Source organism: Mycobacterium gordonae (assembly GCF_017086405.1).
GTDB lineage: Bacteria > Actinomycetota > Actinomycetes > Mycobacteriales > Mycobacteriaceae > Mycobacterium > Mycobacterium gordonae_D.
Genome location: NZ_CP070973.1, coordinates 2,360,534 through 2,475,876, shown reverse-complemented (window position 1 = coordinate 2,475,876; position 115,343 = coordinate 2,360,534). Strand labels below are relative to the sequence as shown.

Sequence of the window (115,343 nt, the reverse complement as noted above, 5' to 3'; positions counted from 1 at the left end):
CCGAGTTCAGCGTGTTCATCGGGCCCATCGACCAGGTCGGATGCGCGCCGGCCTGCTCGGGCGTGACGTCCCCGAGATCCTCGGCCGACCAGCCCCGGAACGGCCCCCCGGAGGCGGTCAGAATCAGCTTGGCAACCTCGTCGGGGGTGCCGCCGCGCAGGCACTGCGCCAGCGCGGAGTGCTCGGAGTCGACGGGCACGATCTGGCCGGGCCGCGCCGCCCGCAGCACCAACGGGCCGCCGGCGACCAGGGATTCCTTATTGGCCAGAGCCAAGCGGGCGCCGGACTCCAGCGCGGCCAGCGTCGGCCGCAGGCCGAGCGCCCCGACCAGGGCATTGAGGACGACGTCGGCCTCGGTCTCCTGGACCAGTCGGGTGACGGCGTCGGGACCTTTGAAGGGAATCGGGAACGGGACGTCACCGGCCCGCCGGGCGGCGGCGTCGTCGGCGACGGCGATGTTGGTGACGCCGGTCTCCGCGCGCTGGCGCAGCAGAGTGTCCAGCTTCCCACCCCCGGCGGCGAGGCCGACGATCTCGAACCGGTCCGGGTTGGCGGCGATGACCTCCAGCGCCTGGGTGCCGATCGACCCGGTGCTGCCCAGCACCAGTACCCGCAGCCGCCCGCCGGGAACCCCGTCACCCGAGAAAGTCACCCACCCATTGTGCCGCCTTTTCGCATTCGTACCCATCCCTGATCGCCGTCACTCCGAATGCCTTGGTGTACGGCACTCATGGCGGCGCCGGACGTCGCCTGGAAAATGTTCTCCAGCAAAGGAATTGACACGTGATGAATACTCAGGCCAAGTCAGTGGCGGCAGCGGCTCTTGCGGCGATCGCGATCGCGGGGGTCGCCGGATGTTCCAGCAGCAAGCCAGCATCCCAGGGCACCAGCAGCGCTACCACCGCGAGCGCCTCGGCGACCTCGAGCTCCGCACCGTCATCGGCCAAGGCCGACCCCGCCGCCGACCTGATCGGTCCTGGCTGCTCGGAATACGCGGCGCAGAACCCCACCGGCCCCGGATCGGTCGCCGGCATGGCCCAGGACCCGGTCGCCACGGCGGCGTCGAACAACCCGATGCTGAGCACCCTGACCTCGGCGTTGTCCGGCAAGCTGAACCCGCAGGTGAACCTGGTGGACACGCTCAACAGCGGGCAGTACACCGTGTTCGCGCCCACCAACGCCGCCTTCGACAAGCTCCCGGCAGCCACCATCGACCAGCTCAAGACCGACTCCAAGCTGCTGAACAGCATCTTGACCTACCACGTGGTCAACGGTCAGGCGAGCCCGGCCAAGGTGGCCGGCACCCACAAGACGCTGCAAGGCGCGGACGTGACGGTGACCGGCGGCGGCGGGAATCTTGGAGACCTGAAGGTCAACGCCGCGGGCCTGGTGTGTGGCGGAGTGCACACCGCGAACGCCACGGTCTACATGATCGACACCGTGCTGATGCCCCCCGGCCAGTGACGTCTCTCGATTCCCCGGACAAGGCAGCCCACCCCAGGTGGGCTGCCTTTTTCGTGGCGTTTTCCTGGCGTTTCTGACGCCGAACCAATCCGGGGGCGCGGCCGTGACGAATCACTGACATGTGGACCTTGGCTCTGATCGGCTTTCTCGGCGGTTTGATCACCGGAATATCGCCCTGCATCCTGCCGGTGCTGCCGGTGATCTTCTTCTCCGGCGCAAACAGCGCCCCGCGTGAGGCGGGCGGGGGTGCGGTGGCGGTCAAGCCCAAAGTGACCCGGTCGGAGGCGTTGCGCCCCTACCGGGTAATCGGCGGGCTGGTGCTGAGTTTCAGCGTGGTGACGCTGCTCGGCTCGGCCTTGCTTTCGGCGCTGGATCTGCCGCAGGACGCCATCCGCTGGGTCGCGCTGGTGGCGTTGGTGGCCATCGGGGTCGGCCTGATCTTCCCGCGTTTCGAGCAGCTGCTCGAGCGACCCTTCTCGCGCATCCCCCAGAAGCAGATCGCCATGGGCGGCAACGGTTTCGGTCTCGGATTGGCGTTGGGCGTGCTGTACGTGCCGTGCGCGGGCCCGGTCCTGGCCGCGATCGTGGTGGCCGGCGCGACCGCGCAGATCGGCGTGGGCACCGTGGTGCTCACCGCTGCATTCGCCGTCGGCGCCGCATTGCCGTTGCTGTTCTTCGCGTTGGCCGGCCAGCGAATAGCGCAGCGGGTGAGCGCATTTCGGCGTCGCCAGCGCGAGATTCGAATCGCCGCCGGAATCGTGACCATCCTGCTGGCGGTGGCGCTGGTGTTCGACCTGCCCGCCGTGCTGCAGCGCGCCATTCCCGACTACACCGCGTCTCTGCAGGAGAAGGTCGGTGGCTCCAAGCAGGTGCAGGAAAAGCTCGGGGGCATCGTCACCGACCAGAATGCGGCCCTGTCGAACTGCACGCAAGGCGGCACCAAGCTCGAAAACTGTGGAACCGCACCGGATCTGCGAGGCATCACCGGCTGGCTGAACACCCCCGGAAACCGGCCGATCACGCTGCAATCGTTGCGCGGCAAGGTAGTTCTGATCGACTTCTGGGCCTACTCCTGCATCAACTGCCAGCGGGCCATCCCGCACGTCGTCGGATGGTATCAGGCCTATAAGGACGCCGGTCTGGAAGTCATCGGTGTCCACACCCCGGAGTACGCGTTCGAGAAGGTCCCGGCAAACGTCGCCAAGGGCGCGGCGGATCTGAATATCAAGTATCCCGTGGCGCTGGACAACAACTACTCGACTTGGACCAATTACCGCAACCGCTACTGGCCGGCCGAATACCTGATCGACGCCAACGGCACCGTGCGGCATCTCAAGTTCGGCGAGGGCGGCTACGACGACACCGAGCAGCTGATCAGGCAGTTGCTCAGCGACGCCAAACCGGGAGTCACCCTGCCCGCGCCGGTGGGCGCTCCCGACCTCACGCCGAAAGCGATCACCACGGCCGAGACCTACCTGGCCGTCGGCAAAGCCGTCAACTACGGCGGCGGCGGAGAATATGACGAGGGTGCCCAGACGTTCCGCTATCCGTCCACCCTCGCCGCCGACAGCTTCGCCCTGAGCGGGCCGTGGGCACTCGACTACCAGGGCGCCACGGCAACAGGCGACGACTCGGCCATCAGGCTCAACTATCACGCCAAGGACATCTACGTCGTCGTCGGGGTACCGGCACTCTCACCGTGACGCGCAACGGCAAGCCCACCACCGTGGCGATCGACGGGCCGCCGACCTCTCACCAGATCGTCGCCGATCCCCGTCAGTCGTCGGGAACCCTCGAGGTGGCGCCCAGCAAGGGATTGCAGGTTTTCTCTTTCACTTACGGGTGACACCCGTCCAGCACCCCGGGGGCTCCGAATTCCTTGATGTCAGGGGTCTCTCGGCACTCAACTACGAGGAGCGAACACATCATGAAGACGAAAATCTCTAAAACCTCAATGGCGGCAGCCGGCTTCGCGGCCGCGCTGATGTCCTGCGGCGTGGCGCTGGCACCGACCGCGGCCGCCAGCGACCTGGTCGGTCCGGGTTGTGCGGATTACGCGGCGGCCAACCCCGCCGGCCCGGCGTCGGTGCAGGGCATGTCGCAGGTTCCGGTCACCGAGGCCGCGGCCGCCAACCCGATGCTGACCATGCTGACGTCGGCGCTCTCCGGCCAGCTCAACCCGCAGGTCAACCTGGTTGACACCCTCAACAGTGGTCAGTACACGGTGTTCGCCCCGACCGACGCCGCGTTCGGCAAGCTGCCGCCGGCCACCGTCGAGCAGCTCAAGACCGACTCGAACCTGTTGACCAGCATCCTGACCTATCACGTGGTCAGTGGGCAGGCCAGCCCGAACCGGGTGATCGGTACGCACAAGACACTGCAGGGCGCCAACGTGACGGTCACCGGGATGGGCAACAACATCCGGGTCAACAACGCCGGCGTGGTCTGCGGCGGGGTCTCGACGGCCAACGCGCAGGTCTACATGATCGACACGGTCCTGATGCCCCCCGCCTAATCGACACCGCTGCGTCGCGGCGATCCCTTCGGGTGGAGACCTGACCGCGGATGGACGGCCTGTGCCAGAATGTTCAGGCAGTGTCAGTCCGAGTGACAACCGGAGGGATCGCCGTGGCCAGTACTGAGGTGGAGCCGTTCGCCGGCGTCGACGAGGCCGAGGTGCCGTCCGCGCGCTGGGGTTGGAGCAGAATCAACTACCGCACGTGGCACGCCACGGGGTTGTTCGTCGTCATCTTTCTGCTGGCGATGCTGCGCGGTAACCACGTCGGCCACGTCGAGGACTGGTTCCTGATCGGTTTCGCGGCGCTCACGCTCTTCGTGTTGGTGCGCGACATCTGGGGTCGCCGCCGCGGCTGGCTCAGGTAACCGCACTCATCTGCGCGACCGGTTGCAGGTCAGGGCCGGAGTTTGCCGGGACCCGCGGGTCCGTCGGGCGCGTACCGGTCGGGAACGGCCATTGGAGTCATGCCCAGGTCAGTAAGACCCCCTGGCGTGGCGACACCGCATACGCTTGCATCCGTGCCTGGACCGAGTCTGCGGAGGAAGTTTTCTTGTCGCTGTTGTTGAAAAGTCCCGAGGCGTTGACGACGACGGCAGCGCAGTGGGAGGACGTCGGGGCTGCCGTGACGGCAGCCAATAGGGCGGTTTCCGCGGCGACGACCGGGCCGGCCGCGGCGGCCGTCGACGAGATATCCACCATGGTGGCGGCCGTTTTTGCCGACTACGGTCGGGAGTACCAGACAGTCAGCGCGCAGGCAGGCGCGGTCGGTGAGCGGTTGGTGCGGACGCTGCGGGAAGGTGCCCATTCGTATGCGGCCACGGAGGCCGCGAGCGCATCGGTCTTGCAGGACGCACAGAACGCACTGTTGAGTCTGGTCGACGTGCCCGCGAGGGCCTTCTCGACACATCCGCTGCTCGCCACTGAGAGTGCCGGCGCTGGTCGCGCTGCGGCTGAGATCGCTACCACCGAAGTGGTCGGGGCGGCCGCTGACGCGATCAATGACGCCGGTCGATTCATCCGCGAGCAAATCGAGATCTACGACTTCCGCGACTGGCGCGGGTGGACCGCACTGCTGTTGGACTACACGTGGGGGCTCCCGGGCACCACGCTGGGTTACGGCCTGCACCTCGCTAATCACCTCACGCCGGGCGCGGTCTATGACGCCCCACTGAGCCGGCTCCTGGGGTTTCACGTCTATCACGGCGGTGTTGGTTTACCGGGTTTCGCTACCACCCTGGGCAACGTCACGACGCATGTGGGAACTGGTCCGACGGCCATCGACAACCTGGTGAATCACGAACAGGTGCACGTCTGGCAAAGCAGGGTCTTCGGCCCCATCTTCCAGACCACCTACGTCGGTTGGATGGTCGGTGGCGCCGTCGTCGGAACGGGCTACTGGTTATTTCATCCCAACGAGAACCTGTACAGCCTGGTCGAGACTGCCGCCTATTACGACAACCCGTGGGAGGTGTGGGCCTACGCCTACGACCACAACTGGCCGCCGCACAAGGCGAACCCGGCGTTGCTGTGGCCGGCCTGGATGAACCCCGTGCTGCTCTGGCCGGCGTCGGCCAATCGATTTGCGCCGCTGTGGCGGCCCTGAGTAGCGCCGAGAATCGCGGCGCCGCGCCGCGGTCATCCGACGGCGACGTCGCCTGGAAAAACGTCACCACCAGCTGAACACCTAGGCCGATCGAAACGGCGTCGCCGATTACCACGTTCTGGTGTTATCGGCGCCGCGCCGTCGGCGCCACCAGGCGCCAACGAGCGCGCTTGCCAATGCGATTACCAGCACCAGGGCCCATGGCCAGCCGCCATGCTCGTGCACCCAGCCGGCCAGCGGCCCCTGCAAGCGGCCGGCTGCGGCGATGACGGCGTCTTCGGGGCTGGCATTCGCGCCGAGCAATCGCACCTCGTACCAGCCGTAATAACTGACGTAGGCGCCCACCAGGAGCAGCAGCGCACCGCTGATGCGGGAGACGAACGGCAGGACCGCCCGCGTCCTGGCGACCAGCGTCGAGCGCGTCGTTGCCGCGGCGATCGCCAAGGCCCCGACGACCAGCGTCAACCCGGCCACGTAGGCGCCGTAGACCGCCACGCCGTCGAGCACCGAGCCGCCGCGCAGTCCGGCCCCGGTGACCGCCAGGAACGGCCCGACGGTGCACGACAGCGACGCGACCGCGTAACTCACGCCGTACGCGTAGAGAGAACCCAGCCGCGCGGTCGGAGCCCAGCGTGGGCCGAACGGCGCCGGCAGCGTCAGCTCCCGGCCCGAGAGCAGCCAGATACCCAACGCGAGCAGCACGACACCGATCGCCACCGTCACGTAGGGCAGGTAGCGCTGCACGGTGGATGCCGCCGAGATGGTCAGGGCGCCGAACACGCCGAAGACGGTCAGGAAGCCGAGCGCCATGCCCAGGGTCGCGGCAAGCGCCCGGCCGACGGCAGCGACCGGGCTCACCGATTGCCGTCCTCGCACCACCAGCAGCAGGTAGGCAGGCAGCATGGCGAAGCCACACGGATTCAGCGCGGCCACCAGTCCGGCGGCGAAGGCCAAGCCGATCAGGGCGTGGTTCACCCTTCAGGACGTCAGCGCGGCGACCCGGCCCTGCAGGTCCTGCTGCGATAGGGCCGAGGTGGTGTTGTTGACGAACGTGGAGGATCCGTCGGCACGGTAGAACACCCACGCCGGCTGCCACGGCACGTTGTAGCGTGCCCAGATCGCGCCGTCGGCGTCGTTGAGGTTGGTGAAGTTCAGGCCGTACTTGGAGACGAACCCCTGCATCTGCCCGACGTCCGAATGCGCGGCGATGCCGACGAAGGTGACGCCCGGGTTCGCGGCCGCGACCTGGCTCAGGCCGGGAGCTTCGGCATTGCAGAACGGGCAGAACGGCGTCCAGAACCACAACACCGCGGGCTTGCCCTGCAGGCTGGCTCCGTTGAACGGGGCGCCGCCGAGCGTGGTGCCGGTGAAATTGAGGCGGTCGTCGGCGGCGGTTGCGCGCGGAGCGGCGGCCAGGCCGAGTATCAGGGCCACCGCGGCTGCGGCGGTGAACATTTTCAGCGGGAAAAGCGATTTCATGGCACCCCTCTGTTCGCCGGCTTTGTTGTGACGACGTATTGACGGCAGGGAAAGGTTCAACACCCGGTCCGGTAGATCGACGGGGCGGATGATCCGGGCTGCGGCTCGCCTACCCGCCCCCGGCGGCCAGCTGTCCGCACGCGGCGGCTCAACGGCGTGCGCTCCAGCTACCCGCCCCCGGCGGCCAGCTGTCCGCACGCGGCGGCGATCTCGCGGCCGCGGGTATCCCGCACCGTGCATGAAACACCCTGCGCGCGAACACGTCTGACAAATTCCCGCTCGACCGGCTTGGGGCTGGCGTCCCAATCGCTGCCCGGTGTGGGATTGAGCGGAATCAGGTTCACATGCGCCAACGCCCCCAGCGCGCGATGTAACAGCTTGCCCAGTAGGTCCGCCCGCCACGGCTGGTCGTTGACCTCGCGGATCAGCGCATACTCGATCGACACCCGCCGACCGGTGACGTCGGCGTAGTAGCGGGCCGCCTCCAGCACCTCGCTGACCGGCCACCGGTTGTTGACCGGCACCAGCGTGTTGCGCAGCTCGTCGTCGGGGGTGTGCAGCGACAATGCCAGCGTCACTCCCAGCCGCTCATCGGCCAGCCTGCGGATGGCCGGGGCCAGACCCACCGTCGAGACCGTCACCGAACGGGCCGAGATACCGAAGCCGGACGGCGGCGCCTCGGTGATGCGGCGCACCGCGGCCACCACCCGCGAGTAGTTGGCCAGCGGCTCGCCCATGCCCATGAACACCACGTTCGACAACCGGTCGCCGAAGTCGTCGCGCAGCGCGACCGCGGCCGCCCGCACCTGCTCGAGAATCTCGGCGGTCGACAGGTTGCGGGTCAGCCCGCCCTGTCCGGTGGCACAGAACGGGCACGCCATGCCGCAGCCGGCCTGCGAGGAGATGCACACGGTGTTGCGCTGCGGATAGCGCATCAGCACCGACTCGATAGTGGCGCCATCTCCCGCCCGCCACAACGTCTTTCGCGTCTGGCCGGCATCGCAGGTCACTTCGCGCGCCGCGCTGAGCAACATCGGGAACATGCTGGCCGCGACAGCGTCGCGCACCGCCGCGGGCAGGTCGGTCATCTGATGCGGATCGGCGATCAGCCGTCCGTAGTACTGATGCGCGAGCTGCTTGGCCCGAAATGCCGGCAGTCCCAGTTCCGCAACGGCGTCCGCGCGACCGGCCGCATCGAGGTCGGCCAGGTGCCGCGGCGGCTTCCCCCGACGCGGCGCCTCGAACACCAGCTCCTGGACCATGACCTGTTCAGTCTGACATCCCCCACCCCGGCAGCGGCGGCCGATCAGCCCCCACCGGTGCCGCCGACGCCCCCGTCGCCACCACTCCCACCAAACTGGCCGTTGGGACGTTTGCCGGAAGCGCCGGAGGAGCCGGGATCACCCACGAGCGTGCCCGAGAAACCATCGCCGCCGGCACCTCCCGGCCCACCACGCCCGCCGGTACCGCCGGGAAGTGCGCTGCCACCAGGGCCCACGCCGTTGCCGCCGTTGCCCGCGTCACCGCCATCACCGCCGTTGCCACCGTCACCCCCGATGCTGTTGTTGCCGAGACCTCCCTTGCCGCCGGCTCCGCCCCGCCCGCCGTTTCCGCCGGGGGCGCCGTTGCCGACACCGTTGCCGCCGATGCCCCCGTTACCGCCATCCCCACCGTTCCCACCGGGACCGTTGTTGCCGATGCCGCCGTTACCGCCGCTACCGCCGCTACCGCCTGCCCCGGCCGGGGCGAAGTTTCCGATAGCGCCCGGGCTGCCGTCACCGCCGCTGCCGCCGCTGCCGCCGCCGCCGTCGGTGCCGGTGCCGCCATCGCCGCCGGCCCCTCCATTGCCCCTAGAAGACGCAGTCAACCCCGACTGGCCACCGCTGCCGCCGTCGCCGCCATCGCCGCCGATGGAACCGATGCCGCCCTTGCCGCCGGCGCCCCCGCTGCCCGGTTCGCCGTTACCCGGACCGCCGAGCACCTGCGTGACGTTGCCTCCATCGCCACCGTCCCCGCCATCGCCGGCAATACCCCTGATTCCCGTCGTACCGGTCTGACCATCGGTGAAGCCTTTGCCACCTTCCCCACCGGTCCCGCCAACACCGCCATTGCCTCCCTGCCCGCCGCGTCCGCCGTTTCCAGCCAAGGGAACACCACCGCTGGTGCCGGCACCGTTACCGCCGTCCCCACCATCACCAGCGTCCGCGCCGCGTCCGCCGGCGCCGCCGGCCCCGCCGTCGCCGTCGCGGCCATCATGGAATGACCCGCCCGCCTGGGCCTTACCTGCGACGCCTCCGACCCCGCCCCGACCGCCGTTGCCGCCGCTACCGCCGGCACCGCCGGCCTGCCCGTTCCCGCCGTCGGTGCCGCCGGGCGAGGAGGTGCCATTTCGGCCGGCACGACCGTCGGCCCCCGCGCCACCGTTTCCGCCCTTGCCGCCCTGACCACCGGCCCCACCGTCGCCTCCGTTGCCACCGAGGGCCCCACCCGTTCCGCCGGCGCCCCCGGCACCGCCGGCAAAACCGCTCTGGCCGTCCGCGCCTGCGGCACCGACGGCGCCGGCGTTCGCACCTTTGCTGCCATTCATCCCTGCACCCCCGTCACCGCCGTTGCCGCCGTTGCCATAGAGACCGCCGGCGCCGCCATTCCCACCTGCTCCACCGACGCCGGGTATGCCGATGCCCCCGATCCCTCCGCTGCCCCCTTGGCCGCCGTTGCCGCCGTGACCACCGGTGGTGGGGCTGAAGCCGTTGGCACCGTCGGATCCTGGGCTGGAACCGCTACCGCCGCGGCCTCCAAGTCCGCCGGCACCGTTGTCGCCGCCGCGGCCGCCGTTCCCGCCGCGGAGTCCGGAGCCCGCGGCGGCGTCTGCGCCGTCGCCGCCATTGCCGGCGACCCCACCGGCGCCACCGGCGCCCGCGGCTCCTCCTACGCCCTGGGCGCCGTCGGCGTAGCCGGCGGCCTGAGAACGACCACCCGATCCGGCATTGCCGCCGTTTCCACCGGCACCGCCACCCCCGCCGTTACCACCGTCAGAGCCCGACAGGTTTCCCCCGCCGACCACCGCACCATCTCTGCCCTTGCCGCCGGCACCACCGCCACCACCGGTGCCACCGTCACCACCGTCACCACCGCGGCCCGCCAACGTACCGCCCCGGCCGCCAGCACCACCATCACCACCGGCGCCGCCGTCATCGCCGGGCCGGCCGCTCAGACCGACGCCCGACCCACCGTCCGCACCTCGCCCGCCCACCCCACCGTCGCCGCCTTCCCCGCCGTTGCCGTACCGTCCGCCATCACCACCGGCCCCACCGTGGCCACCCTGCTGACCGGCTGCACCGCTGGCGCCGTCGCCACCGTCGCCGCCGTTACCACCGGCAGTCGACGTGGCCCCGGCGACGCCGTCCACACCACGAATCGAGCCGCTACCGCCCCGCCCGCCGGCTCCGCCGGCTCCGTTGTCGCCGCCGCGCCCGCCATTGCCGCCGGCGAGTCCCGTGCCGTCTGCGGCGTCGGCGCCGTGGCCGCCATCCCCGGCGAGCCCTCCGGCGCCGCCGTTGCCGCCGGCCCCGCCCACGCCCTCGGCGCCACTGGAGTATCCGGGCGCGGGTGCCTGACCAGCCAAACCGCCACGACCCCCGAGCCCTCCGACGCCGCCAGCACCACCGTCGGTGCCGGGTCCCCCGTTGATGTCGCCGCCGACGACTCCGTTAGCGCCGTCAATGCCGGTGCCGCCGGCCCCGCCAGCGCCGCCGTTACCACCGGCACCACCGTTACCACCGGCACCGGCGAGGGCTCCACCCATCCCGCCGCTGCCGCCGTTACCACCGTTGCTGCCCACACCACCGCGGCCCCCGGCTGTGCCCGGCCTGGTTGCGTCCGCACCAGCGGCGCCGGTGAAGCCGCTGCCGCCGTTAGCGCCTGCACCGCCGTTGCCGTGGAGCCCGCCGTTACCGCCGTTACCGCCGTTACCGCCGGGCATGAAGCCCAACGGGGAGTCGATGCCGCGGCCACCGTTTCCACCGTTGCCGCCCAGCGGCGTGGCTCCTGCCGCGCCGTCCAGACCTTTCGTCGATCCGATGCCGCCGGCTCCGCCGGCGCCGCCGGCGCCCGAGTCGCCGCCGTTACCGCCGTTGCCGCCCGAGCCGTCCCCGAAACCGCCGAATGTGCCGAGCAGACCGTCACCGCCGTTGCCGGCGACCCCCCCGTGCCCACCTTGCCCGCCGGCGCCACCCACACCGCGGGCGCCGTCGGCGTACCCGGCCGCCCGCGCTGTACCGCCCAACCCGCCGGCGCCGCCAGCCCCGCCGCGACCGCCGGCACCCCCGTCACCGCCGTCCTGACCGCTGCCACCCAACAACCTCGACCCGGCACCATCGGCGCCGCTACCTCCGGCGCCGCCGGTTCCACCAGTACCGCCGGCGCCACCATCACCACCAGCACCGGCCATTGCCCCGCCCCTTCCCCCGGTCCCACCGTCGCCGGCGGCGCCGCCACCAGTTCCGGCACCGCCGGAGGCACCCGCCGTGCCACCGTCCCGGCCGGCGGTGCCGGCGACACCGCTACCGCCCTGCCCGCCTGCACCTCCGTTGCCGTAGCGGCCGCCGTCACCGCCGGCCCCGCCCTTGCCGCCGGAGAACCCGGCCAGCACCGAGTCCGCACCCCGGCCACCGTTGCCGCCGTCACCCCCGCTGGTCGGGTTGAGTCCGGCGGCGCCATGCGCGCCCGGCGTCGAGCCGACGCCGCCGGCACCACCGGCACCGCCGAGGCCCGGGTCACCCCCGACGCCACCAGCACCGCCGATGCCGGTGCCCCCAACCGTTCCCGTCGCGCCGTCGCCGCCATTTCCGGCAGCCCCGCCGGACCCGCCGGCCCCGCCGTCGCCACCCGCACCCTGATCGCCCAGGAATCCGAGCAGACCACCCTCACCCCCGGCTCCCCCGACCCCGCCGGCCCCACCGTGGCCGCCACTGCCCCCGCGACCTCCGGCAGCCCCCGGAGCAGCACCGTCCGCCCCGGCCCCGCCGGCACCGCCGTCACCGCCGGCTCCGCCGACACCGCCGGCGCCGCCGGCTCCGATCAACAATCCACCGCGGCCACCCGCACCACCGTCACCGGCGGTGCCGCCCGAGCCGCCGGACTGACCGAACCCGCCCGAGGTGCCCACAGCGCCAGAACCACCGGCCCCGCCGGCCCCGCCTGCCCCGAAGAACTGGGCCTGCCCGCCGGCGCCGCCGGCCCCACTGCTGAGCGCGCCCTGGCCACCGACGCCACCGCGTCCACCGTTGCCGTACAACAGTCCACCCTGACCACCGATCCCGCCGGCTCCGCCCGACCCGGAAGCTCCGCCGACCCCGCCGGCGCCACCCGCGCCACCGTTGCCGAACAACCCGGCCGCCCCGCCGGCGCCACCGGACGTGCCGACCGCACCCGACCCGCCGGCCCCACCGTTGCCCCACAGCAGACCACCGGGGCCGCCGGACTGGCCAGTGCCCGCGGCACCGTCGACGCCGTTGCCGATCAGGGGACGGCTCAGCAAAGCCTGGGCAGGTGCGTTAACGAGGTCCAGCGCACTGAACGACTCGGCAGCGGCATATGCCCCCACACCCGAGTTCAGTGTCTGCACAAACCGCTCCTGGAAATCTGCTACCTGTGCGTTGAGCGCCTGATACTCCAGTGCGTGCGTGCCGAAAAACGATGCGATCGCCGTCGACACCTCGTCGGCGCCCGCGGCCAGCACCGAGGAGGTGGAACTCGCCGCTGCCGCATTCGCCGCGCTGACCGAGGCCCCGATGCGGGCCAGGTCTGACGCGGCCGCGCCCACGATCTGTGGCGCCACATGCACAAAAGACATCGCGACCTCCGAGTAACCCGGTGAAACGGCAATTCCGTCGCCGCGATCCTGACCAGCGGATATGCCGAAGTCAACGGCGTTTCGGCAAGTGAGATCGGTCCTCGGCAACCCCGTCGTGAGGCTGTCTCACGGCGCGGGTCCGACGTGCGGTTATCGCGCGGGACGGCACGGTGTGCGTCTCACGGCACGACAAATTGGTGGGCGCCTCAACGACCGGAACTCATGGCGAAGCCGGCCCGCGTTTGATGTTCGGTGATCGACCCCGCGAAATCAGGGCAACAGCGTCAGGACGGTCCACGCCGCGACCGCAGACGGCAGGATACCGTCGAGCCGGTCCATCAGACCGCCGTGCCCCGGCAGCAGCCGGCCCATGTCTTTGATCCCCAGATCACGCTTCACCTGGGACTCGATCAGGTCGCCCAGCGTGGTGGTGATCACGAACAGCAAACCCAGCAGGGCACCGACCCACCATGATTTTCCGGCCAGGAATGTTGCGGTCAGGATCGTTGCGGTGATGCCGCACACCAGTGATCCGCCGAACCCTTCCCAGGACTTTTTCGGGCTGATCATCGGCACCATCGGATGTTTGCCGAACAATGCCCCCACCGCGTATCCCCCGGTGTCTGAGGACACGACGGCGATCATCATGCAGAACACCCATCCCGGGCCGTGCTTGGGGTCGTAGACCAGCATCGCGGCGAACGACGCGAACAATGGAACCCAGACGCACAGGAAAACGGTGGCCGACACGTCGCGCAGGTAGTTCCTGGCTGGCGGCGCATCGTCCGGGCCCGCCTGCTGATCGACGGCGGCCGGCTCGTCCTGCATGAACAGGCGCCAGATCATGCAGACCACGACCATGCCGCCGAAGCCGGCCAGCGCGCCGACTGCGCGATACGGCCAGGTCAACCAGACGGTCACCTGTCCGCCGATCAGCAGCGGAATGACCGGAATCAGGTAACCGGCCTCGCGCAGCCGCCGGACCACCTCGTGACTGGCCACCAGGGTGGCCAGGGCGCAATACACCACCCAGAAATGCGGGAACCACACCATCGTCGCGATGAGGACGGCCCCGATGCTGGCGCCTACCGCGATGGCCGCGGGCAGATCGCGCCCGGCTCGGGACTTCTTCTTCACCGGCTCGGTGGAGACGTGGGCCGGTTCACGGGCCGGTTCGTCGGTCGGGTTGCCGGTGCCGGCATCGGTGGTTGCCACGGACTTCAAGTGACTGAGCTGCGGGTTGGTCGCTAGACCTCCAGCAGCTCGCCCTCTTTGTGTTTGACCAGATCGTCGATCTGGGCGACGTACTGGTGGGTGGCCTTTTCCAGATCCTTCTCGGCGCGCCCCACCTCGTCCTCACCGGCCTCGCCGTCCTTGCGGATGCGGTGCAACTCCTCCATCGCCTTGCGACGAATGTTGCGCACCGATACCCGGGCGTCCTCGCCCTTGGCCTTCGCCTGTTTGACCAGCTCCCGGCGGCGCTCCTCGGTCAGCTGCGGGATGGCGACCCGGATGATCGTGCCGTCGTTGGTGGGGTTCACGCCCAGGTCGGAATTGCGGATCGCGGTCTCGATGGCATTGAGCTGGTTGGCTTCGTAGGGCTTGATCACCACCATCCGCGCCTCGGGGACGTTGATGCTGGCCAACTGGGTGATCGGGGTCATTGCGCCGTAGTAGTCGATGACGATCCGGGAGAACATCCCCGGGTTCGCGCGCCCGGTCCGGATGGTGGACAGGTCGTCGCGGGCCACCGCCACGGCCTTCTCCATCTTCTCCTCGGCATCGAAGATAGCCTCGTCAATCACGTGCGCCGCTCCTTCCCCCGCAAGCGGGTGGTGCCCCCGCATCGGTGCTAGCTGCATCGTCGCAAGCGCGGATCATTATTACGTCTTTCCGGTCAGCTGGTGACCAGCGTCCCGATTTTCTCACCTGCCACCGCCCGCGCGATATTGCCGTCGGTCAGCAAGTTGAACACCAGGATCGGCATGCCATTGTCCATACAGAGACTGAACGCGGTGGCATCGGCCACCCGCAGGCCGCGGTCGATGACTTCACGATGGCTGATGGCGGTGAGCAGCTCCGCCTCGGGATTCTCCCGCGGGTCCTCGGCGAAAACACCGTCGACCGCTTTGGCCATCAGCACCACGTCGGCGCCGATCTCCAGGGCCCGCTGCGCGGCGGTGGTGTCGGTGGAGAAGTAGGGCAGGCCCATGCCGGCGCCGAAGATCACGACCCGGCCCTTCTCCAGGTGGCGCACCGCCCGCAACGGAAGATACGGCTCGGCCACCTGACCCATCGTGATCGCGGTCTGCACCCGGGTGACGATGCCTTCCTTCTCCAGGAAGTCCTGCAGCGCAAGACTGTTCATCACGGTGCCGAGCATGCCCATGTAGTCCGACCTGGTGCGTTCCATGCCCCGCTGTTGGAGCTGCGCGCCGCGGAAGAAGTTGCCGCCTCCGATCACCACCGCAACCTGCACACCGCTGCGGACCACCTCGGCGATCTGCCGGGCCACCAGCGCGACGACGTCGGGGTCCAACCCGACCTGCCCTCCCCCGAACATCTCGCCGCCGAGCTTGAGCAGCACGCGTGAGTAGGTCGAGGACGAGCCGTTGGCGCTGGTCCTCGGGGCTGCCGCGCCGGCGGCTTGGGGCTCCCTGGACTCCGTCATCAGTCTCCTCGCATGAGAGTGCCATCCCGGTCACCACCCCGGAACGGCGCCCCTCATCCTGCCTCATCGGTCCGCTTTGGCGTGGGCGGGGTGCCCAAACCGACCACACATGTTTGACCATCAGCCGGTTCGGGAATCCGCAGCACGCGGTGATGAACGAGGTCTTGAGCAGAAGGACCCGCCTCGCCATGAAGCAGGCCGGTCGTTTCTTCGATCGGTGAACTCAGCCCCGTCGACGCATCGTCGGCTACTGCGGCGACCAAGGGAAGGAACACCATGGCAGACAGCAACTCGGGCCCGGCCGAAGCGGTCAAGGGAATCGTCGAGGACGTCAAGGGCAAGGCCAAGGAGGCCATTGGGACTGTGACCGGTCGCGGCGACCTGGTCAACGAAGGCGAAGCGCAGCAGGACAAGGCTGAGGCGCAGCGCGACGCGGCGAAGAAGGAAGCTCAGGCCGAGGCTGCTCGCGGTGCAGCCGAGGTCGCCGAGGAGCGCCAGAAGTCCAACCAGTAAAGCTTGTCTCCAGGATGGGCCCGGTCTGTGTATACGGACCGGGCCCATCGAACTTTGCCAGAACTGACCGTTTTGCGATACCCGCGGTAACAAAAATGGAATAATCGCACGCTGAATGGGGTATTCGACATTTCGTCGGGGTGAACATCTCCACGGAGGTGGCGGACGTGTCGGGGGCCGGGGGACAGTCGGTGGGACGTGGGCACCACCTGAAGGTTTGGAGATGGCGGTTGGACGTTCTGCTGCTGACCAATCAGTCCGACTTTCAGTCCGTGTTGCCTACCTTGGACACCTTCGCCTTGACCGTCAGCGTTGCGCCGTTGGCCGGGGGTGACGTCAGCCGGACCGACGGCGCGGATGTCGCCATCATCGACGCCCGCGCCGACCTGGTGGCCGCCCGCACGGCTTGTCGGCATCTGACGGCGAACAGCCCGGCGCTGGCCGTCGTCGCCGTGGTCGCGCCAGCCGACTTCGTGGAAGTCGACGTCGACTGGAACTTCGACGACGTGCTCTTGGCCGCGGCCGGCGCCGCGGAGTTACAGGCGCGATTGCGCTTGGCCGTCACGCGCCGACGCAAGGCCCTGGGCGGCATGCTGCAGTTCGGGGACCTCACGCTGCATCCGGCCAGCTACACGGTGTCCTTGAAGGGCACGGACCTGGGCCTCACCCTGACTGAGTTCAAATTGCTGAATTTCCTTGTCCAGCACGCCGGTCGGGCCTTCAGCCGGACGCGCCTGATGCATGAGGTGTGGGGTTACGAAAGCAACGGCAGGGTGCGCACCGTCGATGTGCACGTGCGGCGACTGCGCGCCAAACTCGGCGCCGCGCACGAGGCGATGGTCGACACGGTCCGGGGCGTGGGGTACATGGCGGTGTCCCCACCGCAGCCGCGGTGGATCGTCGGAGAATCGGTGCTCAACCCCGCGTGGACAGGCCTCGACCGCGACTCGATCGCCCAATGAATCCCTAGCCGAATACCGGCAAGGCGCGTTTGCGGGCCAGCGCGTCCATGCCGCGCTGGATGCTGTCCTGGACCTCGCGATACTTGGCGTCGAGGTAGTCTTCATCCTCGGCACGCTCGGGGTCGTGGTCGACGTCGATCGGCGGCATGAACCGCGTCCTGATCTTGGCCGGTAGCGGAAACTGCGGAAGGGCGGCCGGTGCAATACCCCAGGGCAACGAGATCGCCAGCGGGAACACTTTAAGCCGAAGCAACTTGTCCAGCCGCAACATTCGCGACAGCCGATCGCCGCGGATCAGGACCGGCATGGCGTCGGCCCCGCCGACTGTGGCGATCGGCACGATCGGCACTCCTGCGCGGATGGCCATTTTCACAAATCCCTTGCGGCCGGCCAGGATAGCGCGGTCACGCTCCGTCCAGGGCCGCAGCGAGTCCACCTCTCCCCCGGGCCACAAGGCCACGTCGCGCCCGTGGGCCAGCGCGGTGGCGATCGCGTCGGGGGCGGCGGGCAACACACCCATCGCCCGAAAGTAACGACCGATACCCGGGATGGCCATCAGCGCGTCGTGCGCGGTGCCGTGCAACGGGCGTTCCGGTCCGAACCGTCGCCACCATTGCAGCCCGACGGTCCATGCGTCCCATACGAAAGGCGCCCCCGAGTGAATTCCGATCAACAGCACGGGCGCCTGCCCTACGTTCTCCCAGCCGTCGACCTCCATGCGAAACCAGTAGTCCACCAGCGCGTTCCAGAAGAACTTCTGCCGGTGCATGGTGACTTCGTCCTGGCCGTCGAGGTCCCATTCACCGGCCCGGTCGGCCACCCAGCCGCTCACTCCGCCGTCTTGCTTCTCACGCTTCTTCTGCATCGCCGCACGCGCATCGTCGGCGAACCGCTGCGCCTGGTCGACAACTTCGCTGGGCCGATGATCAGTGGTGTGGGTCATAGCGTGCACATACCCACATCGCCCATAGACAACTCATAGGGCCGCGGCATTCTGGTCGGCAGAGCGCAAACCTCCCCGCACCATGGCCGTGGTGCGGGGAGGGGGCGATGTTGGTCAGCTCTGCTGAATCGGCTCGCTAGGCATCATGCCGGACTGGCCGGTGTTCGGCTGGCCGGGCATGGTGTTGGGCTGGCCGGTGTTCGGCTGGCCGGGCATGGTGTTCGGCTGCTGGCCGGGCATGGTGTTGGGCTGCTGGCCCGGAATCGAGTTCGGCGCCGGGAGGCCCGCCGGGTTGGTGTCCCACACCAGCACGTCCTGCACGCCGTCGTTGTAGACGACCCCGTTAGGCGCGGCGCCGGTCACGTCGAAGTAGAGCTTGCCGGTCGAGTTGCCGCCCTGGGTGATGGGAGCGGGGCTTAGACCCTGGGGGGTAGCCGGAGCGCTGATGACCCGGTAGTTCTGCTCACCGGCGCGGGCGTTGAAGTTCGAGACGACGGGTGTCACCACGCCGCTGTTGGCCCGGGCGGTGACATCGGCCTGCCACAACTGACCTGCGGGGGTATAGCCGGGAATGGTCACGCTGGCGGGCTGCAGGTTGCTGACGGTGTAGTCGGTGACCAGCGCGCCGTCGACCAGGGTCTGCGGAGTACCGAGCCCCTCGGGGACGCCCGGGGTCGCCGAGGCGGCCGCCGCGCCGAACAGGCTTACCGCCGCTATTCCCGCGGCAGCGATTGCAGTCTTAGCAGTGGTGGTGGTGAACTTCACGCTGATTCCTCTCCGTTGGTGTCGTTCGAAGCGGCGCGCTCCCGACGTTGGGCACACAACCGCACCTCAAAGCCATTGCCCGTGCCGCACCACCTCAAACACCGCGGCTGCCGGAATTACCTGAAATAGTGTTTCTAGCTGCACAAACGCGACCTATTTGAGTTGGGACACACATCAGGGAAAGCCCACTTGCGCAACATTGGTATCGGTTGTCCCGCATTTGTGGTGACCGAATTAGGGCATATTCCAATTTCACGAATAGCCAATGTGTCGCCTGGCTGCCTGGCCGGGCGGGCTGGTGTGTCAACATCCTTGATATGAGTTCGGACGCACCGCTGGGATATCTGCTGTACCGGGTGACGGCCGTGCTGCGGCCCGAGGTGTCCGCGGCGTTGAGTCCGCTCGGGCTGACGCTGCCCGAATTCGTGTGCCTGCGCATTCTGTCCCTGTCGCCGGGATTGTCCAGCGCCGAGCTGGCCCGGCATGCGAGCGTCACGCCGCAGGCCATGAACACGGTGCTGCGCAAACTCGAAGACCTCGGCGCGGTCGCCCGGCCGGCATCGGTGTCCTCCGGGCGCTCCCTGCCGGCGTCCCTGACCAAACCGGGCCAGGATTTGCTACAGCAGGCCGAGGCAGTGGTGCGCACCGCCGACGCCCGCATTCTGGCCAGGTTGACCGAAACTCAGCGGCGAGATTTCAAGAGCATGCTGGAGCGGCTCGCAACGGACTGAGCTAGCGGTGGATGCGCGCCCACGGCTGGGCCTCTTCGAGTTCGTAGGCCAATTCCAGCAGCAACGACTCGCGTCCGGTGTCGGCCGACAGCATCATTCCCACCGGCAGTCCATCGGCGGATTGAGCCAGTGGCAGGGAGATGGCGGGTTCGCCGGTCACGTTCTGTAGCGGCGTGAATGCGACCCAGTTGGTCAGTCGGTCGATGACCTGGTGGTAGTCCGTGGGCGCCAGGTAGCCGACCGACGGCGGCGGGTCGGCGAGGGTAGGGCTCAGCAGGATGTCGTAGTTGCCGAAGATACGGGCGCTGCGCCGTCGCAGTCCGCGCAGCCGCGCGATGGCCAGCGGAAGCCGGTGGATGTTGCGCCGGGTATGGCGGGCCAGGCCCAACGTCAGGTTGTCCAGCTTGGTGCGGTCGAAGCTGTCGCCGAACAAGCGCGGGCCGGTGCCGACCTGCGCGAAGGCCAGGAAACCCCAATACAGGATGAAATCGTCGACGAAACTGGCGGGCACCCAGTCGGTGTCGATGTACTCGACGTGGTGTCCCAGCTCTGCCAGCAGCGCGGCCGACTTCAGCGTCAGCTCTTTGACCTCCGGGCTGGCCTCCCGCAGCACCGAGCTGGTCAGGACGGCGATCTTCCGCCGCTGCCGACCGGGTGCCGTCACATCACCGATGGGGCGAAGTTTGGGATTGCGCCACAGCCGCTCGGCCTCCCGGTAGAAGGCGGCGGTATCACGCACCGAACGTGTCAGCACGCCGTTGGCGACGATGCCCACCGGCAGCCGCCGGTACTGCGGATCCAGCGGCATCCGTCCTCGCGACGGTTTGAGCCCGACCAGCCCGTTGCACGCCGCCGGAATCCGGATGGAACCGCCGCCGTCGTTGGCGTGCGCGATGGGCACTACGCCGGCGGCGACGAACGCTCCCGATCCCGACGACGAGGCGCCGGCGGTGTGGTCGGTGTTCCACGGGTTGCGCACCGGCCCCAGCCGCGGATGTTCGGCGGCCGCACTGAACCCGAACTCCGACAACCGCGTCTTGCCCACCGATATCAGCCCGGTGTCGAACACCACCCGGGTCACGGCGCTGTCAGCGCCCGCCGGGCGCGGCTCCCACGCGTCGGTGCCGCTCATCGTCGGCTGTCCGGCGACGTCGATGTTGTCCTTGATCAACGTCGGCACGCCTTCGAAGAAACCAGCTCCGGGACGCCCAGTTGCCGCCCTGGCCTCGTCGAACGCCCGGTACGCCAGGCCATTCAATTGCGAGTTGACGGCCTCCGCGCGGGCGATGGCAGCCTCGACCGCCTCTGCCCGGTCCACGCGGCCGGCCCGGATCTCCTCGGCCAGGGCGACCGCATCCAGGTCGCCGAGGGCGTCGTCGCCGAAAGCGTGTACGCGGGCCATGTATCGAGGCTGACCCGTGCTAGGCCTGCCCCACCTCGAAGCGCACGAAGCGGGTCACCGTCACGCCGGCCTCGTCGAGGAGTGCCTTGACGGACTTTTTGCTGTCGGACACCGACGGCTGCTCGAGCAGCACCGAGTCCTTGAAGAAGCCGTTGAGCCGGCCTTCCACGATCTTGGGCAGCGCCTGCTCCGGCTTGCCCTCGGCCTTGGCGGTCTCCTCGGCGATGCGGCGCTCGCTGGCCACCACGTCCTCCGGGACGTCGTCGCGGGACAGGTAGCGCGCCTTGAGTGCGGCGATCTGCAGCGCGACCGAGTGGGCCGCGTCGTTGTTTTCGCCCTCGAATTCGACGAGCACGCCGACGGCGGGGGGCAGGTCGGCAGCGCGCTTGTGCAGGTAGGTCTCGACGTTGCCGTCGAAGTACTGCACCCGGCGCAGCTCTAGCTTCTCGCCGATCTTGGCGGACAGCTCGGCGATTGCCTGCTCGACCGTCTTGTCACCGATGGAAGCGGCCTTGAGGCTCTCGACGTCGGTGGCCTTGGCCTCCAGAGCGGCGTTGACGACCTGGTCGGCCAGTGTCTGGAACTCCGCGTTCTTGGCCACGAAGTCGGTCTCGGAGTTCAGCTCGATCAATGCGCCCTGCTTGGCGGCGACCAGACCCTCGGCCGTCGCGCGCTCGGCACGCTTGCCGACGTCCTTGGCACCCTTGATGCGCAGCGCCTCGACCGCCTTGTCGAAGTCGCCGTCCGAGTCGGCCAGCGCGTTCTTGCAGTCGAGCATTCCAGCACCGGTCAGCTCCCGAAGTCGCTTGACGTCGGCAGCGGTGAAATTCGCCAATGCTCAGCCTTTCCTAAGATGCATCTGTGGTTGGTTCGGGTGTGCCGCTAGGGGTTTCGGTCGCGGCGGTCGCGGCGGCACCGGCCAGCAGCTCCTGCTCCCACTCCGGAAGCGGCTCTGCCACCTCGGCCTCGGGCTTGCCATCGCCACGGCCCACCCCGGCGCGGGCCTGCAGGCCCTCGGCGACCGCGGAGGCGATCACCTTGGTGAGCAGCGCGGCCGACCGGATCGCGTCGTCGTTGCCCGGGATCGGGTAGTCGACCTCGTCGGGGTCGCAGTTGGTGTCCAGGATCGCGATGACCGGGATGCCCAGCTTGCGGGCTTCGCCGACGGCGATGTGCTCCTTGTTGGTGTCGACGACCCAGATCGCCGACGGCACCTTGGCCATGTCGCGGATACCACCGAGGCTGCGCTCGAGCTTGTTCTTCTCGCGGGTCAGCATCAGGATTTCTTTCTTGGTGCGACCCTCGAAGCCACCGGTCTGCTCCATCGCCTCGAGCTCCTTGAGGCGCTGCAGGCGCTTGTGCACAGTGGAGAAGTTGGTGAGCATGCCGCCCAGCCAGCGCTGGTTCACGTACGGCATGCCGACGCGCAGCGCCTCGGCCGCGACGGACTCCTGCGCCTGCTTCTTGGTGCCGACGAACATGACGCTGCCGCCGTGGGCGACGGTCTCCTTGACGAACTCGTACGCCTTATCGATGTAGGTCAGCGTTTGCTGCAGGTCGATGATGTAGATGCCGTTGCGGTCGGTGAAGATGAACCGCTTCATCTTGGGATTCCAGCGACGGGTCTGGTGCCCGAAGTGGGTGCCGCTGTCAAGCAGCTGTTTCATGGTCACAACAGCCATGGCAATGCCCAGCTTTCAATGTCGGTTGTCGCCCGGAATCGGTTGAAACCGGGGCCCTGGCGTCTGCTGCGATGCCGAACCCGCGTCCGGGATGAACCCGGCTACGGGACCGCTCGGCAAGCTGGTGCGGGTCCCGACGTACTGGGCCGCGATGCAGGCGCGCGAAGTCAGCCCGCTTTCACGAGCTGCGTAGGAGAGTTTACACCGCGGCGGCAGGTGGTTTTTCCCACCGGCGCGGTTGTCCACACGCCGGGCGGCACGTCCACAGCGGTCCGGCCGGCGACTTGCCTGGGGTGGCCGATCGCCGTGCACTGAGCGGGTGCGATCGGTGTTGCTGGTCCTGGCCGTGTGTTGGGTGCTGCTCAATGCTCCCCCGGCGGACGCCGCGGGTGGGCGGCTTCAGTGGCCGCTGCGGCCCCGGCCGGCGGTGGTGCGAGCGTTCGACGCGCCGTCTCCCGACTGGCAGCCCGGGCACCGCGGTGTGGACCTGGCGGGCAGCCCGGGACAGCCGGTGTACGCCGCGGGAGACTCGACGGTGGTTTTCGTCGGTGTGCTGGCGGGCCGACCGGTGGTGTCACTGGCCCACCCCGGCGGCCTGCACACCAGCTACGAGCCGGTGCGCGCGAAGGTGCGGACCGGTCAGGCGGTGGCATCGGGTGCCCTGATCGGCGAGTTGGTGGCCGGCCACGCCGGCTGCCCGGCCGGCGCGTGCCTGCACTGGGGTGCGATGTGGGGTCCGGCGTCGCGCGCCGATTACCTCGATCCGCTGGGACTGTTGGCGTCGATGCCGATGCGGCTCAAGCCCCTTGACGGCGGTTAGGCCCGCGGATGAGCCTGGTCGTGAACCGCCCGCAACCGGCCGACCGCGACATGGGTGTAGAGCTGCGTGGTCGCCAGGCTGGAATGGCCGAGCAACTCCTGCACCACCCGCAGGTCCGCTCCCCCTTCGAGCAGGTGGGTGGCAGCGCTGTGACGCAGCCCGTGCGGGCCCATGTCGGGAGCTCCGTCCACAGCCGCGACGGTCTGGTGCACCACCGTGCGGGCCTGCCGCACATCAAGCCGGCGGCCGCGCGCACCGAGCAGCAAGGCGGGCCCGGACTCGGCGGTGACCAGCGCCGGCCGTCCGCCCGACAGCCAGGCGTCCAGCGCATCGGCCGCGGGTTGCCCGAACGGCGCGGAGCGCTGTTTGTTGCCTTTGCCGAGCACCCGCACCAGCCGGTGGGCGTTGTCGACGTCGTCGACGTCCAGGCCGCACAATTCACTGACCCGGATGCCGGTGGCGTACAGCAGTTCGACGATCAGCCGGTCGCGCAGGGCCAGCGGATCACCTTGTTGGGCACCGACTTTGGCTGCCGTCATGGCCGCCAAAGCCTGATCCTGGCGCAGCACCGACGGCAGGGTTCGATGGGCTTTGGGCACCTGCAGGCGGGCGGCGGGGTCGGTGGTCAGCAAGCCCCGGCGGACCGCCCAGGCGGTGAAGGCTTTCACCGAGGAGGTGCGACGGGCCAGCGTGGTGCGCGCCGCACCGGCGCCGGCGGCGCTGGCCAGCCACGACCGCAGCAGCGGCAGGCTCAGGGTCTGCAGATCCGCTCGGCGTGCGGCCAGAAAATCGAACAGCGACCGCAGGTCGCCGAGATAGGCGCGACGGGTGTGCGCGGAGCGGGCGCACTGCAGCTGAAGGTATTCGTCGAATTCCTCAAGGACCGCCTGCACGTCTCTCACGCTGACAGACGCGGCCCCGGTCTTTCAGATGACGCGCCGCAGCGTGTCCGGGGTGAGATCTTTGAGCGCCGGATAGCCGTCGACGGCCATGGTGAGGTCCGCTTCGGCGAGCAGGCTGCGCAGCACGTGGACGACACCGTCCTCGCCGCCCAGCGCCATGCCGTAGGCGTATGGGCGGCCGACGCCCACCGCGGTGGCGCCCATCGCCAGCGCCTTGACGACGTCGGACCCGCTGCGGATGCCCGAGTCGAAGAGCACTGGCACGTCGCCGGCGGCCTCGACGACGCCCGGCAGGCAGTCCAGCGCGGGCAAGCCGCCATTGGCCTGCCTGCCGCCGTGCGTCGAGCAGTAGATGCCGTCGACGCCGCCGTCGATGGCACGCCGGGCGTCGTCGGGATGGCAGATGCCCTTGATGATCAGCGGCAGGTCGGTCAGCGACCGCAGCCAGCCGAGGTCGTCCCAGGTGAGCGGATTCCCGAAGGTCTGCGCCCAGCGCAGCACGGCGCCCTGGGGGTCTTCCTCGGGCGGCCGTTGCAGGCCGGCGCGAAAGACCGGGTCGCTGGTGTAGTTGCTCAGGCACAGTCCGCGCAGTTGCGGGAAGTTCGCTGTGGTCAGGTCGCGTGGGCGCCAGCCGGGGATCCAGGTGTCGAGGGTGACGACGATGGCCTGGTAGCCGGCGGCTTCGGCGCGCTGCACCAGGCTGGCGGCCAGGTCCCGGTCCTTCGGCGTGTACAGCTGGAAGAAGCCGGGGGTGTCGCCGAACAGCGCGGCCACGTCTTCCAATGGGTCGGCGGTCAGGGTGGACACGACCATCGGCACGCCGGTGCGCGCCGCCGCACGCGCGGTCGCGAGGTCGCCGTGACCGTCTTGGGCGCACAGGCCGATCACCCCGATCGGCGCCATGAACAGCGGTGTAGGCAGGGTCAGCCCGAACATCTGCACCGACAGGTCGCGTTCGGCGGCACCGACGAACATGCGCGGCATCAGGCCCCATCGGTCGAACGCCTCGCGGTTGGCGCGCTGGGTGCGCTCGTCGCCGGCTCCCCCGGCGACGTAGGACCAGACCGACGGGGGCATCGCCATTTCCGCCCTGGCTTCCAGATCGGCAAACGCCATCGGAAGCGAGGGCGCTACCCCGGCCAGACCCTGGAAATAGATTTCGAGCTGATAGTCGCCGAATGCCATGACTTAGAGAATGCCAGCCGACGGCCGGCGCGGAACCTACTGCTCCGACGACTCGGCCTCGGCCAGTTCCTTCTTCCATTGGCGGAAGGTCTCTTCGGTGCGCCCGCGCCGCCAGTATCCGGAGATCGAGGCAGCCCACTGGGCGTCGACGCCGCGTTCCTTGCGGATGTAGGGCCGCAGGTTGTGCATGACGGCCTGCGCCTCGCCGTGGATGAAGACCTGCACCTGGCCGGGCAGCCAACCGGCGGTGGTGACCGCTTCGATCAGCGGCGCGTGGTCCCCGGCGCGATCTTCGGGAACCAGGTCCGCGCGCCCACCCCGGTATACCCAGGTGATCGCGATGCCGTCGGGTGCGGTCAGCTGTATCTCGTCGTCGGGACCGGCCACCTCGACGAAGGCCATACCGACCGCCGAGTCGGGTAGGGCTTCCAGCGCGGTCGCAATGGCCGGCAGTGCCGCCTCGTCGCCGGCGAACAGGTACCAGTCGGCGGCGGGATCGGGGGCGTAGGCGCCGCTGGGGCCCATCAGGTAGATCGGCTGGCCCGGCTGGGCGTTGGCGGCCCACTGACCCGCGACCCCGTGCTCGCCGTGCACCGCGATATCCAGCGTGATCTGCCCGGCCTCCTCGTCGACACGTCGAACGGTGAGGGTGCGCACCGGCGGGCGCTTTTCCGGCGGCAGTTCGGCAAAGCTGTCTTGCGTCAGTGGTTGTGGCAGCGCAGCTGGGTCGATGTCCTCGGCGACGAACACCAGCTTGACGTAGGAATCGGTGAACTTGCTGGGCACAAAGGCGACGAAGTCGTGACTGCGGAGCACTACGCGCACCATGTGCGGTGTGAGCTGCTCGGTACTGACCACGTCGAAAGCCTGCACAGGCCGGCCTGCCACTGATTCTCCTGTCGTGATCTGACCCCATGTCGACTATACGAGTCGGGCCCGGCCGCGCCGTCTACCGACGATCCGCCAGCACCCGTCGCGGCATTCGGCCAGACCGGTCAGTTCCAGCAGCGCAAGCGGTCCCAGCACACGTTCCGGCGGCAGGCCGGAGGCGACTGCGATCTGATCGACCGTGGCCGCGCCGCGACCGGGTAACGCCTCGAAGACCTGCCGCTCGGCCTCCCCCAACCCGTCCAGGGGCGTTGTGGGCCGCGGTTCCTCGGGCGCCAACTCACCGACGCGTCCAACCAACTCGACGATGTCCTCGCAGCGGGTGACCAGCTCAGCGCCGTTGCGCAGCAGTACGTGACAGCCCGCCGACGCCGACGATGTCACCGGGCCGGGCACCGCGGCGACCACCCGACCCAGCGATCGCGCCCAGGCCGCGGTGTTGGCGGCACCGCTGCGCAGGCCGGCCTCCACGACCACCGCCGCACCGGACAACGCGGCCACCAGGCGATTGCGGGTCAGGAAGCGGAACCGGGCGGGGCGGACACCCGGCGGGTATTCGGTGCATACCAATCCGTGTTGGCCGATGCGGTGCAGCAGCGCGGAATGACCCGCCGGATAGGGAATGTCGAGCCCGCCGGCCAGGACGGCGACGGTGGTGCCGTCGGCGCCCAGCGCGGCCCGGTGCGCCGCGCCGTCGATGCCGTAGGCGCCACCGGAGACCACCGCGACGCCACGCTGCGCCAGACCGGTGGCCAATTCGGCGGTCACGTGTTCGCCGTATGCGGTCGCGGCCCGGGTGCCGACGAGTGCGGCCGCCCGCTCGGTCACCTCGTCGAGGCGCGCGGGACCCGCCGCCCACAACACCAACGGCATCGTGGTCTTGGATCGGGTGCCGCCGAACGCGGCGAACGCGAGCAGTGGCCACTCGTCGTCATCGGGGGTGACCAGTCGACCGCCACGCCGCCGAATCACGTCGAGATCTGTTGCAGCCTGGTCGATATCGCGTCTGGCCGCGGTGCGCCGCGACAATTCGTCGTCGACCTGGCCGCGGCGGATGCGCTCAGCCGCCTCCTGCGGCCCGACCCGGTTGACCAGACTGGTGAGCTCCGCGCACGGCGGTTCGGCGACTCGCGACAGGTAAGCCCAGGCGCGCAGGGCGCAGCCGTCGTTCATCGCCGCGCCCCTGCCTGCCGGAAGCTCAGCGCGGTGGCGACCTCGGACAGTCCGGGCGAGCCACGGCCGGCCAGATCGGCCAGACTCCACGCGACCCGCAACGTGCGGTCCACGCCCCGGATGCTGAGCAGTCCATCGTCCAGGGCTTTGCGCAACGGTTGCATGGCAGCGTTGCTGGGACGGAACCTACGCCGCAGCAGCGACCCGCTGACTTCGGCGTTGGTGCTGAAGCCGTGCGGGCGCCACCGTTGCGCGGCCGCTTCCCGGGCCGCCGTCACCCGCGTGCGAACCTGCTCCGTCGACTCCCCGGCCGCGACGGTGAACGCACCCGCCCGCACCGGGTTCATCTGCACCCGCAGATCAACCCGGTCCAGCAGCGGGCCGGAAAGCTTGCCCAGATAGCGGCGCTTGACCGCTCCCGCGCAGATGCAGTCCTGCGGGTCGGCCGGCGCGCACGGGCACGGGTTGGCGGCCAGCACCAGCTGGAACCGGGCCGGGTAGCAGGCCACGCCGTCGCGGCGGGCAAGCCGAATCTCGCCGTCTTCCAACGGGGTTCGCAGCGCTTCCAGCACGCTGACGCCGATTTCCGCGCACTCGTCGAGGAACAGGACCCCGCGGTGTGCGCGGCTGACCGCACCCGGGCGGGCCATCCCCGAGCCACCACCGACGAGTGCCGCGACGGTGGAATTGTGATGAGGCGCGACGAACGGCGGCCTGCGCAGTAGCGGAGTATCGGCCGACAGCAACCCCGCGACGGAGTGAATCGCGGTCACTTCCAGCGACTCGCTCTCCGACAGCGGCGGCAGCAGTCCCGGAAGTCGGTGCGCCAGCATCGTTTTGCCCACACCGGGCGGACCGGTGAGCATCAGATGGTGGGCCCCGGCCGCGGCGACCTCGACGGCGAACCGGGCCTGCGACTGCCCTACCACGTCGGCGAGATCCACCCACGGCTCGTCGCCGGGGGCCGGTGAGACGACCCGTCGATCCAGATCGGTCGACCCGCTCAGCCAGCCCTGCAACTGCCGCAATGTGCGCACCCCCCAGACGTCGATGCCGTCGACCAGGCTGGCCTCAGCCAGGTTGTCGGCCGGCACGACAACCGCCGGCCAGCCATCCCGTTTGGCGGCCAGCACCGCGGGCAGTACCCCGCGCACCGGGCGCACCCGACCGTCCAGCGACAACTCGCCCAGCAGGACCGTCTTTTCCAGCAGATCCCAGGGCTTCTTCCGCCGCGCCGACAGCACCGCCGAAGCCAGCGCAATGTCGTAGACCGAGCCCATCTTCGGCAATGTGGCCGGTGACAGCGCCAGAGTCAGTCGTGCCTGCGGCCACTCGTTGCCGCAGTTGGACACGGCGGCCCGCACCCGGTCACGGGACTCCTGCAGCGCCGCATCCGGCAGCCCGACCAAGTGCACACCCGGCAGCCCCGAACTGATGTCGGCTTCGATTTCCACGATTTCACCGTCCAGGCCGCGCACCGCGACGGAGAACGCATGCCCGAGCGCCATCAGCCGATGCCCTGCAGATGGGTGAGCTCCGGGACGGGGCGCCGACCGATCCGCACCCCGATCACGTCGATGCGGATCATCGCCCAGCGCTCATCCTGACCGGCCAGCCAGAGCCCGGCCAGGCGTCGCAGCCGGCGTACCTTCGCCGCGGTCACCGCCTGGGCCAACCCGCCGTAACCGTCCCCGCTGCGGGTTTTGACCTCGACGAAAACGACTCTGTGCCTCGCGTTGTCACACGCGATCAGATCAAGTTCGCCGTAGCGGCAGCGCCAGTTGCGCCCGAGGATCACAAAGCCAAGGCCGATCAGATGATCCAGGGCCAACTGTTCACCCCACGCTCCGAGCTGAGCTCGCGTCATGGTATTTCCGGTCGTCATGCCGCTACCGTGCACGGGGGCGGCGACATCGTCGGCGCCCCCGTGGGGGCTCAACCGCGACGGTGCGGGCCGTCATCCCCAGTCCCCTTGTTATCCACAGGAGTCCGCCGTCGAGTCCACATCTCGCCCGCGCCACCACGGCCAATCGATTCGATCAACGGCCCCGCGACGGTCTCTGGCTGCAGGCGACCAATCAGGCGCAGCGGCGCACTCCGGGCATCAACAGGTCAGGTCTTCTTGCTGGGGATGATGATGACCACGATCAGCGTCAGAAGGCTGAAGAACAGCCCCAGCATCCCCCAGACGAGGGCGCTGCGCCCCTTCATCGACGCGACCACCGCGCAAATAATGGCCGCGATGATGCTGCCGATCGCTACGAAGATCCCTTTGATGCCGCGCAGAATGAAACCCGCTGCCTCCGGATTGCTCTGCGCGGCCAACACCATCTGATGCAACATGGCCGCCTCCTCAGCTGTGTCAGTACGTCCGGCTACCCGCGGCAGGCGCTAATCAAGCCGGTCCGTCCTGGTGTAGACGTTCATCGAGTCCTCCCGCAGAAATGCCACCAGCGTGATCCCGGACTCCTCTGCCAGCGAGACGGCCAGCGACGACGGCGCGGAGACGGCGGCCAGCACCGGAATACCGGACATCAGCGCCTTCTGGGTCAACTCGAACGATGCCCGTCCGCTCACCAACAACACCGACCCAGCCAACGGCACCCGCCCGCGCTCCAGCGCCCAGCCGATGACCTTGTCGACCGCGTTGTGCCGGCCGATGTCCTCGCGCACGACGAGCATCGTTCCGTCCGCCTCGAACAGCGCCGCGGCGTGTAAACCGCCGGTCGCGGCGAACACCTTCTGGGCGCTCCGAAGCCGGTCCGGCATCGCCCGCAACGCTTCCGCGCGGACCGTCACCGGATCGTCTCCGGGGGCATGCCGGCTGATCAGTCGCACCGCCTCGAGCGAGGCCTTGCCGCAGACACCGCACGAGGAGGTGGTGTAGAAGTTGCGGGTCACGTCGAGACTCGGTGGCTCGACGCCGGGCGCCAGCGTCACGTCCACAATGTTGTAGCTGTTCACCCCGTCATCGCCGCTACCCTCGCAGTAGCGGATGGCCTGCACATCGGCGCGGCGGGCGATGATTCCCTCGGTGAGCAGAAACCCTTGCGCCAGTTCGAAATCGGACCCGGGCGTGCGCATCGTGACGGTGCTCGGCGTGCCGTTGAGACGGATCTCCAGCGGCTCTTCGACGGCCAGGGTCTCCTGACGGGTGACAACGTGGCGGCCGGCCAGATGGGTGACCCGCCGACGCACAGTTAAGCGCCCCACGGAAGCTGCCTGGCCGACACCGCCACCTCGGCTGTCACGGCCTCAACGTACCTTGACCGGCCTCACACCGCTGACGCCAACGACTCCAGTGCCTCCGCCGAGGTGTGCGTCGGGTGCCACCCGAGGTCCCGCTGGGCGCGGGTGGTGTCCATGACGACCGATGCGCGCGCCACATGCAGCCATTCCAGCAGCGATGGGACGAACGGCAGCCGGGAAATGGCCGCGGACGCCGCCGATGCCGCGGCCGCCGGCACCCGTACCGGCCGTCCGCCCAACGCCCGGGCGACGTCGCTGATGGTCACCACCCCGTTGCCGGCGATGTTGTAGGCCCCTGGCGGGGCCGGGGCGACGGCCGCCAGCGCGATCGCGGCGGCGACGTCGTCGTGGTGCACCAGCTGCAGCGGCACGCCCGGATCCGGCAACACCGGCTTGAGTTTCTGCAGCACCTTCGACACCACCCGCAGCGGTGCGGGCAGCTGGTTCCACGGCATCGCGTCAGCCAGGGCCGGCGCCTCCGGGCCCGTCACGATGCAGGGTCGCAACACGAACACCTCCAGCGGCGAATCCGCGGTGAGGTGGGCGAGCATCGCCTCGCACGCCGACTTCTGCGCGGAATAGTAGTGCTCGGCAGAACCGCGCGTCGGCACGTCCTCGGTCAGCGGCACCGGGTTGTCGGAGTGGTAGCCGTAAGCCGCCACCGACGAGGTGTAGACCAGACGCCGCGGCTTTCCGGACGTCTTCTGCGCCTTGACCGCGGCCTCGAAGACATTGCGGGTGCCCTGCAGGTTGACCCGTTCGCTCTCTTCCCGCGACCCCATGACGATGAACGCGAGGTGGACCACCACGTCCGCCTCGGCGACCAGCGCGTCCACGGCGTCGCGATCCAGAATGTCGCCCTGCATGTACGTCGTCTTCGACCAGCCTCGCGACAACGGGTCGAACGGCCGCCGCGCCATCCCGATGATCCTGCACACCGCGGGCTCGCGCTCCAACGCCGTAACAGCTGATATGCCGATCTCCCCGGTCGGGCCGGTCACGGCGACTGTGAGTCCCATTTGAATGCGGCTTCCCGTCGCGGTTACCTGCCAAACGCGGAAGGTCGAAGCTCACAAATGTGTGCGAACTGCGGCAGATGGTTATTCATAGCGCGTTCATACCGGGCGTCACGGCGAAAGAGGCACCATGGAGCTGATTGCACCGGCCGATTCGATGTTCCTGATCGGCGAATCCCGCGAGCATCCGATGCATGTCGGCGCTCTCCAGCTGTTCCAGCCGCCCGAGGGCGCCGACGAGGATTTCGTGACCGAGGCCTACGAGTCGATGCTCGGCTGCACCGACGTCCAGCCCACGTTCCGTAAACATCCGGCGTTCCTCGGGCCGGTCACCAACCTCGCCTGGTCGCACCAGCGCGAGGTCGAACTCGACTACCACTTCCGGCGCTCGGCGTTGCCGCGCCCGGGCCGCGTGCGGGAGCTGCTGGAGCTGGCCTCCCGCCTGCATGGCAGCCTGCTCGATCGCCACCGGCCCCTCTGGGAAGCGCATCTGGTGGAGGGTCTCAACGACGGCCGCTACGCGGTGTACACCAAGTTCCACCATTCGCTGATGGACGGGGTGTCCGCGCTGCGATTGATGCAGCGTGCGTTCACCAGCGATCCCGACGACGACCAGGTACGGGTGCCCTGGGAGCTCAAACCACGCCATCGCCCGGGCGGCGGCCACAAGTCGTCGCCGCTGGACACGCTGACCGACACGGTGCGCTCCACCGCTGCCCTGGCGCCGTCGACGTTGTCACTGGCCCGTGCTGCGCTGCTCGAACAGCAGCTGACCTTTCCGTTCCGGGCGCCCAAGACGATGTTCAACGTCCGGATCGGCGGCGCTCGGCGCATCGCCGCGCAGTCCTGGCCACTGGAACGGATCCATGCGGTCAAGGCGGCCGCCGACGCATCCTTCAACGACGTCGTGCTGGCCATGTCGGCCGGGGCCCTGCGGGCGTACCTGATCGAACAGAACGCGCTGCCGGACACTCCGCTGATCGCGATGGTGCCGGTGAGCCTGCGCAAGGAAGGCGAAGCCGAAAGCGGCGGCAACTCGGTAGGCACCGTGCTCTGCAACCTGAACACCCACATCGAAGATGCGGGTAAGCGCATCCAGGGCATCAGCTCCTCGATGAGCGAACAGAAGGAGGTGTTCAACCAGCTGCCCAAGGTTCAGCAGCTCGCGCTGTCCGCCTTCATGACCGGCGGACTGTTCCTCGGACTCATTCCCGGGTTCATCCGTACCGCCCCGCCGCCGTTCAACATCGTGATCTCCAACGTGCCCGGTTCCAAGGAACCCTTGCACTGGCGGGGGGCGCAGATGGTGGGCAACTACCCGCTGTCGATTACCCTGGATGGTCAGGCGATGAACATCACGGTGACCAACAACGCCGAGAATCTCGACTTTGGTCTTGTCGGCGCCAGAGGCAGCGTGCCGCACCTGCAGCGGATGCTCAGTCACCTGGAGACATCGTTGAAGGATCTCGAACGCGCCGTCGGCGCGTAAGGTCACGCGCGGCCCGGCTACTCTACGGCCATAGCAGCGCCGAAGGGAGGAAGCGACGTGGCCGAGCAATCCAACGCCGCTAGTGCGGCACCGGGTGCACTCACTGCTGACCCGGCAACGGTTTTCGCCGCCCTTGCCGAGATCATCTATCAGGGCTCCGACGCGACCCAGATGTATGCCGCGATCTGCGTGGCAGCAACCCTGGTGGTCCCCGGCTGCGACCACGCCAGCCTGCTGGTCAAGCGCGACGATCGCTACGTCACCGTCGGCGCCAGTTCGCGGCTCGCCCACCGCGTTGATGACCTCGAACGCCGCTCCGGCGACGGTCCCTGCATCGATGCGATCGAAGAAGAAACGCCGCAGGTCGAACCGGACCTGACCAAGCCGAACCAGTGGCCACATTTCGCCGCCCGGCTGGTGGAGGAGACACCGGTGCGCGGCGCCATGGGGTTCCGGCTGCTGATCGACAAGCGCAAGGGCGCGGCACTGAACCTGTTCAGCGAAAAGCCCAACGTCTTCGACTCGGAGGCCGCGGGCCGGGCCGCGGTGCTGGCCTCCTTCGCCAGCGTCGCCATCAACGCCATCGCGCATGGCGAGGACGCCACCAGCCTGCGCCGGGGCCTGCTGAGCAACCGCGAGATCGGCAAGGCTGTGGGCATGTTGATGATGCTGCACGACATGAACGAGGACGACGCCTTCGATCTGCTGCGGCGCCACTCGCAGGGTCTCAACATCAAGCTCGCCGACGTGGCCCGCAAGGTCATCGAGTCCCGCGGCAACCTGCCGGACTCCGAGGAGGATGGGTCCTAGGCTGGGCGCTATTCGGGCAGCCGAAGTTCCGGCTTCTCAACCTCTTCGATATTGACGTCTTTGAACGTGACCACCCGCACCTGCTTGACGAAGCGGGCCGGCCGGTACATGTCCCACACCCACGCGTCGGCCAGCCGCAGTTCGAAATACACTTCGCCGTCGGCGTTGCGGGGCACCATCTCCACGCTGTTGGCGAGATAGAAGCGGCGCTCGGTTTCCACGACATAGCTGAACTGACCGACGATGTCTTTGTATTCGCGGTACAGCGAGAGCTCCATCTCGGTCTCGTACTTTTCGAGATCCTCAGCACTCATCAGTTCAGACGTCCTTCTCCCGGAGCTGCTGCCCCATCTTCTCTCAACGGAAATCGCCGCATTCGGCGGGATGGCACTGAGGGTCCGGGGGGCATTCGGCCACGAAATCGGTGGCGCCGCCGGCCGCGACCCGCCGCACGTTGATGAACGAATACCGGTGCTGTGGGCACGGACCCAGCTCGGCCAGTGCGCGGCCGTGGGCGCGCGTGCTGTAGCCCTTGTGGTCGGCGAAACCGTAGCCGGGGTGCTCGGCATCCATCGCCACCATCAACCTGTCCCGGCTGACTTTCGCCAGGACACTGGCCGCGGCGATACAGGCGGCCGCCGCGTCACCGCCGATCACCGGCAGCGACGGCACGGACAGGCCCGGGACCCGGAAACCGTCGCTCAAGACATAGCCGGGCCGCACCGACAGCCCGGCCACGGCCCGCCGCATGCCTTCGATGTTGGCCACGTGCACACCGCGGCGGTCCACCTCGGTCGACGGGATGAACACCACGTGGTAGGCCAGTGCGTAGCGCCGGATCAGCGGAAACAGCTTTTCCCGGGTCTTCTCGGTCAGCTTCTTCGAATCGTCTAGAGCCGCAAGACTTTCCAAACGCCCCGGACCGAGAACGCACGCCGCCACCACCAGCGGACCGGCACAGGCGCCGCGACCCACTTCGTCCACCCCGGCCACCGGGCCCAGACCGCTGCGATACAGAGCGGATTCCAGGGTGCGCAGACCCCCAGACTTGCGGATCACGGTCCGCGGTGGCCAGGTGGTGGCCATGGTCACTGACCCTGCTGGGGGTCGATCGAACCCACACCACCCCATCGCTTGGGCGGCCACACGATGAACCGGGCCTTGCCGATGACGTTGGCGACCGGCACGGTGCCCGCGGTCGGGTCCCCGGTGCACAGCATCGGGCAGTGAGCGCGTGAATCCGCCGAATGCGTCCGGTTGTCACCCATCACCCACAGCCGTCCCTGCGGCACGGTGACCGGACCGAACTCGCTGCCCAGACACGGATAGACCGACGGGTCGGCCATCATGGTGGACGGGTCCAGGTACGGCTCTTTGAGCGGCTTGCCGTTGACCGTCAGTCCGGTGTCCGCGCGGCAGGCCACCGTCTGGCCGCCGACGGCGATCACCCGTTTTACCAGGTCGTTCTCGTCAGGCGGTACAAAGCCAATGAACGACAGCGCATTCTGGACCCAGCGCACCACGGTGTTGGATGAGCGGATCGACTTGTAGCCGACGTTCCACGACGGCGGTCCCTTGAAGACGATGACGTCGCCGGGTTTGGGAGAACTGAACCGGTAGGTGAGTTTGTCGACCATGATGCGGTCGCCGACACACGTGGAACAACCGTGCAGGGTGGGCTCCATCGACTCCGACGGAATCAGGTACGGACGCGCGACGAACGTCAGCATCACGTAGTAGAGAACGATCGCAACGACCGCGAGCGTGGTCAGTTCCCGCAGCGTCGAGCGCTTTTCGGGCTTCTCCTGCTTGCGCTTGGCTTTGGGATCCGGGTCGACCTCGCCCGACGTGTCAGCCTCCGGCTTCGTCGACGGTCCAGTCGACTCCGACCTCCCAGCGTCCGTCCGGCGCTCCGAGGAAGAGTCCTCCGGAGGAGAATCCTCAGTGTCAGTCACGAGATCAGCGTAGCCAGCACGGAACGTACGGCTGTGGACGCCGGGTCGCGTCCGCGGTCAGCGCTTTTCCTTGATCTTGGCTTTCTTGCCCCGGAGCTCACGCAGGTAGTAGAGCTTGGCGCGACGGACGTCGCCACGGGTCACCACCTCGATGTGGTCGATGTTCGGCGAGTGGACCGGAAACGTCCGCTCCACGCCGACGCCGTAGCTCTCCTTGCGCACCGTGAACGTCTCGCGGATGCCGCCGCCCTGGCGACGGATCACGACGCCCTTGAAGACCTGGATGCGCTCTTTGGCGCCCTCGATCACCTTGACGTGCACGTTGATGGTGTCGCCCGGGTTGAAGGCGGGGATGTCGTCGCGCAGCGACGCCTGGTCGACGAAGTCCAGCCTGTTCATTGGAAAGACACTTCCTCGGGGTCGCGGCTTCGCTGACCGGCCCGCACGCGGACGTGCGACGGTCGCCAAGCCGATGGTTAGGGCTCTTTGGGTGCATCCCCCAGCAGGCGGTAGGCACCCGGCCCGCCGACAACCGCTGAAAGACAACTGGCCAATTGTGCCAGACAGGGCGCATGCAGTGAAAATCACAGGAAACTGTAGTGGTTCACGCCCGTCCTAAACCGCCTGCAAGTGGTACATATAGCTGGGGTTGAACCGGGCGGATCGTGAACCCTCGACGACCGCCCGCCGGATGCCCTGGACACCTCGAACAGCCCACTTTTGCCGAAGGAGTGCGATGCGAACCCGGCCGCTGACGTTGCTTTCCGCCGTGGCGGCGGTGGCGTTGGTGGTGGTCGCCGGTTGCGAAGCGACCGTGCACGCGAAGGCGTTCGGCTACTCGACCGACCAGACCGCGGCTCAGCAGCCGCCGCAGCCTCAACAGCAGCTGGTGGAACTGCTGCTGCGCTCCATCACGCCGAGCGGCCAGCCGATGGCGCTACCGACGCTGGCGGTGGGCGGACTCGAAGGCGTACAGGCGCGTATCCAGCAGGCCACCGACCAGGCCGCCGCCGGCGGCGCGACCCTAGCGGTGGCCATCCTCGATCGCGCCACTCACCAGCTGGTTTCCAACGGCAACAGTCAGATCATCGCCACCGCGTCGGTAGCCAAGTTGTTCATCGCCGACGACCTGCTGTTGCGAGAGTCCGAGGGCCGAGCCGTGTTGTCCCCCGACGATCGCCAGTCACTAGACGTGATGTTGCAGTCTTCCGACGACGGCGCGGCCGAGCGTTTCTGGGGCCAGGACGGCGGCGATTCGATCATCACCCAGGTGGCCCGCCGGTACGGCTTGACGTCGACCACGCCGCCCAGCGACGGACGGTGGTGGAACACCATCAGTTCGGCGCCGGACCTGATCCGCTATTACGAAATGCTGCTGGACGGCTCCGGTGGACTGCCGACGGATCGCGCCCGGCTGATCGTCAACGACCTGGCCAAGTCGACACCGACGGGAGTCGACGGCTACCCGCAGCGGTTCGGAATCCCCGACGGGCTGTACGCCGAACCCGTCGCGGTCAAACAGGGCTGGATGTGTTGCATCGGCGCCGACTGGATGCACCTGTCGACCGGGGTGATCGGCAAAGACCGCCGCTACATCATGGTGATCGAGTCGCTGCAGCCCTCCGACGACGCCACCGCGCGTGCCACGATCACCCAAGCGGTCAAGACGATCTTCCCGAACGGCCGGATTTAGTTCGCGCGAGCGGCATCTCAGTCGAGCAGCTCCGGCCGGCGGTCGCGGGTGCGCTGCAATGACACCTCGCGGCGCCAGGCCGCTATCCGGGCATGGTCACCCGACAACAGAATCTCCGGAACGTCCAGGCCGCGCCAGCTCGGCGGGCGAGTGTAGCTGGGCCCCTCGAGCAACCGGTCCAGAGCCGGCGAATGCGAATCATGTTCGGCCGAGGCGGGATTGCCGAGCACGCCGGTTATCAGCCGCAGCACCGCCTCGATCATTACCAGCGCCGCCGACTCACCGCCCGGCAGCACATAGTCGCCGATCGACACCTCTTCGACGCGCATCCGCCGCGCGGAATCCTCGACGACCCGCTGATCGATGCCCTCGTAACGGCCACAGGCGAACACCAGGTGCCGCTCGGCGCTCCATCGCTGCGCGGTGGACTGGTCGAACAGCACGCCCGCCGGACTGGGAACCACCAAAAGCGTTTCTTCCGAACATACTTCGTCCAGCGCCTCACCCCAGACCGGCGCCTTCATCACCATGCCCGGCCCTCCGCCATACGGTGAGTCATCCACCGAATGGTGCACGTCGTGCGTCCACCGGCGCAGATCGCGCACCTGCAGATCGACCAGACCCGCGGCAATCGCCTTGCCGGGCAACGATTCTCGCAACGGATCCAGATAGGCCGGAAAGATCGTGACGACGTCGATTCTCATCCCAGATCCAGTAGACCGTCTGGTGGTTCGATCTCCATGGTGCCGTCGTCCAGCGACACCGAGGTGACGATCGCGCTCACGAACGGCACCAGCACTTCACCGGATTCGCTTTTCACAGAGAGCAATTCGCCACCGGTGGTGTGCAGAACCTCGGCGACGACACCGACCTCCTGACCCTGTGTGGTGCGGACCCGCAGTCCCTCGAGCTGATGGTCGTAGTAGGTGTCCGGCTCCTCGATCGGCGGCAGCTCGTCGGAGTCGATGACGAACAAGCTGCCGCGCATCGCGTCGGCGCCGTCCCGGTCGTCGACGCCGGCCAGGCGAACCAGCAGCCGGGAGCCGTGCGGGCGCGCACTCTCGACGACGTAGCTGCGAGCCGGACCCGGATCACGAGGTTTCTTGGCACGCAACGTGGCACCCGGTGCGAACCGGACGTCGGGATCGTCGGTGCGGACGTCGACGACAAGTTCGCCGGTGATGCCGTGCGCTTTGGCCACGCGCCCGACGATCAGCTCCATCTGAGCGCTGCTACTGGTCGGTGTCCACCACGTCGACGCGGATTCCGCGGCCACCGATACCGGCGACCAGGGTGCGCAGCGCGGTGGCGGTTCGTCCACCCCGACCGATCACCTTGCCCAGGTCGTCGGGATGGACGTGAACCTCGACTGTGCGCCCACGACGGCTGGTCACCAGATCCACCCGGACATCGTCCGGGTTGTCGACGATGCCCCGGACCAGGTGTTCGACGGCGTCGACCACGACGGTGCTCACGGCGCCGATCAGCTTTCGGTGGATTCGGACGTTTCGGCCGCTTCGGCCGGCGCCTCGGCCTCCTCGCCCTTGGCGGCCTTCTTCGGAGCGGACTTCTTCTTCGGCTTGGTGGCATCGGTGGTGGGTCCGCCGTCGGCGGCCGCCAGCGCGGCGTTGAACAGCTCGAGCTTGCTGGGCTTGGCCGGCTTGACCTTCAGACGGCCCTCGGCGCCGGGCAGGCCCTTGAACTTCTGCCAGTCACCGGTGATCTTGAGCAGCTTGAGGACGGGCTCGGTGGGCTGGGCGCCGACACCCAGCCAGTACTGCGCGCGCTCGGAGTCGATCTCGATCAGGCTCGGCTCTTCCTTGGGGTGGTAGCGGCCGATGACCTCGATAGAGCGACCGTCGCGACGGGTGCGCGCATCGGCGACAGCGATGCGGTACTGGGGATTGCGGATCTTGCCAAGCCGGGTCAGCTTGATCTTCACAGCCATGGTTAAGCGATTCTCCTGTTGGTGTCACGCTGCAATTCAGCGACCGGGGCGGGATGCCCGGGTCCGGTTTCGCCTCGCGTGTGTGACCACCCGACGATCGTGATCGCGGAGCGGACAGCGGCCCATTGTGCCAGAACAGGGTTGTCCCGCGGAAATTGCCGTGGCGATCGCTGCGTGGCGGAGCCGGGCGCCGCGGGTCGCCGCCATTGCGGCGCGGCGTGCTGCGCCCAGATTGCCATCGTGGTCGTGTTCGCGGCCGAGGACACAACCCTGCCGGCAATCTCGGCGACGGCGGTAACTGGCCCGCCGGCTACATCACCTTCTGAAACGTCTTGGTCTCGACTCGACGCGTCATGCGCCAGCCCTCGGGTGTGCGTACGAACTCGTCGTCGTACCAGAGTCCACAGAACAGAATCTGCTCCTTCTCGCCGCCGAGCACCATCGGGTTGAAGCAGATCACCCTCGACGACGCGGTGTCGCCGTCAATGCGCACCGAAAAGTTGCCCAGCATGTGCGAATACACCGGGAAGTTCGGCAACACCTCCGACAGCCACTTCTTGACCTCTGGGTACTGGCCAGCGATACCGCCGAGGGCCGTGTAATCGATGTAGGCGTCGGTGGTGAACACGTTGTCCAGGTCGTCGAATCGCCGTTGGTCGATGGCGGTGGAGTAATCCACCAATAGCTGTTGGATCTCCAGACGGTCGGAGATCTCTTCCAGGCTCAACATGTCTCGATTGAACACCGCTCACCGGTGGGTGCCGGTACCGGCGTCAGGAAGGCGACGCCATCTCGTCACCGGAGACCCACGGCAGGGACGTGGTCAGGTGTTCAGCCCGCCGATGCCACCGGAACCGCCAGAACCGCCAGAGCCGCCGGTGCCGTCTTGACTACCTGGGCTGCCGGTGCCGCCAGCGGTACCCAAAACCTGGGTCCCCTCTGGTGTGGTCGCCGTGACCGAACAACATCTGCATATTGGCCCCACCGTCACCACCGTCACCACCGTCACCACCGACACCACCAACACCGCCCACACCACCATCACCGCCGGCGCTACCCCACAACCATCCCCCGGCACCACCGTCTTGACCGGTACCCGCAGCACCGTCAACCCCATTGCCAATCAACGGACGACCAGTCAGCGCCTGACTTGGCCCATTGATGACACTGGCGTCGCCTGACTCAACTGCTGCATCATCTCAGCGTTTACCGCTTCAGCACTGGCGTAACTGTGCGCCGCGCCCTGCAACAACTGCACCAACCGCAGCTCAAACGCCTCCACCTCACGACTCAGCGCCTGATACTGCCGGCCCTGCTCGGCGAACAACTCAGCAATGGCCGCCGACACCTCATCGCCAGCCGCAGCCACCACCCTCACCGTCGGGCCGGCGGCGCAGCGGTTCGCGGCACTCAAACCCGTACCCAGCCTGATCACATCAGCTGCGGCCGCCTCGAATGCACCCGAACCGACAAATACGTGCGACATTGCCGTACTCCATCAACTCACGCTGGATCGCCATAGATAACACGACAGAGAAGCTCACAATAACGTTTTGAAGGGTAGCCGATTTCCGAAAACAATGGGTCATTCGGAGAAAGTCCGCAGACCGGATCCATAAAGAAATTGATGAATATTCTTCAACTCCCATGATACGGGAAAAGGCAACGGCTATCGTATGTTTGCGACCAGCCGTGCCAGTTCTGCCGGCCAATTGACAAGCACCCTATGGACATCTGTCAATCCATTCGGCATTATCATCGCAACACAGTTACGGCACACACAATACTTCAAGATACGACTGGCGGTGAAATGCAGCCCGTCCGTTACCGGTCGGCCCGCCTGCAATGGAGCTGACCCAGGCGCGAGTGCCATATCGTCGCCAATAGCGCGACTGCCCGAGATGGTCACGGCCCGCGGCAGAAGTTAAAATTTGCCCCCATGCGAAAGCTCATGGCCATCGCCGCTGCCCTGCTCGGAGTCACCTGCCTCGGTGCGACCCCCGTCGTCAGAGCGGACACCGATGTCCAGCAGGCAGCGGGTTCGTTGCCGATCCCCGACGGCCCCGCACAGACCTGGATCGTCGCCGATATGGACAGCGGTCAGGTGCTGGCCGGTCGCGAGCAGAACGTCGCCCATCCGCCTGCGAGCACCATCAAGGTGTTGTTGGCGCTGGTGGTGCTCGATGACATACCGCTGAACTCCACCGTTGTCGCCGACTTCACGGACACCGCGGTGGAATGCAACTGCGTCGGGGTGAAAGTCGGCCACAGCTACACGGCGCGCCAACTGCTCGACGGCCTGCTGCTGGTGTCGGGCAACGACGCGGCCAACACGCTGGCCGACATGCTGGGCGGCCAAGAGGTCACCGTGGCCAAGATGAACGCGAAGGCCGCATCGCTGGGCGCGTCGAACACCCACGCGGCGACCCCGTCCGGTTTGGACGGGCCCGACGGGTCCGGCTGGTCGACGGCACACGACCTCGCAGTGATCTTCCGCGCGGCGATGGCCAACCCGACATTTGCCAGCATCACCGCAGAGCCGTCCGCGATGTTTCCCGGCGAGAACGGCGATCAACCGATCCTGAACCAGGATGAGCTGCTCGCGCGCTATCCCGGTGCCATCGGCGGCAAGACCGGTTTCACCAACGCCGCCCGCAAGACTTTCGTCGGGGCGGCGGCCCGTGGTGGGCGCCGGCTGGTGATCGCCATGATGTACGGGCTAGTCAAGGAGGGTGGACCGACGTACTGGGACCAAGCGGCCAGCCTTCTCGACTGGGGTTTCGCGCTCGGCCCGCAGGCCGGTATCGGCTCCCTGTGACAGCCGGGCACGCTCCGGTCACAGCAAAGCATCGCCGCGGCGTTTTCTGCGACCGGGACGCGTCCGCCGGGGTAGCCTGACCAGCCTTATGGTTGACGGCCTGATGCCACATTTCGAGGATGTGCAAGCGCACTACGACCTGTCTGACGAGTTTTTCCAGCTGTTTCTGGATCCGACTCAGACCTACAGTTGCGCGTTCTTCGAGCGCGCGGATATGACCCTCGAACAGGCGCAGCTGGCCAAGATCGACCTGTCTCTGGGCAAACTGGGTCTGCAGCCCGGGATGACGCTGCTCGACGTGGGCTGCGGCTGGGGCGCCACGCTGCGTCGGGCCATCGAACAGCACGATGTCAACGTGGTCGGCCTGACGCTGTCCAAGAATCAAGCGGCTCATGTGCAGAGGTCGTTCGACCAGCTGGACAGTCCGCGCACCAGACGCGTGCTGTTGCAGGGCTGGGAACAGTTCGACGAGCCCGTCGACCGCATCGTGTCGATTGGCGCCTTCGAGCATTTCGGTCACGACCGGCATGCCGACTTTTTCGCGAAGGCTCACCAGATCCTGCCCGCCGACGGTGTGATGATGCTGCACACGATCACCGGCTTCACCAAGCAGCAGATGACCGATCGCGGTCTACCTCTCACGTTGCGGGTGATCCGGTTCTTCCACTTCATCAAGACTCAAATCTTCCCGGGTGGCGCCCCGCCGATCGTAGAGATGGTCGAAGAGCATTCGGCCAGTGCGGGTTTCACGCTGACCCGCAATAAGTCACTGCAACTGCACTACGCCCGCACTCTCGATCTGTGGGCGCAAGCCCTCGAGGCGCACCGGGATCAAGCGATCCAGATCCAGTCCGAAGAGATCTACGACCGCTATATGCACTACCTGACCGGCTGCGCCGACCTTTTCCGGGCCGGCTACATCGACGTCAATCAGTTCACCTTGCAGAAATAGCGCCACCGTAATGAGCCACGAGCAGACGCAAAGTCACCTCAGATCGCTTGCGATTGTGTGACTTTGCGTCTGCTCGACGTTCTACGTCTTCGGCTTGCCGGGGCTTCGGGGGTCAGGCAGAAGTAGGGTCCCGCCACACCGCCGCGATCAGCGCACTCAACACTGGAATCCTGCGCTCGGAGATCTCAGGTCGCGGGAGCACCCCCTCCACGACGGCGGCACCGTCGAAGAGGTTGGTCAGCAACGCCACCACCACCGGGAGGGAGTCGTTCACGAAGCCGTCCGCGCCGGGCATTTCCCGCGCCACTTCGTCGAGCTTTGCCGAATACTGGCCCAGCTCGTGCTGCAAAGTGCCTCGCAGCTTCTCGTCGGTGCGCGCAGCGACCAACAGTTCGTAAAGCACGGCGTGGGTCGGGCTGGTCGTGACGTCGTGCAGGATGCCCAGCACGGCTTCCGGCGCCGACCGGTCGGCCGGGATCTCCGCGACCTGCTTGGTGAAGATTTCCAGTTGTCGGCGTAGCACCTCTGATGCGGTGGCCGCCATGAAGTCACCCATCGTCTCGAAGTGACGGAACAGGGCGCCCACCGATACTCCGGCCCGGTTGGTGATCAGAGCGGCCGAGGTACGGGCATATCCGACCTCGACGATGGTGTCGATACAGGCCTGCAGAAGCCGGCCGACGGTCTCCTCGCGGCGTTGCTGCTGGGTCCGGGCCATTTCAGGCTGACCCGCTCAACGCTGCCGACTGGTGCTCGCCCGCGCGCAGGTAACGGCCCGACTTCACGGTCTGACCGAAGCCCTCGCGGAACTCCCCGTTGCGGTAGACGACGGCGCCGCCCACGGCCGTGGCCACCACGGTCGCGTCGTTGCGGTTGACCATGCGTCGCAGGCCGCCGTAGAAGGGCACCGCCGCCTCGTGGTAGCCGTCCACCGAGCTGTCCAGGTGAGCGGGGTCGATCACCACGAAATCCGCACGGTCACCTTCGCGCAACGTGCCGGCGTCGATGCCGAACCACTCGGCCACCTCCGCCGTGAGGCGGTAGATCGCTCGCTCGGTAGTCAAGAACGGCCTGCCCGCCTGCTGCGCCTCATGTACCCGCTTGAGCAATCGCAGGGGGAAGTTGTAGAAGGCCATGTTGCGCAGGTGTGCGCCGGCGTCGGAGAAGCCCATGTGGATGCTCGGGTCGGCGGCCAATATGTCAAGTTGCCTGGGCCGGTGGTTGGCGACGGTGGTGGTCCAGCGCACGTTGCGCTCACCGTTGTCGACGAGAATGTCGAGGAACGCGTCCAGCGGATGCAGCCCACGCTCGTCGGCGATTGCACCAAAGCTCTTGCCGATCAACGACTCATCGGGGCACTCCACGATCACTGCGTCGTGAAAATCACGGTGCCACAGCGACGGCCCGAGCTTGCGGCGGTCGAACTGCCGCCGGAACCGACGGCGGTACTCTTGATCAGCCAGCAACTCGTTGCGCTGCAACTGATCTCGCAGATGCAGTGCGGCCGTTCCGGCGCCGAATTCTTCGAAGACCGGCAGATCGATTCCATCGGAATATAATTCGAACGGCACCGGGAGGTGCTGGAAACGAACGCTGGCGCGCAGCAGCTTGTTGAGCAACCGGGTACCTCGCCCGAACACGTGCACGGCCAGCGGCATCGACTTGGCGTCCGCCGACACCAACATGCTCATCCGGACTCCCCTGTTCCGGTTGAGAATTCGGCTGCTGGTGAGAAAGAACATCAGCGGGGACACCGAGCTGTTGACGTTGGGCGCACTCTGCAGGATGCGTCCGCGTTTCCGGAGCACCTCGATCAGCCGGCGCCGCTCACGCCACGTCGCGAAGGTGGAAGGCAGCGCCCGCGAGCGGAAACGGTCGCCGTCCAATTTGTCGATCGGTGCGTCCATCCCCGACATGCCCAGCATGCCGGCGTCCAGCGCCTCGTCGAGCAGTCGGGCCATCGTCTCCAGTTCGGCATCGGTCGGCCGCACGGTGTCGTCGGTGGCGCGTTCAAGGCCCAGCACCGAGGCCCGCAGGTCCGAGTGGCCGAGCATTGAGCTCACGTTGGGCCCCAGCGGAAGGGCGTCGAGAGCGGCGATGTACTCCGCCGGCGACGACCAGGTCCTGTTGTCGTGCAGCGTTCTCAACACGAAGTCGCGCGGCACCGCCTCAACCCGACTGAACAGGTCGGCGGCGTCTTCGGAGTTGGCGTAGACCGTCGACAGCGAGCAGTTGCCCAACAGCAGCGTGGTGACACCGTGGCGTACCGATTCCCGCAGGCCCGGGTCGAGCAGGATCTCGGCGTCGTAGTGGGTGTGCACGTCGATGAATCCGGGTGCGATCCACTTTCCCGCCGCGTCGATCACCTCCGGACATCCGGTCGCATCCAGCGGTCCGGCCGAAACCGTGGCCACCATGCCATCGCGTATGCCCAGCGTCCGGATCCGGGGTTTGGCACCTGTTCCGTCAAGCCACAGGCCGTCACGGACGATCACGTCGTAAGTCACAGTTCCTCCAAGTCGAATGAGCTTGACTTGAAACTAACATAGATAGCGAATGCTCGCAATCTTTTATTCCCGGAGTGCTCAGCCGCCCGGTCTCGGGGGCCCCGTGCTGGGCGTTTGCGTGGTCGCCGTCGTTGCCGGTGGCGTCATCGCGGGGGTCCTCACGGGGTCGGGCACGTTCACCGCCGGCGGGATACCACCATCGCGGCTGGCCACGGTGGGTATGCGGATGAGGCCGCCCAACTGATTGCACTCGTTGGTCTTAACCGTGACGGCCATCTCTCCGACGAGATCGCCTTCCGGTTGCGGCTGCAGCGTCAGCACCTGGATGGTGGTCTGGGCGCTCGCCTGACCATTGGGACCGATGCAGGGAAACTTGGTGGTCTCCGCCCGGGATCGCCACTGGCCGTCGATGAACTCCAGCAGCAGCGGGTGCACGTCCGGCGACTTTTCCCGGGCATGGTCGCTGTCGTCGAGCAGCGTCGCCGCGGCCAGGCAGCGGGTTGGGGTACATGAGGAGCGGATCGCCCACCAGGTCTCGACGTCCGGCGGCTGCGGGGTCGGCGTGGTGTCGAAGGTCTGTCGGGAGCGTTGCACTTCGATTCGGTAGGTGCCGTCCAGCGGACGCGGGGCCACCGCCGCAGCGCTGCTCGTGGTGACGCTCGAGGCGGTCACCGGGCCATCTGCCTGCGGGGTCGGGGTGGTCCTGCGCCCGATCGCGATGCCCGCTGCCAACAAGCCCCCCAGCAACAGCACCGCGACAGCACCGATCATGATCCGGCGCGGCCCGAACCTCCTCGCCTTGCGGGCGCCACTGGAGAACGCGTCCAACCGCCGGGCCATCGAACCCGCCGCTGATCGCAGAAGTCCCCCCGACGGGTCGGAGGCGGGTCCCGGAACGTGCTCCGGGGGAGCCGCTTCCGGCCAGGCGTAGACGGGGTAGTCGACGACATAGGCAGGCTCGACGGCCGGCTGCGTGGCGGAAGTCCCGGCCGCCTGCGGGCCGCGCTCGGCGATCCCGGCTCGCTCGGCGAGCGCAGCGGCAAACTCGCGACAACTTACGAACCGATCCGCCGGGTTGTCAGCCAACGCCCTGCCGAGCACCTCGTCGAGCCGGACCAGATCCGGACGCAGCTCACTGAGCCTGGGCGGGTTCGGATGTGCCGGCGGCGTCCCGGTGAACAGGTGCATCGCGGTGGCCGCCAACGCGTACTGATCGGCGCGGCCGTCGCACGGCACACCCGTTGACTCCTCCGGGGCGGCATAGCCGGCCTCACCCGGCGGACGCTGTAACCCGAAGTCACACAGCATGATTCGCGACTCGCCAGTACCGGAGGTGGTCAGCAGAAGGTTGCCGGGCCGCACGTCGCGGTGCAGCACGCCGCGCTGGTGGGCGAAGTCAAGGCCTGCCGCCGCGGCGGTGACGATCGCAACCGCCTCGTCGACCGGCAGCACCGCGGGAAAGCGGTCTGCCATCAACTTGGCCACATCGCTGCCGTCAACGTAATCCATTGCGGCCCAAAGCCGCCCGTCGTGCTCGCCGCGCTCGTGCAGCTCGACGATGTTGACGTGGAACAGCGTCGCCACACTCTGGGTCTCGCGGTGAAACCGAGCACGGAATTCCTCGTCCGCCCACAGCCTGACTGGGAGGATCTTCAGCGCCCGCCACCCAGGCAGGTCCGGGCGCTGGGCCAGGTACAGCTCGCCAGTCGCCGATGATCTCAACATCCGAACAACGGTGTAACCGGCAAAATTTGCGCCGCTGGCCAACGCCATTTAGCGATGGTAACCATCTCGGTGCAGCCAGGTGCGGCAGCGCCCGGCGAACACTGAGCGAAATCTAGGCCCGACCGGGCCGGAACACCTTGCCCCGCAGGATCACCAGGTCAGGCCGGTGCAGCACGTCCGGACCCCGGCGGGGATCCTCGGCGTAGCACAGCAAGTCGGCCGAAGCGCCGTGGTCCAGGCCCGGTCGGCCCAGCCAGCGGCGGGCATCCCAGCACGCCGCCCCCAATGCCTCCTCGGCGGTCATGCCGATCCGGCGCAGCGCGTCGACCTCGTCTGCGATGCGCCCGTGTCTGATCGTGCCGCCGGCGTCGCTGCCGGCATAGACCGGCACTCCGGCGTCGCGCGCGGCGGCGACCCGCTGGTACCCGCGGTCATAGAGATCGCGCATGTGCGCGGCGTACCTGGGGTAACGCACGGCGGCGTCGGCGATGCCCGGGAAGTTCTCCAGGTTGATCAGCGTGGGCACCAGCGCCGTGCCATGTTCGACCATCAGACCGATCGTCTCGTCGGTAAGGCCGGTGCCGTGTTCGATGCAGTCGATGCCGGCGTTGATCAGGCCGGGCAGCGCATCCTCGCCGAAAACGTGTGCGGTGACGCGGGCGCCGTAGGCGTGCGCGGTGTCGATCGCGGCGCGCAGGACGTCGTCGGACCACAGCGGCGCGAGGTCGCCGATCCCCCGGTCGATCCAGTCACCGACCAGTTTGATCCAGCCGTCGCCGCGCCGCGCCTGCTCGGCGACGGCGTCGGGCAGCTGCGATTCGTCTTCCAGGTCGGCGGCCAAACCGGGGATGTAGCGCTTGGGTCTGGCCAGGTGCCGTCCGGCCCGGATGATGCGGGGCAGATCTTCACGATCGTCGAGCCTGCGGGTGTCGATCGGTGAGCCGCAGTCGCGCAGCAACAGTGCCCCCACGTCGCGCTCGACTTCGGCCTGGCCGATCGCCTCATCGAGTTCAACGGCGCCGTGCGGGCCGAGCCCGACGTGGCAGTGCGCGTCGACCAGCCCGGGCAGGATCCAGCCTGGAGAAGACGACGAGCCGAAGACGGTGTCGGCGCCGGACACCTGCTCTAAGCTGATGCGGCCGTCGACGATCCACAGTTCGGTGTCGACGTCGCCGGGTAGGCCCAGCCCGCGCACGTGCAGTCGCACCGCGCGGCTATTTCTGGCCGGGGAACTTCAGCTTGGACAGGTCGAAGTCGGCCAGCCCGGGCGGCAACTCGTTGAGTCCTTCGGGCATCTGCGACAGGTCCGGGAACCCCGCCGGCATGCCGGGCATGCCCGCGCCGAACGGACTGCGCGTCTTGGGCGGCGTCGGTCCGCGGGCCCCCTTCTTGCCCTTCTTGCCTTTCGAGCTGCGGGACTTGCGCGTCGCAGACTTCCGGCCCAGGCCGGGGATGCCCATGCCGCCGAGCATCGACGACATCATCTTGCGGGCTTCGAAGAAGCGGTCGACCAACTGGTTGACCTCGGAGACGGTGACCCCCGAGCCGTTGGCGATGCGCAGCCGCCGTGAGGCGTTGATGATCTTGGGGTCGGCCCGCTCCTGCGGGGTCATGCCGCGGATGATGGCCTGGATGCGGTCGAGGCTCTTGTCGTCCACTTCGGCCAGCGCGTCCTTCATCTGCGCCCCGCCGGGCAGCATGCCCAGCAGGTTGCCGATCGGACCCATCTTGCGGACGGCCAGCATCTGCTCGAGGAAGTCTTCCAGCGTCAGCTCACCGGCGCCGATCTTGGCAGCGGCCGCCTCGGCCTGCTGGGCGTCGAAGACCTGCTCGGCCTGTTCGATCAGACTCAGCACGTCGCCCATGCCCAGGATGCGGCTGGCCATCCGGTCGGGGTGGAAGACCTCGAAGTCCTCGAACTTCTCTCCGGTGGAGGCGAAAAGGATTGGCACGCCGGTCACTTCGCGGACCGACAGGGCGGCGCCACCACGGGCGTCGCCGTCCAGCTTGGTCAGCACCACGCCGGTGAACCCGACGCCGTCGCCGAAGGCCTGTGCGGTGGCGACGGCGTCCTGACCGATCATCGCGTCCAGGACGAATAGCACCTCGTCCGGATTGACGGCGTCACGGATCGCCGCGGCCTGGGCCATCAACTCTTCGTCGATGCCGAGTCGTCCGGCGGTGTCGACGATGACGAAATCGAAGTGCTTGGCCCTGGCCTCGGCGATGCCCGCCGCGGCGACCGCGACCGGGTCACCCGGGCCCGACTCCGGTGATGCGCCGGGGTGCGGCGCGAACACCGGTACGCCGGCACGCTGGCCGACGACTTGGAGCTGATTGACCGCGGCCGGGCGTTGCAGGTCGCAGGCCACCAGCAGCGGCGTGTGGCCCTGGTTCTTGAGGCGGTAGGCCAACTTGCCGGCCAGGGTCGTCTTACCGGAACCCTGCAGACCGGCGAGCATGATCACCGTCGGCGGGTTCTTCGCGTACGCGATCTCTCGGGTCTCCCCGCCGAGGATGCCGATCAGTTCCTCGTTGACGATCTTGACGACCTGCTGCGCCGGGTTGAGGGCGCCGGAAACCTCGTGGCCCCGGGCCCGTTCCTTGATCCGGTGGACGAACGCTCGGACGACGGGCAGCGACACGTCGGCTTCCAGCAGCGCGAGACGAATCTCGCGGGTGGTGGCATCAATATCGGCGTCGGTCAGGCGGCCTTTGCCGCGCAGTCCCTGGAGGGCACCGGTCAAGCGATCGGACAGCGATTCAAACACGACAGCCAGCCTAATGGTGCTGCCGCGGGACGCGATCACCGCACTTGGTGAGCCGAAGCGGCCAAGCGCCTCGCGCCGCGAAACGAAACCTTCTCCGCCCAGCAAGGCGCACAGCAGGCCGTCGAGCAGGCCGTCGAGCGAAGTTTGTTTCCGAATTGCGGGGGTAGCCGGGGGTAGCTACCAGCAACCGCGCTATCGACACCGCGTCATTATCGACGGAAGGGCATTCCGATGACCGCACGACAATCGGCGACCGCGCCACCGCGATCGATCCAGATCGCCGCAATGGTGTTCGGAGTGATCTTCCTGCTCGTCGGGATTCTCGGCTTCGTGCCTGGCATTACCACCAACTTCGACCAGCTGCAGTTTGCTGGCCACCACTCCGAGGCCGCACTGCTCGGCCTGTTCAACGTGTCGATTCTGCATAACATCGTGCACCTGCTGTTCGGTGCGGCCGGTCTGGCGCTGGGGCGTACCCGCAGCGGTGCTCGGTGGTACTTGATCGGTGGTGGCATCGTCTATGCGGTCCTCTTCCTGTACGGGCTCGTCATCCACCATGACGCAGCGGCTAACTTCGTCCCGCTCAACGATGCCGACAATTGGTTGCACCTGGTACTGGCCGTCGGCATGATCGGACTGGGCGTCGCACTGAGCCCTCGACTGAACCCCGGCAGTGCGACCGCAGCGCCGCGGCCGCCGGAGGCCAGAGGCTAGCCGCGGATTACTCGTCCGGTTCACGACATGACAACCGCTACGCCGGCAGTCAGCCGAGTCGCCACCGCGCCGGTGACAATCGATCACATCTATCGGGCGGCGGTGGTCGGCGCGCCGTGCTGGGCCCGAAATCATCGCGGTCAGCTGCGGCAATTGCCGATGACGCGCTGGATCGGTGGCCCCAGCATGAGCGCGCGCGACCGTCTTGCCGACGAATATGTGCTGGCGCAGTGCTCACCCCGACCCACCCTCGACGTCGGTTGTGGGCCAGGGCGTATCACCGCGTCATTACAGGACCGCAATCTACCTGCGTTGGGAGTGGACAATTGCGCCGCCGCCGTGGAGCTGACGCGGTTGCGCGGTGGTGCCGCGATCCGCCGCGATGTCTTCGCCCCGCTCCCTGCCGAGGGCTGCTGGCAGCAGGTACTGCTCATCGACGGCAACATCGGCGTCGGCGGTGCACCGGCCACGATTTTGCTGCGACTCGCCAGACTCCTGGCGCCGGGCGGAATCATCGTCGCCGAAGTCGACGGTCCGACCACCTCGCCCAACCGCGAAATGCTGCGCTGGGAAACCGACGACCACGTATCCCACTGGTTTCCGTGGGCCCGGGTCGGTGCAACCGCACTCGGGGAAGTCGCAAATGCCGCGGGATTGCTGATCCGCAGCGTTGTCGACATCCAGGGCAGGATCATCGCGGTGCTGGCTGCAGACCGCCCCGATGACGGGGTGGGCTGAACGTGCGTGTCGATGCCTTCGACCAATATGTGCAGGTGTCGAGCACCAACGTGAGTGACCGATTGATCGATCCGTCCCGTTAGCGCCGCCGATGAGACGGGGTCGAACCGCTTATCCGACACAGGTCCGAAGCAGCGCGGCATCATTGGTTCGGATGAGATCGGCACCGTCCTGCGTCCCCCGGAATCACCGACAGGCTGTCATCACATGAGAATCCGCCTACGGGAGACGCTGGCGGTCTCAGGCGCGGTAGCGCTGGTCGCGGCCGCCTTCGCGGTGCCTCATCTGCACCTCGGTATCACTCCACTGATCAACGCCCCACCGGAACGATTCGCGGCATTCGCCGGGATGGCGCCGATCTTCGGCTGGTGGCAGCCCCACATCGGGTGGGGCACTGGGCCCGCCCTGGTCATCGGCGGTGCCGCCATCCTTTGGGGGCCGTCGATCGCCATGCGCATGTCATGGCGTGCGCTGACGATGACCACCTGGACGACGGCCGCCGCATGGGCGTTCTCGCTGGCCATGATCGACGGCTGGGGGCTCGGCTTTGCCGGCCGCCTCACTGCACGCCACGAATACCTCCAACAAGTGCCCACCGTCACGGACATCCCCGAGGCGGTTCACCACTTCACGGCCAGAATCCTCGATTTTCAACCGAATTCGTGGATTACCCACGTCTCCGGACATCCGCCCGGTGCGCTGCTTACCTTCGTGTGGCTGGATCGAGTCGGCCTGACCGGCGGCGGCTGGGCTGGATTGCTGTGCCTGTTGAGCGGTTCGAGCGCCGCGGTGGCCATCATCGTCACCGTCCGGGCGTTGGCCCATGAGAACACCGCCCGAAGAGCGGCGCCGTTCGTCGCGGTGTCTCCGGCGGCGATCTGGATCGCGGTATCCGCAGACGGCTATTTTGCCGGCGTGGCGGCCTGGGGAATCGCGTTGCTGGCACTGGCCGCTCGCCGGTCGGTGCGGATGCCGGCGATGGCCTCGGTAGGCGCGGGTCTGCTGCTGGGCTGGGGCATGTTCCTGAGCTACGGTCTGGCCTTGATGGCGATTCCGGCCGCGGCGGTCGTGATCGCCGCGATCGACCGGCGTGCGGCATTCCGAGCGCTGATACTGGCGGCTACCGCAGCGGTGGCGGTGGTTCTGGTATTCACGGTTGCCGGGTTCTGCTGGTTGGACGGTTACGAGCTAGTACAGCAACGTTATTGGCAGGGAATCGCCGTTGACCGGCCGTTCCGCTACTGGTCGTGGGGCAATCTGGCGTCGGTCGTGTGCGTGATCGGGCTGGCCGGAGTGGCCGGCACGAGCCGGGCGATCGACGTCTCCGCAATCCGTCGGCGCCGAGGCCTCACCCTGCTCCTGGTGGCAATGGTGGTCGCGATTCTGCTGGCCGACGCAAGCCAGTTGAGCAAGGCCGAGGTGGAGCGCATCTGGCTGCCCTTCACGGTATGGCTGTCGGCGCCGGCTGCTCTTCTGCCGCCTCGTTCACACCGCTGGTGGCTGGCGATCAACGTCGTCGGAGCGCTCGTGCTGAATCACCTCGTCTTGACGAACTGGTAGGCGCTGCCCCGGCCGTCAAGACGCAACCTTGCCGCGACTCGGCGCAGGCGTCGGTATGTTGGTTGCGAAAGCGGCAGTCGCTTACCGCTCCGAACCCCGAGTTCTTCGCGATGGGCCACAACATGATGCTCGAACCCGGCTGGCCCGCCGTCGCCACGCGTATCCACGACTGGCTGCAGCCCCACGACCAGCGAATCTGATCTCGGAGCCACGTCGTTGCAGCGCCGAAAAGCGTTGTCGTGCTAGATTTCACAGCCACCGCGCCGTCGCACACGGCCGAGCTACTCTGGCAAGCTGATGGGGGGAATGTGTCGCTGCAGCCGGTCAGCCACTTCCCCGCCGACACCACCCGCTCGTTGCGTGGCTGGCAGCGTCGCGCCCTGGTGAAGTACCTGGGCACCGAGCCGCGGGACTTCCTGGCCGTCGCCACGCCGGGTGCGGGCAAGACCGCGTTCGCCCTGCGCATCGCCGGTGAACTGATCGCCCACCGGGCCGTCGAGCAGCTCACCGTCGTCGTACCCACCGAGCACCTCAAAATCCAGTGGGCACAGGCCGCCGGGCGCCAGGGGCTGTCGCTGGATCCGAAGTTCTCCAACTCCAACGCGCAGACCTCGCCGGAGTTCCACGGCGTGGTGGTCACCTATGCCCAGGTCGCCGCGCACCCGACGCTGCACCGCGTGCGCACCGAGCAACGCAAGACGTTGGTCATCTTCGACGAGATCCACCACGGCGGCGACGCGAAGACCTGGGGTGACGCCATACGGGAAGCGTTCGGTGACGCCACCCGCCGGCTGGCCCTGACCGGCACGCCGTTTCGCAGCGACGACAGTCCCATCCCGTTCGTCGACTACGAACCCGACGCCGACGGCCTGATGCGGTCGAAGGCCGACCACACCTACGGCTACGCGGAGGCGCTGGCCGATGGTGTGGTCCGCCCGGTGGTGTTCATGGCGTATTCGGGGCAGGCCCGCTGGCGGGACAGCGCCGGCGAAGAACACGAAGCGCGACTGGGCGAACCGTTGTCCGCCGAGCAGACCGCGCGGGCGTGGCGCACCGCCCTGGACCCAGCCGGCGAGTGGATGCCGGCGGTGATCGCGGCGGCCGATCAGCGACTGCGGCAAAAGCGTGAGCATGTGCCCGACGCGGGCGGGATGATCATCGCCTCCGACCGGACCGCGGCCCGCGCCTATGCCACCCTGCTGCACAGGACGACCGGCGAGGCGCCCACCGTCGTCCTCTCCGATGACCCCGGCTCGTCGGCCCGCATCTCGGAGTTCGCGGATAGCACCAGCCGGTGGCTGGTCGCCGTACGGATGGTCTCCGAGGGGGTGGACGTGCCGCGGCTGGCGGTCGGGATCTACGCGACCAGCGCCTCCACCCCGCTGTTCTTCGCTCAGGCCATCGGGCGGTTCGTCCGATCCCGACGACCGGGCGAGACGGCGAGCATCTTCCTTCCGTCGGTGCCCAACCTGCTGCAACTGGCCAGCGAGCTGGAGGCACAGCGCAACCACGTGCTGGGCAAACCGCACCGCGAATCCGAAGGCGACCCGCTCGACGGGGATCCGGCCACCAAGACGCAAAACGAGCCCGGAGAAGACAAGGGCTTCACCTCACTCGGCGCCGACGCCGAGCTGGACCAGGTCATCTTCGACGGCTCCTCGTTCGGCACCGCCACCCCCGCCGGCAGTGACGAGGAGGCTGACTATCTCGGCATTCCCGGGCTGCTCGACGCCGAACAGATGCGCGCCCTGCTGCACCGGCGCCAGGACGAACAGCTGCAGAAGCGGGCCCAGGCTGGAGCCCCGGCGCCGTCGATGACCACCCACGGGCAACTGCGGGAGCTGCGCCGCGAACTCAACGCCCTGGTCTCGGTCGCTCACCATCGCACCGGTAAGCCGCATGGCTGGATTCACAACGAGCTGCGCCGTCGCTGTGGCGGGCCGCCGATCGCCGCAGCGACCCGCGATCAGCTCAAAGCACGCATTGACGCCGTACGTCAGTTCAACGCCGAACAGCGCTAGCACGATGCCGGCGATCCGTCCCCCGCACGCGGGAGGCGGCCCCCGGCGATTGCCACGAAGGTCAGTCCCCGACGGGCTCGTCCTCCAAGACGACCGCGGGTGCGCCCAGCACGGCCAGCAGGTGCTTCTCCACCGCGGCGCGCGCATTCAGTTCCGGCGGCACCGACACACAGAAAACGTCGGCTGCGGTCGAGCCGAAGGTGTTGACTTTGGCCCACAGAATGTCGGTGTCAGCGCGCTCCAACGCTCGAGTCAGCAAGGCGAGCAGACCCACCCGGTCCATGGCGCGGACTTCCAGAATCAGCTGACCCGGGGTATCGGTGTCCAGCCACAGAATCCGCGGCGGTGCGGTCGAACGGGTGACCGGCACGCCCACCTGGACCTCGCCGGCCCGCGCGGTGGCCGAACTGGTGGCCTCGCTGTCCCGCTTTTCCAGCATGCCGCAGACGTCGATGTCGCCGTGCAGGGCGCCGACGAACTGCTGACGCAGTAGTTCCGCGGCGGGCGGCGAACCGAACAGCGGGGACACCACGAATTCGGTGATCACCACTCCCTCGTGGATGTTCACCGACGCCGAATGCACCCGCAGCGAGTTCAGCGCGAGCACGGCCGCGGCCTTGGACACCAACCCGCGCTGATCGGGCGCCACCATCACCGCGCACAGCCGCTCCCCGTCGCCCGGGTTGAGCTCGACGTGCACGCCCTGCCGCTCCGCCAGCGAAAGATAGTGCGGCGCGGTGGGTTCGGCCTGCGGCAGAGTCTCCCCCGCCATGGCCAGCCGGCAGCGCCGCACCAGGTCCTCGACCAGCGACGCCTTCCAGTCGCTCCACACGCCGGGGCCGGTGGCCTTGGAGTCGGCCTCCGACAGCGCGTGCATCAGCTCCAGCAATTGCGGGTCACCGCCCAGCGCCTCGGACACGGCCTCGATGGTTTTGGGGTCGTTGAGGTCGCTGCGGGTAGCGGTGATGGGCAACAGCAGGTGGTGGCGGACCATCTTCGAGATCGTGTCGACGTCGGCGGGTGACAGTCCGAGCCGCTGACCGATCGGGATCACCAGGTCCGCGCCCAACACACAGTGGTCCATCCCGCGGCCCTTGCCGATGTCGTGCAGCAGTGCACCCAAAGCGAGCAGGTCCGGTCGGGCCACATTAGTGGTCAGCGGCGCGGCATGCACGGCGCACTCCACGACGTGACGGTCCACCGTCCACTTGTGGGAGACATCGCGTGGCGGCAGGTCGCGGATCGCGTCCCATTCCGGCAGCAGCTGGCCCCACAACCCGGTGCGGTCCAGGGCCTCGATGGTCGCCACCGCGGTGGGGCCGGCCAGCAGCACCACCAACAGGTCGTCCAGGGCTTCCCGCGGCCACGGCGTCGGCAGTGCGGGCGCGCTGTCCAACCGGCTCAGGGTTGCGGCGCCGATCGGGACGCCGGTGTCGGCGGCCGCGGCGGCTACCCGCAGCACCAGGCCGGGGTCGTTCTCGGGACGGGCATCGCGGGCGAGGACGATCTCGCCGGCGTATTCGACGACGCCCTCATCCAGCGGCCGCCGCTTGGGCCGCCGCATCAGGGCGGTGATCCCGCGTTTGGGCAGCGCGTTGGAGGCGGTGCGCAGCCCCGTGACGGCGTGGAAGCTGATGGTGCGGCCGGCACTGGACAGCATGCGCGCCAGGTCGAACCGGTCACCGACATCCAACGCCTCGCTGATCTCGTCGGCGAATTGCGCCAGCAGTTGGTCGCGACCGCGCCGGGACACCACGTGCAGTTCGGTGCGCACATCCAGCAGCGTCAGGTATGCGTCGTCCAGCGACCCGACCGCCGTGTCCGCCCGGGCCATGCCGTGGCGGTCGATGAGTTGCGCCAGCGCCAGGGCGTTGAGCAACTGGACATCGCGCAGCCCGCCGCGGCCGGACTTGAGGTCGGGCTCGGCCCGGTGCGCGATGCGGCCCAGCCGTAGCCAGCGCGCGTGCGTCATCTCCACGAGTTCGTCCATGCGCGAACGGATTCCGCTGCGCCACTGGCGTTTGATCCCGTCGATCAGTTCGGTCGACAGCGCTTGGGATCCGGCGATGTGCCGCGCTTCGAGCATGCCCAGAGCGGCAGTCAGATCGGCGTTGGCGGTGCTCAACGCCTCGCTGACCGTGCGCACACTGTGGTCGAGCCGAATATTGGCGTCCCACAACGGATACCACAATTTGTCGGCGATCGGACTGAGCACTTCGGGCGGCTTGCCGTCGTGCACCAGCACCAGATCGAGGTCCGAATACGGGAGCATCTCGCGCCGGCCCAGGCCGCCGACCGCCACTATCGCAAAGCCACTGTCGTCGGTGATGCCGATCTCGGAAGCCTTTGCGATCAGCCAGCTTTCGTGCAGCTTTAGCACAGCCTGACGCATCTCGGCAGGCTTCATGCCGCGCAATCCGTCAGACAACAGTTCGCGCCGCGCGGCAGCCAGATCGACTGCCGCAGCGGCGCTTCCTGCTTGCGTTTCTCCTGATGCCGACGGCGAAGGGTCCGGCCGGTTCGGTCTCACACCCGGCCGGCCCGTCTACCTAGCTTCAGCAAGGCCGGTATACCTCACAGGGCGTCAGAACCGCGCTCACCGGTGCGCACCCGCACGATGGTGTCCACGGGACTGACCCAGACCTTGCCGTCACCGATCTTGCCGGTTCGTGCCGCCCTGACGATGCTGTCCACGACCTTGTCGACGATGGAGTCGTCGACAACGACCTCGATCCGGACCTTGGGCACGAAGTCCACCGAGTACTCAGCACCCCGGTAGACCTCGGTGTGGCCCTTCTGCCGCCCATAGCCCTGGATTTCACTGACCGTCATGCCCAGGACGCCGGCGTCCTCCAGGCTGGTCTTGACGTCGTCGAGGGTGAACGGCTTGACGATCGCGGTGATCAGCTTCATTTCTATTCCGCCTCAACTTTCTCGGCCACTCGCGCCTGCAGGCCGTTCGGGGTGTCCGGCAGGCTGGCGCGGGGAAGCACCGAACCGCTGGCCACTGCGAAATCGTAGCCGCTCTCGGCGTGCTCCGACTCATCGATGCCAGCCGCTTCCTGCTCTGCCCCCAGACGCAGCCCAATGGTGTATTTCAGGATAAGCGCCAGGATCAGCGTGACGACACCGGAGTAGATGAGCACACTGAACGCGCCGATCGCTTGCCGTCCCAGTTGGGCAAACTCCAGGTGGCCGAGACCGTCGCTGTAGAACAACCCCTTGGACACGCCCGCCACGCCGTTGATCGCGACGCTCTCGGGTGCGGCTACCAGGCCGACCATCAGGGTGCCGGCCAGACCGCCGACCAGGTGCACACCGACCACGTCGAGCGAGTCGTCGAAGCCCAGCTTGAACTTCAGCCCCACCGCCAGGGCGCACAGCACCCCGGCGACCACGCCGATGGCCAGGGCACCCAGCGCGTTCACCGACGAGCAGGACGGCGTGATCGCGACCAGACCGGCCACGATGCCCGAGGCCGCACCCAGGGTGGTGGCGTGGCCGTCGCGGATGCGCTCGGTGAGTAGCCAGGCCAGCATCGCCGCCGCAGTGGCGATCGTGGTGGTGACGAACGTCGACCCCGCGGCGCCGTTCGAAGTCGTCGCCGACCCGGCGTTGAACCCGTACCAACCGAACCACAGCAACCCGGCGCCGAGCATCACAAACGGCAGGTTGTGCGGACGGAACAGGGTCGTGGGCCAACCTTTGCGTTTGCCCAGCACGAGCGCCAGCACCAGACCGGCGACACCTGCGTTGATGTGCACCGCGGTGCCACCTGCGAAGTCGATCGCGTGCAGCTTGTTGGCGATCCAGCCACCCTTCTCGGCGGCGAACCCGTCGAACGCGAACACCCAGTGCGCCACCGGGAAGTACACCAGCGTCGCCCAGAGACCGGAAAACACCAGCCAGGCGCTGAACTTGAGCCGGTCGGCAACCGCGCCCGAGATCAGCGCGACGGTGATGATCGCGAACATCAACTGGAACGCGACGAACACGGTTGCCGGCAGGGTGCCGGCCAGCGGAATGTCCGTTGCCGCGACGCCCTTGGCCGCATCGGCAGCGACCGAGTTGCCACCGATGAGACCCTTCAGGCCCCAGTATTCGGTCGGGCTGCCGACCACGTTGCCGGTGTCGGTGCCGAACGCCATGGAGTAACCGTAGAGCACCCACAACACCGTCACGACGCCCATCGCGCTGATGCTCATCATGATCATGTTGAGCACGCTCTTGGCACGGACCATGCCACCGTAGAAGAACGCCAGCCCCGGCGTCATCAGCAGCACGAGTGCCGAACTCGCCAACATCCAGGCCGTATCGCCGGTATTGGGCTGGCCCATTAATGGGAAACTCACTCGCTATCACCTCCAGTCAGCGTTGGGAGGGCCCCAGAATGATGACTGGTGACCTGACGAGAACCATGCGCATAAGTTGTTGCGGCAATGGAGCCGCCGTGTTTCGTCAGGATTAACGTAAAAGTTGCTGGGTAAGAGCTTTCAGCCCAGCAGGGCGTCGACGAACGCCGCCGGTTCGAACGGCGCCAGATCGTCGGCTCCCTCACCGAGCCCGACCAGCTTCACCGGCACCCCGAGTTCCTGTTGGACGCGGAAAACGATGCCGCCCTTGGCTGTTCCGTCCAATTTGGTCAGCACCGCGCCGGTGATGTCGACGACCTCGGCGAACACCTTGGCCTGCGCCAGACCGTTCTGGCCGATGGTGGCGTCGAGAACCAGGAGCACCTCGTCGACAGCCGCCCGCCGGGTGACAACGCGTTTGACTTTGCCCAGTTCATCCATCAAGCCGACCTTGGTGTGCAGCCGTCCGGCCGTGTCGATGAGGACGACGTCGGCGCCGGCCTCGATTCCCTTGTCCACGGCGTCGAACGCCACCGACGCCGGGTCGGCGCCTTCGGCACCGCGCACCACCTCCGCGCCGACCCGGGACGCCCACGTTTCGAGCTGGTCAGCCGCGGCCGCCCGGAACGTGTCGGCCGCGCCCAGGACGACGCGACGTCCATCGGCGACCAGGACCCGCGCCAGCTTGCCGACGGTCGTGGTCTTGCCGGTGCCGTTGACGCCGACCACCAGGAGTACCGAGGGATGGTCAGCGTGCGGCAGCGCCCGGATCGAGCGGTCCATCTCCGGATGCAGCTCTTTGATCAGGACGTCACGCAGCACCGCGCGGGCGTCGGCCGCGGTGCGGACGTTGCTACTGGCCAGCCGGGTGCGCAGCTGGGACACCACCGCCTCGGTCACCACCGGGCCCAGATCGGCAACCAGCAGCGTGTCCTCGACGTCCTGCCAGGAGTCCTCGTCCAGGTCACCGCCACCGATCAGGCCCAGCATGCTGCGGCCCAGCGCGTTCTGCGACCGGGCCAGCCGCCCGCGCAGCCGCTCCAGCCGGCCTTCAGTGGGCTCGATGGCTTCGATCTGCGGCGTTTCCGGTGCGGGCTCGGCCGTCGGTTCCGCTACGTGCTCGGGCTCGGGTGCCGGCTCGGGTTCGACTACCGGTGCGGGCGGTTCGGGAAGGTGAACCTCGGCGATGGGACGTTTGGGCGCGTCACGCGGAATGGTGGCGTCGTCGCCGACGGCGGGCAGGCCGGTGGTGTCGATCCGTTCTTTGGGCAGCGTCTCTTCGGGCAGCGTCTCTTTGGGCAGCGTCGGGGTCTGACTGAACGTGATGCCCGACGACGCGGTGTAGCCACCGGAGCGGTCGATCGCGTCGGGCGTGGCTTTGGGGGCCAATCTGATTTGACGCTTGCGGTAGCGCACCAGACCGAAGACCAGCGCGGCGATGATGGCCAGGGCGGCGACGACCGCGATGGCGATCCATAGTCCTTGCGACACGCTGCCATCCTTCCAGGGCTCGTGTGCCGCGATTATCGGCCCCGCGGGAGCAGGCGTCGGCCTACCTCCGTCCGCGCCGCGTAACAGCCTCGGGCGTTTGGCTGGCGGGACCCTGTTCCACGATCTCGCCGGTCAGTCGGTTGGCTCCGTGCGAGTATCGCCGTTGGCCTCGACGCGGTCTCGACAGCTAGCTCGCGTCGCGTTCAGGCATCGGATCGGCGATGCGATGAGATGTTGATGTGCTGTGTCACGCATATCCACAGCCGGGATCGGGAGCGTCGTTGGATAAAGGGCTGCCGTGCGGGTCAATGTAAACGACTTGCATCAGGACCGGCGTTGGACCCAGGTTGCGACCAATATGAGCGTGGTCGGAGCCGCTTAACTCGGTGATGGCATCGCCGGCGCCGTAGATCCCGTCAACGCTGCAGTCAGCAAGACTGTGGGTAAGTGTGCCCTGCCTGATGACGCCGAATAGATTGCCCTGGTGCCAATGCCAGCCTGTGCTACCGCCCGGCAAGATAGTGATTTCACGCAGAATATAATCGAATTCCTGACCGTTGAGTGTCGCCTGGGATAATACCGTTGCCGCTATTCCGTGATCAGGTGTACCGAAGGCAACCGGAGTGGACATCGCCGTCAATAGTAGCGCTATCGCCACGGGCACCGCACTGACCATTCTTGGTCTTTTTGTTCTTATTTCCGCAGTCATGTGTGGAGCCGATCCGCACCGGCGGAGAAGGATCTTGCCATCTTGCTGCAGTCGACCTGAATTCGCGGATCCTAGCTATGTCGCCAGAAACTATCTACCAAAGAATCCAGACATTCCACTGCCCGAGTTCCAGCCTCCGGAATTTTCGTCACCGGCATTGCCGAAGCCCGAATTTCCGCCGTCGCCTGCGTTGAAAAACCCGGCGTTGTTGCAACTAGAATTCAGGATGCCGCTGTTGAACAATCCTGCATTGAAGATCCCGACGCCGAACTCGCCCGAATTCCCGATGCCTACGCTGTTGAGACCCCTGTTGAACAGACCTACTTCGGCGTCGCCCGTGTTTCCAATACCGGTGACCAACGAGCCGGAATTAAAAAAGCCGACACTCGACTGTTGCGCATTGTCGAAGCCTGCACTCAAAGCACCCGCGTTCCGGTAGCCAGAGCTGCCATCGCCGGAGTTGAAAAATCCCGAACTACCGGCGCCGGAGTTGCCAAACCCCGAGCTGGCTGCAGCGGAATTGTTCGCGGAGAACCAGCCCGTGTTGACATCCCCGGAGTTAAAGAGGCCGGTATTGATACTGCCGGAGTTGAACAAACCCGTGTTGACGTCGCCTGAGTTAAAGAGGCCCGTGTTCAAGTCACCTGAATTGAAAGCACCTACATTGGAACTTCCCGAGTTGAAGTAACCGAAGTTCCCTTGACCGGAGTTGAAGCTGGCCACGTTGCCATCGCCGGAGTTGAAGCTGCCCATGTTGGAGTCGCCGGAATCAAAAAATCCAACGTTTCCGTTACCCCCGTTGAACCCACCCACATTGTTATTGCCGACATTGTAGAGGCCGACGTTGTGATCGCCCGCACTTCCCCACCCGGTGTTCGTCGAGCCGGAGTTGGCTAAACCGGTATTCACCATGCCGGAATTCCATAATCCGGTGTTGATGTTACCCGAATTAGAGAGCCCAGTGTTCAGGTTGCCAGAGTTCAGCACACCCACGTTACCGTTACCAGAATTGAAGAAGCCTATATTATTGTTCCCCGAGTTGCCGAAACCGATGTTTCCGCTTCCGGCGTTCAACCCCCCTATGCCGACCTGATTATCGCCCGTGAGGCCGAATCCAACATTGTTATTTCCGTGGTTTCCGATACCGATGTTATTGAAGCCAAGGTTCCCCCATCCTATGTTGCCGTTGCCGCGGTTGCCACCGCCAAAATTGTTACTACCATGATTTCCGGCGCCTAGATTACGGCCGAGGGCGCCCTCGATACTCCCGCCGTTACCGAACCCAATGTTCGCATCGCCGAAATTCCCGCTACCCAGGTTGAAGCTGCCGAAGTTTCCATTGCCATAATTGGATTCCCCATGATTCCCACTGCCCCAGTTGGTGTCGCCAATATTCCCACTGCCTTGATTCGCGTTCCCGATGTTTCCACTACCGACATTTTGCGAACCGATAGTTCCATCGCTTCCCTTGTTACCGCTGCCTATGTTTTGGTCGCCGATATTACCCGCGCCGATGTTGAAGGCGCCTCCATTCCCAGAACCGATATTTCCGTCGCCGAGATTGCCACTACCGATATTCAAATGACTGAGCACCGTGGCCAAACCTGAGTTTCCGCTACCCAAGTTCAGATTTCCGATGTTTCCGCCGCCTATGTTGACGTTGCCGACATTCCCGTCACCAATATTGACGTTGCCTATGTTCCCAAGGCCCAAGTTAGCGATGCCCAGATTTGTAGGAAGTTGAAAGTTGGCGAGGCCCGGCAGGCCTGAGACGCTGTCGAGTAGACGTTCTGCCGCTAACGGAGCGGCTGCCGCCGTAGCAGCCGCGTGATAGCTGAACATCGCCGACACATCTTGTGCCCACATCTGTTCATAGACGCTTTCGGCGGCCATGATCGCCGGCGCGTTGAGTCCCAACCAGTTTGACCGCACCAGTTGGCCAAAAGCGGAGCGGTTAGCCGCCACTGCCAGCGGATGCACGGTGGCAGCCTTGGCGGCCTCGAACACCCGGACCATCGTGCTGGCTTGGCTAGCCGCTTTCTCCGCATGAGCGGCGGCGGCGCTCAAGAACCCCGCGTAGGGAATGGCCGCACCGGTCATCGCCTGCGCCGCCGGGCCCTGCCATGCCTCAGCGACTAACGCCGAAGTCACCGACGAGAACGACGACGCGGCCACGCCCAACTCGCGCCCCAACCCTTCCCATGCAACGGCCGCATCCAACAACGGCGCCGAACCCGCGCCGCTGAACAGCAGCGATGAGTTGATTTCCGGCGGCAACGCCGCAAAATTCGCCATGGTTGACCTCCTGACAGGTGCCCCCCGTAGACCGGTCGGCATATGGTCTAACTGAACAATTCCTCACGACCATACCAATCCGGACGTTCGTTATGTGAGGTTTTCTTCATTCATGAGTTGCGGGTCCTGAATCTCCCCGGCCATCCGCAGGCGTGCTCGCCCATGCCGACAACCGCGTTATGCCAGTTGAACGCGGGTTTCCGCAGCACTCGACCGCGCCGCCGCGACACGGCCGGCAAGCGAACCGTGAGCGGTTATTGACTGACGTTTTGTTCATAGGTGATACTTTCGTCGCTCGCATAGATGATGCCCAGTCTTCTCCCACTCGGGCAGCCGACGGCCTCCCCGGGGACCTCGGTCTGCGTTCCGGCGGCGTGCGGCGTCTTCGTTCACCACCTCACAGCCCTGCGCCCGAAAGGCAGCTCCGATGACAAGCTTGATGACGCAACCGCAGATCCTGGCGACGGCCGCAATCGATGCCTCGGCAATCGGTTCGGTGATCGACGAGGCCACGGCAGCCGCGGCATGTCCCACGACGAATATCGCGGCAGCAGCTGCGGACGAGGTGTCAACGATCACGGCGCAGTTCTTCGCCGAGTTCGGTGAGGAATGCCAGACGCTGCTGCAACAGGCCGCCGCTTTCCACAATCAGTTCGTCGCGACGTTGGCGGCCGCCGGAAACGCTTACGCGACAGCCGAAGCAGACATTGCCGAGGCACTCGGGCTAACTGGTGGAACCCAGAGCGAACCATTGTTCGGACCGGTAGCGAAAGGAGCGGGGAACACCAATGTCGTGGCCAACCTGATCATGACCGGCAGCGGCACCGCGACACCTTCCACCGCATACTTGAACGGCGTCTACAGCCGATACTTGAGCGGGACATACGGAGGCGGCGGGCCTTTCATCGGCCCGCTTCAGGCCGTGACGACTGCGGAGGGTTTGTATCCCTTCACCGGCGTCAAAGACCTGACTTTGGACATATCGCTGGCACGCGGAGTCACCGCACTCGACAACGCGATCAACCTCGCGATTCGCCCCGGCTCCACTGACAGCGTATCGATCCTGGGCTACTCGCAAAGCGCGATTGTCGCCTCGCTGGAAATGCAGCAATTGCGTGCCGAGGGCTTCACGAACGGGACGGGCGGGACACCGGTCCAGGCTTACTTCAACTTGCTCGGTGATCCCGCGAATCCAAACGGCGGACTGCTATCGCGCTTCCCCGGCCTGAGCTTCCCGAGTCTGGGCGTCACTTTCGGCGCAGCCACGCCTAGCAATGACTACCCAACCACCATTTGGACAATCGAATACGATGGTTTCGCCGATTTCCCCCGTTATCCGATCAATATCCTCGCCGACCTGAACGCGTTGGCAGGCATTGTGTTCCTACATGGTACGTATCCGTACTTGACGGATGCCGCCCTGAGCACAGCCTTTCAATTGCCGCAGTCAGGAGCGCCCTCCATGACGACCTACAACATGATTCCCACCGAGAACCTCCCGCTATTGACGCCGCTGCGCGCGATCCCACTCATCGGGACTCCGTTGGCAGACCTCGTGCAACCGGATCTGAAAGCGCTGGTGAATTGGGGATACGGCGATCCGAACTATGGATTTTCGACCAGCCCGGCCGATGTGCCGACGCCATTCGGGTTCTTGCCGCCATTAAGCGCCACCATAGCTCTCGGCCCGCTACTAGTCAGCGGCACTCAGCAGGGAGTAAGCGACTTTTTCCGCGATCTGTCCGCCCTGTCACCCCAATCGTTGTCCGAACTGCCGCTATCGAGCCTGATAAATGTGCTTCCAGAAGCTGCGACAGGCGGCGTCGCCCTGCCTGCGCCTGGCGCGATTCCGTCAACAATCAACGGAGTTATTGCGGGTCTCGAGCTGGCAAACGACAATTTTGTCAACACCGTGACGAGTGATATCTCAACCGCCTACGCGACGCTTCTTCCGACCGCAGACATCGGGACTGCCTTGCTCCTCAGTCTCCCGGCCTACGACATCAAGCTTTTCCTGAACGGTATCAGCGAGGTCGTCAATGGCAATATCATTGGGGGACTTCTGGACGCATTTGGCGATCCCATTGCGGCAAGCGTCGGACTGATCGCGCTCGGGATCGGTTTCGAATTCGTTACCTTGGACAACGCGTTTGAGACGATTGTGTTCGGCGTGCCGAACCCGGGGCCCTACTGATCGAGAGAATCTTCGTATTGCGTTTGGGCGATCCGGGTAGCCGCGTGCCGCGATGTAGCTGGGTGCATCGGTTGTGGTACGCGGCCGCAGGAATCCCTATGCGGGCGGACCGGCTTCGGCCGCGGCCCAACCGCGCCCGCGAGGCGCTCGATGTCGGCTCTGCGATGAACTGAAGCGGCCCCTTCGTCAACGTCGCACGGCGCGGGCAGACGGTGGCCGTCGCCGGCCGCGGTTAGGCCGTAGCATCGCTCGCTGCGTCGTGCGGTGGCTGCACCGCCCCAAAATGTGAAGAATTCCTCATTAGCTTGACTCTTGCGGGTTTACTAGTGAATATTTCTTCATAATTGAGGCTCGGAGGTTTAGATGACTAACCACACCCAAATACCCGACACCCGAGCGCCTTCGCACGGCCCCCGACCCGGCGAGCACCCTGGACGCCCCGCCAACCCCGTCATCAACGTGCACCACATCGCTTGGCTGGAGTTCGAGAAGCACTACACCACCACCAACCGCAAATCCTTCCCCCGCCAAGCACGCTCAGCCATCATCACACCACGCACCACCAACCACCCCCACCACGCAACGAGACTCACCAACCCATGACCACCACCATCCTGCGCACCCCTCACTCTTGGTGGATCCAAACCCCCACCGGCGCGACCAGAATCCCCACCGACGCCACCACCACCGCCGACCTGCTAGCCGACCGTTCAGCCATCAACACCGCTAGACACCAGTGTCCCACCACCCCGGTGGAAAACCTCAACCTCAGCTCACCCGTGACTGCGCCGTGCCGAATCGTGGCCCAGGTGACCAACTTCGCCTCTCACGCCAAAGACTGCGGCAGGAACCCCACGACCACGCCGCTGGCCTTCTTTCGCAAGGCATCACGGTCGATCAGCGGACCATTCGACGACATCATCAAACCCGATCATGTCCAGCTTCTGGACTACGAAATCGAAATTGGACTAGTAGTCGGGCGACGCTTACCAGTCGGCACAGCTCTGACTGCCGACAACCTCGCTCACTACGTCGCCGGCCTTGTCATCGCCAACGACATCACCGCACGCGACATCCAACTCACGAAGAACCAGTTCTACGAAGCAAAGTCCTACCCCACCTTTACCCCGATAGGCCCCGCGCTCGTACTACTCAACGCCGCCGAACTCAACCGATTCGATGAACTACGGCTGCTACTTGCGGTCAACGGGGATACCCGCCAAGACACCATCGTCGGCAACGACATCCTCTACCCGCCCCTGCAGGCACTCCAGACACTCACCCAATTCCAGCCACTACAAGCTGGAGACATCATTCTTACCGGTACGCCAACCGGCACCGCGCTCACCACACCCCACTCCCTACTTCCGCCAGCCGTCGACTGGAAGACCTTCATGACACGGCAGGCCAACAACACCAGATACTTGCGCGCCGGCGATCTCATCACAGCCACCGCAGCCACGCAAGACGGCAGTATCAACCTCGGTATCCAACGAACCCTGGTACGGCAGCCGTGAGCCCGCGCCACCCGCACGTACCTTCCACCGAAATGCAGATCAGCAGCGTCTGTCCCACCACCCCACCCGCACAGCGGAACACACTGGGCCGATTCGACCGGTGGGAAGCCGTCAGCCCGGAACATGAAGCGGCGCAGTGAGTTGAGTCTTCGTGGGTTACCGCGGTGGTCCCAAAGCGACGGTGATCAATTCAAGCCGGAACGGGTGCGCGTCGGCCAGGTTGGCGCCGCCTGCATTGCGGCAGTCGACGATTGCCCATCCGCAGTCAGGAAAGTGTTCACTTCATCAGGAGTCGCACGTGCGTGACGATCCCCGCGCAGTGGTGTTTTCTTGCGGTAGCGCGTTAGCAATTGCCATCACACCGATGGTGAGTGTCAACGTGGTGCTGCCTGCCATTGCCGTCGACCTCCATGCCGGGACAACGGATCTCACTTGGGTGGCTGACGCATACCTGCTTGCGCTTGCGGCACTGGTTCTGCCGGCCAGAGTGTTCGGAGATAATTATGGCCGTCGCCACACGCTAATCGTCGGCATTCTGTTATCAGCGTTGGCCAGCGCCCTGGCCGCAGTCGCGGGCTCTGTATCCGTGATAACCGCAGCCCGGGCGGTCATGGGCGTCGGTGCAGCACTCATCATGCCATCTTCTCTATCGACCATGACCACGGTTGCCCGCCTTGGCCGAAGGGAACACCCCGTTGGTACTTGGGCCGGGTTCGTTTTTGGCGGATCGGTTGTCGGTCTGCTCTTCAGTGGTCTAATGCTCGAATACTTCTCGTGGCGTTCCTTTTTTGTAGCCACCGCGGCGATGGGGGCGGTGGCGTTACTGGTGACGCTTGCGTCGGTGCCCGATACGAAGAGCGCCGTTAAGCGAGTAACAGAATTTCCAGGAGCTCGTTGGGGTGCGATCGGACTCGGCGCGCTCGTGTACGGCATTATCGAAGGATCAGAACAAGGTTGGACCGACACCGCCGTGATCGGTGCTCTGATGGAAGCTGCTGTAGCGCTTTGTTTGTACGTGTTCCATGAGCTACGCGTCTCGCGGCCCTTGGTGGACCCGCGACTTTTCGCCAATGGTGAACTAGCCTCCGCCGCTGCGGCACTGATCGTCCAGTTCATGAGCGCTTTCGGCGTATTCTTCATCGGCCAGCAATACACCCAATTCGCGCTCGGTTATTCACCATTGAAGTCGTCTCTGTCGATGCTGCCGATGACCGTCAGCCTACTGCTGGTGTCCGCAATAGCGCCGAAAGTCGTTGAGCGCCTCGGTAATCGAATCGTCATTGGCGCAGGTTTGGTGGGTATGCTGGCAGGGCTCGTGCTACTGGCCCGGCTTGAAGTCACTTCCGGCTACTCCGATTTGCTGATTGGCACTCTGGTGTTCGGCGCAGGCCTCGCACTCTCGGCCACAACTGCCACCCACCACCTTGGACACTCGCTGGCTTGCGACGAACATGGCACGGCCTCAGCGGTGAAGGACGTAACGATGGTGGCGGGTGCGGCCCTCGGGATCGCCTTGCTGGGCTCGGTGTTCTGCGCCGGCTATCGCAGCCGGCTCAGTTTACCCACCGCCATCCCGCCACAAGAAGTCGGCGCGATCCGCGAATCTGCTTTCGCCGCAGCGCATGTCGCTGGCGATCGGCAGCTTGCCACGTTTTATCCCAGCGTGTATTGCGCTGCGCGTGAGGCGTTCATTGCCGGCATGCACTATGCCTTTACCACGGGCGCCGTCCTGATCGGTTTGGCCTTCCTCCTGCTGCCCATGTTTCCTCCGCTGCGGCGCGGACAGCACCTGCCGACACGACACGCGCACGTACCGGCTACCCCGCCAAAGTCTCTCTTTGGCTGCGGGGCTCAACCGCGCATTGCCGGATCAGCTGTCAAACTCCGTGAACTTTGCCGGGCAAGTCTCTTGCTGCTGCTTGCGACCACCAAGAACATGCGACCGTTCAGTTGCGGACTCGTATGGTCACTCGGGCCGCCACAGGCAACCAACGGGGTATTTGGCCGCTCTAGTGAACGTGTCGCCGCGGAGGCCTCGCCGCCGAGCGGCAGCGGATTTCCCACGTGGATCGGCCAGCGCTCGAAGGGAACGCCGAGTGGCTCAACACCAGGAAAATGAGGGGCAAGCCGACTTGGCTAGCTGCGAGCCGCTACGCGACCGTAATTCGTTTCCCTGCAGGGTTGTTAGCGTGCTCCGGACTCCTCGGCCCGGCCGACCGCTGACTCGAGAAGTTGTCGTGTCGCTCAGCGCTCGAGTACTCGTGAAGGCCGATTGATCGGGCATCGGGTGGTGATTCGCGGCCCTATCAGCCGCAGTGAAGTCAGAGACCAAAGGGAGAAAGGAAGCTCGGCGATGGCGTCGAAGATGTTCTACGAAGACGAGGCCGACCTGACGATCATTCAGGCTCGCAAGGTGGGCGTCATCGGATATGGCTCCCAAGGGCAGGCGCACGCTCTGAATCTGCGTGACTCCGGCGTGCAGGTGAAGGTCGGCCTGATGGAGAATTCGAAGTCACGGGCACAGGTTAGGGAGCAGGGTCTGGAAGTTGACACCCCTGCCGAGGTTTCACATTGGGCTGATGTGATCATGTTGTTGGCCCCAGACACCGCTCAGGCCGAGATCTTCACCTATGACATCGGGCCCAACCTTCACGACGGCGATGCACTGTTTTTCGGTCATGGCCTCAACATCCACTTCGGGTTGATCCAGCCCCCCGCCGGCATCACCGTCGCGATGGTCGCGCCGAAGGGCCCCGGTCAATTAGTGCGTCGTCAATTCGTCGTAGGAAAGGGCGTGCCCTGTCTGATGGCCGTTGACCAGGACCCGACGGGCGAAGGGCAGGCGCTGTCGTTGTCCTACGCCAAGGCCATAGGCGGCACCCGCGCCGGGGTCATCCTGACGAGCTTCAAAGATGAGACCGAGACCGACCTCTTCGGGGAGCAAACCGTATTGTGTTGTGGTGCAGAGCAATTGCTACAGACTGGCTTTGATGTGATGGTGGAGGCGGGATACCCACCGGAGACGGCCTACATTGAGGTGTTGCACGAACTCAAGCTGATCGTCGACTTAATGCATGAGGGCGGGATCGCCCGGATGAACTACTCGGTACCTGGCGCCGCGGATTTCGGTGGATATCTTTCGGGTCTACGCGGTCCCCGGGCTCTGCGGTTGGTGCGCAACCTGCGAGCGGCTGCCGCACCCGCCCGCACACCGTGCCCGGAGGCTCGCTGAGCGTAAGAGACGAAGGAAACGCGCTTTCTCGGGCTCATCTGAGTAGTGGCACTTGGATCCGCAATTTTGTGAACGGTGTCACCACTCCCGGGGTGTGCAAAACCGGCGCCACCGGTGCGTTCGAGCCGTTCGTGGAGCGTGACCACGCGCCTGGCCGAGGAGCCGCATCTGTGGGCGCGCACATTGTGCGACGAACTCAAAGGAGCGCTCCTCGATCGCCCGCTGGTCCGAGTGGCTCGCAATAGAGCCTCCGATCAGCACGCAAGTCTCGGAGCGAGACCCTCGTCATTCTACGAAACGGCTGCTGAGTAGGTGACGAGAGCCTTCATCCCTCGTTAAAGTACCGGCTTGCGAATACCTGCGACTGAGCCGTGATCGCCTGTTCGGCCGTAGGCAAGCCCATTCCGGTTTCCATGAAATCACGCAAGACTTCATCGCCGTCCACACCAAGTGTGCGCAACGATTCCGCTAATTCGCTGTCCTCTAGCAAATAGATGCGCTGCCCCGCCAAGCCCTTGTTTCGGGCGAGCTCAGCGAGTATTACTATTTCTTCCGCGAGTTCAGATTCACTGAGCCGCCCCATGCTGGACGATAGCTCAACGCGCTGAGTCCTGCCATCAATAAGCGCCGACACCGAGACCGTATCTTGCGGATTAACGACTGTGAATAGTTGCGCAGTTTCGTTCTCCGCATCCTCTTTGTCCTGTCCAACCACCTCAGCCTGCGATGCCAGCGCAATTGCTTCCAGATCGATGCCATCAGGCTCCGCTAGCTCAAAAGCGGCGAAAGCATCCGCAATCGATGCGTCGTCCTCGCCGTTGTCGCAGTCAAAATCCAAGCCCGCCGATTCCGCATCAGCATAATCCGTAGACCTGGACTCCTCGATTTCATCGAAGACCAAGGCTCCAAATTCATCGTTGCTATCGTAATTCGGCATTAAAATCTTCCTTAAAATGTCAAAGAACTAAAACGTACCGAGCCGGCCGCCACAGCGTGATTCGATCGACCACCGTGCGGGAAACTGCAGCTGCCTTCGACATTTGGGCGTGCACTAAGAAACATTATCCCACTCCCGGATCTCAGAAATAGCGGCTAGGTGATCGTCGATGAGTGGCATTTGGCTTGCCGAAAAGCCATGCTCGTCAATCCCCACCTGCTGGTCGATTGCGATCGTCGACTTAGGTGTGGTGCGACAGGCGCAAGCGAGACAGCTGGGATCAACCACAATCAACGGGCGAGGAATTGTTTGCTGAGGTTACTTCCCAACTCTTCATCGACGCCAACGTAGGTTTCTTTGGCGGTCCGCAGCTTGGCGGCGAGGTCGGTGGCGACGGTTCGCAGATTCACGCTCGCGGCGCGACGTACGGCTTCCGCGGCTTCGAACGCGGTGTTGGAGGATCCGCTGATCACGCCGTGGGTCACCCAGACCGCCTTAGTCATTGCCGAAGTCGCGGCCGCCGCCTCGGCCACCGCTGTCGAGGCCTGTTCCTGTTTGATTGCCAGCTGCTCGAGATAGCTCGGCGAGATGGTCAGTTCTTCCATTGATACGTCTCCTGTTTCCAGATTCTGTTGCTGCGGATCGTTCGCGGGCCACTGCCCGGGAACCCCGGTCAAGGGCGTTACCCCATCCGGTCCCCGGCCCTCGGCCACTGCGGTTCGGGGCCAAGCGTTGCAATGTCAATGGGCACCCGCTCGGCACTGAGGCCCCCGGCCGCCGCGTTGGTGCCGTCGGCTGCGTCTGCGACCGCCGAGTCCGCGCGGATTTGTCCGGCGACCGTCGCTTCGTCGCTGGCTCTTTCCCCGGGAGGTATTGCAGGGCCATGGCTTTGCGCACCACTCGTGCCAGCCTGCCGGGCTAGTGCCGTGGTCTGATTGACCACGTTCATGAGCTGGGAACCGCGTGCGAGCATCTTCGCGCCTTGCGCGGACTGCGCCGACATCGCGGACATGGCGGACATCGCTGCCATTGCCGCCGCCGGGGACACCGGCGACGCCGGCGTGCTCGGCTTTTCTCGATCTTGTTGCGAGCCATGCATGTCCGAGCCACTGGTGACGAGATCGTTCGCCATAGCGAGCCGATCACCCAAGGCGCTGTCCCCGGCTAGTCCCCCCAGCGTGGCAACGGTTGGCACTGGGGACCCGGCGGGCGTCGCGGCGAAGGCAGCCTCGGCGGCGTCGACGACCGTCTGCTCCGCTCCTGCCACCTCGAATCGAGAAAATAGGCCCGACCGTCGTGCCTGTGCAGCCACTTCACCATAGCCAAGCGCAAGGTTGTCTACCGCGTTCGCAATCGCGATGGATTCGGACAGTGTGGCCATTTCCTGGGTAACCACGGCAGCCCCAGCTGCAAGTGACGAAACAATTTGCCATGCGCACGAGACCTCTGGACCTACGACAGGGATGAGATAAAGCGCCAGCGCAATACCTTGAGCTACAACCAGCCCCAACAAGGTCACGGCAATGGTTGTGTGGGCATTCTCGACTTCACTACCCTGTTTTCCGACGAGGACGTGCATAAGGCCGTCGAGTTCTTGCATTTTGTCGACCAAATTTCGTAGCGCCTCGTTCGCATCGGCATAGGATTTCGAAGAGGCCCCGCTCCAGTCCCGTTCGTCCGGATTTGCCGCAGACAGCTGGAGTGAGGTGATCTCGAATTTTTGCATACCGTTGGTGAGTGCTGCTCCGGTGTCGGGCGGTCCAAAGCCGTTGAGAAGGTCGACCGTGGATATCGCCACCATCGCGGCGTCGATGATCGCTGTTGGCGTCGGGAGCACTTTGGTGCCTGTTTTGCCAAGTACATCCCTTAGAACGGCAACCTGGTTCCTCGCGTACCACATGCCCTTTCCGGCAGCAGCCCCTAGATTGGCACCGGTGCCGAGCCAATCGCCTGAATAGGCGCTACTTCCCGCGCCCCCGAGCCGCTGGAAGCAATAGGCAAGGTCATGAATTCCCGCCAAGTAGCTCATACATATCCCTTTCACATTGTCGCATTATCACCGGGCAAAGATTGCATGACCGAGCGGTTCAACGGGTAGCCAAAATGCTCACCTTGCCCCCTAGAGCCGCAACTATTTGCGGGCCTATTCCCCAACCAAGACTGACGCCTCCGAGAGGCCAACATCACAATCTTTTTGGCTGATGCATCCGATATGATCGATGAAAGCGGGGGGCCCAAAATTCGTATCACAGTTAATTCCAGGGCGATTAGGAGGACAGATATGACGGAGACCCTGTTGGTTGCTTGTGATTGCTTGAATATCGCAGGCGATAAGTTGAGCGTTCTCGTACTCCCACGTCCCAGGCCCCCCGTGGCCGGATTCGGAACGGATCCGGTGTCGGCGGCTATCGAGGCGACTATGCCGGCGATTGAGGCGCCGGTAACCGATAGCCTGCCCACCGTGCAAGCCGCCGTGACCAAGACGGGTCGCAGTATCGTCGCCGCGGCGCGGATGTATGCAGAGACCGATCGATCGGCTGGCGAGGAGCTAAGCACAATCCCGTCTCTCAACACCGACGAGTCGCTCATGTAGCGCACCGCGGTGGATCGGCGGATACGCCCTGCGCCGCACCGGACACCCCGCAGTGGAACGCTGAGCACAGTCGCCGATCCAACCCTGCGGCTGGACCAGCTGATCATGCCGTGCCCCGAGACTCCGGCGCTGTCACGGCATCAACCAGCCGCGTGACTCGCTTCCAGTACAACCAGTCGGCAATGGCGGCTCGCTTAGCTGCCGCAGCACGTGAAGTGTGAGCCTGCGCTACGGCGACTCGTTGCGAATAGACGGCGTACCGATGAAACGCACGCAGGTGAGCATCCTGGCGGCCTGTATCACCGCTGGCCAGGGGTTTCATCACCTCGAACCACAACAACGAGCGCTCATCGGGTGGCAAGCCGGTGCCGCCCGGCGGGGGCGTCATGGCCAGCAACTGACGGAGTGTGAATTCTCCCGCCGGGACGGGTTTCGTCAGGTGATCTGCGACATCGGAACCCGCCATGGCCGGCACATGCTGTCCGGCAGCATGAAAATCTGTTGGCGCAGCCGGTAGCAGGTTCGCTAAGTGCAAATCTGTCGACGATGCCAGCGAGGCGGCGGCGGCGGGATCCGCGACCTGCAAGCGGGACCGACCAGGCATCTTGCCCGAAGTGGGGATGTCATCAGCCTCGAGAACTACTTTGGCGGTGCCGCAATCGAAGTTCGCTAAATGCCCGCGAGTCCCAATGACCGCGCGTAGCTCGGTTTGGTGATGAGACGCCCAGCGTTGTACGGCGATGACCGGGTAAGTAACCCAGCTCGCTCGCTCAGCGGCGGAAACCGTGTCATCAGCGGTGGCCATGATCACCGATTCCGGCAGGTACACCTGCTCGGGCAGGTAGGCAAGTCCGTAACTGTTTGCGACCACGATTGCACCATCGACGGTTACGCCAGTTATCCAGTGGAAGCCGAAGTCCTCATGGCCGCCGCTGTCAGGCGCATTCAGCGCAGCCGCAATGCGCCGTCCCAACTGCAGGGGGTCCATATCTCTTGTGGCCCGGCCAGCAGACGCACCAGCTACGGCGTCGCGCGCGGCGCGCGCCGATGTGACTGGAATCGAGACCACTGCAGCGCCATCCGTTGGCCCCGGGCCATCCGGAGTGACGGCACCGGCAGAGGTTCTGGTCCGGGGCGCGGCCGCGTGGGCCGCTGCAGGTCGGGCTACGCTCCTGCTGGCCGAAGTCTTCGGCGCAATCGCGCTAGCCGGGACGCCGTAACCAACGGCGTCGCCGCTCGACGCTTCGGGTGTGATCGGAGATTTGGATCGACCGCAAACTCCGTCGACAGGCGGCCTGGCCGAGTCCTGCATCAACCTGAGATCCGATGGTGCTGACGTTGAAACCGCCGCAGGAGCCGGTCGCGCCCCGCGCCGCTGTCCCAACGGTGGAAATTGCACTGGCGCCGCGGGCAGCGGCGTTTCCGGTCCGGGAAAGGTCTGTGGCCTGCCGGAGGTATCGCCACCCGATAGCGGTTTCGAGAGGCTGAACTGGCCGGGCACAGTAGGCGCCACGGGCTGCGAGATCGCCCCCCAGTCGGGCCTCTCGGGCGCGTCTGCAGGTTCATGTGACGACGGCGCGGCAGCCGCAAGATGAGTTAGACCCAGCGGCGCCGCCCATAGCTCGGGGTTCACGCCCGGTTGCTGATGCGCCAAGAGCACCTCGGTCCGACGCGGGGGTGCCTTCTGCTCGAGCAGGTTTTGCAGCGCACTGTCCGCCAATTTCCAGGGATGGCTTGCCAGAATGTCGTCGGCGGTGGCGGCTACCAAGCTCGTATTGGCTTCGCGCGCCGCTGTGACCAGCGCCGTTATTGCTCTAGTCCGCTCGGAGGCATCCAGCGCGGGGTCATTTTCCAGCACCCTGATATGGGCCTCAGCGTCTTGGACGTTCTCGGCGATGTGCCATTTGGTCTCCGTGACCAGGTTGGCAACGAATCTTTGCCACGTAATTGCGGAAGCCAGGGCGGCCTGCAGCGTCATCAATTGGCGGATGTTCGCTTCGAGTTCGCCTCTGGCAGCACTGGCGGCGGTGCCCGACCAGGTGCCGCCACCGAAGATGTCAGCGTGCTGAAACTTACAGGTCACTAGCACATCGGTGACGTCGCGCAAGTCCTGCGTGTGATCGCAAGCGCGGTCCAATAAAGTGTCCTCGTCGACATCGGGCCACCCGGCCGCTTCAAGCATTTGCTCGGCATACCGACCCGACGGTCTCGCCCGCCCCATCATCTACTCCTTCAAGTGGCGAACGCGATCAGTAGACAAGGATGTCGGGCCAATCGTGATCGGCCAGGATGCGTATGCACCCCACGGTTAGATGGATTCCTTCTGACCTTCTCCGCAATTGCGCCGCGCGGCTTTCACGTTCCAACTCGGTGGTGTTCTCAGCGATAACCGAATCCCGCCGCGCCGCCCGAAACCATGCGGCGATTCGTGGCCAATCTGGACCTGTCACTTGGGCTCCTCGGTGTCAGGGGCATCCTTTGACCGGCGTCGACCGACGATGCCCTGCGTCCATGGCCTCTCCTCGATATAGAGGGCCTCTTCGTCCCGCTGCGCGCGCTTGCCCGCTTTGCCAGCGCCTGGGTCCTTTCCCCCGGCACCGCGCAACGGCGCCATCCCCATGCCGCCGCTACCCATCGCGCCGGCCGCAGCGCCTGGTGCGGCGCCCGCAAGTTCTGCGGCCTCGAACGCACGTACGAGATTGCCTGGCGCAGAGCCGCCGTTCGCCAGGGGCTGCAGCGGCAGCCGCCCCGCCCCCCCGCCGGCCCCTAATGCGGCTGATTTCAGCGTTGGCAACGCCGCCGCCTTTGTCGCAATCGAGTCGCTGGCGATCACTGTCTTATCGGGAAGTGCGGGGCCGTTAGCCGCCGGCATATTAGACATACCGGCAGCGTTAGGCAGAAGTGCCCCGTCAAGGGGCGTTTCATTGCCGGGCTGAAAATCAACACCCCCGCCGCCGGCGGGCACCTCATAATCAGGGAAATCGGAATCGGGTTTCGGAGGCAGCCCTATGCGATGGGCAACGGGTGGCTTCGGCGGAGTGAGCGGGGCGAGCGGCAATGCTGCTCGGCGCCGATACTCTGCGAGGACTTCGTCCGACTGCGCGTGCAATCTCTCGTAGATTTCCATGATGGATTGACGGAATTTCGGCAGGCGAATGTATTGTTCGTCAAGCAGGACGAGGTCGCTGTATCTTATTGTGGTATTCTCAAACCAGATATGCTCTTTTTGAGCCCATTTTTGGGTCGCCGCAACCGTCCTTGCCTGGTCGGCCATTTTTCCACACAGCGCCGCGATTTGGTCCAGCCAGCCTCGCTGTAAATCGAAGCTTTGTTCAACAGCGTGGCTGGCCTCGCTATACCAGTGCTGAAATGGTCGAAACCGGTGACGGGCTTCGAGCAGTGTTCGCTGATGGTCCTCCCAGGCATCCGCGAACCCCAAGAAGGATGTGCCCTGATCACCTGCTTCATTGTCCAGAGCTCGCTGCTTGAGGTCTGCATAGGCCAACGAGTCCGCCATCGCCACCGTGGGCGTATCGCCCAACTGCGCCGGGTCGAAACTATTGCCTGGTGGAAGGCAAACCCGCAGCGCCACAACACCTTCAGTGTTGATCGACTCCGCCGCATGCTCGTCTACATTCTGATAGGAATTTGCCGCGTTGCGCAACGATTCCGCCAGACGCCGCCACTCTCGTTCTCCCGCAGCGAGGTAGAGTCGAACGTTATCCGCCGATAGCGAAAGCTGTTGAGCCGCATTCTTTGTCATGGCGAAGTCACAGGGTGGCCTTGGGACCTCCGCGGGCCCCTCGGCGATCGGGTCCTCTAGTTCGGCGGCCCTGGCCAGCAATTCTTCGACCTCTACCTGCAGTAATTGCGGCTGTGTCATGGCACATCATCTCCAATTGCGTCTCGTTCGCCCCGCGCAACGGCAACGGCCGCAACGTTGCTCACAGCTATCTGGAAGCATCTCTCGATCATTGATGCCGACAGATTGTTGGAATGGTAAAGGCCCATCAGAATCCGCCCAGGGAATTCTTGAGGCAATCCGCGACGTGAGCGAGCGAAGCGGCAAGCTGTTGCTGCTGCGCTTGAATCGTCGCGGCGGCGGCAGCCTGCGCGTTGGCCAGCGCCTCATTGATGCGATCCTCGACCGTTTTCGCACCCAGCCGCAGCAGACCTTCCTCGACGAAGAGTCCGGTCAGCATGCGTCGTCCATCAAGGGTCGCCCCGACGCTTTTGGCCGCATCCGTGCCAGTGAAAGTAGCCACCTTCGATCTGTGCATCTGATCGCTGAGGACCGAATTGAATTGCTCTAAGAGCTTTAACGCCTCAGCCGCCTGGGGGTGCACACCATTGCTCATCTCTGGAGTGTTCTGAACCTATGCGGCGCTAGAGCGTTCCAAGCAGCCGGGAAGGCCGCCTAGTACGGCATGGCGCAATTTGCTGACGATATCCGCTCCGGACACCGTTGCGACCCTTTGCGCAGGTAATAAACGCGGCGGTCTTGTGTTCCAAAAAGCGGCCAACTGACGGCCTGCTTGCCGCACAGATCGAGGAGGCCGGACGAGACCTGAGCTCGGCATCGCCGTGAAGCAACACCGCACTCTCGAACGGGGTCCTGAGATCGCCGCTCTTTGCGGCGATCGGCGCACTCGCCGCGTGGGCCACGTTGCACCTGACGCCATCAACCATGTCGTTCTCCCCACTCAGCAGATTGACTATATCTTCACTTACGATGATATCTTCAGTCAAGCGCAATGGGGCCGGCAGCACGTGATGCGTCGAAGCTCACACCGGCTGCGCTGGTGACGGAGGCAGGCAGATGCCGCGGAGACGTTTGCGCGTCTCGCGAGGGTTTCTGCCGCGAGGTCGGCAGCACTGACGGTCGTGACGGAGGCCGTACCATCGGCGACCCCCGTCGTCGCCAGGCACCGCATAGGTGTTGATCCGGAATGGCTGTTCGTGCCAACTCAACGAGGTCGCTTCGGAGAGCCGCGCGCAGGCGGACTCACGGCGTCGTGGTGCCAACCGGCGTGTGCTCCCGTGGAATGAATCCAGCTTTTTCTAAAACCCTGCGGTCCGCGTTCGCGTAACACGACGCCGCCGAGGCGCCTGGCGAGCTTCGGGAGCAGAACGCTCGATTGAAGAGACCGATGAGCGCCCCGAGTCAAGCGCTCGATCAAATCATGGTGTCCACACTCAACAGACGATGCCGACCGGATCAAGGCCACAACCTGCACTGACCGGCAGAATCGACCGCTCACGTCGCCTCGGTTGATCCAAGTTCCGCCCACCGCTGCGCGCGAATAGTGGTAACCGGGGCGGGTACTCAGAATTCACGCTCGTCGTGTCAACGATGAGGCGCTAGCCCCGCGCCGTGCTTGGCGAACAAGTCACCCCGGTAGGCCATCTGTGCCCCTGGTGCCTGCCGAACCGCGGCCGCCGACGGAACCGACAGCGCCCCCGCCGGTGAGAACCCCGCCGGACCCGCCGGCGCCACCGATGCCTCCAACCCCCGCGACGCCGCCACCGCCCCCTTCCCCGCCAGCGCCGCCGGGACCGTCATTGCCGCTGTTGTCGGCGACACCACCCGTGCCGCCGTCACCACCCCGACCACCCGCGCCGCCGTCACCACCGCTGCCGCCGGCACCGCCGGACCCGCCGGCGCCCGCCAGCAAGCCACCTGCGCCGCCCTGGCCACCGGGCCCACCGGCGCCGCCTTCGCCAGCGTCACCCCCGTCTCCGCCGGCACCGCCAGAACCCCCGCTTGCTTGGTGATAGGTCTGGTTGTTGACCAGGCCCCTACCACCTTCACCACCCTCGCCGCCCCCACCTCCGTTAGCGCCGCTGCCGCCGCCGCCGCCAATTCCACCACTCCCGCCGGCTCCGCCGTCGCCTACCAGCAGCCCGCCCCTTCCGCCGTTGCCGCCAGCACCGCCGGTTCCGCCGCCGCTGCCGGCCGCTCCGCTGGCACCCGCACCGCCAGCGCCGCCTTCACCGCCGATGGCGCTGAGGGAGGAGCCATTGGGCACAGTCACTGTCGTCGTACCGCCACTTCCTCCGGGGCCGCCTGCTCCGCCGAGAACTCCGCCTGGCGCCCCGGCACCCCCGGTGCCGCCGACGGCCGCCGCCGTGGTGCCGGTGCCGGTATCCATGATCGTGACGAAGCCTCCAGGACCGCCGCCACCTCCGGCGGCTCCGGCGCCGGCGACGCCCCCCGCCCCGCCCGCGCCGCCATAAACGATGAAGTCGTTGGAACCACTCCCGGGGCCGGTGATATAGGCCGAGCCGCCAGTGCCGCCGTTGCCACCCGCAGTGCCCGGGCCACCGCTTGCTCCCCCGGCTCCCGGGCCACCAATCAATTGGAAATTGCCACTGGCCGAAGTGGTGATGCTCAGGCCGGATGCTCCTGCCGCAGCGGTGGTGCCGTTGGGGGTGGCATTGGTCCCGTCGGCCCCAGCCAACCCGGTCCCGCCCTGACCGCCACCACCACCACTGCCGAACCACACCGCACTGCCCCCATCCCCACCCCGACCAGCAACACCACCATTGACGCCCGCCACAGCAGCCCCACCGGTCCCCCCCACACCACCATTGCCATACAACCACCCGCCAGTACCACCACTACCCCCCGCCGCCCCCGCACCACCTCGCCCACCAGCCCCACCACTGCCCCACAACCCCGCACTGCCCCCCACACCACCAGCCACACCCGCAGCCGTACTCACCCCACCACTACCACCATTGCCATACAAAAGCCCCCCCGCACCACCAGGCTGCCCCACCCCATTAACCGTCCCCCCCGCCGCACCATCGCCCACCAACGGCCGCCCCAACAACGACTCAGCAGGCCCATTCACCGCACCCCACACCTGCTGCTCCAAGCTCTGCAACGCCGACACCCCAGCAGCCTCAGCACTGGCATAAGAACCAGCGCTAGCCGCCAGCGCCTCCACCAGCCGGCGATGAAACACCGCCACCTGCCTGCTCACCGCCTGATAAGCCAACCCATGCTCACTGAACACACCCGCCACCGCCGCAGACACCTCATCAGCACCCGCCGCCATCAGCTCCGTCGTCGAGGCCACCACCGCCGAACTCGCCGTCGTCACCACCGACCCAACATCGGCCACCTCACCAACCGCAACACCCACCAGCTCCGGCACAACACGCAAATACGACACCACCGACTCCTTCAACTAGCGATCAGCGACCTCACGGGAACCCGTCGGGTGGTCGCCGGTTTGCTGCGTATTCGAGTGAGGTCGTTGAAGCTCAACCGTCCGCACCGGTAGCCCCCCGAGCACCGTTCAGACCGCGCGCACCGTCGCCAGCACTTCCATCCGCGCCCGCGCCGCCAGCACCGCCCTGCCCGCCCGCCCCGCCGGCGGCGCCCTTGCCGCCGATTGCTGTGCCGTGGCCTCCGGTGGTGACCACGGATCCCGGAGCACCACCGGCCCCGCCGTCACCCCCGTCGCCACCGGACCCGCCGTTGCCTCCGACGCCTCCTGCCCCGTCGCTGCCCGAACGGCCCAACAGCCCACCCGCGCCGCCCGCACCACCCTCCGCCCCGGCGCCTCCCATCCCACCCGCACCGCCCTTGCCCCCGTGGCCGGCGTCGCCGCCATCACCAGGCGTCAGATATCCCGAGTCGCCACCCGTTCCCCCGCCACCGCCGGCAGCGCCGGTCGCGCCGGCCCCTCCGTTGCCACCGGGTCCGCCGAGACCGCCGGCGCCACCATCACCCCACAGCATCCCGCCGCGGCCGCCGGCCCCGCCCATCCCACCAGTGCCGCCCGTGCCAGCGCTGGTGGCGGCATCACCTCCGACGCCGCCGTGCCCGCCACTGCCACCGTTCGCCTTCAGGTCCGGCCCGCCGCCTCCGAAGCCACCGCGCCCTCCTGCGCCGCCGGGCGCACCGACGCCACCCCGACCGCCGTTTCCGCCATCTCCGCCGAAACTCTCATCCGAGTGGTATCGGCTGCCGGCGGGACCGCCGGTTCCGCCTGCGCCGCCGGACGCGCCATCACCGCCGTCGCCGCCGTTGCCGCCCAAGCCGCCGGCTGCCCGGCCGCCCGTCATGCTGTCGTCGCTGGCCAGAGCCAGGCTGCCGGTCCCGCCGGTGCCGCCTGGCGCTCCGGCCCCTCCATCGCCTCCGTCACCGCCGCGTAAACCCTTGGCGTTGCCTACGGCGTTATCGATGGTGGTCGCGGTGCCACCGTCACCGCCGGCCTGCCCTCTTACCTGACCGTCGGCACCACTGCCACCATCCGACGGGGGACGGACATTCGAGTTGTCGGACCCGTCGGCCGCCCGGCTTACTGGGGATGCAAGATCGGGATTGTCACCATCGGTGCCAGTCCCGCCAATTCCACCCGCTCCCCCGGCACCGCCGTGTCCCCACAATCCTGCGTCGCCGCCGCTACCGCCTGCGCCGCCGGCGCCGCCGCCCGGCACACCGGGCCCGCCGTCGCCCCCGGCCCCGCCAGCCCCGTACAACGTCCCACCGTTGCCGCCATTACCACCTGCCATGCCGGCCGCACCGTTGCCGCCCACCCCACCGTTACCCCACCATCCGGCGCTGCCGCCGTTACCGCCCACGCCCGCGGCGCCCCCGGGGGCGACGATACCTCCGGACCCGCCTCGCCCGCCCGAACCGAACCAGGTTCCCCCAGCACCGCCGGCTCCCCCGGCCGCGCCCGCACCGCCCGCGCCACCGATACCGCCATTGCCGATCAACCCAGCCGGGCCACCGGCGCCGCCGGCCTGTCCGATCCCGCCCGAACCTCCGTTGCCGCCATTGCCGTAGAGGAGTCCTGCAGCTCCGCCGGGCTGGCCCGTGCCGGGTGCCCCGTTGGCACCATCGGCAATCAAGGGACGCCCCAACAGCGCCTCGGCGGGTGCGTTTATCACGCCAAGGACCTGCTTCTCCAGCGCTTGCAGGGGCGAGACGTTGGCGGTCTCGGCGGTGGAGTACGACTCCGCGCCGGCCGCCAGGGTCTGCAAGAAGACGCCACGAAACGCAGCCGCCCGTTCACTGACCGCCTGATAGGCACGTGCGTGTTCTGTGAACAGTGCTGCGATTGCCGTGGAAACGTCGTCAGCACCCGCAGCCGCCAAGTCGGCGGTGAAGGCCGACGCCGCCCTCTCGGCATCGTTGATCGCCGCACTGATAGTCGCCACGTTCTCCGCGGCGGCATTGATCAACTCCGGCGCAACGAGCAGATACGACATCAGCGCTCCTCATGACGAGATTGGCTCGAGGCGCGGGCCGGGCAAGTTCTGGCCGGCCCGCGCTGCTCGACCGTCGCGGGCGGTATCAGCCGTCGGCGCCGTTGGCACCTTGTGCGCCGGCGTTGCCAAATGCACCGTTACCGCCGCTGCCGAATGCGCCGAGGCCGCCCTTACCCGCGAGGCCGCCGAGACCGCCAAACCCGCCGTTACCCCCCTTCGGGAAGTTGCCCGAGCCTGCCTGGCCGCCGTTGCCTCCGCCGCCGCCATCGCCGCCATTGCCTCCGGTACCGCCCATACCGCCGGCTCCGGTGCTACCCGCCTTGCCAAACAACCCACCCGCACCACCGGCGCCACCAGCGGCCCCGGCTCCGCCGTCGCCGCCGTCGCCGCCGTTACCGCCCCAGCCGCCGTCGCCGCCTTTGCCCGCAACCAGAGATTGCCCACTGATGCTGCCCGCATTGCCGCCGTTTCCGCCGTAACCGCCGTGACCGCCGGTGACGCCGTTTCCGCCGCTGCCGCCGGCGCCGCCGAGACCGCCGGCGCCGCCGTCACCCCACAGGGTGCCGCCGCGCCCGCCGGCCCCACCCACCCCGCCGGCGCCGCCGTTACCAGCGTTGTTGGCGGCATTGCCGCCTTTACCGCCGGTCCCGCCGTCGCCGCCGTTAGCGGCGAAACCCGGGTGCTCGGCAAACGTACCGGTGCCGCCGTTCCCGCCGGCTCCACCACTAGCGCCGGTGCCGCCATTGCCGCCCGTCCCGCCGGTACCGCCTTTGGAATTCAAACCGCCAGTCTGACTCCGGGACCCACCGCCATCGCCCCCGGTGCCGCCCTGCCCACCGGCTCCGCCGTTGCCGCCATTGCCGCCATTGCCGCCCGTAGTAGGTGCGGAAGGACTCCCTCCGCTGACCGCCAGGCTTCCTGTGCCGCCGTTGCCACCTGCAGCGCCGTCGCCGCCGTTGCCGCCGTTCCCGCCAGCTAGACCATTTGCCGGATCCGGAAAGCCGGTGACGACATCGCCTGAGCCGCCACCGTTACCGCCGGCCTGGCCGGCGACCGTACCCGCTTTGCCGTTGCCGCCTGCCTGGTTGTTGTTGCCGTCGACACCGTCGGCGGCGGGCGCGACCGGAGGCGCCAGGCCAGGGTTCTGCCCGTCGGCCCCGGCCCCGCCGACGCCACCGGCGCCACCCGACCCGCCGTGGCCCAGCAATCCGGCGTCGCCGCCGCTGCCCCCGGCGCCGCCGGTGCCACCACCAGCGGTACCGACGCCACCGGCGCCGCCGTTTCCGCCCGTGCCGTACAGCCGGCCGCCGTCGCCACCATTGCCGCCGGCGGCCCCGATGCCGCCGGTGCCACCCGACCCGCCGTGGCCCCACAATCCAGCGTCGCCGCCGATACCGCCAATACCGCCGATCCCGGACGTTCCCGCGATACCGCCGGCACCACCAGCCCCGCCGGAGCCGTACAGATACCCGCCCGCGCCGCCTTGTCCGCCGGCCGCCCCCGTGCCGCCGACGCCACCGGCCCCGCCATTGCCGATCAGCCCGGCCGAGCCACCAGCCCCACCAGCCTGCCCCAGCGCGCCGCCGGATCCCCCGTTGCCGCCATTGCCGTACAGCAACCCGCCTGGCCCACCAGGCATCCCGGTTCCCGGCGCGCCGTTGAGACCGTCGCCGATCAGAGGACGCCCGAGCAGCATTTGTGTTGGTGCATTCACGGTGTCGAGAGCCTGCTGCTGAAGCTGCCCCAGCGGCGAGACGTTAGCGGCCTCGGCGCCGGCGTAGGAGTTGGCGCCTGCCGACAAGATTTGAACAAACTGCTGGTGAAAGCCTTGCGCCTGGGCGCTGAGCATCTGGTAGGCCTGCCCGTGAAAGCTGAAGAGGGCGCTGATGGCCGCGGAGACCTCGTCGGCTCCTGCAGCAAGCAGCTCCGTTGTCGAGGCGGCGGCAGCGGAATTCGCGGCGTTGATGGTCGCCCCGATGTTCGCCGCATCCGCGGCTGCGGAGCTGACCAGCTCCGGCGTGACGAGCAGGTAAGACATCTTCTAGTTCCTTCCGTTGCGGCTCGCGAATTCTTGCGTTGTATCCCTTGCAATGCCTGGACACTCGACGCTGTCAGCAACCAGAGCCGTTTGCTCCCGTACCCGCGGTGCGCGCCAGGAGGCTGCACTCGAGCCGGTTGCCATCGACTTCCCAGGTAGTACTGAGGGAATTCTCATCTAAGAATCTATCGTCAGTCAAGACTTTTGAAGAATTCCTCAGACTCTCGCTAAGGACCGCCACTGGTGTCGCCACCAGATCTCGATAGGACCGACTCGCTTCACGGTGGCGCTTGCAGCACCGGCAATGCCCGCCCCGGAGGCATTGGACGCGCCAACCGCCGCACGACCCCCATGGCCGTGGTTCTACACAGAAGTCTCTGTCATGAAGATTCATTCAAAGAGCACTTGACGAACGACCCTCAGTTATTTGAAGATATCTTCAGCTTCGATGGCGAAGGAGGACTTGTGGCTTACATCGTTTGCGGCAAGTACCGACTTGCGCGATCAAGCCGTCGGGCCCAACTCCGACCGTCTCCGCCTTCACATCTGCGGCATGGTGGGCACGACTCGCCAGTGGCGCAGCCGAAGCCGGTGCCAACGCCAGCAAGCCCGGTGCTGCCGGCGATAGAACCATCTCTGTTGTCCTGCAACGGTTTAACGCCGTATTCGAAAGGAATTGACCATGCGTAGCGATCCCCGAAGTGTCGTCCTAGCGTGTTGCGGCGCACTAGTTGTGGTTATGTCGGCGGTGGCCGGCGTCAACGTGGCGCTGCCTGATATCGCACTTCACCAGGGCGCCAGTGCGACCGACCTGACGTGGATCGCCGACGCTTACACAGTCGCGCTTGCGGCATTGGTCCTGCCGGCTGGAGCGATTGGCGATGACTTCGGCCGCCGTCGCACCCTACTGGTGGGCACTCTGATATTCGGCCTGGCCAACGCGTTGGCCGCGGCCGCCAGCTCGCCGCACACGATAATCATTGCCCGCGTAATCATGGGCGTAGGTGCGGCGTTCATCATGCCCAGCACGTTGTCGACCATCACCGCCGTCGTACATCCCGACCACAAAGGCCGCGCTGTCGGCATCTGGGCCGGGTTCGCCAGCGCCGGATCGATCATGGGCCTGCTCCTCAGCGGCCTACTGCTCGAGCACTACTCATGGCGCTCAACCTTCATCGGCACCGCCGCCCTGGCCGGGGTGTCCCTGATTGCCACGCTGGTCTTCGTGCCCAACACCAAGAGCGCTGAAGAACCCGCTCCCGACTTTCCCGGGGCGGGCCTGAGCGCCATAGGAATCGGTGCTCTGGTGTACGGCATCATCGAAGGCGCCGACCGGGGCTGGACCCACGCCAGCGTGCTTGCCTCCTTGATTGCAGCAGTCGCGGCAATCACCCTGTTCGTGTTCCACGAACTTCGCACTGCCAGGCCGATGCTTGACCCGCGCCTGTTTACCGATGGTGGGTTCAGTTCTGGGACCGCGGCGCTGGTGATCCAGTTCTTGGGCACTTTCGGCTTCTTCTTCGTGGGGCTGCAATACATCCAGTTGATGCTCGGCTATGCACCGCTGAAGTCGTCGCTGGCGATGCTGCCGATGGCCGCCGTGGTCCTGCCCGTGTCGGGTATTGCACCGAAACTTGGTCAGCGCTTTGGCAATCGCATCGTGATCGCCGCTGGCCTGGCGTGCATGGTGGCCGGTTTCTGCCTGCTAGCACGGCTGGACACCGCGTCGACCTATACCGACCTGCTGATCGGCATGCTCGTATTCAGCGGCGGCCTCGCCCTCTCCGCGACTCCGGCGACCAACATCATCGTTGACTCGCTGCCACCCGACAAACAGGGTGTGGCCTCGGCGATGAACGACGTCACCCGCGAACTGGGCGCCGCCCTAGGCATCGCCATTCTCGGCTCGCTCTTCAGCGCCGGCTATCGCAACCATCTGAAACTGCCCACCGCGGTCCCGCAGCACGCGGCCGACGCGATTCACGAATCACCGGCCGCAGGCATGCATGTCGCAGCCGACCCACAACTGGGCGCGCTCGGCTCCAGCGTGACCGACGCCGTGCGCGAGGCGTTCGTCACCGGGCTGGCACATGCTTTCACCGCGGGAGCCGCTATCACCGGCCTGACCCTCGTCGTGATGTTGTTCGATGCGTTCCTCCGGCGCTCACGCCCACGTCACCGCCAAGCGCGCCGTCTTCCCGCACCGCCTGCGCCGTCGTGGTGGTTGCCCCTGCTGCGCGGCCGACTGCGGCCAGTGCCCAACCCGACCAAACAGGCGACACCGTAACGGCCACCGCTAGCAGAGGGCACGCCGCAACGCACTCCAACGCAACCTGATCTCCAAACCAACGAAGGGAACGAAGAAATGACGACGCTGTCTGACCTGACCTATACCGAACCGCCGCAACGGATTACCGACGCACTCCAAGATGGCTTGGGCGCCGCGATACTGTCCGCCGAACAACTGGTGACAACTCTGGGCGAGATGGCACCGGCCCAACCCAATCAGGACGGTGAAACCGAAAAGCTCGGCGACGTCTCCGTCGTACACAGATTCGTCGATGCGCCTGGCGACAGCGAAACGGTTCGCTGGCACCTAGTGGAATCCGGCTCCCCCTCGAACCCCACAGTGGTGTTTCTGCACGGGCTGCCCGACTCATGGTGGCAATGGCACTACGCCTTGGAGGCGCTGAGTGCGCGCTACCACTGCCTGGCCATCGACCTCAAAGGCTATGGCCAGTCCGACAAACGCAGCGGCGACTATCGGCAAGCCGGCGTTGCTCAGCAGCTCGGCGCCCTGCTGGACACGCTGCAAATCGACGAATTCGCCCTGATCACTCATGATCGCGGCACCCCCGTCGCTGACCACCTCGTGGCAATGATGGGTGACCGCGTCCGCGGCTACGGCCGTGGCCAGCAACACTTTTGGCATTTGCACCCAAGCTTGCACCCTCAGCAACAACTCATGCAGTCGCCGGACGCGCCAGCGATGCTGACCGAGTCCCGCCGCTTCGTCCTTACCGTCTATTCGTGGCTCACCGAACGGCCCGTCGCCCAAGAGGACCTGCTGCGCACCGCCGTAGAGTTCAGCTACCCCGGAATCGCCACCTCGGTGCCCCGGTACTTCCACTCATCGTCGTTTCGTCAGGAGTGGGTGGACCGGCGCACGCGGCTGATCCGGTCCTGGACAGCTCCGGTGCTGTTGCTCCAGGGCGCCCACGATCCCCTGCAGCCGCGGGAGTTCTACGAAGACCGAGCGCTACTGGGCATGCTGCCACCCGGTAGTGACCTACATCTGTTCGACACGGGGCACTTCTGGCCCTTTGAAGCACCCCAGGAGACGGCCCACGTCGTGGCCGAGTTCTGCGAAAAAGTGTTTGCGGCACCTGCAGCCCACACATCGAGCCTCTAACGTCGACCGACGTGCTGGCCGGAGGGGCCACCGCCACCGCAAGTCCCGGTCACACTTCGCCGACATTCAACGCTACATCTAAGGGTGGCTAATGCTCAGCAAGAGAATTGTCGGTGCCTGGCAACTGGTCTCGTACACGGTTCAGAGCACCCGCGATGACGCACCTATTTATCCAATGGGCGCTGACGCCGTCGGTCTGATCGTGTATACGCACGACCGATACATGTCGGCGCAAATCATGCGGCGTGAGCGAAGCCGCGCCAGCTCGTCATCGGCCGACACACAGGACTACCTCGCTTACGGAGGCCCCTACCGGGTCGAAGAGGATGTCATCCACCACGACGTGGCGGTCTCGTTGTTACCGCACTGGCTCCATACAACCCAGCTGCGCCGCGGCACCCTCGACGGCGATCGGCTCACTCTGCTAGCCGACGTACCAGCCGGCGAGGTGACCATACGAGCGACTCTGGTGTGGGCGCGCGCCGAAGCTCCTTGAACACCGACCGCAGTCCAGTGGGTCTGAGGTTGCAGGCGGGCGGCTGCGAGCACCGAATCATGATGGCCCAACGTCAATTTGCGGCCATCAGCGGCGGTCTTGCAACGTGCCGCTAAGGGACAGTCACGGCAGCGGACTCCGAGGACAACATTGCGGGTTTTGGAGATCGAAATAGTATCGCCGAGCTGAGCCGGCGGTTTGCCCCCGGTTTGGTTGACAGCCGGGGTTTGCAGTGGTTAAGCCGCGTGTGCAGCCGTGTAGATCATCTGAAACTCGACGGGGGTGAGCCGGCCGAGGGTCCGTTGGTGGCGTCGACCGTGGTATTTGGTTTCGATCCAGGACACAATCGCCAACCGGAGGTTTTGGTGGGTGTCCCAGCGGCGGGTGTCTAGTTAGACATCCGAACCCATTGTGGCAACCCGGGGATCCCGTCCTGCCCGAGCAGCTCGCCGCCGGCGCCGCCCTCGCCTCCCTGGCCGTTGTAGAACGGGCTACTTCCGCCATTCCCACCATTCCCGCCATCGCCGATCAGGCGAGCGCGACCGCCGTCGCCGCCGTTCCCACCGTTGTTATTGCTGTCCCCGCCGGTGCCACCGGCGCCGCCGGAACCGAATAGGGCGCCGGCGTCGCCTCCCCGCCCGCCGAGCCCACCGCCACCCCCGCCAAAGCCGCCGGCGCCGCCGGCGCCGCCAGCGCCGATGAGCATTCCGCCGTTCCCGCCGTCCCCGCCGACACCGCCCGTATACCCGGCGCCGCCGGCGCCGCCGACGCCGCCAGCGCCGCCGAGAGTGCCACCGTTTCCACCGGTGCCACCCGCCCCGCCGTCGGGGCCTACGCCGCCCCCGGTGCTAAAGCCGCCGTTCCCGCCGGCGCCGCCGGCGCCGAACAGAAAGCCGCCGTTGCCGCCGTTCCCGCCGACCCCCGGGGTCAAGCCGTTGCCGCCGCCGACTCCGCCGGCGCCACCGGCGCCGAAGAAGGTGCCGCCGGCGCCGCCGTTGCCGCCCTTACCTGCGACACTGTCCGCGCCGCCACCGTAGCCGCCACTGCCCCCACTGCCGCCGGTGCCGAAGAAGGCGCCGGCGTTGCCGCCATCGCCGGCATTGCCGGCGTTGCCAAGGGCGCCGTCAAAGCCGCCACCGTTACCACCTGCACCGCCGTTGCCGAACAAGATGCCCGCGTTGCCGCCTGCCCCGCCTGCCCCGCCGGTGTCCTGGCTGCCGCCCCCCTCAGTGCCGCCGCCGCTGCCACCAGCACCGCCATTGCCGAAGAGGATGCCGCCATTGCCGCCGGTGCCGCCGGCCCCGCCCGATCCGCTGACGTTTGGACCCACACCGGCCAAGCAGGCACCGCCGTTACCGCCAAGGCCGCCAGCGCCGAAGAGAAAGGCGCCGTTGCCGCCGGCGCCACCTACCCCTCCGGTGGGCGCGGCGGCGCCGACATGCGCGATTGCGCCGCCGGCGCCGCCATTACCGCCATTGCCGAAGAAGACGCCGGCGTTGCCACCGGCGCCGCCCGCGCCGCCGTTGGTGCCGACCTGGCCGCCGCCCAGGCCGCCGAGTCCGCCGTCGCCGCCGTTGCCCAGGAGCATGCCGGCGTTGCCGCCGGTCCCACCGGTGCCGCCGGTGCTTGCGCCAACAGAGCCCATGGTGGCGCCGCCGGCGCCGCCATTGCCGCCGTTGCCGAATAGCCCACCTGAGCCGCCGTGCCCGCCCGCCCCGCCATCGCTGTTGCCGCTACCACCGTTTCCTCCTACGCCGCCTACGCCGCCAGCGCCGTAGAACACACCGCCAGCACCACCAACACCACCAACAGCTCCGGCGTCACCGCTGAATTCGCCGGTACCGCCGGCGCCGCCGGCGCCGCCGGCGCCGAACAATCCGCCGGCGCCGCCAGCGCCGCCGCGCCCTGGGGCCATACCGTTGCCGCCCCTGCCGCCGCTGCCGCCCGCACCCCCGGAGCCGAATAGCCCGCCATTACCGCCGTTACCCCCGCTACCGCCGGGAGCGCCCGACCCGCCGGCACCGCCGTTGCCGATCAAGAACCCGCCTGGTGCACCGTTTGCTCCGGTGCCCGGCGCCCCGTTGGCGCCGTTGCCGATTAATGGGCGCCCGAACAGACCCAGGGTAGGCGCATTGATCGCACCGAGCAGCTCCTGATCCACTGTCTGCAGAGGCAGCAATTGCGCGGCGCTGGCGGCCTCGGTGGCCGCATACGACCCCGAGCAGCCCGTCAAGACGTGCACAAAGTGGTCGTGAAATGCTGTAGCCCGAGCGCTCAGCGCTTGAAACTCTTGGCCCTGCGCACTGAACAATAGCGCAATAGCCGCCGACACCTCATCGGTGCCCGCGGCCGCAATCCTCATCGTCGAGTTCGCCGCCAACGCCACAGCCGTCTGTAATGCGAAACCAGTGTTTTCTACATCTGAAGCAGCCATTGCCAACATTTGCGGAGACGCCACGACATACGACATTGGTTTCCTTACTTCGAAGATTGTATTGATCAGGGCACTGGCAGGGTGATCGATGAAGCGGTGTTCCCCAACTCGCGGGACGGGCTTGGTCGCGCATTGACCTGGATCACCCGCAAGGTCGACGGCCAATCGGCGCTGGTTGTCATCAAGGGTGTGGGGTCCTACGGGGCGGGTTTGGCGAACCGGCTGGCCTTCGCCGGTTTGCTCGTGGCCGAAACCGTCGGTGATGCCGGCAGTCGAACGTCGCGGTGTCGGCAAGTCGATGCGCTGGACGCGGTCCGCATCGCACGCTCGGTGCTGGCCGTTGATACTTCGCGGTTACGTTGGCCGCGGGCGACCGACCATCGGGTCGTGCTCTGCGGTCTGACGGTCGCCCGCGAGGAGATGGTCGCTGAGCCTACCGGTGCGATCAACGCGCTGACCGCACTTCTGCATACGATTGAACTCGGCATTGATGCGCGTAAAGCACTGTCGCACAGCCAAGCACCGAAGAACGCAGCGACCGCCGCCGACACCTCATCGGTACCGGCAGCCATCAAGCCTGTCGTTGCAGCCGCCGCCGTATCGGCGGACTCGACCCGTACCCCAAGGCTGGCCAGTTCACCCATCGCAGCACTGATCAACGCAGGCGCCGCCACCGCAAACGTCACTATCTCGCCCTCCAAGCTTGATCAACACCAACCCGCATGCGGCGCCTCAACGGCCTACTCAGGCTGCGCCCCGCGCACGAGCATGCACTCTTCCGCATACTAGATGAATAAATGATCAGATTCGAGGAAACCATCAAACAGAACAGCTCGGCCTCTGGCAGGTGGGCACTCAGAAAGCGGCACTAGCCGTTCTGCTGGGGTGTCCCACTCGAGGGTTTTGCGGGGTCGAGTGTTGAGCTGTTAGCAACGGCAGCCAAGTCGGCTGCGGTGTGTTGGAATAAATCGGTTCCCTTCCGGGAAATACTGCCGCAGAAGCCCATTGATGCTTCTATGTCAATTCGGCCGGCTGGTATGTGGTGATCGGGTGTTGCCATGAAGCTTGGTCTCGTTGCATCGTCCGGTGTATGACGTCGACGCGGTGTCGTTTGAGGATGCGACGGGCGCCGCAGATGCCTCTGGCGACTCGTGGCGAGTAAGGAGTGCTCGGGCGGAGCGGTTGAACCGCTTCTGCACGATCGCGGCCGTGTAGAGAACGCTGTTGAGGCGACGGTTTTGCCGCGGTGCAGCCGATGACGTTCGTGATCGGAGGCGTAGACCGGAATGGGAGTCCAGCCGGTGTAGCGGGCAAGTCTGGCGGAGTCGAAAAGCGGGTGATGTCACCCATTTCGGCCAGGAGTACCGCCGCGGAGTTGTAGCTGATCCCCGGTAGATCGCCACCAGGTTAGGCGCTAGAGGGCTGACGTGCTCTTTGATGCTCGCAGCGAGCGCGTTGATGCGCTGAGTAGCCTGGGCGGAGTTCGCTAGTCATCTCGCAGAACACATGGCGCACCTCAAGGCTTGGCTGGGCGGTGTCCACGCGTGTGCGTAGCAGTGCGAGAGCTTTCGTGCGTGTCAGATCGCTCTGCCCGGGCGGACAAACTCATTGCGAGTTTACGGCTCAGCAGGCTTCTATAAAGTCACTCCAGGTCCGGGCTCTCGCCCCCAACTAAGCTGCCGTGGACATATCAAGCCTCGCGCAGCTCAGCACGGTCGGCGTCGGTCAGACCGGGCCGGTGCCCCTCGGCGATATCGGCCGTCTTAAGCCAATGGCGCAGACAAACCTCGGAGATCCCGAAGTCCTTGGCGATCTGGTTCAACGGAGCCTGCCCCTTACGGGCGACCGCCACAACATCGTCACGGAACTCCTTCGAATACGGCTTGGGCACGGTCGACATCCTTCCAGCGAGGGCCAGTCCTCACAGATCAGATGTCAACCAAACCCAGGGCAGTCCCCGGTGACCGAATCGACGGGTTCGTCAACGTGAATGTCATTCTGTGTGGATCCGCCCTCGACAACACTGCGTCGAGGGATTCGCGTGAGCAACGCGCGATCGCCGGAATGCGGGCCTGTGCGTTGCCGTCGGCCGAATCGACGAGCACCTGCTCGTACGCAGCCCACCGGGGTGCAGCCCGGACGCTTATTGGCGCCGCCGGCGCCGGCCACGGCGCCGCCCGTTGCCGGGATTTGCCACCCGACCCGCCTTGGGCGCCAACGCCGCCGGCAAGCGTGCCTACGGGCTGGTCAACAGACGGCCCGGCTACGGACGTTTAGGGTTGCCCGTCGATGCCCTGCTCGCCGGCCAGGCTTCCCCCGTTTCCGCCGGTTCCTGGGTCGCCAGAGATCGTGCCGGTTCCGCCGTTGCCGCCGTTGCCACCGTTGCCGACCAACACCGCATTGCCGCCATTACCTCCGACGCCACCCTTCAACCCGGGCAGAGATCTGGCTTCGCCGCCGGCTCCGCCGGAGCCGCCGTTGCCCAACAGGAAGCCGGCCGTGCCGCCGTCCCCACCATTGCCGCCGGATGCTGCCACCCCGAGACTTGATTGACCGGCGCCGCCACCGCCGCCGCAGCCGAAGATGCCGGCGGCACCTCCGGATCCGCCGCTGCCACCTTGCCCGCTGCCTACAAACTGTATGACACCGGCGCCACCGCCGCCGCCGGTGCCGCCGTCGCCGAACAGGGCGCCTGCAGCGCCGCCCACTCCGCCCACGCCACCGCCGACGGTGCTGCTGCCGCCGCTGCCGCCGGCGCCGCCGGTGCCCAGCCACGCGCCAGCATGGCCGCCGGCACCACCGGCGCCGCCCGTCCCGGAGCGGCTATGTCCGCCGGTGCCGCCGGTGCCCCCGGCGCCGGCGAACGTACCGCCATTGCCACCGGCACCACCGTCTCCTCCGGTACCGTTGTTCGCCCCGGTTCCGCCGGCACCGCCGTTGCCGCCACCGGCACCAATGAGCCCGCCGAGCAGGCCCCCCGACCCCCCGGACCCGCCGGTGCCGCCGAACTGCCCTGGGCCCCCAGCGCCGCCGTCACCACCCGCGCCCCACAACCCGCCTGCCCCACCTGCCCCGCCGGCCCCACCGATTCCACCGAGGCTCTGAGCAAATCCGCCCGTACCGCCGGCTCCGCCGTTGCCAGCCACCCAACCGCCAGCACCCCCGCCGCCGCCGGCAGTTCCCCCGCCAGTCCCACTGCCGCCGGTGCCGCCGGTGCCGCCCGTGCCCCACAAACCTGCAGCCCCGCCGTGACCGCCATGCTGCTCCGCCGCGCCGCTGCCGCCGGCCCCTCCGTCACCGAGTAGCCAGCCTCCGGGTGTGCCATCAGCTCCGCTACCCGGCGCCGCGGGCGTACCGTTTCCGATCAACGGCCGCCCGCTCAGGCTCTCAAAAGGCGCATTTATCACAGAAATCGCATTCTGTTGAAGGACATGCCAAGTGGAGTTGCTCGGTCCCGCGTTGAACCCGTCACGACCGAGCACCACGCCGGCGGCGCCGCCGATGCCGTTGCTGCCGACGGTGGTGCCGAGTCCGCCAATACCGGCGTTGCCGCCGTTGCCGATCAGCACGCCAGCGCCGCCATTACCTCCGGCGCCACCGGCCACGGTGGCGCTGACGCCGCCTTGTCCACCTGATCCGCCGTTGCCCAGGATCAGGCCGGCCTTGCCGCCGTTCCCGCCGCCACCACCCGAACCGGTGAAGCTGATTCCGCCGTCTCCGCCAATCCCGCCATTACCCACTAAACCCGCATAGCCCCCCGTGCCCCCAGCCCCACCAATACTGGATCCAAACCCACCGACGCCGCCGGCGCCACCGTTGCCGACTACGAAACCGCCATTGCCCCCAGCACCTCCCGCACCTGCCACACCGCCACCTACGCTGGTATCCGCTCCTGCGCCGCCGTTGCCGCCAGTTCCTCCGTTGCCGAACAACCCACCGCCGTTGCCGCCCGCCCCGCCGGCACCTCCTTGGTTGCCGTTACTGGCACCGCCCATCCCGCCGGACCCGCCGGCACCCGCAAACAAACCGCCATCGCCACCGGCCCCCCCGACTCCACCAACGCCGGACTGAGCTTCGCCGCCGACACCGCCCGCTCCACCACCGGCGCCGACCAACCCGCTGAACAGCCCGCCGGCTCCCCCGTCTCCCCCGGCTCCTCCGGCCTCTCGTCCATGTCCACCAGACCCACCAACGCCGCCAGCGCCGAACAATCCGCCGGCGCCGCCGGTACCGCCCGTCCCACCGGTAGCGAACGACGAAGAGCTGCTGGCCCCACCCGCGCCACCCGCGCCACCCGTGCCCCACAACCAGCCTCCGGCGCCGCCGTGTCCGCCCGCCCCACCCACTAGGACAGACGAATCGCCCCTACCGCCCGCTCCGCCGGCCCCGCCGTTCCCAATGAGGCCCGCGGCTCCGCCGTTTCCGCCGGCGGCCCCGGTCGCCCCTGATCCACCCGCTCCGCCGTTGCCGATGAGCCAACCCCCAGCCGCGCCATCGCGCCCGCTTCCCGGTGCGGCGTCGGCGCCATTGCCAATCAGCGGTCGACCGCTGATCGCCGTCGAAGCTGCGTTTACGCTGCTGAGAAACTGCTGCAGCGGAGAGGCGTTGACGGCCTCGGCGCTGGAGTAGGCGCTGACGCCGGCTCTGAGCGCGGAGACGAACTCCTGATGGAAAACCTCCGCTTGCGCGCTCAACGCTTGATATTGCTGTGCTTGGCTGGAGAACAGGGCTGCGATGGCAGCCGAAACCTCGTCCTCAGCGGCAGCCGCGATGGCTGTCGTCGGGCCTACCACGGCGGCGTTGGCAGCGCGGACCACCGATCCGACGTTCCCCAGGTCGGCTACCGCAGTGCTCATCAACTCCGGTGTCACCATCACGTATGACATCGTCGGTCCTCTCTGTCAGACGGCGCCGCGTCGCGACCATCGCTTGGTTGATGCAATTGTCACATACGAGGAAAAATTCAGCTATGTTTTTGAAAATATCTTCAGCAAGACCGGCCCCCTACAGGCACTTCGAGGGCCCTGGCGTCGGGGGCGATGTTGCCGCGGTCCGGCGGAAGCGATCTCGCCCCCTACCTCGCCGGCCTGGCGCAATCGTCGCGCTTTTGCGTTATCGCTGGTCAGGTCGCACCAAAATCGCCCAAGGAGTGGGCGAAGTGCCACAGAGCCGCCACCCCGGCTCGCGGCCGATATCGGGACTGGCACGAACTTCACTCGGTCTGCCATGCTGTCCTCATGATTAAAGTGAAGATTTCTTCAGTTCTGTTTGAGATCGGCGAAGCTGCGCGACACCACCTCGCTCTCCTCCGCCAACGAGTGATTCCCCCTCCGGCGGCGATGCTGGAGATGGTTCTGGCGGCATGGTCAGCGCAAGCGATCGCCACCGCCGCTGACCTCGGTATCGCCGACGCGTTGGCGGAGGGTCCCCTGTCGGTTGAAGAGCTGGCTGCCGCGGTAGGCGCCGACACCGACGCCGTCGGTCGACTCCTCAGGGCGCTAATCGGACGCGACATATTTCGGCAGCAACGCGACGGCCGTTATGCCTTGACCCCGCTCGCAAATGCGCTTCGTAGTGACGCAAGGCCGTCGGTGGCCGCGATGGCCAGGTGGGTCGGCGCGTCACAGGAACGCGAGCATTGGAGCTTGCTCACCCACGCAATCCGCAGCGGCCACGGTGTGGTTGAGGAATTACGCGGCAAGGCGTTCTTCGACTATCTGGCTGATGAACCGGAATTGGCCGCCATTTTCAACCGCGCCATGACCAGCACGTCCGAACTGACCGTCACAGCTGTGGTGGATGCCTACGACTTCAGTGAGTTTGCGACCGTGGTCGACGTCGGTGGCGGACACGGTCGACTTCTCGCCGCGATCTTGGCCGCGACGCCAAATGCCCGCGGCATCCTGTTTGACCAGCCGCAGGTCGTCGCTGGTGCGCCCGTAGTCCTGTCTCAACACTCCGTACTTGAACGAACACAAATCGCAGAGGGATCATTCTTCAACCAAGACTTGCCCCGCGGTGGCGACGCTTACGTATTAAAGCTCATCATTCACGATTGGCCCGATGACGACGCGTTGCGGATCCTTGGCAACGTGCGCCTCGCGGCCGGCGCTGGGAAGAAAGTCTTGATCGTCGAGCAAGTAATCCCCGCGCACAGTCGCGACTCCCTGAGCAAGTGGTTGGACCTAGAAATGTTGATCCTTGGCTCTGCCCGCGAACGCACCACTGCCGAGTACGAGTGCCTGTTGGCGCGTTCAGGCTTTCAGATGACGCGGGTGGTTAAAACAGCATCGCCATTTGTCGTCATTGAGGCAAAAGCGATCTAGTACACCACATCTCTCAGTGGCAAGCGGCGCGCACCCGGCAGCTCGGGCCGAACAGACTGTCTTGGACGTGAATTGACGCACGCTAGAACGTTGATCGAACCTCATATCCAGTACGAAGAAACCATCAGGTCGATGCCGAGCAGCCGGCCGCCTCATGATGTGCGGCACCGGCTTTGTCGTTGAAAATTGTCAGTCCGGGAGTCCGGGCCGGGCTGCCGCCGGCAGACGCAGAATTCAACCGCATTTCAGGCGGCGGATAGTTCGTCACCAATAGCACGAAACTCGTCGGCGCCGCAGACACAACTCTCAGGACCGAGGTTGACTGGCGGTGTCAGTTAACCTCATTCAACTTTCCTGGCGAGAGGAAAAGCACTTTGTCGTCGATACCGTTGCTGTGTTCGGAGAGGCCAGAGGAGTACCCGGCCGACGGCTGCGACGGCGGAGGCTGAACTACCGCCTGCAACTGACTCAACCCATCACCAAGTGGGATGCAGCATAAGCGGTGAGCTTCGGCCGCAGACATTCCCCACATCCGTAACAAGTCTTCGGTGACCTGGTCGGTTGTCTGCGCAGCGTCACGTTCCGGTTCGGCCTGCAGCAATTCACCCAAGCCCAGGATTACTCCCGAGGCAACAGCCATCGCCAATTTCGGATCTGCTACCAGAAGTCTGCCGGCGACCGCAGCGGCCGCGATGTCACGCAGGGCGCGCGGCGCGAGGCCTCGGTCCGCATTGATCAAAGCCAAGCCGTGATTGAGGACGATGCGGCTCTCGGGCTGACGAAACATCCGTCCGGTCAGCCGGAAACTGAAAGCGAACCTTTCTGCCGGATCGCTAATTGATGCGGTGAGCGCGTCGAGAAAGGCCCCATGGGCATCGAGCACCTCGTTCATGGCCGTTTCGAAGAGCTCTTCCTTGGTTTCAAAGTGGTTGTAGAACGAGCCCACCCCGACGTCCGCGTCTTGGCTGATGTCCTGAATGGGCACGTTAAGTTTGCCAGCGGCCATGAATCTTTGCGCCGCCGCGATGAGGGCAGCGCGGGTGCGCTGCTTCCGTCGTTGCAGGCGATTCGATGGGCTGTCGACGTCTGCCACTAGGTAGTCCCCTGTCTCTTGGCGAAGAACACCAGAGTACAGTGTACCTCGGTTCTGAAGATTCCCTCATGCGACTCGTTGAAAGCGGGCCGCGCTTCAGAACCTCGTTTCGCCTCCCAGGTTGTGGGACTGCCGCCAATCTTCAAGATCCTGGCATCTCGACGCAGGGCCACACCGGGGACTGGTATTCACCTACCTGGGTGTGCATTCCCCGCCGCCGAGCGACGCCGCCCCGGGCATACCCGCCCGCCGAGCGCCACCGGTGTCCTTGCGCGTGCGGCCGGACTATCCGACTCCGGTGCGGGGGATGACGCTGGGGCGGTTTTGCACGACATGCGGGCTTGCGCCCCCGCGGCCCATCATCGCGCCGGGCATACCCGCCCCGCCACCGCCGGCTCCCATCGGCATGGGCATCATCGGCATGCCACCACCCGTTCCGCCTGTGGCAGCTGCCGCTTGTGCAAGTTCGGCAGCGTTGGCTCCCAGCCCCGACATGGCCGAGCTGGCCATCCCCTTGGGCGTCGATCCTTGCCAGGTCGGCGGCACCGACATCGCACCTACCATTCGGGCGTGACCCAGGTTCGCAGCCATTGCCCCAAGACCGGCGCCGCCGCCAAGCCCCTTGGCCGCCGGAGCGAGGTCCCCGACAAACTTTGGCACGTCAGCGATTCCTTGGGTGGCGCCCGCAAGTCCGGCCGTGCCCATACCCGCGCCCTGGCTGACCTGCATGAGCGGGCCGATCAGCATGCTCGCCGGCATGGCGGCGAACTGGACCAACGATGACAGCGAAGACAGCGGCAGCGCCGCAGCTGCGGACTGCAGACCGGCAACTACGTCTGGCACCATCGCCGCCGTTCCGGCTACCAACGGACTCACCGCGGCAGAGGCCGACGTCGCCAGACCGCTCAACTGCGCACCAACGTTCGCCGCCAACCCGGCTAGGTCGGCCGGGGGCGCGGCAAACGGCGTCAAGCTCGCTGCCACCGCGGTGGCGCCACCGTGATAACCGACCATCACGGCCACATCCTGAGCCCACATCTCCACGTAGTCGAACTCGTTGGCAAAGATCGCCGGAGTGTTGAGCCCCAGAAAGTTTGTCGCAACCAGCGTCGCTAACGACACCCGATTGGCGGTCACCGTCGCTGGATGCACCGTCGCCGCCAACGCCGCTTCAAACGCGGACGCTGCCGCGCGAGCCTGCCCGGCTGCTGACTGCGCCTGCGACGCCGCCAGGCTCAGCCATCCCACGTACGGTGTCGCTGCAGCCGCCATCATCGCCGACGCCGGCCCGCCCCACGAACCTTCGGCCAGACTGGTGACCACCGACTCGAACGACGACGCCGACATCGCCAAATCTGCCGCCAGACCCTCCCATCCGGCCGCAGCCATATGCAGAGAACCAGACCCGGCTCCGGCGAAAATCCGCGCCGAGTTGATCTCCGGCGGCAGCCACGCAAAATCGAACATCATCGCATCTCCAAACCAGCCAGCCGAGTCAACGGCGCCTACACTTATTCATCGCGTTCGCTCTGAGGTAATCCAGCCCGCGGCCGGATTCCGTTGTGACCGCACACTCAAGTCGTCGACCACATGAGTGGCTCAACGGCGACGATGCGGCGGCTGCCCAGCGGGATCGGGCCCCGCTTCGGGATTGGGGCAGCACGCCGCATCGTCTTGAATGCGGCGGCTGCCCAGCGAGGTGGGAACCCGCTTCTCGGGTTGAGGCAGCACACCACATGGTCTTAGGAGAATCGCAGTAGCGTTCGTTCAGCATGCGACGCAGCTTCGCGGTCGCTCTTCGCTGGATCTTTCGTCAATCTTGAACACTGCTCGACCTTCGCGTTGTATTGGGTCTCACTTCACTCCGAAAATCCCGGCCTGGTTATCACCCTGGTTGAAAGCGCCAGCATCCCTGGTGCCCGAGTTTCCAATGCCTGAACTATTTGATCCTGACTGCCAGAAGCCAGAGCTGAATCCTGTCGATGCCGAGATTCCGATGCCGGAATTTCTGTGTCCTGAGTTGGCAATCCCGGTGTTGTCGTAGCCGGTGTTGAAGAAACCCGTTTGGCCATCGCCGGAATTCCCGAAGCCCGAACTGTCGTCGCCGACATTTTGAAATCCGGATGACCCGTGGCCAGCGTTGTTGAACCCTGAGCTACCGGCGCCGGTGCCGAAGCCTGACGAGTTAACCCCAGCCGGCGTCACGTTGCTACCCATGCCAGTATTCAGGTTGCCCGAGTTGAACATGCCGGTATTGGTGTGGCCGGCGTTCCCAAAGCCGGTGTTTACGTCGCCCGAGTTGAAGAATCCGGTGTTGGTCCCGCTGGTAAACGTTGCGCCGCCCGAATTGAAGCCGCCGGTGTTGTCAAGTCCTGCATTGCCCAGCCCAAGATTGCCCGAACCCGAGTTCCCGAAACCCATGTTGTGGCTACCAGAATTGCCGAAGCCGGTGTTCAATTCGCCGGAGTTGCCGAAACCAGTGTTAATCCCGCCGGCATTCCAGGAGCCAGTGTTGAGTTCACCGCCGTTACCAAATCCGAAATTGCCGCTACCAGAGTTGAAAAATCCGAAATTCCCGTCGCCAGAGTTGAAAAACCCTACATTGTTATTGCCTGAGTTGCCGAAGCCGATGTTGTTGCTGCCGGAGTTGATCGGGCCAATCCCGACCTGGTTGTCGCCGGTAAGACCGAAGCCGATATTATTCGAACCACGATTCCCAAACCCGAAGTTGTTATCACCGATGTTTCCGAACCCGATGTTGGAGAAGCCGCGATTGCCGCTGCCGACATTATAAGAGCCGAGGTTTCCGTCACCGAAGTTGATACTGCCGATATTTCCGCCACCAAAATTACTGTTGCCGTCTAGGTTTCCGAATCCGAAGTTCCCACTGCCAAGGTTGCCACTGCCGAAGTTGAGCCTGCCCCGATTTCCCCAACCGGGATTGATATTCCCGACATTTCCACTACCCAGGTTGGCAAAACCGTAGTTGCCGCTGCCCAGGTTCAGATTTCCCAAGTTCCCACTGCCTGAGTTGAACGTGCCGATATTGCCGCTGCCCAGGTTGAACGAGCCGATATTTCCGCCGCCGAGATTCCAACTGCCCATATTCCCGAGGCCCGTATTGATGGCGAAGGACGGCTGAGCCAGCGCCGCAGCCGCGCCACCTGACACACTCGGAAGTCCGCTGGCGGTAAGGGCACTCGCGGCAATGCTCGTCACCTGGCCCAGCCCCGGCAAACTCGACAAACCTTGCGCTATTTCCCAGGCCGGCAGCGCAGCCGCCGCGACCGACGCCGCGCCGTGATAGCCCACCATGGCGGTGACGTCAGCAGCCCACATCTCCTCATATGTGGCTTCTACTGCCGCAATCGCCGGAGCGTTTTGTCCGAATATGTTCGAAAGCACTAGCTGCACAAAGCCAGTACGGTTGGCCGCCACGGCGAAAGGATGTACTGAGGCCGCGCGCGCGGCCTCAAACGCGTCGGCCACCGCTTTAGCCTGCGCAGACGCGCCCGCAGCCCGCGCTGCCGCCAAGCGCAACCACGCCGAGTAGGGCGCCGCCGCGTCCGTCATTGCCATCGCCGCCGAGCCCTGCCAAGCCTGACCGGTCAAGCCCGACGTCACGGACGTAAACGAGTCCGCCGCCGAAGCCAAGTCTGCAGCTAACCCATTCCAACCAACTGCCGCTTGCCACATAGGCTCCGAGCCGGCACCGGAATAGAGCCGCAGTGAGTTGATCTCCGGAGGTAAGACCGAGTAGTTCATCGCTGCCTTTCACTGATCGCCGGAGCGATGCTTCTGCCAGGTGCACAGTCACCGGCGCCGCCTGCCTCGCAGAGAAACTTCGACGTCGCCCTGCTAAGAACCTTAGCGAAGACATCCACAAAAATGAAGAATTCCTCATAACTGTGGTATGCCTCACATTGAACGCGATTCGAACCCCTGGGGACCACACACCGATGACCCAGCGGGCGGTAGACGACAGCACCGAAGCTGAGATGCGCCGCCTGGCCCAAGTCCGGCTGCTGATCATCGACGACTTCGCCCTGCTGGGGCCCATTACGCCGCAAGACCATTGCGGAAGTGGAGGCTCCGCGCTCCTCGCAGAGCTCGACGAAGCTGTACCACAGCTTGCCTAGCCGTTCGACGTTGAAAGCGTTGAAAGCCCATCACCCGGGCGCGCAGCAAGGTGGCCGGCGACGGTGCCTCAGCGGTGAGGCGCTTGTTGATCGAGGACAGGCGAGAGACCTCCGCCGCCGTTCCTATCGCAGCAGGACGGTGAAGCTGACGGCAGCCCGACCCGGGAGGTGGCGGGATCGGGTGGAAGCAGCCCTGACGACGCCGTGCGTGTCGGAACTGCCAGACGACGCGGGAGTGGCGAGCGTGGCGCAGAGGCATCCGCGAAGAACCGGCGTGCTTGCGCCCCTCACGGTAGCACCGGCTCTAACCTGGCCGATCTGAGCCCCAGGCGACGTGCCCCACCCCAGTGCGGGGCTGGGAACTCTCCCATGGGCCCCATCAACCAACGGGGAGGCCGTGGTGACGTGCTGCGGGGTGGCCAAGCTTCACCGTTGGGCGGCCGCCGATCCTGGCCGCCGGTTCGGACGGGTGGACTGTCGCCCGGATCGAGCGGGAAGTTGGGGTGCGGCGGTACCTACTGGACCCGCGGAAGTTGTTGAAGAGTAGTGAGTTTCGGGCCGCAAGACGCACACACGACGCGATCGCCGAGATTCACCTCTGCGGCACCAAGGGATATCGCCGAAGGCTCGATGCCGATATCGAGGCGTGCTTTGACCGCATCGAGGAGGGCGACGGCCGGATACCACGCCGGAGCCTCCGCAGCGGTCACGCAGATGTCGTCATGGCAGCAAACACTGCCGGGCCCACCAGAATCGGTCAGTCGATCGCCGCGCCTTTTCGGAGTTGGTGCCGCCGTTCCGGCGTACCCACACCTGGACGCCGGCAACAAAGGCGGCGGCGATCGGCAACGGCGACAACAGTCAACCGGTGCGGGCAGCATCCGACAACGCCGCCCTTGCCACCGTTCGCCCCGTCGCCGACTTGCCAGCCGCCATGCCCACCAGCGCAGCCGTTATGTTCGCAAACCCACGGTGGGCCGGCGCCTCGGGTACCGCCGGTGCATCAGCCGTCTGACCCCTTTCCGCCTACCTTGCCGAATGCGCCAAGTTCACCCGGGCCGGCGCTTCCGAAAGCGCTCAGCCCGCCCAGACCGCCCTTGCCGCCGAAGCCGCCAAGGCCGCCGAGGCCGCCCTTGGCCGCTATGGTGCCGGAGCCCGCATGACCGCCGTTACCGCCGTCACCGCCGTCGCCGCCGGTGCCGCCGGTGCCGCCCATGCCACCTGCCCCGTCGCTGCCAGCGTTGCCGAACACACCGCCCGCACCGCCCGCGCCACCGGCCGCGCCCGCTCCGCCGTCGCCGCCGTCACCGCCGAATCCGCCATTGCCGCCCAAGCCGCCATTGCCTCCCGGGTAACTCGTGCCGATGGTGGTGCCGATGCCGCCGTTGCCGCCGTTGCCGCCGTTGCCGCCGCTGGCGCCGTGCGCGCCATGCCCGCCGGAGCCGCCGGCGCCACCGAGTCCGCCGCCGCCGCCGTCTCCGAAGAGGATCCCGCCGCGACCGCCGGCGCCGCCGGCGCCACCAAGTCCGCCGGCGCCAGCGTTGTTGGCGGCGTTACCGCCGAGGCCGCCGTTTCCGCCGAGTCCGCCTGGCAGCGTCAGGCCCGAACCGACGTCTCCAGTGCCGCCCTGCCCGCCGGCGCCGCCGGGCGCGCCGGTGCCGCCGTTACCGCCATTGCCGCCGATCCCGGCAGCTGAAGGCGGAGCTTTTGAATCTATGTACGCCGTCGTGGTTCCGGCCGCTCCGCCCGTGCCGCCGACACCGCCGGGCGCGCCGACGCCGCCGTTGCCGCCGTTGCCGCCCGCGCCGCCTACTACTTCTCGCGGTGAGGTGCTGCCGTTGACGGCGGCGCCGCCGGTGCCGCCCTTGCCGCCGGGTGCGCCTGGACCGCCATTGCCACCGGCACCGCCATGCTGACCCACGGCCGCGTCGTCTTGGCCGCCGGTAACCGTGCCGCCGGTGCCACCGATGCCGCCGGCCTGTCCGTCAGCGCTGCCACTGGTGCCATCGCCCCCGGGTGTGCCGACGAAACCGTTGATGCCGTCGGTGCCGTCGGCGGCGGCAGCTACCGGTGACTTCCCGACGGGGTTGACGCCGTCGGCGCCGGTGCCGCCCACCCCGCCGGCTCCGCCCGACCCGCCGTGCCCAAACAACCCGCCCGCATCGCCCCCGGCGCCGCCGCGGCCGCCGGTGCCGCCTTGCCCGCCGATGGTGCTCGCTGCGATGCCCGTACCACCAGCTCCGCCGCCGCCGCCGGTGCCGTAAACCGCGCCACCGGTGCCACCGTTGCCGCCGTTACCGCCGGCCCCACCGGCCCCACCGGCGCCACCGTCGCCCCACAGCTTGGCGTAACCGCCATGACCACCACTTCCGCCGAAACCGGCCGTCCCGGCGATCCCGCCGGCACCGCCTGCCCCGCCGTTGCCGTACAACAAGCCCCCGGTCCCACCGTTGCCTCCGGCCGCACCGGTGCCACCGGTGCCACCTGCTCCACCGTTGCCGATCAATCCCGCCGCTCCGCCGGCACCGCCGGCCTTGCCGATTCCTCCGGAACCACCGCGACCACCATTGCCATAAAGCAGCCCGCCCGGCCCACCGGGCAGCCCCGATCCTGGCGGGGCGTCGATGCCGTCACCGATCAGCGGCAGCCCGAACAGCAGTTTGCCGGGTGCGTTGATGGCGCCGAGTACCTGCTGTTCGGTCATTTGTAATGGCGACGCACCGGAAGCTTCGGCGGCCGCGTACGAGGCGGAAGTCGTCGCCAGATGTTGCAAGAACTGATTGTGGTAGCTCGCGATCTGCGAACTCAGCGTTTGATAGTCCTGCCCATACCCGCCGAACAGCTCTGCGATGGCCGCGGACACCTCGTCGGCGCCTGCCGCGAGCAGCTCGGTCGTCTGCGCGGCCGCGGTCGCATTGGCGGCTGTAATCGTTGACCCGATACCGGCTACCTGCCCGGCGGCTGCACTGACGGCCTCCGGCGCCACGAGTAGGTACGACATGATGTGCCTCTTTCCTAGGGGACGTTCAGGAGGTATGCGATCACTCTAGACGTGATGTGACGGATTTGTCAGTAAAGAGGCAATCGTCATTTTTGAGGCCCGGCGCCACCTGCCCGTCTCCCAGACAGCCCTCGTTGACGGATTGACCGACCAGATCGCGTTCTGGCCGCGCTCGACAACAAGTCGGGCACCATCCGCACCCCGTATCGGGGGCACAAATTCGTACGAGACACGAGCTCCCAGGCCATGCCACTCTCAGCCCGCCCACCCCACGACCAGCGGCGCATTACCCCAGATCACTGGCACCGTCTAGGGACCGAAGTTGGGGGACGAACACGTAGCCGCCAGCCTGGCTGGCCCGCTACCCCGCCCGGGTTGTTGCCCACACCGCCGCTGTCGGTCGCGGTGTGGATGATCTCACCACCAACAGAAATCAGCATGCAATCAAACCGCGAATCTTGCCTGACGCTTTGCTCGTATATGACACTATCGTCATTAAACAAGGAAAGGTTCGGGTCTTGGTGATGGTGACCCGCGTGTGTGCTCGTGAGTCGCCTGCGCGATGCGCCATACCACGACCTGTCGCCTGCCCCGTGGCGTTTTATGGACGAAAGGCAATGACATGGCGTATCTAGTGGTGGCACCGGACCTGATCAGCGCGGCGGCCGGGGATCTGGCCGGCATCCGCTCGCTCGTGGAGGCCGCGAACGAGGGGGCAGTCGCCACCACAACAGACTTGCTGGCGGCCGGTGCCGATGAGGTGTCGGCGGCCGTCGCAGCTTGCTTCGGAGCTTATGGTCAGGCGTACCAATCCTTGAGCGCCCAGGCTGGGGCGTTTCATTCCCAGTTCGTGGCCGCGCTGCACGCTGGCGCCGGATCCTATGGGGCCGCCGAAGCCGCGGCTGCCTCACCGCTGCAGAGCTTGTTAGACGCGATCAATACGCCCATTCAAGCGGCGACCGGGCGCCCCTTGATCGGCGACGGCGCCAACGGGGCCCCGGGCACCGGAGCGGCCGGCGGTTCCGGCGGTTGGTTAGTCGGAAACGGTGGAGCGGGCGGGTCTGGTGTGCCCGGTGTCGGCGGGAAAGGCGGCGCCGGCGGGGCCGGCGGATTGATTGGCAACGGCGGGGCCGGTGGGGCCGGTGGGTCCTCGACAGTCGGCGCCGGCGGGAACGGCGGAGCCGGAGGTAACGCGGGACTCATCGGCGCGGGGGGTGCCGGCGGTGCCGGCGGACTCTCAACGGTTGCTGGTGCCAACGGCGGGTCGGGTGGCGCTGGCGGCAACGCAGGAGCGTTCTTCGGCGGGAGCGGTGCCCTCTTCGGCGCGGCGGGCGTCGGTGGCGCGGGCGGCGCCGGCGGGTCGGCAGGTTCTGGCGGCACCGGCGGCACCGGCGGCGCCGGCGGGGCCGGTGCACTTCTTGGCGCCGGCGGCACCGGCGGCGCGGGCGGGTGGGGCAACGGCGGGGACGGCGGTGCCGGTGGCGCCGGCGGCGTCGGTGGCCTGTTCGGCGCGGGCGGAGCTGGCGGTGCCGGCGGGTACGGACTGGGCGGCACCGGCGGTACCGGCGGTGCTGGCGGGGCCGGCGGCCTGTTCTCCGGGGGTGGGTTATTCGGCGCCGGTGGAGCCGGCGGCGCGGGGGGAACCGGCAGCCTCGGTGGGGCCGGCGGGGCCGGCGGCAACGCCGGCTTGCTCTCCTTCGGCGCCGCAGGCGGTGCGGGCGGCGCTGGTGGCGAAAGCACGCTCAATAGTGCGGGCGCGTCCGGCGGAGCCGGCGGGGCCGGCGGTGACGCAGGCCTACTCTTCGGTGCCGGTGGCAACGGCGGAGCCGGCGGGTTTGGAGTCTCCGGCGGCGGGACAGGAGGGACAGGGGGCAAAGCAGGTCTGGTGTTCGGTTCCGGCGGGGCCGGCGGAGCCGGCGGTGCTGCCACCGACGTGATCTTGGCCGCAACCGGCGGAGCCGGAGGGGCCGGCGGCGCAGCCGGCTTGATCGGCAACGGCGGAAACGGAGGCAACGGCGGCGCCAGCGCGGCGGCGAGTGGCGCTGGCGGGGCCGGGGGCACCGGTGGTAACGGCCTCCTGATCGGCAACGGTGGCAATGGCGGCAACGGCGGCAGCGGCGCCAATACCGGGGCGACTGGCACCGGCGGCGTCAGCGGGTTACTGCTGGGTCTTGACGGATCCAATGCCCCTGCCAGCACGTCGCCGCTGCACACCCTGCAGCAACAGATACTCAACGCGGTCAACGAGCCCGTACAGATAGTGACCGGGCGCCCCCTGATCGCCAACGGCGCCAACGGTGCCAACGCTGCTGCCGGGACCGGGTCCGACGGCGGAGCTGGAGGGTGGTTATTCGGTAACGGCGGCAACGGCGGTGCCGGGGCGGCCGGCCCAGACGGGTGGGCCGGCGGCGCCGGCGGCGCCGGTGGAATCCTCTTCGGGGCCGGTGGCGCGGGCGGGGCCGGAGGAGACAGCACCTCGGTCACGGGCGGAACAGGCGGGGCCGGTGGGGCCGGCGGCAACGCCTTCCTGAGCGGAGCCGGAGGTACTGGCGGCGCTGGCGGATACGGCCTTGCCGCCGGCGGCGACGGCGGAGCCGGCGGAAACGCCGGTGCACTCTTCGGCGCCGCCGGGGGTGGCGGCGCCGGCGGATTCAGCACCCTCAACGGCCCAACCGGTGGAGCCGGCGGTAACGGCGGGGCCGGCGGACTTTTCTCCAGCGGTGGGACCGGTGGGCGGGGGGGTCTGGGCGGCATCATCGCTGGGGCCGGCGGGGACGGCGGTGCGGGCGGCCTGTTCGCCAGCGGCGGAACGGGCGGTACCGGGGGCGCGTCCACCTCCGGTACTGGGGGCGCAGGCGGGGCCGGCGGGGCCGGCGGATTATTGAGTGCCGGCGGCTCCGGCGGTGCCGGCGGATTCGGCATCACCGGCGGCGCCGGTGGAGCGGGCGCCGAAGCCGGCATGCTCTCGCTGGGCGCCTCCGGTGGGGCTGGAGGCTCCGGCGGCGAGGGCGCTGGCACCGGTGGAGTCGGTGGTGCCGGCGGAGACGGCGGACTGCTGCTGGGTTACGGCGGTGCCGGCGGTGCCGGCGGATTCGGTCGCTTCGGCGGCGGGGCGGGAGGGACCGGCGGTGACGCCGGCAAACTCATGGGTGATGGTGGCGCCGGCGGCGCCGGGGGTGCCGGCGGCACCTTCACTGGTGCCACCGGCGGAGTCGGCGGTGCCGGGGGCAGGTCCGGGATGGTCGGCGACGGTGGCGCAGGCGGCGCCGGGGGGGCGAGTGCCGCCCCCAGCGGTACCGGCGGTGCCGGTGGCAAGGGCGGGGACGCTGCCCAGATCGGCAACGGCGGCAACGGCGGCAACGGCGGCACCGGGACAAGCGCGGGCAGCCCCGGCATCGGCGGCAACGGCGGGGAGCTGTTCGGTTCCGACGGCGACAGCGGTTCGTAGTCACCGCGCCCCCACCGCATACGCAGCAGTAGAGAGCCGCAAGAACTCTCAGCTATGCACTGAGCGGGAAACTGTGGCGGTTTGATCGGCTCGCGGCAAGTTCACCGTGCCGGTGACGAGTACGAGCGGATCCGCCGCTGGCGCAGGAAGCCGTTGTGTTGCGCCCGCGTGGTCGGCTACCTGTCGGGCAGCGTCGCCCTGACTTATCGCTCCCTGGTAGATCAACCTCGCAGCCGACAGCGGGCCCGTCACGGTTACCCGGCCAGACATGCGAATCTCCCTCAGAGTTGCTAACGAATGGCTCGCCAGAGTCGGTTTACCCAGCGTCTCCTCACCACTGTCTACTCGAGAGTTCGGACTACGCTCGCACGACGCGTCGAGGCAGGTGCTGGAAGTCCACGTGTTCCTCCGCCGATCGGCGAGGTTCTGGTGGCCGCCGTTCTGGACCGTGTTGCGCGGCGGCTTCGGGGCGTTTGCTTCGTTCCTGCCTGGCCTTGTTCATGCCGCGCCTTGTTCCTGCCAGGTTCGTCGGGCCGACAGACGCAACATCCACGAATACTTCATGCCCCGAAGTGAGCAAAACGTCTTAAAGTGCTCAGCAACAACGGGATTGGAGAACTGGGGCCCGTCGAACCGGCGAGCGGTCAGAGGCGGAAAGTCACCGACCGGTCAGCCGCGGCACGCTCGGCGAGCGAATCATGGAGCTTGCGCGGTCACCAAGTTCGACAATCAGAATTAAATGAAGTATTATTCGTTACTGATTAAATACTCAAATATGGGCCGTCCAGCGCTCTCCGTCGGCTTCAGCGGCGAAAAACGAGAAAGTGGGGAGTAACAGATGACTGGCCATCGGGTCGTCCTCATCACGGGCACGTCGTCGCAGCGGGGTTTGGGATATGCCACCAGCCGCGTACTGGCCTCCCGCGGCCACACGGTGTACGCAACGGTACGAGACATTCAAGAAGCGGCCGATGTCGCCGCCGGCGCGGGTCCGGGCCGTGTGGTCGTGCGAACGCTCGACCTTCTCGACCGGGCGGCCATGGCCCCCTTATTGGCCGAGATCATCGCGACCGAGGGTCGCATCGACGCGATAATCAACAACGCCGGCTACGGTGTCATCGGCGGTGTGGAGCAAGTCGAGCTGGACGTGGCCAAAGCGAGTTTCGAGACCAACGTCTGGGGAACCATGAGCCTGGTTCAAGAGGCGATGCCCCTGTTGCGACAGCAAGGTCACGGGCACCTGCTGTTGGTGTCGTCTTGCTTTGTCGCGGGACTTCCGACCGTTGCGATGGGCTATTACCTGGCCGCAAAGGCGGCGCTTGAAACGCTGTTCTACAGCTTGGCTGCAGAAGCGGCGCCGTTCGGCGTCAAGGTGACGTGTTTCCAACCGGGACCGATCATGACCGACTTGCGCCGGGTGTGGGGCGATCGTATTCCCCCCGGCGGTGACCCGCGGCCGCAGCTGGTCGACGACTTATACAACTACGTAACCACGGCCGCGCCCGCACTGCAGCAACCGGAAGAGGCTGCTACGGCGCTGGCCGACCTGATAAGACACGACCCCCCGCTGGCCGCGGCGTCCAGCCCGGACTCCACAGCATACGCGGCGCGAGCATTGCGTGATTCCAACCGCTTTGCCGAGTTCTCGCAACTTCTTGCGGCAACCAACAGCCAAGCGCCTAACACGGCGATGTGACTCCAATAGCCCAGTGCGACGCTTCGTTCCAGACAGCCTGCTGATCGTCGTTGTTGCGGCGATCGTGCTGGCGCTGCTGCTGCCGGCGCGAGGCGCCGTTGAAACCGCAGTCAACGCGATGACACGGGCGGCAATCGCGGCGCTGTTCCTTCTTTATGGATCGCGGATGTCGCCGCACAACGCGCGGCAGGGCCTGAGTCGATGGCGACTACACGCCTCGATCCTGGCGTGCACGTTCGTTCTGTTCCCGGCCCTTGCGATCACAGTTAGACTGCTCGTTGCGCCGATCGTGTCAGGTCCGGTGTGCGTCGGACTGGTCTTTCTGGCTGTGGTTCCCTCGACAACTTTGTCTTCGATCGCATTCACCTCGATTGCGCGCGGCAGCGTCGGGGACGCAGTCATCGGCGCGTCGGCGTCGAATCTGTTGGGAATTGTCCTGACGCCCTTGTTGTCGTTCCTGTTGATACACAACAGTATCCACGCGCGACTGGACGGCACGGTCGCAGCCGAGATCGCGCTGCAACTGCTGCTCCCATACCTGCTCGGCCTGCTATTGCGGCCCCTGCTCGCACCACGGCTGGCACGCCACGGCAAGCAGGTCACCTTCCTGGAACGCACGGCGCTCGCACTCGTCGTCTACGCGGCGTTCATTACCGGCATCGAAGCACAGACGGCACGGTCCTCGGCCCTTGTCGTGGTTGCCCTTTGCTGTACAGCGTTATTCACCGCGATGCTCGGTTTGACCAAGGGCCTAGGCGCGGCCCTCAAATTGGCGCGCGATGAGCGAATTGTATTGGTGTTCTGTGGAACCCAAAAGAGCATGGCGACCGGGTTGCCGTTGGCGCTGGTCTTGTTTCACGGGCCGCAGATCGGGCTGACACTGCTGCCGCTCGTAGTCTATTACCAGCTGCAGATCGTGGCTGGCAGCCGAAACGCCGCGCGTTATGCCCGCCACCGGACCATTGCGGACAGCAGCGCTGCTGTTTGAGGACAACCCACAAGCCCGCAAGGTCACCTGCGTAGCAGCCGTCCGTCATCTCTAGCGGGTGCGGGATCGGCGAACGTTCACCTGTTGCGCGGCCGGGCAACGCGGTGATACCCAATGACACCAGTCGGTCCCCGACACAGCGAAGCACCCCCGACGCGGCGCCGCAGGCCGGGGCTATCGGCCGCCAGCGGTCTCGCGTTTGACTGCTTCAACTGTATAGGTCAACGGAATCCGGTCACGATCTCTTGCGAGGATGAATTCGCCGTCGAAGTCCGGACTAGGGATCATCGCATCCCCCAACGGATTCCACGGAACTTCGCGATGTTCTTCAAGGGCAGTGACCACCAGTCCGGCGTCGATGAGAGCGGTGAAGATCTCGCCGAGCCCATGGTTGAAGTGGATGATCTGGGGTGAGGCGACACTCCCGGTCCCGGCGTAGGTGTCTTGCTCGATGAAAAGCGTTCCCTCAGTTTCAAAGTACGGGTATTCGATGACCAATAGCCCGTCGGGCCGTGGATCGCTCAGCGACCACAAGACCGGATGGCCTTCCCGCATGCACAGTCGCCCGCCCGGCCGGAGCAGGCTGGCCACAACATCGGCCCAGCGGCGGACGCAGGGAATCCAGCACAGCGCGCCTATGCCGGTGTAGACAAGATCGAAACCATCAGCGCCGAGTGCGTGTACCGCGTCATAGACGTCGGCCTCGACGAATCCGATATCAGCCCGAGCACGCACAGCCAGTTCCCGGGCGGCACGCAGCGCGGCCGGGGAAAAATCCAGACCCACCGTCGATCGTGGCCCCAGCCGCGACAACGAGACCGTATCGGTGCCGATGTGACACTGCAGATGCACGACATCGAGCCCGTCGAGCTGACCCAGCCTCGGCAGGTCGTAGCGCACTTCCGCAGACAAGAACCCGGGATCGTCGAAGCTGCCGACGTCGTACCCTTCGGGACCGGTGTGCAGCGGCACGCGTGACTCCCAATTCGCCAGATTGAGGTCGCGCCAATCGGCACGCGCCGGCCGTTGCCTCACCAGACCCTCACGAAAGGATTCCGTGAGCATCGCTTCGCAATCCCATTCGTACCCGCCGGCGAGCGGCTCTCATACTGCGTGGTCATGTGGCGGGTCCGGTCATGCCGCCGCGACCCAGGTCGATGGCTGGTGTGCTGCCCGCGGCGAACTTGATTATCAAAGTGCAGTCATGTCAACTCGGCGAATCCTCGCGATGCCGGCAGCCGTACTGCCGCCAGTAACTGACTCAGTGCGTCAACGACCAGTGGCATGGAACATATTCTGCGGGCTTCATCGACTGACATCCCGAACATCTTGAGCAGGTCTTCAGCGATCTGGTCGGTCGATTGGGCCGCGTCACGACCTGGTTCGGCATGTAACAGTTCACCCAAGCCCAGCAGCATGCCGGCGGCGACGACCATCGCCAGGTGTGGGTCTGCCACCGCAAGACGGTCGGCGGCAGCCGCGGCGGCAATGTCGCGCAACGCGCGGGGCGCCAGCCCACGGTCGGCGGAGAGCAAACCCAAGCCGTAGTTGAGGAAGATGCGGCTTTCCGGCTGGCGGAACATCCGCCCAGTCAGCCGGAAGCTGAAAGCAAACCTTTCCGCCGGATCATCGATCGATGCCGTCAGCGAGTCGAGCAACGCCCCGTGAGTATCGAGGATGTCGTTCATTGCCGCTGCGAAGAGCTCGTCTTTGGTGTCGAAATGAATGTAGAACGAGCCGACTCCAACATCGGCCGCCCGACTGATGTCTTGAATCGACACGCTGAGCGTTCCCGCGGCTATGAAGTGTTGGGCAGCGGCAATCAAGGCCGCGCGGGTGCGCTGCGTACGTCGTCTTAGGCGGTTTGGCGGGTGGTACAGGTCAGCCACAGCTCAGCCCCCTATCGCTTGACGGGATCACTGGGAATCAGACTACCCGAAATAGTGAATAAATCTTCACAAACCCTTGACTGACTTAATGTTCGTAAGTGAATATATCGTCAGTATCTAACAGTTGGGAGACCGCCCATGTCACACACCATCGCAGCACGCCCCCGACCCAGGCTGCACGGCCCCCGACCCGGCGAGCACCCTGGACGCGCCGCCAACCCTGTCATCAAAGTGCACGACATCGCTTGGCTGGAGTTCGAGAAACCCGACCTCGAACGCACCGAGGCCTTCGCCACCGCCTTCGGACTTAC

Annotated in this window: 93 protein-coding genes and 9 pseudogenes (2 of these 102 running past the window's edge); 37 read left to right on the top strand and 65 right to left on the bottom strand. The window is 66.5% G+C overall.

Annotated elements, in window-relative coordinates; genetic code table 11:
• Positions 1–652, bottom strand: the 5' portion of a protein-coding gene (gene dxr / locus JX552_RS10670; protein ID WP_205877334.1) for a 1-deoxy-D-xylulose-5-phosphate reductoisomerase. It extends 578 nt beyond the left edge of the window; the window shows 652 of its 1,230 coding nt (coding positions 1–652); it begins with the start codon at positions 650–652; its stop codon lies beyond the left edge, outside the window.
• 131 nt (positions 653–783) lie between these two features.
• On the opposite strand from dxr, the gene JX552_RS10665 reads away from it, so the two are divergent.
• From JX552_RS10665 to JX552_RS10645, 5 genes and pseudogenes are all read left to right on the top strand, one after another.
• Positions 784–1,464, top strand: coding sequence for a fasciclin domain-containing protein (locus tag JX552_RS10665; RefSeq protein ID WP_205877332.1), 681 nt, complete (start codon positions 784–786; stop codon positions 1,462–1,464).
• Between the two features lie 119 nt (positions 1,465–1,583).
• Positions 1,584–3,310, top strand: a pseudogene (locus tag JX552_RS10660) (cytochrome c biogenesis protein DipZ).
• Positions 3,311–3,391: 81 nt separating this feature from the next.
• On the top strand, positions 3,392–3,979 hold the full coding sequence (locus JX552_RS10655; RefSeq protein WP_205877330.1) for a fasciclin domain-containing protein: 588 nt from the start codon (positions 3,392–3,394) through the stop codon (positions 3,977–3,979).
• A gap of 113 nt (positions 3,980–4,092) precedes the next feature.
• On the top strand, positions 4,093–4,347 hold the full coding sequence (locus tag JX552_RS10650) for a DUF2631 domain-containing protein (protein ID WP_205878362.1): 255 nt from the start codon (positions 4,093–4,095) through the stop codon (positions 4,345–4,347).
• Positions 4,348–4,532: 185 nt separating this feature from the next.
• Complete coding sequence (locus tag JX552_RS10645) at positions 4,533–5,585, top strand: PE family protein (protein WP_205877328.1); 1,053 nt, start codon at positions 4,533–4,535, stop codon at positions 5,583–5,585.
• Between the two features lie 108 nt (positions 5,586–5,693).
• On the opposite strand, the gene JX552_RS10640 is transcribed toward JX552_RS10645, so the two are convergent.
• The 7 genes from JX552_RS10640 to pyrH all read right to left on the bottom strand — a co-directional run bounded on the left by JX552_RS10640 (position 5,694) and on the right by pyrH (position 15,589).
• Positions 5,694–6,560: a cytochrome c biogenesis CcdA family protein gene (locus JX552_RS10640; RefSeq protein WP_205877326.1), complete on the bottom strand. Its 867-nt coding sequence runs from the start codon at positions 6,558–6,560 to the stop codon at positions 5,694–5,696.
• A 3-nt stretch (positions 6,561–6,563) separates the two neighbouring features.
• Positions 6,564–7,064, bottom strand: coding sequence for a disulfide bond-forming protein DsbE (gene dsbE / locus JX552_RS10635; RefSeq protein ID WP_241010999.1), 501 nt, complete (start codon positions 7,062–7,064; stop codon positions 6,564–6,566).
• Positions 7,065–7,231: 167 nt separating this feature from the next.
• Positions 7,232–8,326 (bottom strand): dual-specificity RNA methyltransferase RlmN, encoded by a 1,095-nt coding sequence (rlmN, locus tag JX552_RS10630; protein ID WP_205877324.1) that lies wholly within the window; start codon positions 8,324–8,326, stop codon positions 7,232–7,234.
• Positions 8,327–8,370: 44 nt separating this feature from the next.
• Positions 8,371–12,918 (bottom strand): PE family protein, encoded by a 4,548-nt coding sequence (locus tag JX552_RS10625; RefSeq protein WP_205877322.1) that lies wholly within the window; start codon positions 12,916–12,918, stop codon positions 8,371–8,373.
• A gap of 270 nt (positions 12,919–13,188) precedes the next feature.
• On the bottom strand, positions 13,189–14,133 hold the full coding sequence (locus tag JX552_RS10620; protein WP_205877320.1) for a phosphatidate cytidylyltransferase: 945 nt from the start codon (positions 14,131–14,133) through the stop codon (positions 13,189–13,191).
• A 32-nt stretch (positions 14,134–14,165) separates the two neighbouring features.
• Positions 14,166–14,723, bottom strand: a complete 558-nt coding sequence (gene frr, locus JX552_RS10615) for a ribosome recycling factor (RefSeq protein ID WP_205877318.1) — start codon at positions 14,721–14,723, stop codon at positions 14,166–14,168.
• A gap of 92 nt (positions 14,724–14,815) precedes the next feature.
• A complete protein-coding gene (gene pyrH, locus JX552_RS10610) occupies positions 14,816–15,589 on the bottom strand; it encodes a UMP kinase (protein ID WP_205877316.1) in 774 nt (257 codons plus the stop codon).
• A gap of 276 nt (positions 15,590–15,865) precedes the next feature.
• Here pyrH and mbp1 point away from each other — a divergent pair, with 276 nt between their 5' ends.
• Positions 15,866–16,102, top strand: a complete 237-nt coding sequence (gene mbp1, locus JX552_RS10605) for a microaggregate-binding protein 1 (RefSeq protein ID WP_205877314.1) — start codon at positions 15,866–15,868, stop codon at positions 16,100–16,102.
• 230 nt (positions 16,103–16,332) lie between these two features.
• Positions 16,333–17,064: a winged helix-turn-helix domain-containing protein gene (locus JX552_RS10600; RefSeq protein WP_205878360.1), complete on the top strand. Its 732-nt coding sequence runs from the start codon at positions 16,333–16,335 to the stop codon at positions 17,062–17,064.
• Positions 17,065–17,068: 4 nt separating this feature from the next.
• Here JX552_RS10600 and JX552_RS10595 read toward each other — a convergent pair whose 3' ends face one another.
• Both JX552_RS10595 and JX552_RS10590 read right to left on the bottom strand, forming a co-directional pair.
• Positions 17,069–18,007, bottom strand: a complete 939-nt coding sequence (locus tag JX552_RS10595) for a lysophospholipid acyltransferase family protein (protein WP_205877313.1) — start codon at positions 18,005–18,007, stop codon at positions 17,069–17,071.
• 114 nt (positions 18,008–18,121) lie between these two features.
• A complete protein-coding gene (locus JX552_RS10590; RefSeq protein WP_205877311.1) occupies positions 18,122–18,772 on the bottom strand; it encodes an MPT63 family protein in 651 nt (216 codons plus the stop codon).
• Between the two features lie 317 nt (positions 18,773–19,089).
• Between JX552_RS10590 and JX552_RS10585 the strand changes: the two genes are divergently transcribed.
• On the top strand, positions 19,090–19,503 hold the full coding sequence (locus JX552_RS10585) for a MarR family winged helix-turn-helix transcriptional regulator (RefSeq protein WP_205877309.1): 414 nt from the start codon (positions 19,090–19,092) through the stop codon (positions 19,501–19,503).
• Position 19,504: 1 nt separating this feature from the next.
• Here JX552_RS10585 and JX552_RS10580 read toward each other — a convergent pair whose 3' ends face one another.
• From JX552_RS10580 to rpsB, 3 genes are read right to left on the bottom strand one after another with little or no spacing between them, the layout of a single operon-like run.
• Positions 19,505–20,905, bottom strand: a complete 1,401-nt coding sequence (locus tag JX552_RS10580; RefSeq protein WP_205877307.1) for an amidase — start codon at positions 20,903–20,905, stop codon at positions 19,505–19,507.
• 19 nt (positions 20,906–20,924) lie between these two features.
• Positions 20,925–21,740 (bottom strand): translation elongation factor Ts, encoded by an 816-nt coding sequence (gene tsf / locus JX552_RS10575; RefSeq protein ID WP_205877305.1) that lies wholly within the window; start codon positions 21,738–21,740, stop codon positions 20,925–20,927.
• A gap of 13 nt (positions 21,741–21,753) precedes the next feature.
• Complete coding sequence (rpsB, locus tag JX552_RS10570; protein ID WP_205877303.1) at positions 21,754–22,587, bottom strand: 30S ribosomal protein S2; 834 nt, start codon at positions 22,585–22,587, stop codon at positions 21,754–21,756.
• A 328-nt stretch (positions 22,588–22,915) separates the two neighbouring features.
• On the opposite strand from rpsB, the gene JX552_RS10565 reads away from it, so the two are divergent.
• The gene (locus JX552_RS10565; RefSeq protein ID WP_431195977.1) at positions 22,916–23,407 is read left to right on the top strand and encodes a M23 family metallopeptidase; all 492 of its coding nucleotides are present in this window, start codon (positions 22,916–22,918) and stop codon (positions 23,405–23,407) included.
• Here the strand turns inward: JX552_RS10565 and JX552_RS10560 are convergent.
• The 9 genes from JX552_RS10560 to JX552_RS10520 form a co-directional block, all read right to left on the bottom strand.
• Positions 23,404–24,300, bottom strand: coding sequence for a tyrosine recombinase XerC (locus JX552_RS10560; RefSeq protein ID WP_205877299.1), 897 nt, complete (start codon positions 24,298–24,300; stop codon positions 23,404–23,406). The two genes, JX552_RS10565 and JX552_RS10560, sit on opposite strands and share 4 nt — an antisense overlap.
• Before the next feature lie 33 nt (positions 24,301–24,333).
• A complete protein-coding gene (locus tag JX552_RS10555) occupies positions 24,334–25,494 on the bottom strand; it encodes a lactate 2-monooxygenase (RefSeq protein ID WP_205877297.1) in 1,161 nt (386 codons plus the stop codon).
• A gap of 36 nt (positions 25,495–25,530) precedes the next feature.
• Entirely contained in the window at positions 25,531–26,382 is an 852-nt protein-coding gene (locus JX552_RS10550; protein ID WP_205877295.1) for a siderophore-interacting protein, read from the bottom strand.
• Between the two features lie 33 nt (positions 26,383–26,415).
• On the bottom strand, positions 26,416–27,555 hold the full coding sequence (gene dprA, locus JX552_RS10545) for a DNA-processing protein DprA (RefSeq protein ID WP_205877293.1): 1,140 nt from the start codon (positions 27,553–27,555) through the stop codon (positions 26,416–26,418).
• Positions 27,552–29,063 carry a YifB family Mg chelatase-like AAA ATPase gene (locus JX552_RS10540; RefSeq protein WP_205877286.1) on the bottom strand — a complete coding sequence of 504 codons (1,512 nt, stop codon included), beginning with the start codon at positions 29,061–29,063 and terminating at the stop codon, positions 27,552–27,554. Before JX552_RS10540 ends, dprA begins: the two co-directional genes overlap by 4 nt.
• Positions 29,063–29,440, bottom strand: a complete 378-nt coding sequence (locus tag JX552_RS10535; protein ID WP_205877284.1) for a YraN family protein — start codon at positions 29,438–29,440, stop codon at positions 29,063–29,065. The genes JX552_RS10540 and JX552_RS10535 overlap by 1 nt, the downstream gene beginning before the upstream one ends.
• Before the next feature lie 227 nt (positions 29,441–29,667).
• Positions 29,668–29,898, bottom strand: coding sequence for a deoxyribodipyrimidine photolyase (locus JX552_RS10530; protein ID WP_205877282.1), 231 nt, complete (start codon positions 29,896–29,898; stop codon positions 29,668–29,670).
• A gap of 48 nt (positions 29,899–29,946) precedes the next feature.
• Positions 29,947–30,768, bottom strand: a complete 822-nt coding sequence (fdhD, locus tag JX552_RS10525) for a formate dehydrogenase accessory sulfurtransferase FdhD (RefSeq protein WP_205877280.1) — start codon at positions 30,766–30,768, stop codon at positions 29,947–29,949.
• 62 nt (positions 30,769–30,830) lie between these two features.
• Positions 30,831–31,823 carry an NAD-dependent epimerase/dehydratase family protein gene (locus JX552_RS10520; RefSeq protein ID WP_205877278.1) on the bottom strand — a complete coding sequence of 331 codons (993 nt, stop codon included), beginning with the start codon at positions 31,821–31,823 and terminating at the stop codon, positions 30,831–30,833.
• A gap of 127 nt (positions 31,824–31,950) precedes the next feature.
• Here JX552_RS10520 and JX552_RS10515 point away from each other — a divergent pair, with 127 nt between their 5' ends.
• Both JX552_RS10515 and JX552_RS10510 read left to right on the top strand, forming a co-directional pair.
• Complete coding sequence (locus JX552_RS10515; protein ID WP_205877276.1) at positions 31,951–33,309, top strand: WS/DGAT/MGAT family O-acyltransferase; 1,359 nt, start codon at positions 31,951–31,953, stop codon at positions 33,307–33,309.
• Positions 33,310–33,366: 57 nt separating this feature from the next.
• A complete protein-coding gene (locus JX552_RS10510; protein WP_205877274.1) occupies positions 33,367–34,119 on the top strand; it encodes a GAF and ANTAR domain-containing protein in 753 nt (250 codons plus the stop codon).
• A gap of 8 nt (positions 34,120–34,127) precedes the next feature.
• Here JX552_RS10510 and JX552_RS10505 read toward each other — a convergent pair whose 3' ends face one another.
• From JX552_RS10505 to rplS, 4 genes are read right to left on the bottom strand one after another with little or no spacing between them, the layout of a single operon-like run.
• Positions 34,128–34,433, bottom strand: a complete 306-nt coding sequence (locus tag JX552_RS10505) for a DUF2469 domain-containing protein (protein WP_012393608.1) — start codon at positions 34,431–34,433, stop codon at positions 34,128–34,130.
• Positions 34,434–34,476: 43 nt separating this feature from the next.
• Positions 34,477–35,205 (bottom strand): ribonuclease HII, encoded by a 729-nt coding sequence (locus JX552_RS10500; RefSeq protein WP_205877272.1) that lies wholly within the window; start codon positions 35,203–35,205, stop codon positions 34,477–34,479.
• 2 nt (positions 35,206–35,207) lie between these two features.
• Positions 35,208–36,074: a signal peptidase I gene (gene lepB / locus JX552_RS10495; RefSeq protein WP_205877270.1), complete on the bottom strand. Its 867-nt coding sequence runs from the start codon at positions 36,072–36,074 to the stop codon at positions 35,208–35,210.
• 57 nt (positions 36,075–36,131) lie between these two features.
• The gene (gene rplS, locus JX552_RS10490) at positions 36,132–36,473 is read right to left on the bottom strand and encodes a 50S ribosomal protein L19 (RefSeq protein ID WP_044510756.1); all 342 of its coding nucleotides are present in this window, start codon (positions 36,471–36,473) and stop codon (positions 36,132–36,134) included.
• A gap of 337 nt (positions 36,474–36,810) precedes the next feature.
• On the opposite strand from rplS, the gene JX552_RS10485 reads away from it, so the two are divergent.
• Positions 36,811–37,767: a serine hydrolase gene (locus JX552_RS10485; RefSeq protein ID WP_205877268.1), complete on the top strand. Its 957-nt coding sequence runs from the start codon at positions 36,811–36,813 to the stop codon at positions 37,765–37,767.
• 17 nt (positions 37,768–37,784) lie between these two features.
• On the opposite strand, the gene trmD is transcribed toward JX552_RS10485, so the two are convergent.
• The 7 genes from trmD to JX552_RS10450 form a co-directional block, all read right to left on the bottom strand.
• A complete protein-coding gene (trmD, locus tag JX552_RS10480) occupies positions 37,785–38,471 on the bottom strand; it encodes a tRNA (guanosine(37)-N1)-methyltransferase TrmD (protein WP_205877267.1) in 687 nt (228 codons plus the stop codon).
• Positions 38,468–38,989, bottom strand: coding sequence for a ribosome maturation factor RimM (gene rimM / locus JX552_RS10475; RefSeq protein ID WP_205877265.1), 522 nt, complete (start codon positions 38,987–38,989; stop codon positions 38,468–38,470). Before rimM ends, trmD begins: the two co-directional genes overlap by 4 nt.
• 10 nt (positions 38,990–38,999) lie before the next feature.
• Complete coding sequence (locus JX552_RS10470; RefSeq protein ID WP_036354608.1) at positions 39,000–39,242, bottom strand: RNA-binding protein; 243 nt, start codon at positions 39,240–39,242, stop codon at positions 39,000–39,002.
• Between the two features lie 8 nt (positions 39,243–39,250).
• A complete protein-coding gene (rpsP, locus tag JX552_RS10465) occupies positions 39,251–39,715 on the bottom strand; it encodes a 30S ribosomal protein S16 (protein ID WP_205877264.1) in 465 nt (154 codons plus the stop codon).
• 310 nt (positions 39,716–40,025) lie between these two features.
• Positions 40,026–40,445 (bottom strand): nuclear transport factor 2 family protein, encoded by a 420-nt coding sequence (locus JX552_RS10460; protein WP_205877262.1) that lies wholly within the window; start codon positions 40,443–40,445, stop codon positions 40,026–40,028.
• A gap of 93 nt (positions 40,446–40,538) precedes the next feature.
• Positions 40,539–40,832 carry a hypothetical protein gene (locus JX552_RS10455; RefSeq protein ID WP_205877260.1) on the bottom strand — a complete coding sequence of 98 codons (294 nt, stop codon included), beginning with the start codon at positions 40,830–40,832 and terminating at the stop codon, positions 40,539–40,541.
• 21 nt (positions 40,833–40,853) lie between these two features.
• On the bottom strand, positions 40,854–41,201 hold the full coding sequence (locus tag JX552_RS10450; protein WP_205877258.1) for a PE family protein: 348 nt from the start codon (positions 41,199–41,201) through the stop codon (positions 40,854–40,856).
• A 453-nt stretch (positions 41,202–41,654) separates the two neighbouring features.
• Between JX552_RS10450 and JX552_RS10445 the strand changes: the two genes are divergently transcribed.
• Both JX552_RS10445 and JX552_RS10440 read left to right on the top strand, forming a co-directional pair.
• A complete protein-coding gene (locus JX552_RS10445; protein WP_205877256.1) occupies positions 41,655–42,533 on the top strand; it encodes a D-alanyl-D-alanine carboxypeptidase family protein in 879 nt (292 codons plus the stop codon).
• Positions 42,534–42,621: 88 nt separating this feature from the next.
• Positions 42,622–43,485, top strand: coding sequence for a cyclopropane mycolic acid synthase family methyltransferase (locus tag JX552_RS10440; protein WP_205877255.1), 864 nt, complete (start codon positions 42,622–42,624; stop codon positions 43,483–43,485).
• 112 nt (positions 43,486–43,597) lie between these two features.
• Here JX552_RS10440 and JX552_RS10435 read toward each other — a convergent pair whose 3' ends face one another.
• The 5 genes from JX552_RS10435 to ffh form a co-directional block, all read right to left on the bottom strand.
• Positions 43,598–44,203, bottom strand: coding sequence for a TetR/AcrR family transcriptional regulator (locus tag JX552_RS10435; RefSeq protein ID WP_205877253.1), 606 nt, complete (start codon positions 44,201–44,203; stop codon positions 43,598–43,600).
• A 1-nt stretch (position 44,204) separates the two neighbouring features.
• Complete coding sequence (locus JX552_RS10430; protein WP_205878359.1) at positions 44,205–46,010, bottom strand: N-acyl-D-amino-acid deacylase family protein; 1,806 nt, start codon at positions 46,008–46,010, stop codon at positions 44,205–44,207.
• A gap of 60 nt (positions 46,011–46,070) precedes the next feature.
• Positions 46,071–47,765 (bottom strand): serine/threonine-protein kinase, encoded by a 1,695-nt coding sequence (locus tag JX552_RS10425; RefSeq protein ID WP_205877251.1) that lies wholly within the window; start codon positions 47,763–47,765, stop codon positions 46,071–46,073.
• A 64-nt stretch (positions 47,766–47,829) separates the two neighbouring features.
• Complete coding sequence (locus JX552_RS10420; protein ID WP_205877250.1) at positions 47,830–48,924, bottom strand: metal-dependent hydrolase family protein; 1,095 nt, start codon at positions 48,922–48,924, stop codon at positions 47,830–47,832.
• Between the two features lie 7 nt (positions 48,925–48,931).
• On the bottom strand, positions 48,932–50,488 hold the full coding sequence (gene ffh, locus JX552_RS10415) for a signal recognition particle protein (RefSeq protein ID WP_205877248.1): 1,557 nt from the start codon (positions 50,486–50,488) through the stop codon (positions 48,932–48,934).
• Positions 50,489–50,719: 231 nt separating this feature from the next.
• On the opposite strand from ffh, the gene JX552_RS10410 reads away from it, so the two are divergent.
• From JX552_RS10410 to JX552_RS10390, 5 genes and pseudogenes are all read left to right on the top strand, one after another.
• A complete protein-coding gene (locus JX552_RS10410; RefSeq protein ID WP_205877246.1) occupies positions 50,720–51,202 on the top strand; it encodes a DUF4383 domain-containing protein in 483 nt (160 codons plus the stop codon).
• 27 nt (positions 51,203–51,229) lie between these two features.
• Positions 51,230–51,940 carry a methyltransferase domain-containing protein gene (locus JX552_RS10405; protein WP_205877244.1) on the top strand — a complete coding sequence of 237 codons (711 nt, stop codon included), beginning with the start codon at positions 51,230–51,232 and terminating at the stop codon, positions 51,938–51,940.
• 207 nt (positions 51,941–52,147) lie between these two features.
• Positions 52,148–53,500 carry a hypothetical protein gene (locus JX552_RS10400; RefSeq protein ID WP_205877242.1) on the top strand — a complete coding sequence of 451 codons (1,353 nt, stop codon included), beginning with the start codon at positions 52,148–52,150 and terminating at the stop codon, positions 53,498–53,500.
• Positions 53,501–53,592: 92 nt separating this feature from the next.
• Positions 53,593–53,700, top strand: a pseudogene (locus JX552_RS10395) (alpha/beta hydrolase); the annotation flags it as partial.
• 114 nt (positions 53,701–53,814) lie between these two features.
• The gene (locus JX552_RS10390; RefSeq protein ID WP_431195976.1) at positions 53,815–55,521 is read left to right on the top strand and encodes a DEAD/DEAH box helicase; all 1,707 of its coding nucleotides are present in this window, start codon (positions 53,815–53,817) and stop codon (positions 55,519–55,521) included.
• Positions 55,522–55,582: 61 nt separating this feature from the next.
• Here JX552_RS10390 and JX552_RS10385 read toward each other — a convergent pair whose 3' ends face one another.
• The 6 genes from JX552_RS10385 to JX552_RS10360 all read right to left on the bottom strand — a co-directional run bounded on the left by JX552_RS10385 (position 55,583) and on the right by JX552_RS10360 (position 64,368).
• A complete protein-coding gene (locus JX552_RS10385) occupies positions 55,583–58,051 on the bottom strand; it encodes a [protein-PII] uridylyltransferase (protein ID WP_205877240.1) in 2,469 nt (822 codons plus the stop codon).
• Between the two features lie 44 nt (positions 58,052–58,095).
• The gene (glnB, locus tag JX552_RS10380) at positions 58,096–58,434 is read right to left on the bottom strand and encodes a nitrogen regulatory protein P-II (protein ID WP_055577570.1); all 339 of its coding nucleotides are present in this window, start codon (positions 58,432–58,434) and stop codon (positions 58,096–58,098) included.
• A 2-nt stretch (positions 58,435–58,436) separates the two neighbouring features.
• Positions 58,437–59,858: an ammonium transporter gene (locus tag JX552_RS10375; RefSeq protein ID WP_205878358.1), complete on the bottom strand. Its 1,422-nt coding sequence runs from the start codon at positions 59,856–59,858 to the stop codon at positions 58,437–58,439.
• Positions 59,859–60,014: 156 nt separating this feature from the next.
• On the bottom strand, positions 60,015–61,364 hold the full coding sequence (ftsY, locus tag JX552_RS10370) for a signal recognition particle-docking protein FtsY (protein ID WP_205877239.1): 1,350 nt from the start codon (positions 61,362–61,364) through the stop codon (positions 60,015–60,017).
• A 247-nt stretch (positions 61,365–61,611) separates the two neighbouring features.
• Complete coding sequence (locus JX552_RS10365; RefSeq protein WP_241010998.1) at positions 61,612–61,995, bottom strand: cupin domain-containing protein; 384 nt, start codon at positions 61,993–61,995, stop codon at positions 61,612–61,614.
• 168 nt (positions 61,996–62,163) lie between these two features.
• Positions 62,164–64,368: a PPE family protein gene (locus JX552_RS10360; protein WP_205877238.1), complete on the bottom strand. Its 2,205-nt coding sequence runs from the start codon at positions 64,366–64,368 to the stop codon at positions 62,164–62,166.
• Positions 64,369–64,795: 427 nt separating this feature from the next.
• Between JX552_RS10360 and JX552_RS10355 the strand changes: the two genes are divergently transcribed.
• From JX552_RS10355 to ilvC, 5 genes and pseudogenes are all read left to right on the top strand, one after another.
• Complete coding sequence (locus JX552_RS10355; protein WP_205877237.1) at positions 64,796–66,562, top strand: PE family protein; 1,767 nt, start codon at positions 64,796–64,798, stop codon at positions 66,560–66,562.
• Between the two features lie 363 nt (positions 66,563–66,925).
• The gene (locus tag JX552_RS10350; protein WP_205878786.1) at positions 66,926–67,165 is read left to right on the top strand and encodes a hypothetical protein; all 240 of its coding nucleotides are present in this window, start codon (positions 66,926–66,928) and stop codon (positions 67,163–67,165) included.
• On the top strand, positions 67,162–68,079 hold the full coding sequence (locus JX552_RS10345) for a fumarylacetoacetate hydrolase family protein (RefSeq protein ID WP_205877236.1): 918 nt from the start codon (positions 67,162–67,164) through the stop codon (positions 68,077–68,079). Before JX552_RS10350 ends, JX552_RS10345 begins: the two co-directional genes overlap by 4 nt.
• 298 nt (positions 68,080–68,377) lie before the next feature.
• Positions 68,378–70,198, top strand: coding sequence for an MFS transporter (locus JX552_RS10340; protein WP_205877235.1), 1,821 nt, complete (start codon positions 68,378–68,380; stop codon positions 70,196–70,198).
• Between the two features lie 246 nt (positions 70,199–70,444).
• Positions 70,445–71,230: pseudogene (ilvC, locus tag JX552_RS10335) on the top strand (ketol-acid reductoisomerase); the annotation flags it as partial.
• Positions 71,231–71,636: 406 nt separating this feature from the next.
• Here the strand turns inward: ilvC and JX552_RS10330 are convergent.
• The 3 genes from JX552_RS10330 to JX552_RS10320 form a co-directional block, all read right to left on the bottom strand.
• Positions 71,637–72,248 carry a hypothetical protein gene (locus JX552_RS10330; RefSeq protein ID WP_205877233.1) on the bottom strand — a complete coding sequence of 204 codons (612 nt, stop codon included), beginning with the start codon at positions 72,246–72,248 and terminating at the stop codon, positions 71,637–71,639.
• A 290-nt stretch (positions 72,249–72,538) separates the two neighbouring features.
• Entirely contained in the window at positions 72,539–72,853 is a 315-nt protein-coding gene (locus JX552_RS10325) for an ESX-1 secretion-associated protein (RefSeq protein ID WP_205877232.1), read from the bottom strand.
• A gap of 77 nt (positions 72,854–72,930) precedes the next feature.
• Positions 72,931–74,277: an EspA/EspE family type VII secretion system effector gene (locus tag JX552_RS10320; protein ID WP_205877231.1), complete on the bottom strand. Its 1,347-nt coding sequence runs from the start codon at positions 74,275–74,277 to the stop codon at positions 72,931–72,933.
• Between the two features lie 252 nt (positions 74,278–74,529).
• Between JX552_RS10320 and JX552_RS10315 the strand changes: the two genes are divergently transcribed.
• Entirely contained in the window at positions 74,530–74,841 is a 312-nt protein-coding gene (locus tag JX552_RS10315; RefSeq protein ID WP_205877230.1) for a hypothetical protein, read from the top strand.
• A gap of 103 nt (positions 74,842–74,944) precedes the next feature.
• Here the strand turns inward: JX552_RS10315 and JX552_RS34400 are convergent, their stop codons facing one another.
• Positions 74,945–75,829, bottom strand: a complete 885-nt coding sequence (locus JX552_RS34400; protein ID WP_488663603.1) for a hypothetical protein — start codon at positions 75,827–75,829, stop codon at positions 74,945–74,947.
• A gap of 741 nt (positions 75,830–76,570) precedes the next feature.
• Between JX552_RS34400 and JX552_RS10305 the strand changes: the two genes are divergently transcribed.
• On the top strand, positions 76,571–76,927 hold the full coding sequence (locus JX552_RS10305; protein WP_205877228.1) for a hypothetical protein: 357 nt from the start codon (positions 76,571–76,573) through the stop codon (positions 76,925–76,927).
• Positions 76,928–77,287: 360 nt separating this feature from the next.
• Here JX552_RS10305 and espB read toward each other — a convergent pair whose 3' ends face one another.
• The 5 genes from espB to JX552_RS33280 form a co-directional block, all read right to left on the bottom strand.
• A complete protein-coding gene (gene espB, locus JX552_RS10300) occupies positions 77,288–78,724 on the bottom strand; it encodes an EspB family ESX-1 secretion system-associated protein (protein ID WP_205877227.1) in 1,437 nt (478 codons plus the stop codon).
• A gap of 127 nt (positions 78,725–78,851) precedes the next feature.
• Positions 78,852–79,199, bottom strand: a complete 348-nt coding sequence (locus JX552_RS10295; RefSeq protein WP_205877226.1) for a YbaB/EbfC family nucleoid-associated protein — start codon at positions 79,197–79,199, stop codon at positions 78,852–78,854.
• Positions 79,200–80,231: 1,032 nt separating this feature from the next.
• A complete protein-coding gene (locus tag JX552_RS10290) occupies positions 80,232–82,022 on the bottom strand; it encodes a PE family protein (protein ID WP_205877225.1) in 1,791 nt (596 codons plus the stop codon).
• Positions 82,023–82,113: 91 nt separating this feature from the next.
• Complete coding sequence (locus tag JX552_RS10285) at positions 82,114–84,072, bottom strand: PE family protein (RefSeq protein ID WP_205877224.1); 1,959 nt, start codon at positions 84,070–84,072, stop codon at positions 82,114–82,116.
• An 85-nt stretch (positions 84,073–84,157) separates the two neighbouring features.
• The gene (locus JX552_RS33280; RefSeq protein ID WP_205877223.1) at positions 84,158–86,110 is read right to left on the bottom strand and encodes a PE family protein; all 1,953 of its coding nucleotides are present in this window, start codon (positions 86,108–86,110) and stop codon (positions 84,158–84,160) included.
• Positions 86,111–86,792: 682 nt separating this feature from the next.
• Here JX552_RS33280 and JX552_RS10275 point away from each other — a divergent pair.
• The 3 genes from JX552_RS10275 to JX552_RS10265 all read left to right on the top strand — a co-directional run bounded on the left by JX552_RS10275 (position 86,793) and on the right by JX552_RS10265 (position 90,018).
• Entirely contained in the window at positions 86,793–88,397 is a 1,605-nt protein-coding gene (locus JX552_RS10275) for an MFS transporter (protein ID WP_277396055.1), read from the top strand.
• 78 nt (positions 88,398–88,475) lie between these two features.
• Complete coding sequence (locus JX552_RS10270) at positions 88,476–89,522, top strand: alpha/beta fold hydrolase (protein WP_205877221.1); 1,047 nt, start codon at positions 88,476–88,478, stop codon at positions 89,520–89,522.
• A 91-nt stretch (positions 89,523–89,613) separates the two neighbouring features.
• Positions 89,614–90,018, top strand: a complete 405-nt coding sequence (locus JX552_RS10265) for a lipocalin-like domain-containing protein (protein WP_205877220.1) — start codon at positions 89,614–89,616, stop codon at positions 90,016–90,018.
• Between the two features lie 236 nt (positions 90,019–90,254).
• Here the strand turns inward: JX552_RS10265 and JX552_RS32180 are convergent.
• Positions 90,255–90,410, bottom strand: a pseudogene (locus JX552_RS32180) (IS3 family transposase); the annotation flags it as partial.
• Positions 90,407–92,488 (bottom strand): PE family protein, encoded by a 2,082-nt coding sequence (locus JX552_RS10260; protein WP_205877219.1) that lies wholly within the window; start codon positions 92,486–92,488, stop codon positions 90,407–90,409. The pseudogene JX552_RS32180 and the gene JX552_RS10260, both read right to left, overlap by 4 nt.
• Between JX552_RS10260 and JX552_RS32175 the strand changes: the two are divergent.
• Positions 92,462–92,917: pseudogene (locus JX552_RS32175) on the top strand (IS110 family transposase); the annotation flags it as partial. The gene JX552_RS10260 and the pseudogene JX552_RS32175 overlap by 27 nt on opposite strands.
• A 113-nt stretch (positions 92,918–93,030) precedes the next feature.
• Here JX552_RS32175 and JX552_RS32170 read toward each other — a convergent pair.
• The 4 genes and pseudogenes from JX552_RS32170 to JX552_RS10240 all read right to left on the bottom strand — a co-directional run.
• Positions 93,031–93,096 (bottom strand): annotated as a pseudogene (locus tag JX552_RS32170) (hypothetical protein); the annotation flags it as partial.
• Positions 93,097–93,237: 141 nt separating this feature from the next.
• Positions 93,238–93,471: pseudogene (locus JX552_RS34080) on the bottom strand (hypothetical protein); the annotation flags it as partial.
• Positions 93,472–94,237: 766 nt separating this feature from the next.
• A pseudogene (locus JX552_RS34075) lies at positions 94,238–94,352 on the bottom strand (transposase); the annotation flags it as partial.
• A gap of 373 nt (positions 94,353–94,725) precedes the next feature.
• Positions 94,726–97,338: a PE family protein gene (locus JX552_RS10240; RefSeq protein ID WP_205877217.1), complete on the bottom strand. Its 2,613-nt coding sequence runs from the start codon at positions 97,336–97,338 to the stop codon at positions 94,726–94,728.
• Between the two features lie 351 nt (positions 97,339–97,689).
• Here JX552_RS10240 and JX552_RS10235 point away from each other — a divergent pair, with 351 nt between their 5' ends.
• Entirely contained in the window at positions 97,690–98,778 is a 1,089-nt protein-coding gene (locus tag JX552_RS10235; protein ID WP_241010997.1) for an acetylserotonin O-methyltransferase, read from the top strand.
• A gap of 331 nt (positions 98,779–99,109) precedes the next feature.
• On the opposite strand, the gene JX552_RS10230 is transcribed toward JX552_RS10235, so the two are convergent.
• The 3 genes from JX552_RS10230 to JX552_RS10220 all read right to left on the bottom strand — a co-directional run bounded on the left by JX552_RS10230 (position 99,110) and on the right by JX552_RS10220 (position 103,636).
• Positions 99,110–99,871, bottom strand: coding sequence for a TetR/AcrR family transcriptional regulator (locus tag JX552_RS10230; RefSeq protein ID WP_431195941.1), 762 nt, complete (start codon positions 99,869–99,871; stop codon positions 99,110–99,112).
• Positions 99,872–100,156: 285 nt separating this feature from the next.
• Positions 100,157–101,341, bottom strand: coding sequence for a PPE family protein (locus tag JX552_RS10225; protein WP_205877216.1), 1,185 nt, complete (start codon positions 101,339–101,341; stop codon positions 100,157–100,159).
• A gap of 384 nt (positions 101,342–101,725) precedes the next feature.
• The gene (locus JX552_RS10220; RefSeq protein WP_205877215.1) at positions 101,726–103,636 is read right to left on the bottom strand and encodes a PPE family protein; all 1,911 of its coding nucleotides are present in this window, start codon (positions 103,634–103,636) and stop codon (positions 101,726–101,728) included.
• Between the two features lie 194 nt (positions 103,637–103,830).
• On the opposite strand from JX552_RS10220, the gene JX552_RS10215 reads away from it, so the two are divergent.
• Together JX552_RS10215 and JX552_RS32165 are read left to right on the top strand one after the other, a co-directional pair.
• Positions 103,831–104,010, top strand: coding sequence for a hypothetical protein (locus JX552_RS10215; protein WP_205877214.1), 180 nt, complete (start codon positions 103,831–103,833; stop codon positions 104,008–104,010).
• A 446-nt stretch (positions 104,011–104,456) separates the two neighbouring features.
• Positions 104,457–104,684: pseudogene (locus JX552_RS32165) on the top strand (hypothetical protein); the annotation flags it as partial.
• Between the two features lie 329 nt (positions 104,685–105,013).
• Here the strand turns inward: JX552_RS32165 and JX552_RS33275 are convergent.
• The gene (locus JX552_RS33275) at positions 105,014–107,011 is read right to left on the bottom strand and encodes a PE family protein (RefSeq protein ID WP_205877213.1); all 1,998 of its coding nucleotides are present in this window, start codon (positions 107,009–107,011) and stop codon (positions 105,014–105,016) included.
• Positions 107,012–107,633: 622 nt separating this feature from the next.
• Between JX552_RS33275 and JX552_RS10205 the strand changes: the two genes are divergently transcribed.
• From JX552_RS10205 to JX552_RS10195, 3 genes are all read left to right on the top strand, one after another.
• A complete protein-coding gene (locus tag JX552_RS10205; protein WP_205877212.1) occupies positions 107,634–110,459 on the top strand; it encodes a PE family protein in 2,826 nt (941 codons plus the stop codon).
• Between the two features lie 838 nt (positions 110,460–111,297).
• Positions 111,298–112,155, top strand: a complete 858-nt coding sequence (locus JX552_RS10200) for an SDR family NAD(P)-dependent oxidoreductase (RefSeq protein ID WP_205877211.1) — start codon at positions 111,298–111,300, stop codon at positions 112,153–112,155.
• Between the two features lie 13 nt (positions 112,156–112,168).
• Positions 112,169–113,143 carry a bile acid:sodium symporter gene (locus JX552_RS10195; protein WP_205877210.1) on the top strand — a complete coding sequence of 325 codons (975 nt, stop codon included), beginning with the start codon at positions 112,169–112,171 and terminating at the stop codon, positions 113,141–113,143.
• Positions 113,144–113,317: 174 nt separating this feature from the next.
• Here JX552_RS10195 and JX552_RS10190 read toward each other — a convergent pair whose 3' ends face one another.
• Positions 113,318–114,115, bottom strand: a complete 798-nt coding sequence (locus tag JX552_RS10190; protein WP_241010996.1) for a class I SAM-dependent methyltransferase — start codon at positions 114,113–114,115, stop codon at positions 113,318–113,320.
• 230 nt (positions 114,116–114,345) lie between these two features.
• On the bottom strand, positions 114,346–115,032 hold the full coding sequence (locus JX552_RS10185) for a TetR/AcrR family transcriptional regulator (RefSeq protein WP_205877208.1): 687 nt from the start codon (positions 115,030–115,032) through the stop codon (positions 114,346–114,348).
• Positions 115,033–115,170: 138 nt separating this feature from the next.
• On the opposite strand from JX552_RS10185, the gene JX552_RS33270 reads away from it, so the two are divergent.
• Positions 115,171–115,343, top strand: the beginning of a protein-coding gene (locus tag JX552_RS33270; RefSeq protein WP_205877207.1) for a VOC family protein. 940 nt of this gene lie beyond the right edge of the window; only the first 173 of its 1,113 coding nucleotides appear in the window; the start codon lies at positions 115,171–115,173; its stop codon lies off the right edge, out of view.

What these genes read in the sequence shown, in the direction of transcription:
- JX552_RS10655 (WP_205877330.1), top strand. Translation starts at nt 3,392, where the DNA reads ATGAAGACGAAAATCTCTAAAACCTCAATGGCGGCAGCCGGCTTCGCG.
- dsbE (WP_241010999.1), bottom strand. Translation starts at nt 7,064, where the DNA reads ATGAAATCGCTTTTCCCGCTGAAAATGTTCACCGCCGCAGCCGCGGTG.
- rlmN (WP_205877324.1), bottom strand. Translation starts at nt 8,326, where the DNA reads ATGGTCCAGGAGCTGGTGTTCGAGGCGCCGCGTCGGGGGAAGCCGCCG.
- JX552_RS10625 (WP_205877322.1), bottom strand. Translation starts at nt 12,918, where the DNA reads ATGTCTTTTGTGCATGTGGCGCCACAGATCGTGGGCGCGGCCGCGTCA.
- pyrH (WP_205877316.1), bottom strand. Translation starts at nt 15,589, where the DNA reads ATGACGGAGTCCAGGGAGCCCCAAGCCGCCGGCGCGGCAGCCCCGAGG.
- mbp1 (WP_205877314.1), top strand. Translation starts at nt 15,866, where the DNA reads ATGGCAGACAGCAACTCGGGCCCGGCCGAAGCGGTCAAGGGAATCGTC.
- JX552_RS10595 (WP_205877313.1), bottom strand. Translation starts at nt 18,007, where the DNA reads ATGACCCACACCACTGATCATCGGCCCAGCGAAGTTGTCGACCAGGCG.
- JX552_RS10585 (WP_205877309.1), top strand. Translation starts at nt 19,090, where the DNA reads ATGAGTTCGGACGCACCGCTGGGATATCTGCTGTACCGGGTGACGGCC.
- JX552_RS10580 (WP_205877307.1), bottom strand. Translation starts at nt 20,905, where the DNA reads ATGGCCCGCGTACACGCTTTCGGCGACGACGCCCTCGGCGACCTGGAT.
- rpsB (WP_205877303.1), bottom strand. Translation starts at nt 22,587, where the DNA reads ATGGCTGTTGTGACCATGAAACAGCTGCTTGACAGCGGCACCCACTTC.
- JX552_RS10555 (WP_205877297.1), bottom strand. Translation starts at nt 25,494, where the DNA reads ATGGCATTCGGCGACTATCAGCTCGAAATCTATTTCCAGGGTCTGGCC.
- dprA (WP_205877293.1), bottom strand. Translation starts at nt 27,555, where the DNA reads ATGAACGACGGCTGCGCCCTGCGCGCCTGGGCTTACCTGTCGCGAGTC.
- JX552_RS10540 (WP_205877286.1), bottom strand. Translation starts at nt 29,063, where the DNA reads ATGGCGCTCGGGCATGCGTTCTCCGTCGCGGTGCGCGGCCTGGACGGT.
- JX552_RS10535 (WP_205877284.1), bottom strand. Translation starts at nt 29,440, where the DNA reads ATGACGACCGGAAATACCATGACGCGAGCTCAGCTCGGAGCGTGGGGT.
- JX552_RS10530 (WP_205877282.1), bottom strand. Translation starts at nt 29,898, where the DNA reads ATGTTGCATCAGATGGTGTTGGCCGCGCAGAGCAATCCGGAGGCAGCG.
- JX552_RS10520 (WP_205877278.1), bottom strand. Translation starts at nt 31,823, where the DNA reads ATGGGACTCACAGTCGCCGTGACCGGCCCGACCGGGGAGATCGGCATA.
- JX552_RS10515 (WP_205877276.1), top strand. Translation starts at nt 31,951, where the DNA reads ATGGAGCTGATTGCACCGGCCGATTCGATGTTCCTGATCGGCGAATCC.
- JX552_RS10505 (WP_012393608.1), bottom strand. Translation starts at nt 34,433, where the DNA reads ATGAGTGCTGAGGATCTCGAAAAGTACGAGACCGAGATGGAGCTCTCG.
- JX552_RS10500 (WP_205877272.1), bottom strand. Translation starts at nt 35,205, where the DNA reads ATGGCCACCACCTGGCCACCGCGGACCGTGATCCGCAAGTCTGGGGGT.
- rplS (WP_044510756.1), bottom strand. Translation starts at nt 36,473, where the DNA reads ATGAACAGGCTGGACTTCGTCGACCAGGCGTCGCTGCGCGACGACATC.
- JX552_RS10485 (WP_205877268.1), top strand. Translation starts at nt 36,811, where the DNA reads ATGCGAACCCGGCCGCTGACGTTGCTTTCCGCCGTGGCGGCGGTGGCG.
- trmD (WP_205877267.1), bottom strand. Translation starts at nt 38,471, where the DNA reads ATGAGAATCGACGTCGTCACGATCTTTCCGGCCTATCTGGATCCGTTG.
- rimM (WP_205877265.1), bottom strand. Translation starts at nt 38,989, where the DNA reads ATGGAGCTGATCGTCGGGCGCGTGGCCAAAGCGCACGGCATCACCGGC.
- rpsP (WP_205877264.1), bottom strand. Translation starts at nt 39,715, where the DNA reads ATGGCTGTGAAGATCAAGCTGACCCGGCTTGGCAAGATCCGCAATCCC.
- JX552_RS10460 (WP_205877262.1), bottom strand. Translation starts at nt 40,445, where the DNA reads ATGTTGAGCCTGGAAGAGATCTCCGACCGTCTGGAGATCCAACAGCTA.
- JX552_RS10455 (WP_205877260.1), bottom strand. Translation starts at nt 40,832, where the DNA reads ATGGGGTTGACGGTGCTGCGGGTACCGGTCAAGACGGTGGTGCCGGGG.
- JX552_RS10450 (WP_205877258.1), bottom strand. Translation starts at nt 41,201, where the DNA reads ATGTCGCACGTATTTGTCGGTTCGGGTGCATTCGAGGCGGCCGCAGCT.
- JX552_RS10445 (WP_205877256.1), top strand. Translation starts at nt 41,655, where the DNA reads ATGCGAAAGCTCATGGCCATCGCCGCTGCCCTGCTCGGAGTCACCTGC.
- JX552_RS10440 (WP_205877255.1), top strand. Translation starts at nt 42,622, where the DNA reads ATGGTTGACGGCCTGATGCCACATTTCGAGGATGTGCAAGCGCACTAC.
- JX552_RS10435 (WP_205877253.1), bottom strand. Translation starts at nt 44,203, where the DNA reads ATGGCCCGGACCCAGCAGCAACGCCGCGAGGAGACCGTCGGCCGGCTT.
- JX552_RS10425 (WP_205877251.1), bottom strand. Translation starts at nt 47,765, where the DNA reads ATGGCGTTGGCCAGCGGCGCAAATTTTGCCGGTTACACCGTTGTTCGG.
- JX552_RS10410 (WP_205877246.1), top strand. Translation starts at nt 50,720, where the DNA reads ATGACCGCACGACAATCGGCGACCGCGCCACCGCGATCGATCCAGATC.
- JX552_RS10405 (WP_205877244.1), top strand. Translation starts at nt 51,230, where the DNA reads ATGACAACCGCTACGCCGGCAGTCAGCCGAGTCGCCACCGCGCCGGTG.
- JX552_RS10400 (WP_205877242.1), top strand. Translation starts at nt 52,148, where the DNA reads ATGAGAATCCGCCTACGGGAGACGCTGGCGGTCTCAGGCGCGGTAGCG.
- glnB (WP_055577570.1), bottom strand. Translation starts at nt 58,434, where the DNA reads ATGAAGCTGATCACCGCGATCGTCAAGCCGTTCACCCTCGACGACGTC.
- JX552_RS10375 (WP_205878358.1), bottom strand. Translation starts at nt 59,858, where the DNA reads ATGGGCCAGCCCAATACCGGCGATACGGCCTGGATGTTGGCGAGTTCG.
- JX552_RS10365 (WP_241010998.1), bottom strand. Translation starts at nt 61,995, where the DNA reads ATGTCCACTCCGGTTGCCTTCGGTACACCTGATCACGGAATAGCGGCA.
- JX552_RS10360 (WP_205877238.1), bottom strand. Translation starts at nt 64,368, where the DNA reads ATGGCGAATTTTGCGGCGTTGCCGCCGGAAATCAACTCATCGCTGCTG.
- JX552_RS10355 (WP_205877237.1), top strand. Translation starts at nt 64,796, where the DNA reads ATGACAAGCTTGATGACGCAACCGCAGATCCTGGCGACGGCCGCAATC.
- JX552_RS10350 (WP_205878786.1), top strand. Translation starts at nt 66,926, where the DNA reads ATGACTAACCACACCCAAATACCCGACACCCGAGCGCCTTCGCACGGC.
- JX552_RS10345 (WP_205877236.1), top strand. Translation starts at nt 67,162, where the DNA reads ATGACCACCACCATCCTGCGCACCCCTCACTCTTGGTGGATCCAAACC.
- JX552_RS10330 (WP_205877233.1), bottom strand. Translation starts at nt 72,248, where the DNA reads ATGCCGAATTACGATAGCAACGATGAATTTGGAGCCTTGGTCTTCGAT.
- JX552_RS10325 (WP_205877232.1), bottom strand. Translation starts at nt 72,853, where the DNA reads ATGGAAGAACTGACCATCTCGCCGAGCTATCTCGAGCAGCTGGCAATC.
- JX552_RS10320 (WP_205877231.1), bottom strand. Translation starts at nt 74,277, where the DNA reads ATGAGCTACTTGGCGGGAATTCATGACCTTGCCTATTGCTTCCAGCGG.
- JX552_RS10315 (WP_205877230.1), top strand. Translation starts at nt 74,530, where the DNA reads ATGACGGAGACCCTGTTGGTTGCTTGTGATTGCTTGAATATCGCAGGC.
- JX552_RS34400 (WP_488663603.1), bottom strand. Translation starts at nt 75,829, where the DNA reads ATGGACCCCCTGCAGTTGGGACGGCGCATTGCGGCTGCGCTGAATGCG.
- JX552_RS10305 (WP_205877228.1), top strand. Translation starts at nt 76,571, where the DNA reads ATGGCTTGCCAGAATGTCGTCGGCGGTGGCGGCTACCAAGCTCGTATT.
- espB (WP_205877227.1), bottom strand. Translation starts at nt 78,724, where the DNA reads ATGACACAGCCGCAATTACTGCAGGTAGAGGTCGAAGAATTGCTGGCC.
- JX552_RS10295 (WP_205877226.1), bottom strand. Translation starts at nt 79,199, where the DNA reads ATGAGCAATGGTGTGCACCCCCAGGCGGCTGAGGCGTTAAAGCTCTTA.
- JX552_RS10285 (WP_205877224.1), bottom strand. Translation starts at nt 84,072, where the DNA reads ATGTCGTATCTGCTCGTTGCGCCGGAGTTGATCAATGCCGCCGCGGAG.
- JX552_RS33280 (WP_205877223.1), bottom strand. Translation starts at nt 86,110, where the DNA reads ATGTCTTACCTGCTCGTCACGCCGGAGCTGGTCAGCTCCGCAGCCGCG.
- JX552_RS10275 (WP_277396055.1), top strand. Translation starts at nt 86,793, where the DNA reads ATGCGTAGCGATCCCCGAAGTGTCGTCCTAGCGTGTTGCGGCGCACTA.
- JX552_RS10270 (WP_205877221.1), top strand. Translation starts at nt 88,476, where the DNA reads ATGACGACGCTGTCTGACCTGACCTATACCGAACCGCCGCAACGGATT.
- JX552_RS10265 (WP_205877220.1), top strand. Translation starts at nt 89,614, where the DNA reads ATGCTCAGCAAGAGAATTGTCGGTGCCTGGCAACTGGTCTCGTACACG.
- JX552_RS10260 (WP_205877219.1), bottom strand. Translation starts at nt 92,488, where the DNA reads ATGTCGTATGTCGTGGCGTCTCCGCAAATGTTGGCAATGGCTGCTTCA.
- JX552_RS10240 (WP_205877217.1), bottom strand. Translation starts at nt 97,338, where the DNA reads ATGTCATACGTGATGGTGACACCGGAGTTGATGAGCACTGCGGTAGCC.
- JX552_RS10235 (WP_241010997.1), top strand. Translation starts at nt 97,690, where the DNA reads ATGATTAAAGTGAAGATTTCTTCAGTTCTGTTTGAGATCGGCGAAGCT.
- JX552_RS10225 (WP_205877216.1), bottom strand. Translation starts at nt 101,341, where the DNA reads ATGATGTTCGATTTTGCGTGGCTGCCGCCGGAGATCAACTCGGCGCGG.
- JX552_RS10220 (WP_205877215.1), bottom strand. Translation starts at nt 103,636, where the DNA reads ATGAACTACTCGGTCTTACCTCCGGAGATCAACTCACTGCGGCTCTAT.
- JX552_RS10215 (WP_205877214.1), top strand. Translation starts at nt 103,831, where the DNA reads ATGACCCAGCGGGCGGTAGACGACAGCACCGAAGCTGAGATGCGCCGC.
- JX552_RS33275 (WP_205877213.1), bottom strand. Translation starts at nt 107,011, where the DNA reads ATGTCGTACCTACTCGTGGCGCCGGAGGCCGTCAGTGCAGCCGCCGGG.
- JX552_RS10205 (WP_205877212.1), top strand. Translation starts at nt 107,634, where the DNA reads ATGGCGTATCTAGTGGTGGCACCGGACCTGATCAGCGCGGCGGCCGGG.
- JX552_RS10200 (WP_205877211.1), top strand. Translation starts at nt 111,298, where the DNA reads ATGACTGGCCATCGGGTCGTCCTCATCACGGGCACGTCGTCGCAGCGG.